General features: G+C 38.2%; 92 protein-coding genes and 1 pseudogene (2 of these 93 running past the window's edge). 18 read left to right on the top strand and 75 right to left on the bottom strand.

Features of this window, described 5'->3' with window-relative positions; all coding sequences use genetic code 11:
• Positions 1-369, top strand: the 3' end of a protein-coding gene (locus AC1FXP_RS13050; RefSeq protein ID WP_480062027.1) for an asparaginase. It extends 639 nt beyond the left edge of the window; the window shows 369 of its 1008 coding nt (coding positions 640-1008); the start codon falls outside the window, past its left edge; it ends in the stop codon at positions 367-369.
• Between the two features lie 225 nt (positions 370-594).
• Here the strand turns inward: AC1FXP_RS13050 and AC1FXP_RS13045 are convergent, their stop codons facing one another.
• Positions 595-2013: an alanine/glycine:cation symporter family protein gene (locus AC1FXP_RS13045; RefSeq protein WP_480062025.1), complete on the bottom strand. Its 1419-nt coding sequence runs from the start codon at positions 2011-2013 to the stop codon at positions 595-597.
• Between the two features lie 370 nt (positions 2014-2383).
• On the opposite strand from AC1FXP_RS13045, the gene AC1FXP_RS13040 reads away from it, so the two are divergent.
• Both AC1FXP_RS13040 and AC1FXP_RS13035 read left to right on the top strand, forming a co-directional pair.
• Entirely contained in the window at positions 2384-3703 is a 1320-nt protein-coding gene (locus tag AC1FXP_RS13040; RefSeq protein WP_480062023.1) for a sensor histidine kinase, read from the top strand.
• Positions 3700-4623, top strand: coding sequence for a response regulator (locus AC1FXP_RS13035; RefSeq protein WP_480062021.1), 924 nt, complete (start codon positions 3700-3702; stop codon positions 4621-4623). The genes AC1FXP_RS13040 and AC1FXP_RS13035 overlap by 4 nt, the downstream gene beginning before the upstream one ends.
• 557 nt (positions 4624-5180) lie before the next feature.
• Here AC1FXP_RS13035 and AC1FXP_RS13030 read toward each other — a convergent pair.
• Together AC1FXP_RS13030 and AC1FXP_RS13025 are read right to left on the bottom strand one after the other, a co-directional pair.
• A pseudogene (locus AC1FXP_RS13030) lies at positions 5181-5647 on the bottom strand (NAD(P)H-dependent oxidoreductase); the annotation flags it as partial.
• On the bottom strand, positions 5581-6705 hold the full coding sequence (locus tag AC1FXP_RS13025; protein WP_480062019.1) for a diaminobutyrate--2-oxoglutarate transaminase family protein: 1125 nt from the start codon (positions 6703-6705) through the stop codon (positions 5581-5583). The gene AC1FXP_RS13025 and the pseudogene AC1FXP_RS13030, both read right to left, overlap by 67 nt.
• Before the next feature lie 557 nt (positions 6706-7262).
• Between AC1FXP_RS13025 and AC1FXP_RS13020 the strand changes: the two genes are divergently transcribed.
• Entirely contained in the window at positions 7263-8585 is a 1323-nt protein-coding gene (locus AC1FXP_RS13020; protein ID WP_480062017.1) for an FAD-dependent oxidoreductase, read from the top strand.
• A gap of 710 nt (positions 8586-9295) precedes the next feature.
• Here the strand turns inward: AC1FXP_RS13020 and AC1FXP_RS13015 are convergent.
• The 12 genes from AC1FXP_RS13015 to AC1FXP_RS12960 form a co-directional block, all read right to left on the bottom strand.
• Positions 9296-10069 (bottom strand): hypothetical protein, encoded by a 774-nt coding sequence (locus AC1FXP_RS13015; RefSeq protein ID WP_480062015.1) that lies wholly within the window; start codon positions 10067-10069, stop codon positions 9296-9298.
• Positions 10066-10956, bottom strand: a complete 891-nt coding sequence (locus tag AC1FXP_RS13010) for an ATP-binding cassette domain-containing protein (protein ID WP_480062013.1) — start codon at positions 10954-10956, stop codon at positions 10066-10068. Before AC1FXP_RS13010 ends, AC1FXP_RS13015 begins: the two co-directional genes overlap by 4 nt.
• Positions 10953-11336, bottom strand: a complete 384-nt coding sequence (locus AC1FXP_RS13005) for a GntR family transcriptional regulator (RefSeq protein ID WP_480062011.1) — start codon at positions 11334-11336, stop codon at positions 10953-10955. The genes AC1FXP_RS13010 and AC1FXP_RS13005 overlap by 4 nt, the downstream gene beginning before the upstream one ends.
• 912 nt (positions 11337-12248) lie before the next feature.
• Positions 12249-13871, bottom strand: a complete 1623-nt coding sequence (locus tag AC1FXP_RS13000; RefSeq protein WP_480062009.1) for an ABC transporter permease — start codon at positions 13869-13871, stop codon at positions 12249-12251.
• Positions 13872-13875: 4 nt separating this feature from the next.
• The gene (locus AC1FXP_RS12995) at positions 13876-14787 is read right to left on the bottom strand and encodes an ABC transporter ATP-binding protein (RefSeq protein ID WP_480062007.1); all 912 of its coding nucleotides are present in this window, start codon (positions 14785-14787) and stop codon (positions 13876-13878) included.
• A 14-nt stretch (positions 14788-14801) separates the two neighbouring features.
• Positions 14802-15431 (bottom strand): TetR/AcrR family transcriptional regulator, encoded by a 630-nt coding sequence (locus tag AC1FXP_RS12990; RefSeq protein ID WP_480062005.1) that lies wholly within the window; start codon positions 15429-15431, stop codon positions 14802-14804.
• A 528-nt stretch (positions 15432-15959) separates the two neighbouring features.
• Positions 15960-17381, bottom strand: coding sequence for an MDR family MFS transporter (locus AC1FXP_RS12985; protein ID WP_480062003.1), 1422 nt, complete (start codon positions 17379-17381; stop codon positions 15960-15962).
• 509 nt (positions 17382-17890) lie between these two features.
• Complete coding sequence (locus AC1FXP_RS12980) at positions 17891-18223, bottom strand: hypothetical protein (RefSeq protein ID WP_480062001.1); 333 nt, start codon at positions 18221-18223, stop codon at positions 17891-17893.
• A gap of 181 nt (positions 18224-18404) precedes the next feature.
• Positions 18405-18893 (bottom strand): hypothetical protein, encoded by a 489-nt coding sequence (locus AC1FXP_RS12975; protein WP_480061999.1) that lies wholly within the window; start codon positions 18891-18893, stop codon positions 18405-18407.
• A gap of 338 nt (positions 18894-19231) precedes the next feature.
• Complete coding sequence (fbp, locus tag AC1FXP_RS12970) at positions 19232-21163, bottom strand: fructose-1,6-bisphosphatase (protein ID WP_480061997.1); 1932 nt, start codon at positions 21161-21163, stop codon at positions 19232-19234.
• 503 nt (positions 21164-21666) lie between these two features.
• The gene (locus tag AC1FXP_RS12965) at positions 21667-23649 is read right to left on the bottom strand and encodes a YjhG/YagF family D-xylonate dehydratase (RefSeq protein ID WP_480061995.1); all 1983 of its coding nucleotides are present in this window, start codon (positions 23647-23649) and stop codon (positions 21667-21669) included.
• Positions 23650-23738: 89 nt separating this feature from the next.
• The gene (locus AC1FXP_RS12960; RefSeq protein WP_480061993.1) at positions 23739-24179 is read right to left on the bottom strand and encodes a dihydrodipicolinate synthase family protein; all 441 of its coding nucleotides are present in this window, start codon (positions 24177-24179) and stop codon (positions 23739-23741) included.
• Between the two features lie 268 nt (positions 24180-24447).
• Between AC1FXP_RS12960 and AC1FXP_RS12955 the strand changes: the two genes are divergently transcribed.
• Together AC1FXP_RS12955 and AC1FXP_RS12950 are read left to right on the top strand one after the other, a co-directional pair.
• Complete coding sequence (locus AC1FXP_RS12955; RefSeq protein ID WP_480061991.1) at positions 24448-25212, top strand: IclR family transcriptional regulator; 765 nt, start codon at positions 24448-24450, stop codon at positions 25210-25212.
• Between the two features lie 260 nt (positions 25213-25472).
• A complete protein-coding gene (locus AC1FXP_RS12950) occupies positions 25473-26702 on the top strand; it encodes an endo-1,4-beta-xylanase (protein WP_480061989.1) in 1230 nt (409 codons plus the stop codon).
• A 229-nt stretch (positions 26703-26931) separates the two neighbouring features.
• Here the strand turns inward: AC1FXP_RS12950 and AC1FXP_RS12945 are convergent, their stop codons facing one another.
• The 14 genes from AC1FXP_RS12945 to AC1FXP_RS12880 all read right to left on the bottom strand — a co-directional run bounded on the left by AC1FXP_RS12945 (position 26932) and on the right by AC1FXP_RS12880 (position 41362).
• Entirely contained in the window at positions 26932-27570 is a 639-nt protein-coding gene (locus tag AC1FXP_RS12945; protein WP_480061987.1) for a YesL family protein, read from the bottom strand.
• Between the two features lie 119 nt (positions 27571-27689).
• Positions 27690-29114, bottom strand: a complete 1425-nt coding sequence (gene gucD / locus AC1FXP_RS12940; protein WP_480062065.1) for an alpha-ketoglutaric semialdehyde dehydrogenase GucD — start codon at positions 29112-29114, stop codon at positions 27690-27692.
• Between the two features lie 12 nt (positions 29115-29126).
• Complete coding sequence (locus AC1FXP_RS12935; RefSeq protein WP_480061985.1) at positions 29127-30302, bottom strand: UxaA family hydrolase; 1176 nt, start codon at positions 30300-30302, stop codon at positions 29127-29129.
• The gene (locus AC1FXP_RS12930) at positions 30292-30597 is read right to left on the bottom strand and encodes a UxaA family hydrolase (RefSeq protein ID WP_480061983.1); all 306 of its coding nucleotides are present in this window, start codon (positions 30595-30597) and stop codon (positions 30292-30294) included. Before AC1FXP_RS12930 ends, AC1FXP_RS12935 begins: the two co-directional genes overlap by 11 nt.
• A 101-nt stretch (positions 30598-30698) precedes the next feature.
• The gene (locus tag AC1FXP_RS12925) at positions 30699-31856 is read right to left on the bottom strand and encodes an iron-containing alcohol dehydrogenase (RefSeq protein WP_480061981.1); all 1158 of its coding nucleotides are present in this window, start codon (positions 31854-31856) and stop codon (positions 30699-30701) included.
• 142 nt (positions 31857-31998) lie between these two features.
• Positions 31999-32730: a FadR/GntR family transcriptional regulator gene (locus AC1FXP_RS12920; RefSeq protein ID WP_480061979.1), complete on the bottom strand. Its 732-nt coding sequence runs from the start codon at positions 32728-32730 to the stop codon at positions 31999-32001.
• Positions 32731-32861: 131 nt separating this feature from the next.
• Positions 32862-33575, bottom strand: a complete 714-nt coding sequence (locus AC1FXP_RS12915; RefSeq protein ID WP_480061977.1) for an RraA family protein — start codon at positions 33573-33575, stop codon at positions 32862-32864.
• A 74-nt stretch (positions 33576-33649) separates the two neighbouring features.
• A complete protein-coding gene (locus tag AC1FXP_RS12910; protein WP_480061975.1) occupies positions 33650-34363 on the bottom strand; it encodes an RraA family protein in 714 nt (237 codons plus the stop codon).
• 37 nt (positions 34364-34400) lie between these two features.
• Positions 34401-34844 carry a PPC domain-containing DNA-binding protein gene (locus tag AC1FXP_RS12905; RefSeq protein WP_480061973.1) on the bottom strand — a complete coding sequence of 148 codons (444 nt, stop codon included), beginning with the start codon at positions 34842-34844 and terminating at the stop codon, positions 34401-34403.
• Positions 34845-34947: 103 nt separating this feature from the next.
• Complete coding sequence (locus AC1FXP_RS12900) at positions 34948-35688, bottom strand: SDR family NAD(P)-dependent oxidoreductase (protein ID WP_480061971.1); 741 nt, start codon at positions 35686-35688, stop codon at positions 34948-34950.
• A 44-nt stretch (positions 35689-35732) separates the two neighbouring features.
• Complete coding sequence (locus AC1FXP_RS12895; RefSeq protein ID WP_480061969.1) at positions 35733-36572, bottom strand: carbohydrate ABC transporter permease; 840 nt, start codon at positions 36570-36572, stop codon at positions 35733-35735.
• A gap of 11 nt (positions 36573-36583) precedes the next feature.
• The gene (locus AC1FXP_RS12890) at positions 36584-37471 is read right to left on the bottom strand and encodes a carbohydrate ABC transporter permease (protein ID WP_480061967.1); all 888 of its coding nucleotides are present in this window, start codon (positions 37469-37471) and stop codon (positions 36584-36586) included.
• 75 nt (positions 37472-37546) lie between these two features.
• Positions 37547-38896: an ABC transporter substrate-binding protein gene (locus tag AC1FXP_RS12885; RefSeq protein ID WP_480061965.1), complete on the bottom strand. Its 1350-nt coding sequence runs from the start codon at positions 38894-38896 to the stop codon at positions 37547-37549.
• A 498-nt stretch (positions 38897-39394) separates the two neighbouring features.
• On the bottom strand, positions 39395-41362 hold the full coding sequence (locus AC1FXP_RS12880; protein WP_480061963.1) for a right-handed parallel beta-helix repeat-containing protein: 1968 nt from the start codon (positions 41360-41362) through the stop codon (positions 39395-39397).
• Between the two features lie 122 nt (positions 41363-41484).
• On the opposite strand from AC1FXP_RS12880, the gene AC1FXP_RS12875 reads away from it, so the two are divergent.
• From AC1FXP_RS12875 to betB, 5 genes are all read left to right on the top strand, one after another.
• A complete protein-coding gene (locus tag AC1FXP_RS12875; protein ID WP_480061961.1) occupies positions 41485-42240 on the top strand; it encodes an AraC family transcriptional regulator in 756 nt (251 codons plus the stop codon).
• A 499-nt stretch (positions 42241-42739) separates the two neighbouring features.
• Positions 42740-43810, top strand: a complete 1071-nt coding sequence (locus AC1FXP_RS12870; protein ID WP_480061959.1) for an amidohydrolase family protein — start codon at positions 42740-42742, stop codon at positions 43808-43810.
• Between the two features lie 2 nt (positions 43811-43812).
• Positions 43813-44172 carry a Rieske (2Fe-2S) protein gene (locus tag AC1FXP_RS12865; RefSeq protein WP_480061957.1) on the top strand — a complete coding sequence of 120 codons (360 nt, stop codon included), beginning with the start codon at positions 43813-43815 and terminating at the stop codon, positions 44170-44172.
• Between the two features lie 24 nt (positions 44173-44196).
• Positions 44197-45198, top strand: coding sequence for an NAD(P)/FAD-dependent oxidoreductase (locus AC1FXP_RS12860; protein ID WP_480061955.1), 1002 nt, complete (start codon positions 44197-44199; stop codon positions 45196-45198).
• A 44-nt stretch (positions 45199-45242) separates the two neighbouring features.
• Positions 45243-46712 carry a betaine-aldehyde dehydrogenase gene (gene betB, locus AC1FXP_RS12855; protein WP_480061953.1) on the top strand — a complete coding sequence of 490 codons (1470 nt, stop codon included), beginning with the start codon at positions 45243-45245 and terminating at the stop codon, positions 46710-46712.
• Positions 46713-46858: 146 nt separating this feature from the next.
• On the opposite strand, the gene AC1FXP_RS12850 is transcribed toward betB, so the two are convergent.
• The 5 genes from AC1FXP_RS12850 to AC1FXP_RS12830 form a co-directional block, all read right to left on the bottom strand.
• On the bottom strand, positions 46859-50623 hold the full coding sequence (locus AC1FXP_RS12850) for an AAA domain-containing protein (RefSeq protein ID WP_480061951.1): 3765 nt from the start codon (positions 50621-50623) through the stop codon (positions 46859-46861).
• Positions 50624-50856: 233 nt separating this feature from the next.
• On the bottom strand, positions 50857-52143 hold the full coding sequence (locus AC1FXP_RS12845; protein ID WP_480061949.1) for a CitMHS family transporter: 1287 nt from the start codon (positions 52141-52143) through the stop codon (positions 50857-50859).
• Between the two features lie 62 nt (positions 52144-52205).
• Positions 52206-52532, bottom strand: a complete 327-nt coding sequence (locus AC1FXP_RS12840) for an AtuA-related protein (protein ID WP_480061947.1) — start codon at positions 52530-52532, stop codon at positions 52206-52208.
• Positions 52522-53841 (bottom strand): acyclic terpene utilization AtuA family protein, encoded by a 1320-nt coding sequence (locus AC1FXP_RS12835; RefSeq protein WP_480061945.1) that lies wholly within the window; start codon positions 53839-53841, stop codon positions 52522-52524. The genes AC1FXP_RS12840 and AC1FXP_RS12835 overlap by 11 nt, the downstream gene beginning before the upstream one ends.
• A 308-nt stretch (positions 53842-54149) precedes the next feature.
• Positions 54150-55556, bottom strand: a complete 1407-nt coding sequence (locus AC1FXP_RS12830) for a sigma-54 interaction domain-containing protein (RefSeq protein WP_480061943.1) — start codon at positions 55554-55556, stop codon at positions 54150-54152.
• Positions 55557-55869: 313 nt separating this feature from the next.
• Between AC1FXP_RS12830 and AC1FXP_RS12825 the strand changes: the two genes are divergently transcribed.
• Positions 55870-56871: a chitobiase/beta-hexosaminidase C-terminal domain-containing protein gene (locus AC1FXP_RS12825; protein ID WP_480061941.1), complete on the top strand. Its 1002-nt coding sequence runs from the start codon at positions 55870-55872 to the stop codon at positions 56869-56871.
• A 1086-nt stretch (positions 56872-57957) separates the two neighbouring features.
• Here AC1FXP_RS12825 and AC1FXP_RS12820 read toward each other — a convergent pair.
• From AC1FXP_RS12820 to AC1FXP_RS12800, 5 genes are all read right to left on the bottom strand, one after another.
• Complete coding sequence (locus AC1FXP_RS12820; RefSeq protein ID WP_480061939.1) at positions 57958-59400, bottom strand: sugar porter family MFS transporter; 1443 nt, start codon at positions 59398-59400, stop codon at positions 57958-57960.
• 501 nt (positions 59401-59901) lie between these two features.
• The gene (gene iolG, locus AC1FXP_RS12815) at positions 59902-60936 is read right to left on the bottom strand and encodes a bifunctional inositol 2-dehydrogenase/D-chiro-inositol 1-dehydrogenase (protein WP_480061938.1); all 1035 of its coding nucleotides are present in this window, start codon (positions 60934-60936) and stop codon (positions 59902-59904) included.
• Between the two features lie 93 nt (positions 60937-61029).
• The gene (locus AC1FXP_RS12810) at positions 61030-61968 is read right to left on the bottom strand and encodes a sugar phosphate isomerase/epimerase family protein (RefSeq protein ID WP_480062063.1); all 939 of its coding nucleotides are present in this window, start codon (positions 61966-61968) and stop codon (positions 61030-61032) included.
• Positions 61969-62055: 87 nt separating this feature from the next.
• Entirely contained in the window at positions 62056-63018 is a 963-nt protein-coding gene (locus tag AC1FXP_RS12805; RefSeq protein WP_480061936.1) for a sugar ABC transporter substrate-binding protein, read from the bottom strand.
• Positions 63019-63440: 422 nt separating this feature from the next.
• Positions 63441-64343 (bottom strand): helix-turn-helix domain-containing protein, encoded by a 903-nt coding sequence (locus AC1FXP_RS12800; protein WP_480061934.1) that lies wholly within the window; start codon positions 64341-64343, stop codon positions 63441-63443.
• 274 nt (positions 64344-64617) lie between these two features.
• Here AC1FXP_RS12800 and AC1FXP_RS12795 point away from each other — a divergent pair, with 274 nt between their 5' ends.
• The gene (locus AC1FXP_RS12795; RefSeq protein WP_480061932.1) at positions 64618-64986 is read left to right on the top strand and encodes a hypothetical protein; all 369 of its coding nucleotides are present in this window, start codon (positions 64618-64620) and stop codon (positions 64984-64986) included.
• Between the two features lie 283 nt (positions 64987-65269).
• Here AC1FXP_RS12795 and AC1FXP_RS12790 read toward each other — a convergent pair whose 3' ends face one another.
• From AC1FXP_RS12790 to AC1FXP_RS12780, 3 genes are all read right to left on the bottom strand, one after another.
• Complete coding sequence (locus AC1FXP_RS12790; RefSeq protein WP_480061930.1) at positions 65270-65452, bottom strand: hypothetical protein; 183 nt, start codon at positions 65450-65452, stop codon at positions 65270-65272.
• A gap of 223 nt (positions 65453-65675) precedes the next feature.
• Positions 65676-67970 carry a thiamine pyrophosphate-dependent enzyme gene (locus AC1FXP_RS12785; RefSeq protein WP_480061928.1) on the bottom strand — a complete coding sequence of 765 codons (2295 nt, stop codon included), beginning with the start codon at positions 67968-67970 and terminating at the stop codon, positions 65676-65678.
• A complete protein-coding gene (locus AC1FXP_RS12780; protein ID WP_480061926.1) occupies positions 67970-68983 on the bottom strand; it encodes a 2-oxoacid:acceptor oxidoreductase family protein in 1014 nt (337 codons plus the stop codon). Before AC1FXP_RS12780 ends, AC1FXP_RS12785 begins: the two co-directional genes overlap by 1 nt.
• A gap of 202 nt (positions 68984-69185) precedes the next feature.
• On the opposite strand from AC1FXP_RS12780, the gene hcp reads away from it, so the two are divergent.
• Positions 69186-70853 carry a hydroxylamine reductase gene (gene hcp, locus AC1FXP_RS12775; RefSeq protein WP_480062061.1) on the top strand — a complete coding sequence of 556 codons (1668 nt, stop codon included), beginning with the start codon at positions 69186-69188 and terminating at the stop codon, positions 70851-70853.
• Positions 70854-70989: 136 nt separating this feature from the next.
• Here the strand turns inward: hcp and AC1FXP_RS12770 are convergent, their stop codons facing one another.
• From AC1FXP_RS12770 to tlp, 3 genes are all read right to left on the bottom strand, one after another.
• Positions 70990-72453 (bottom strand): YhgE/Pip domain-containing protein, encoded by a 1464-nt coding sequence (locus tag AC1FXP_RS12770; RefSeq protein WP_480061924.1) that lies wholly within the window; start codon positions 72451-72453, stop codon positions 70990-70992.
• 235 nt (positions 72454-72688) lie between these two features.
• Positions 72689-73645, bottom strand: a complete 957-nt coding sequence (gene uvsE / locus AC1FXP_RS12765) for a UV DNA damage repair endonuclease UvsE (RefSeq protein WP_480061922.1) — start codon at positions 73643-73645, stop codon at positions 72689-72691.
• 268 nt (positions 73646-73913) lie between these two features.
• Positions 73914-74150 (bottom strand): small acid-soluble spore protein Tlp, encoded by a 237-nt coding sequence (tlp, locus tag AC1FXP_RS12760; RefSeq protein WP_480061920.1) that lies wholly within the window; start codon positions 74148-74150, stop codon positions 73914-73916.
• A gap of 332 nt (positions 74151-74482) precedes the next feature.
• Between tlp and AC1FXP_RS12755 the strand changes: the two genes are divergently transcribed.
• Positions 74483-75100, top strand: coding sequence for an RraA family protein (locus AC1FXP_RS12755; protein ID WP_480061918.1), 618 nt, complete (start codon positions 74483-74485; stop codon positions 75098-75100).
• Positions 75101-75278: 178 nt separating this feature from the next.
• Here the strand turns inward: AC1FXP_RS12755 and AC1FXP_RS12750 are convergent, their stop codons facing one another.
• From AC1FXP_RS12750 to AC1FXP_RS12655, 20 genes are all read right to left on the bottom strand, one after another.
• Entirely contained in the window at positions 75279-75563 is a 285-nt protein-coding gene (locus AC1FXP_RS12750) for a hypothetical protein (RefSeq protein WP_480061916.1), read from the bottom strand.
• Positions 75564-76001: 438 nt separating this feature from the next.
• Positions 76002-76793 carry a sugar phosphate isomerase/epimerase family protein gene (locus AC1FXP_RS12745; RefSeq protein WP_480061914.1) on the bottom strand — a complete coding sequence of 264 codons (792 nt, stop codon included), beginning with the start codon at positions 76791-76793 and terminating at the stop codon, positions 76002-76004.
• A gap of 200 nt (positions 76794-76993) precedes the next feature.
• Positions 76994-78652 carry a ribulokinase gene (gene araB, locus AC1FXP_RS12740; RefSeq protein ID WP_480061912.1) on the bottom strand — a complete coding sequence of 553 codons (1659 nt, stop codon included), beginning with the start codon at positions 78650-78652 and terminating at the stop codon, positions 76994-76996.
• A 35-nt stretch (positions 78653-78687) separates the two neighbouring features.
• Positions 78688-79287 carry a KpsF/GutQ family sugar-phosphate isomerase gene (locus tag AC1FXP_RS12735; protein ID WP_480061910.1) on the bottom strand — a complete coding sequence of 200 codons (600 nt, stop codon included), beginning with the start codon at positions 79285-79287 and terminating at the stop codon, positions 78688-78690.
• Between the two features lie 24 nt (positions 79288-79311).
• Complete coding sequence (locus AC1FXP_RS12730) at positions 79312-79992, bottom strand: fructose-6-phosphate aldolase (RefSeq protein WP_480061908.1); 681 nt, start codon at positions 79990-79992, stop codon at positions 79312-79314.
• A gap of 351 nt (positions 79993-80343) precedes the next feature.
• The gene (locus AC1FXP_RS12725; RefSeq protein ID WP_480061906.1) at positions 80344-81399 is read right to left on the bottom strand and encodes an ABC transporter permease; all 1056 of its coding nucleotides are present in this window, start codon (positions 81397-81399) and stop codon (positions 80344-80346) included.
• A gap of 1 nt (position 81400) precedes the next feature.
• Positions 81401-82435: an ABC transporter permease gene (locus AC1FXP_RS12720; RefSeq protein WP_480061904.1), complete on the bottom strand. Its 1035-nt coding sequence runs from the start codon at positions 82433-82435 to the stop codon at positions 81401-81403.
• Between the two features lie 14 nt (positions 82436-82449).
• Positions 82450-83928 carry a sugar ABC transporter ATP-binding protein gene (locus AC1FXP_RS12715; RefSeq protein ID WP_480061902.1) on the bottom strand — a complete coding sequence of 493 codons (1479 nt, stop codon included), beginning with the start codon at positions 83926-83928 and terminating at the stop codon, positions 82450-82452.
• 419 nt (positions 83929-84347) lie between these two features.
• The gene (locus AC1FXP_RS12710; RefSeq protein WP_480061900.1) at positions 84348-85457 is read right to left on the bottom strand and encodes a substrate-binding domain-containing protein; all 1110 of its coding nucleotides are present in this window, start codon (positions 85455-85457) and stop codon (positions 84348-84350) included.
• 75 nt (positions 85458-85532) lie between these two features.
• The gene (gene hxlB, locus AC1FXP_RS12705; protein ID WP_480061898.1) at positions 85533-86090 is read right to left on the bottom strand and encodes a 6-phospho-3-hexuloisomerase; all 558 of its coding nucleotides are present in this window, start codon (positions 86088-86090) and stop codon (positions 85533-85535) included.
• Positions 86091-86385: 295 nt separating this feature from the next.
• Positions 86386-88035: a response regulator transcription factor gene (locus tag AC1FXP_RS12700; protein ID WP_480061896.1), complete on the bottom strand. Its 1650-nt coding sequence runs from the start codon at positions 88033-88035 to the stop codon at positions 86386-86388.
• On the bottom strand, positions 88022-89782 hold the full coding sequence (locus AC1FXP_RS12695) for a sensor histidine kinase (RefSeq protein WP_480061894.1): 1761 nt from the start codon (positions 89780-89782) through the stop codon (positions 88022-88024). The genes AC1FXP_RS12700 and AC1FXP_RS12695 overlap by 14 nt, the downstream gene beginning before the upstream one ends.
• A gap of 82 nt (positions 89783-89864) precedes the next feature.
• Positions 89865-90908, bottom strand: a complete 1044-nt coding sequence (locus AC1FXP_RS12690; protein WP_480061892.1) for an autoinducer 2 ABC transporter substrate-binding protein — start codon at positions 90906-90908, stop codon at positions 89865-89867.
• A 490-nt stretch (positions 90909-91398) separates the two neighbouring features.
• A complete protein-coding gene (locus AC1FXP_RS12685) occupies positions 91399-92592 on the bottom strand; it encodes a cytochrome P450 (protein WP_480061890.1) in 1194 nt (397 codons plus the stop codon).
• A 56-nt stretch (positions 92593-92648) separates the two neighbouring features.
• The gene (gene bioB / locus AC1FXP_RS12680; protein WP_480061888.1) at positions 92649-93659 is read right to left on the bottom strand and encodes a biotin synthase BioB; all 1011 of its coding nucleotides are present in this window, start codon (positions 93657-93659) and stop codon (positions 92649-92651) included.
• Positions 93656-94345, bottom strand: a complete 690-nt coding sequence (gene bioD, locus AC1FXP_RS12675; RefSeq protein WP_480061886.1) for a dethiobiotin synthase — start codon at positions 94343-94345, stop codon at positions 93656-93658. The genes bioB and bioD overlap by 4 nt, the downstream gene beginning before the upstream one ends.
• Positions 94342-95511, bottom strand: a complete 1170-nt coding sequence (gene bioF / locus AC1FXP_RS12670; RefSeq protein ID WP_480062059.1) for an 8-amino-7-oxononanoate synthase — start codon at positions 95509-95511, stop codon at positions 94342-94344. The genes bioD and bioF overlap by 4 nt, the downstream gene beginning before the upstream one ends.
• The gene (bioA, locus tag AC1FXP_RS12665) at positions 95504-96871 is read right to left on the bottom strand and encodes an adenosylmethionine--8-amino-7-oxononanoate transaminase (protein ID WP_480061884.1); all 1368 of its coding nucleotides are present in this window, start codon (positions 96869-96871) and stop codon (positions 95504-95506) included. Before bioA ends, bioF begins: the two co-directional genes overlap by 8 nt.
• Positions 96852-97640: a 6-carboxyhexanoate--CoA ligase gene (bioW, locus tag AC1FXP_RS12660; protein ID WP_480061882.1), complete on the bottom strand. Its 789-nt coding sequence runs from the start codon at positions 97638-97640 to the stop codon at positions 96852-96854. The genes bioA and bioW overlap by 20 nt, the downstream gene beginning before the upstream one ends.
• The gene (locus AC1FXP_RS12655) at positions 97630-97761 is read right to left on the bottom strand and encodes a hypothetical protein (RefSeq protein ID WP_480061880.1); all 132 of its coding nucleotides are present in this window, start codon (positions 97759-97761) and stop codon (positions 97630-97632) included. Before AC1FXP_RS12655 ends, bioW begins: the two co-directional genes overlap by 11 nt.
• A 235-nt stretch (positions 97762-97996) precedes the next feature.
• On the opposite strand from AC1FXP_RS12655, the gene AC1FXP_RS12650 reads away from it, so the two are divergent.
• On the top strand, positions 97997-98614 hold the full coding sequence (locus AC1FXP_RS12650) for a cell wall hydrolase (protein WP_480061878.1): 618 nt from the start codon (positions 97997-97999) through the stop codon (positions 98612-98614).
• Positions 98615-98805: 191 nt separating this feature from the next.
• Here the strand turns inward: AC1FXP_RS12650 and AC1FXP_RS12645 are convergent, their stop codons facing one another.
• From AC1FXP_RS12645 to AC1FXP_RS12630, 4 genes are all read right to left on the bottom strand, one after another.
• Positions 98806-98988 carry a hypothetical protein gene (locus AC1FXP_RS12645; protein ID WP_332631397.1) on the bottom strand — a complete coding sequence of 61 codons (183 nt, stop codon included), beginning with the start codon at positions 98986-98988 and terminating at the stop codon, positions 98806-98808.
• A gap of 138 nt (positions 98989-99126) precedes the next feature.
• Positions 99127-99969 (bottom strand): sugar phosphate isomerase/epimerase family protein, encoded by an 843-nt coding sequence (locus AC1FXP_RS12640; RefSeq protein ID WP_480061875.1) that lies wholly within the window; start codon positions 99967-99969, stop codon positions 99127-99129.
• A gap of 46 nt (positions 99970-100015) precedes the next feature.
• Complete coding sequence (gene iolG / locus AC1FXP_RS12635) at positions 100016-101038, bottom strand: inositol 2-dehydrogenase (RefSeq protein WP_480061873.1); 1023 nt, start codon at positions 101036-101038, stop codon at positions 100016-100018.
• 3 nt (positions 101039-101041) lie between these two features.
• A complete protein-coding gene (locus AC1FXP_RS12630; RefSeq protein WP_480061871.1) occupies positions 101042-102802 on the bottom strand; it encodes a solute:sodium symporter family transporter in 1761 nt (586 codons plus the stop codon).
• Positions 102803-103053: 251 nt separating this feature from the next.
• Here AC1FXP_RS12630 and AC1FXP_RS12625 point away from each other — a divergent pair, with 251 nt between their 5' ends.
• Positions 103054-103935 (top strand): helix-turn-helix domain-containing protein, encoded by an 882-nt coding sequence (locus AC1FXP_RS12625; protein WP_480061869.1) that lies wholly within the window; start codon positions 103054-103056, stop codon positions 103933-103935.
• Positions 103936-104456: 521 nt separating this feature from the next.
• Here the strand turns inward: AC1FXP_RS12625 and AC1FXP_RS12620 are convergent.
• A complete protein-coding gene (locus AC1FXP_RS12620; protein WP_480061867.1) occupies positions 104457-105986 on the bottom strand; it encodes a malate:quinone oxidoreductase in 1530 nt (509 codons plus the stop codon).
• 462 nt (positions 105987-106448) lie between these two features.
• Here AC1FXP_RS12620 and AC1FXP_RS12615 point away from each other — a divergent pair, with 462 nt between their 5' ends.
• On the top strand, positions 106449-107264 hold the full coding sequence (locus AC1FXP_RS12615) for a formate/nitrite transporter family protein (RefSeq protein WP_480061865.1): 816 nt from the start codon (positions 106449-106451) through the stop codon (positions 107262-107264).
• Positions 107265-107457: 193 nt separating this feature from the next.
• Here the strand turns inward: AC1FXP_RS12615 and AC1FXP_RS12610 are convergent, their stop codons facing one another.
• The 5 genes from AC1FXP_RS12610 to AC1FXP_RS12590 all read right to left on the bottom strand — a co-directional run.
• Complete coding sequence (locus AC1FXP_RS12610) at positions 107458-108093, bottom strand: HAD-IA family hydrolase (protein WP_480061863.1); 636 nt, start codon at positions 108091-108093, stop codon at positions 107458-107460.
• Between the two features lie 303 nt (positions 108094-108396).
• Positions 108397-109392 (bottom strand): LacI family DNA-binding transcriptional regulator, encoded by a 996-nt coding sequence (locus tag AC1FXP_RS12605; RefSeq protein WP_480061862.1) that lies wholly within the window; start codon positions 109390-109392, stop codon positions 108397-108399.
• A 93-nt stretch (positions 109393-109485) separates the two neighbouring features.
• The gene (locus tag AC1FXP_RS12600; protein ID WP_480061860.1) at positions 109486-110526 is read right to left on the bottom strand and encodes a Gfo/Idh/MocA family protein; all 1041 of its coding nucleotides are present in this window, start codon (positions 110524-110526) and stop codon (positions 109486-109488) included.
• A 587-nt stretch (positions 110527-111113) separates the two neighbouring features.
• Positions 111114-111863, bottom strand: coding sequence for a hypothetical protein (locus AC1FXP_RS12595; RefSeq protein ID WP_480061858.1), 750 nt, complete (start codon positions 111861-111863; stop codon positions 111114-111116).
• On the bottom strand, positions 111856-115343 hold the 3' portion of the coding sequence (locus AC1FXP_RS12590) for a DEAD/DEAH box helicase (RefSeq protein ID WP_480061856.1). 304 nt of this gene lie beyond the right edge of the window; the window shows 3488 of its 3792 coding nt (coding positions 305-3792); its start codon lies beyond the right edge, outside the window; the stop codon is at positions 111856-111858. Before AC1FXP_RS12590 ends, AC1FXP_RS12595 begins: the two co-directional genes overlap by 8 nt.

Below are 115343 nucleotides of genomic sequence, written 5' to 3'. Positions count from 1 at the left end.
AAACCGGAGATTTTTGACTTTTTGAAGAAGTTGTATAAAGGGGTAATTATCGAAAGTTACGGAAATGGTGGAGTTCCATTTGAACAAAGAAATCTCTTACCTAAAATAAAAGCGTTAATTGATGAAGGCGTCGTCGTCCTCATTTCAACTCAATGTTTAGAAGAAGGAGGAGATTTATATCTTTATGAAGTAGGCAGAAAGGTTGCACAATATGATGTGATTTTATCTGGAGATATGAACAAAGAGGCCATTGTGGCCAAGCTAATGTGGGCACTGGGTAAAACGACTAATATAAAAGAAGTCAAACAAATCATAGAAACTCCACTGGCTCGGGATCTATCTACAACTTGGGATAGTGAGGATGAATAAGATCTATCGGTTTATTTGGAACTGTCGCGGATGATATCGAACGAAAAGGAGCTCAAATAACGGGGCGACGATGTTATTGTTTAAATAAAATCCCCCTAAAGTAGTTTAAATACCTTTTACATAAAGATATAGTTCCAAGTCTACTTTAAGGGGGTTCATTTCAACCTTTTTAATTATAACTCTATTTGAGCATGTCGCTGTAGACAAGCTCTCCCGTTTTCATCATTAGGCTTCTTTATGCTTCTTAAGCTTTTCTTCATCTTCCCAGCATTCCACATTTTTTAGGCCTTCAATGCTGCTAGCATAAAATACAGGATCTTTGCCCTCTTTTTTCTGTTTAACGTAATCTTTTAATACAGCAATCGCAATTTTCCCAATTAAAAGAAGAGCAATTAAGTTTGTGATCGCCATTAGCGCCATAAAGAGATCAGCTAGATTCCAAACCATGCTTAGACTTGATACGGACCCAAATAATACTACTGCTAAGACAGCTAGACGGAAGACAAGGAGCATCGTCTTATTTTCCTTAATAAATTCCAGATTGGATTCACCATAGTAGTAATTTCCAACAATCGAACTAAAACAAAATAACAAAATGGCAATAGCGACAAAAATTGTTGCCCACGAACCAACATGACTAGCTAAGGCACTCTGAGTAAGCTGAATGCCACCCATTCCTTCTCCTTGAACACCAGATAATAAAATAATAAACGCAGTTGCACTACAAATGAATAACGTGTCGACAAACACACCTAATGTCTGAACAAACCCTTGTTTTGCTGGATGACTCACATCGGCGGTTGCTGCTGCAACAGGTGCACTCCCCATTCCAGCTTCATTCGAAAATAATCCGCGCTTGACACCATTCATAATGGCTGCACCAATCCCACCAGCAACCGCTTCGTTGAAGCCGAATGCACTAGAGACGATAAGACCAATCATCCCAGGAATTTCGCCAATGTTTCCGATCACTACATATGTAGCTAAAATTAAATAACAAAGAGCCATAATCGGAACAACTACCTGAGTCACTTTAGCAATACGTTTCACGCCGCCAAAAATCACCAATCCAGTCAGTACAGTTAGAGCAATACCAAGGACAAGTCGATTTATGCCAAAGGCTTCCTCAAATGCAGATGTTATCGTATTTGCTTGAACCGAATTAAAAGCCAGTCCAAAACAGAAGGTGATTAATATCGCAAACAATACACCCATCCATCTAGCACCAAGAGCTTTTTCCATATAAAAGGCTGGGCCACCCTTGTACCCATTGGATCCTTTAACCTTATATACTTGTGCTAATGTACTTTCAATAAAGCTTAATGCTGCACCAAAAATAGCAACAACCCACATCCAAAAGACAGCACCTGGACCTCCTAAAGTAATCGCAATGGCCACCCCAGCAAGATTACCAGTCCCAATTCTTGATGCAGCACTAATACAAAAAGCTCCGAATGATGAAACTTGTTTCTTTCCGCTGTTAGTCGAAGGACTTTCTTTCATTAAACGAAACATTTCTCCAAGATTTCTAATTTGAACAAATTTCGTTCTGAACGTAAAATAAATACCTAACCCAACAAGTAAAACAATTAACACATAGGACCATAAAATTGTATTTCCCCAATCAATGATCGCTTCTACCATAAGAATCACCTCTTTAGTTTTTTATTTACCCGCGTTCAAATCTCACTTTTTAAATCATTGACACCTCCTAAACCTTGTAAGCGTTTGCATTTTGGTTGCTTACAAATATACATAAGTATAGAAAGAAATCTACAAAAAGAGACCGGATGCTACAAGAAAACACAAAAAAATATCGAGTCTGTTTCAAAAAAGTAGTTTTTTCACAGCAATAAGTGGATCCCCGAAAGCTCTAAAGCCAATGGGATACGCGTTGACGCGCGGCGTGCGGAGTCATTGGCCCTAATTTATCGCAAATATAGTTGAATAAAAATAACTTTTTATATAGAATTATGCTTAAATCTTCGATAGTCTTTTTGAACAAGCCCTAGGAGTGACACCTTTGAACCTTTATCCTTTACTTAAAAAAGAACGTACGATTATGATTTTCATGATCCTTTTTGTTCCACTAGCGGGCGAAATTAATTTTTACCCCATTAATGAAACATTCCGAGTTAGTTTAGGCCCACCCGTTCTTTTTCTATTTCTACTATTTTTAAGAAACATCGCTATCATTCCAGGCTTTTTAACTGCTACTGTAGTTGTCGTTTTTCGACTTCTACTCGATTGGCTGATGCTAGACAACTTTAACTGGGTAACATCGTTCGAATCTCATTATCCCACTTTTTTCTTTTATTTCACTTATACTTGTCTTTTTTATGTAATGAAAGTTAATCGTTACCACCATCGCCCCTTAATCATTGGCTTATTTGGGATCATTATTGAATTAATATCAGACTTTGTAGAGTTATTCGTGCAATATCTTGTATTTGGAATGACCATTACTTCTAATTCTTTGACGGAAATGGTTATCATAGCACTTTCTCATAGCTTTATGGTCTTAGGTGTTTTTAGTATGATGAAGTTATATGAGACTCAATCACGGGAGCGCGAAGTTCGAAAGCAAAATGAACATATGGTCATGCTCGTCTCCAATTTGTATGAGGAATCGATTCACTTGAAAAAATCACTTCAAAACTCCGAGGCAATTACTAGAAAGGCTTACGAGCTATATAGAGGATTAAATCAGGATCAACTTATTAACAGCAATGTCATCAAAAGAACTCGTCAACAACTTTTAGAAATCGCTGGTGAGGTACATGACATTAAAAAAGACAATCAAAGAATTTTTGCTGGATTATCTAAACTTATTACAAATGAAAGTTTCTCAGATTATGTCAATGTCAATGAGCTCATTCATATTATTGTTCGAGCCAATGAAAAGTATGCTCGCTTATTAGAAAAAGAAGTTAAATTTAGTTATACGATTGAGGGAGTGCACTCTCGTTACCATATCTATTCGATTTTATCGATTCTCAATAATGTAGTTGCAAACGCCGTAGAAGCTATTACTAATAAGGGAACCGTTAAAATAGAAGTGACCGCAAAGCAGAATTGGGTTGAGTTTAACATTGAAGACGATGGAGCCGGGATTACTGATAAGCATAAAAAATTAGTATTCAAACCTGGCTTCACTTCTAAATTTGACCTTATGGGTAATCCCTCAACAGGCATTGGATTAACCTTTGTAGAGGATATGGTCACAAAACTTAACGGCACCGTTACCTTCCAAAGTCGACCTGGGAATAAAGGAACTGTATTTACAATTAGCTTGCCAGTTGAAAATTTAGTAGAAAAGGAGTGTTCTAGATGAACTTCTATATTACCGATGATGATGAAATCGTTCGTTCTATGCTCGCTCAAATTATAGAGGATGAAGACCTAGGGCAAGTTGTAGGTGAATCTGAAAATGGTGCATTATTAGATGGAGAAACATTAAACATAAAAAAGGTCGATATTTTATTAATTGATTTACTAATGCCTCATCGTGACGGTCTTGAAACGATTCGAGCAATCAAACCTACGTTTAAGGGAAAAATCATTATGATTTCACAAATAGAATCAAAGGATCTAATTTGTGAAGCGTATTTACTTGGGATAGAGCACTATGTGAATAAACCGATTAATAAAATCGAAGTATTAGCTGTGCTTCAAAAAGTGATGGAGCATATCCGGTTAGAAAAATCGATTTATGACATTCAAAAGTCGTTAAATACCGTCCTTCACATTGAACCTAAGTGGAAACCGTCTGCTTATAAAGAGGATAATATTAAGACTTATGGCCAATTTCTTTTATCTGAATTAGGGATCTCTGGCGAAAGCGGCTCTAGAGATTTACTAGATATATTGGTTTATTTATTTAATTATGAGAAGAAGTATACATTTGATCACGAAATGCCCTCTCTTACTACTATTTATGAGCATGTAGCTACAAAAAAGCTAGGAGCAACTGCGGATGATGAAGATCTAAGAAGAGAGATAAAAGCTTCTAAACAGCGGGTCCGAAGAACGATTTATCATTCCTTAAATCACTTAGCATCTCTTGGACTTACTGACTTTTCAAATGCACTTTTTGAAAAGTATGCCTCCCACTTTTTTGATTTTACAGTTGTTCGAAAAAGGATGTTAGAATTAAAAAACGAATCTGGATCACCGGTAACTTCTACTCGAGTTAATACAAAAAAATTTATTCAAACGTTATATTTTGAAGCCAAACAGATGATGTCCGAGTAATCAATTTCAGCGATTATAAATATGATAGAGTTTGTTTAGTACTAAGAACCAAGTTTAAAAAGAATTTAAATGTAATAAATTATAAAGAACAGAGTCATTTACCGAGATTCTGTTTTTTGTTTAATAGCCCCATTTTATTTCAAATATCGTGACTTTATTTCTTTCCTAAAAAAAATCCTGCCCCTAGCAAATTACCACCGGGAGCAGGAACATAAACTATTATTTTAAGAGCGGAAACTTCCACTAATTGGTCTCTAATGATGACCTAGCCCTACCCAAGCTAAACCAATCAAGAGATAGCCTCTCCAATTCACTGCATCAAATTAGGCAAGAACGTAATAATCTGCGGAAAAACGATAAATAAAATAGTTAGAATGACCATCTATATCTATATCTACATCGGAACAACACTAACAAATATTCTTTCAAGAGGAATCGATTTATCTATTCGATATAACATAAAAGAGGCATAATACTTTGCACATATGAACTTGCGACATTATAGGTTGTCATACCCACTGGAACCAATCAGAATAATCTGATTGGCTCCATTTTCATTATTGATTTCCTTTTTTCGCCCATTCAGCTACTGTAACTGTACGTTTCGCTTGATGTTTCACAGCCGCTTCCACATCTTCAATCATTTTTCCGTCTTGCCCGACTGTTACACTTACACCATATGGGTTTCCACCTGATGTAAATTGAACTGGATCCGTGTAACCAGGTGATGCAATAATCGCCCCCCAATGATGCATTGTAGTGTAAAGATTTAAGATTGTTGCTTCTTGACCGCCGTGAGAATTTTGAGCTGAAGTCATAGCACTTACTACTTTATTTACAAGCTTCCCGTTAAACCATATCCACCAGTTGTATCTAGGAATTGCTTCATTTGTGCTGGCATGTTTCCAAAACGTGTTGGTACACTGAAAATAATCGAATCTGCCCATTCAAGGTCGTCTAAAGTAACCTCAGGAACATCTTTCGTTGCTTCAACATGTGCTTTCCAACCTTCATTTTCATCGATTGAATATCATGTAACTGTGACATGAAACGAGAACCGACTTCTTCTGCATGTTCAGATAAACCATTTTCTTTCACATATTTAATCGTTGCTGTTCCGGCTGCAAAGGCCATCTGATTGCCACGGAACGTCCCAGCATGTGCACCAGGGTTCCACTTATCTAAATCTTCATGATAGACCACAACAGCTAAAGGAAGCGAACCGCCAATTGCTTTTGAGAGAACGACTACATCTGGTGTTATTCCTGAATGTTCGAAGGCAAATAACTTTCCTGTCCTTCCTAAGCCGGTTTGAATTTCATCGATAATAAGAGGGATCCCTTTTTCTTTTGTCATTCTTCTTATTTCCCGTACCCACCTATCTGGTGCCGGAATCGCTCCGCCTTCGCCCTGAACAATTTCCATAATCATTCCTGCTGGAGGAACAATGCCACCCTCAGGATCATGTAAAAGCTGTTCAATATAGGCTTGACCTATTTCTACCCCTTCTTTTCCCCCGATGCCAAACGGGCAGCGATAATCATATGGAAACGGCAAGAAATGTACATCCGGCATTAGACCAGGGATCTGTTTCTTCGGTCCCAAATTCCCCATCAAGCTAAGAGAGCCGTGGGTCATTCCGTGATAACCACCTTGAAAAGCCAACATGCTTCTATTACCCGTTGCCGTTTTCACTAACTTCAAGGCTGCTTCTACAGCATCTGAGCCAGACGGACCACAAAATTGGATTCGAGCTTTTTTAGCAAACTCTTCAGGAAAACTTGAAAACAATTCTTCCACAAACTCTTCTTTTACCGGTGTTGTTAAATCTAATGTATGTAATGGCAGCTTATCATCCAACACTCTCTTAATCGCTTCTATGACAACAGGATGATTGTGTCCTAACGCTAATGTTCCAGCACCACCTAAGCAGTCGATATACACTTTCCCCTCCACATCTATTACATAAATCCCATTTGCTTCACGAATGGCAATTGGAATACGACGTGGATAAGAACGAGCATTTGACTCACGATTAGCTTGGGAATCAAGATATTGTTCATTTTTTAAGTTGCCCTGCATTTGTTTCCCCACTTTCTTGTTTAAAATCTTATCTTAAATAGCAATTAAATATCGATAATGATTATCAATATCACCCAATCGCCACTGTATGCATCTTATTAAAAGTGATAATCATTGTCAATTATAAATCTGGAATTTAGTCTTTTCGTCCTGATTGATATTCTATTGCCCTTACACACTATAAAAAAGCTATGTTTTTATTGAAATTCATAGCCATTTCGAAGCAGATCACTCTATTTCTCAAAAGGAATTATAGGTAGATGGGGTTGTAGTTTTGTTACTATTAAGTAGTTCTTATAGAGCAAAGCTGAAAAAGTTCCTGAACCTTATAGCAATAAATGAGACCAGTGAAAAAAGCTAATATTAAAAAGTTATCTTGAATAATTTTTAATATTATTGCATATAGAAGGATTGAGTTAAAAACCTTGTCAACAATGCTAGAAATATTCCTCAAAATAAGCTGGAAAGTTTAAAATAAAAAAAGAAAGAGATTAAGAAGTTAAATTACTTATTGTAGTACCAAAAAGGTACAGATTAGAGAAGATTGGAGGAAAAGCATGTTTGAGAAAGCAATCGTTATTGGTGGAAGTATTGCTGGAAAACTAGTTGCTAAAGCCTTGTCCCCTTCCTTTCAACAAGTGGTTATCTTGGAAGCAGGTCAAGAATGGAAAGAGAAAACACCTAGAAAAAGGGTCCCACAAAGCTATCATCCTCATGTCTTATTAAAAGGAGGAGAAGAAGCAATTGAGAAATTATTCCCACAGTTTATCGCGCAATTAATAGAAGATGGAAGTATTGTAAATAATTTTACTGGAGATTTGAAATGGCACCATTTTGGCTTCTGGAGACAACAATTTTCAGGAGAATTAATAATGGTTCAACAAAGTCGACCTATGCTTGAGTGGCATTTACAAAAACGTATTGAACAAGTTCTCAATATTTCTACTAGATACGAAACAGTGGCAGAACAACTGCTAATAGACCGTCTGCACAATAAATTATCTGGAGTACGAGTAAGATCCCTTAAAACGAGAACAGAAGAAGATCTTTATGCAGATCTGGTTGTTGATGCCAGTGGATTTGGTTCAAAGAGTATAGACTGGTTGAAAACATATGATATAGAGGTTAAAGAGGAAAAGGTGTGGATTCAACTATTCTATGCTTCTAGATTATATCATCTAAAAAACCAAGAACAGCCAGACTGGTGTAACATCCTTATTTCTCCAAGTTACCCTGACAATCCTTATGGGGCATATATCCAAACAATTGAAGAGAATCGTTTCTCTGTGACTTTTAGTGGTTACGTCAATGAAAGCCCGCCGCAAACGAATGAAGAATTTATCTCTTATGCAAAAAGATTGCCCGTCCCTGATGTGCTTCATTTTCTTGAACAAGCAGAGCCTGTTACAGATATTAAAATACATAAGATTCCCTATCAAGTACGCCGGCGCTTCGACCTAGTAAGACATATCCCAGAAGGTTTTTTGGTAATTGGAGACGCTCATTGCCGCTTTGATCCTGTTTTCGGGCAAGGAATTTCTGTCGCTGCGATGGAAGCTTTAGAGTTACAAAGATGTCTTCAACAAGTTACGCACCTCGACAAAGGCTTTACTCAAACATGTCAAAAAAGAATTTCAAAGTTGATTGCAACCCCTTGGAACATGGCGATCACAGAAGCGTTTCGCCATCCTAATATTCAAGGGGATAGGACTTTTGGACAGCCGATTAAACAGTGGTACAGTAAAAGAGTATATCAACTTTCAGCTTTTGACCCGGAAATTTATATTCGATTGGTTAGAGTGATGAATTTAATCCGTCCCCCTTTTCACCTATTCCACCCCAAAATATTGTTCAAAATGTACACCAGTCGGCAGAAATAGATTGTTTTAAAGGAACAATTTGTTAAAATTTAAGCATATTCTAAAAGATCAAACCTGTTTTTGAACAATCTCCCTTCAAAAAGGGTCTCCTTTGTATAAATCGAACTGCTTAGTAAGAATTACAATATTAAAAAGCCCAATTTCTCACTATTAAAAATTGAGAAGTTGGGCTTTTTGGTTTTTCCTCCTATTCCACTTCATTATTTTCTTGAAGTATTTTTATCAATTCTTCAAAATTATCGTTAAATTTGTTAATTCATATTCATAAGTTCCATTGTGCATGTTGTTTCTAGATGTTTCTCTTATAGCATTCGAAATGGTAAATGCAAAAAATAATATACAAAAACTTAAAATAACTAATGCCCCTGTAAGTGATAATTTAGGTTTTTTCTCCCCAAAAATGACTTCCCCCTTTGAAATAAATAAACTTCACCAATATTTGTTACTCTCAGTAACAACTCAAACTAACAATTTGTTTCCACTTTTATTCAATAAACCTGTTTCGTTCGTTGCACCGAGAAGAAAAAGAGCAATCCCTGCTTATTCAAGGATTGCTACTCGTTTGTTATTAAACAATTTTTACAAATCAAATATGAATCTTGTCTTAGCTTTCACTACCAAAAAGTAGACGATGCGACATGACATCTACAGCCACATCAGCCATTCCTACTTTTCTAATTAATCCAACACAATTACTACTAATCATAAAATTAATCAATCTTTATTGGAACCCGCTTTGTTAACGCACGAAGCAACCAAAGACCTATCACTAGCAGTACGACAGTCATTACCATCGCCAATGGAAGTGACAATTCAGGGATAGAAAACCGAATAAATCCAAACAGTTGCAACGAACGTTCCCCTTCCCAACTTATATCCGTCATCCCCACATATATAATCGCAGAAATAATCGTAATCGCTCCACCAAACCCTCCGTACCGATAAAACCCGATACTAATGAGCCAGCCGGCCACATAATACGCAACCACCGACAAGCTATACACCACAAACGGTACTAGCCAAGCCGATTCCACACCGAATACATTACCATGGCCCGTATTCGGCACGTAGGCCGTGAATATTCCCACAAGATGGAGGACGCCCTGTAAAGCACTAGCTAACGCCATAATACAAACCGCTACCCCAACAGCGGCAACAGCCGACCCGATGAAATAATCCTTCCTCGTAATCCCGTTCCCAACAAAATAGCCTAGAAACGCAAAGCACGACAGAATTCCAATCACCAACATGAATATTTTCGTCGGCTGAAAAATAAACGCAAGGAAATGCAAATGTAACGAATCCACATCCGTCACGAACCTAGGAACAACAAGATAGACTACAAAGACAATCCCGACGAACCAAATAGCCCATTTCATTTGCGTAAAAAACAAATCACTAGACACCTTCGCCGCCGTAGAGCCCTCCTTAAAAATACCCGCTTCTCGACCAGAGCCCCGATTCACACCACTTACACTACTCATACCTTCTCCTCCTCCCCTGTTAAATAAATAAACAACTCCTGAAGGGAAACTGGCCCAACATCTAACCCAAGTCTCACCGCTTCCAACTGCTTCTCTTCGCTCAACTCCCCGTAAACCATCACCGATTTCATATCTCCAAGCTGCTGCGTCTTCAACCGCTTCAACCCGGTTCCCATACTAGCCACAAACGAATTCACCGCCGCAGACGCCCCCGTAACCGACGCCCCACGACCAACAAATGCATCATACTCTTCATCAACTAGCAACTGACCATCGTGAAGCAGCAGCACATGATCAAACAAATACTCCATCTCCGACACCAAATGGGTTGAAAGAATCATCGTCCGAGGATGTCGTGCCTGCTCCTCGATCACTTCCTGGTAAAACAACTCCCGCGTCGGCGCATCCATTGCCAAATACACCTCATCCAAAATCGTCACCGGTGTCCGACTTGCCAACCCTAAAATCGCATTCAGGGCCGACTGCTTCCCACTCGAAAGCTTCGAGATCGACTTATCCAACGGCACCTTAAAACGACTCGCCAGCTCCTCCGCATAAGCCCGATCAAAGAAAGGACGATACCGCTGTGCAAACTCAAAGTACCCCATCACCGCTTCATCCTCATCACTATAATCCGTCTCATAGACAAAGCCGATATGCGGCATCACCTTCCTATTTTCAAACGGATCCTCTCCACCGATCAGAAGCTCCCCAGACGACCGCTCTCGATAGGATGCCAAGAGCGACAACAAACTCGTTTTCCCTGCCCCGTTTCGTCCGAGCAATCCGTACGTGTTCCCATGCTCAAGCGTAAACGAAATCTCCTTCAACACCTCATTGTCCTTCAACTTCAACCCTACATTTTTCGCCACAACATCGCATCTCATGATGACCGCTCCCCCTTCAACCGCTTGATGATGTCCGTGATTTCCCGCTCCGTCAAGCCCAGCTTCTCCGCCTCCTGAATCATCGGTAACACAAACTCATCCTCAAACACATGCTTCCGACTCTCCACCAGCTTCTCTCTCGCACCCTCCGCAACGAACATACCAACACCCCGCTTCTTATAAATAATCTCCTCATCCACCAACAAATTAATCCCCTTTGAAACCGTAATATGATTCACCTTATAGAACTGAACCATCTGTGTCGTCGAAGGAATTTGATCATGCTCCTTTAACTGACTCTTCACAATCTGATCCTCAATCCGCTCCTTTATCTGCATGAAGATCGGTTTCTTGTCATGAAACGAAAGACCCACAGCCATCACCACCTCTATACATATATAGTTATATATATGAGTATATAACCTTTCCGAGAATTGTCAAGGTGATGAGATAAAAAGGGTAAATCACTATTGAGGAAAAAGAAAGACAACAACGTTGAAGAGGGTATATAGTTGTAGATATTACTACTTTCGAAACAAGATTCTTTCTCTTCCTCTAAACTTATCCCGCACAGGTCTCCAAGAGCAAGTTGTCTTGTGTATCAATTCGTAGTGGCATCCGTTTTAATAACTATATTACTGTTTAAATTCTAAGCAAAACATTGATCTAATTAGGAGGAGACAATATCAGTTTCTACTGCATTTTTTGCTGAATGGGGAAAAAAATGAAAAAGAGATACCAAAGTAAGCGAAAGCACCTGCTTACAAAAGTATCTCTTTTGTTTTTTTTAGACAAAAACTGCTGCCAGAAGGTGATGACAGTCACAAGAAGTTGGGGATATATGTGCCTGGAAGCACAGGGACTGTTCTTGTATTTCTTTCATTTATTGAAAAGAGAACCGTTCGAGATCAGTGAAAAAGTCAAAAGTTATAACTCTAACTACTATATATGGAAAACGAAACTCCGAACAGATACTACTTGTCGTAGTTGGGTTCCCTCTTTTTAATAGAACTTGCACTTTTTCACCAGTCTCGAACCGGTCCCTTGCTTCAATTTAAAGTAACATATCGATAATTAATCCGGTCCTCGCTTAAATTCTAAGATGCTGGTTTATATTATTGTAAATTAATTACTAGAATAATAGATATCATTCTTTATTGTAGATTCACGTTATTTTTTTTTAGGAATCTGACTTTAGAAATAAATGTATTCAAAGTTCTCGAGTAATTATCTCTACTTCATAATTAGGTATGATGCTAAATAAATTTGATCCAGATCTAACTTTATTACTCTTAAAAAGTTAAGTTACGGCGACAATAGCTTATAATCCCAACCGTTGTAAAGATTATTGCTATTACAACTAATCCTAGTGCAGGAATCCAATCAACATTTCCTGATTCACCAACAATCGTATAAGAAAATGGAGAAATATTTTGAACTACCTCTGGTAAACCAAGCATTGTACCAAACATAGGACCTGAAATTAAACTAAATATAACCGCAGCAAGGGATACTGCAATTGCACCTTTTGGTAGAATCCCTATCATAAGAATTGTAAAAGCTCCAATGGTGAGTATTGCAGAAGCTTGATAAAAGGTGACTTCCATCATCGTTATAAACATAGCATCACCAGTAGACACTTTAGCTGTCATGCCAGCACCTAATGCTAAAAAGAATAAAATGGCCCCTAACCCTAAACCGACACAAATAATCTGACTCATCAATAAATGAACTCTACTCACTGCCGTAGCGAGGATTCCTTCCATATAGCCGTCTACTTCATCATGACGTAACCTTAACAGTGCCAAGACAAAATACACCGACACAAATGTAGCTAGAAATGCTACAAATGACGCCATGATAGAACTAACTAAATTCGGATTACCACCAAACATTTCTAACAGTTGGTTATTGTTTAAGCCAGATACCATATCCTCTATTTCATTACCAATTCCCCCAATTACCATTCCGAAGATAAACATTGCTACAACCCAACTAAGAATTAACCTACGTTGAATCCTCCACATCAATCCAATTGGACTTAACAGCATTTTAGAAGCAAAGGGAGGTCCCTTTTTAGCAGGAAAAAATCCCATTCCTACATCCCTTTTTGTACTGACATAGAATGCAATAAAGACAGTAACAAAAAACAAGAAGCAGAATAACCAAAGAATCCACCAATTATTATCATGGAATGCATACACTTGACCAAGCCATCCCCACGGTGACAACCATACTACCCAATGACTTTCAACAGCAAAGGTATTTCTATTAAACTCCCCTAGTACATCACCGATAGAGCTGATAAGAAAGACCACTGCAAAGGTGATAGTAACCATGCCCACTGCACCACTAGAAGTTTGAGATAGCTGAACTGCGATGGAAGTGATACCAGCAAAAGAGATCCCTATCCCTGCAAAAACAAATCCAGTTAAAAGGGCTCCTTCCATTTGAAAATTATTAAATAACATCGCTGCAGCAATCGTAATTCCTACTAATATATTAAAAATAACAGTGACAATTAATCCAGATGTTAAACTAGCATATTTTCCTACCGCAGTGGAACTAATCATCTCCGTTCGTCCTGTTTCCTCATTCTGCCTAGTGTGGCGTATAACTGTCTGCATACTTACTAATACAATGATAATACCAATTAAGATAGAACTTCTCATCAACATAGCAGATTCTATACTGACCCCTGCTGCTGGTATATCAAATAGTCTAATTGCAGGGCTTTCAGCTCTAACTGCTATCTGTTTGATCACTTCTTCTTGCGTAGGCATTAAATCATGCATTGCGATACCTACAGAAGTAACAAATGACGTAATCACTGCTACCCAAATAAATATTTTTACCCGGTCCCGTTTAAAAGCAAGAGAAGTTAAAGTACCTGTTCCTGTAAACTCATTTCGCATCCTTTCACCCCCTATCACTTTGCTGAGTACTATTAATTTCATTATCGTAATGTCGCATAAAAAGATCTTCAAGTGATGGTGGTGTACTTGTTAATGTCTTTATTTGAAATGGAAGAAGGTGTCGCAACACCGAGTCAAGATTCTGAGTATCGACTTGAAACTTCGCTTTCTTCCATTCAACTGATACATCAAAAACATTCTGTAAATCCTGTAAACCGACAATTTGACGTCCTGTCTCTACAGTAACGTTAGTACGCGTTAAGTGACGTAATTCCCCCAAAGTACCAGTCTCCACAACCTTCCCTTTCTTTATAATACTTACTCTGTCACAAAGTCTCTCTACTTCCGCAAGAATATGACTAGAAAGTAAAATTGTTTTTCCAGCAGCTTTCGCTTCTGCAACACAATCTTGGAATACCATCTCCATTAAAGGATCCAATCCTGATGTCGGTTCATCTAAAATGAATAAGTCCACATCCGATGCAAAAGCAGAAATAAGTGCTACTTTTTGTCTGTTGCCTTTTGAGTAGGTTCTACATTTTTTTCTCGGATCAAGATCGAAACGCTCAATTAGTTCTGACCTGCGTTTCGTATTCATACTCCCTCTTAAATTGCCAAACAAGTCAATGACCTCTCCACCAGATAAATTCGGCCATAAATGTACATCCCCTGGGACATATGCTAAACGTTTGTGCAGATCAACTGCATCTTTCCATGGATCCTTACCGAATAGTTTCGCTTCCCCGCCAGTTTTCCGTAATAATCCGAGAATAATGCGAATAGTAGTCGATTTCCCTGCCCCGTTAGGTCCTATAAACCCTAATACTTCCCCTTGAGTTAATTCTAAATCCACTCCGTCCAAAGCAACAAAATGGCCGAATTTCTTTGTTATATTTCTTAATTCCAATACAGACATATCACCAACTCCTTCTATTTATAAAAACAATCTTTTAACACCATTAAATAATGGTCAATTTTTTCTATCGTTTCTTCCAAATTATATTCTTCAATTGATATATCCTTTGCCTTATTCCTCTCTTGTTCAATAACGCCTTCCATTGTCCAAGTAATCACTTTTAAGGCTTTGTCCACTTCTAAATCTGCTTTAAATTTTGATCCATCTATTTTTTTAAATAAATCATTTACTTTAGCAGGATTAAAATTCTCTTTTCTACCTTGCAGTTCAACTACTACTTCCTCTGCTTCTTCAAAATAAGCGGACATGATGAAATTGATGATTTCAGGAAATTGACGCATCAAGTTAAACTTTAAAAAGGCCATATTCCCCCAAATTTTGATAACGTCTGTTTCTGTATAATCAATTCCTGCATAAAATTCATCGTTTGCAACTTTCACAGCCCTATCAAATAAATATAAATACAACTCTTTTTTATTTCTAAAGTAATGAAAGAGCAGCCCCTTTGAAATACCAGAATCTTTTATAATTTCATTCGTAGAAGCCTTTTTATAACCTTTATGTGAAAACTCTCTCATAGCAGCATTTATTATCTTTCTTTGTTTTAGTGGATCAATGTTAAAAAATTTAGAGTTGATTATCATCACGTCCCTTCTTCTTTAATAACCACTGGCTAAACAAAGATATAATGATTGACCACTTTGTACAAGGTAGCTCAAAAAATTTATAACCTTAATATAAAAAGAGTGTGTAAAGGATTAAAAATCAATACACACTCTTCTTACGATATTTCTAGTAGTATCGTATAAATACTCCTTCTTCCTTAGTACTTGATAGGTTAGTGAGCTCTGTTCCTATTTCTACATAAAACAAAATATAATATGAGGGTATTATGGACAATCTTGATGTATAGTTAAAAAAGAAGATTGCAGAATGCAACCGTGAATTCGGAACCCTCTTCATTGTTTAATAAAATTATTCAATTGGCGTTCCTATCCCCCGTGTTAAACGAGGCACCCGTCCCTTGCTCCTGAAAAAACCTCTTGCGAAAATTCATTCGCAAGAGGTCGTATTCTAATAATATAAATTTTTGTTCTAAAGATTCTCTAAGCAGGTTTTTCCTTGGAATTTATTTAGACCTTGTAAGTGAATTCCTTCATTCCTAAAAACTCCTACCCTGCCTCCACCTCCCATTCTTCGTCTGTCGGTGGATAGGTTTTCTGTACTTTAAAGGAAAGAATCAACGCCACAAACGTCAACACAGTAATCATCCCAAATGCGATTATCGCTCCAAATATATCGGGATTCACGATCTGAGGAAAATTAGCTCCTGCCCTTTCTGCCGTTGTCATCGTTGTCACGAGTAATCCGGTTCCAATAGACGCTGACATCTGACGTATTGTATTTGTCACCGCTGACCCATGGGGAATCAATTTTCTCGGTATTTGATTCAGTCCTGCTGTATTGACTGGCATCATCACCATCGAGAAACCAAACATACGAATCGCATACATTACAGTTAAATACAAAATCGAAGTGGTTGCATCAATGAAGAGAAAAGCAAAGGTTGAGATCGTCATGATGATTAAACCTGGAATAGCCAACACCCGTGCACCAAATCGATCGAATATTCTTCCTGTAATGGGAGCCATGAAACCTGTTATTAATGCCCCAGGGAGCAAGACAATTCCCGCTTCCACTGCTGTAAACCCACGCATGTTGTGCATATATAATGGAATAAGTGTCTCAAGCCCGATAAGGCCCAAAAAGCCAATACTGCATATGATTGTAGAAAGAGTAAACATATGCGCCTTAAAAACACGGAATTCCAGCATCGGATGGGATAATCCAAGCTGACGCTTAATGAAAAAGTAAATCAGTAACACTCCAAGGACTAGGAAGATTACCGTTTGTGGACTTCCCCAGCCATTGTTCCCTGCACTCGTGAACCCGTACAGAAGTCCCCCGAATCCAAATGTAGATAACATAATCGATATGGGGTCGACTTTCGGGTTTTTTAGCTCCGTCACATTCCTCATACTAATATACGCCAAAACCAACATCAGCAATGCTAAAGGGATAATTCCATAAAACATGTAGCGCCACTCATAATTCGTGGTCACCCACCCAGACAACGTCGGTCCGATTGCTGGTGCAAACGAAATCACAAGACCTATATACCCCATAGCCGCTCCTCGGCGTTCTACCGGAAAAATAAGCAAGAACACCGTCTGCATTAATGGAATCATGACCCCTGCCCCAATTGACTGAATAATCCTGCCTGTAAGTAAGATAGGAAAATTTGTCGCCATGGCCGCGAGCACCGTTCCAATCGTGAAGATTGCCATTGCCGATAAGAAAAGCTGTCTCGTCGTAAATTTTTCAATTAAAAAAGCAGAAATGGGTACCATTATGCCCATCACCAGCATAAATACAGTTGTTAACCATTGCCCTGTATTCGCCGTGATATTCATCTCTTCCATCAGAGGGGGAATGGCTGTAATCATGAGCGTTTGGTTCAAAACAGCAATAAACGACCCTATGAGCAATAATCCAGCAATCAATACTTTACTATAACTCTCTTTATTTTCCATATAAAAACCCCTAATTAATCATATCTTGAACCTTTATAAACTCGGTTTAAGTTTACTAAACAATGTTCGCATTCCTTTATGTCTGATCCTGTATATAAGTATATCTCAACTATTATATTTCGCAATACGAAATATAGACCTTTTTTTAAAGGTCCATCATGGACAGATTCCAAATTGAACCCAGAAAGTTTGACACCTTCCCTGTCCCAATAATTCCTCAAAAAAAGTACCAACTATTCTATAAATAGTAAATAGAAAGTTGGCACTTTTCATTGTTCTATCTGCTAAAGTACTTGTCCTTTGTCCTATTACATATATTCAAGGTGGCTAGGACAGTAATGGCAGATAAATATGGGTGTTAAATAGTTTTTCTCAGTTTAGAATATGTTTTTTGGGGTCCATACATAAGGTAGGCTCGACAAGGAAGGCAACTTGTAATATATGCAAGTGGATAGTGATAAGTGAAGAACAGTGGAATTGGAGGAATACAGCAAAAAACTTATAAAGAATTAGCCAAACAACACTCTGACACTCCCTTCTTTTTGTGCTGTTCGAAAACAGCTTTCTATAAAATCCAGAATTTGTTTTTGATCCCAATCTAAGAGATCATTTTGAGGTAGGATTGAATCACCACAATCGTATAATTGCTTGAACTCATTCAAAGCCTTTTCAATTTGTTGTATTGAAAAAGTAGAACTGTCGCCTACTCCACTAACTTCTCCATCGTAGTCATTTGCGTCCAGTAAGTCGTACAGTATGGTAGCATTATAATTCTCCATACTAAAACGTGCATAAGCAATTTCTTCTCCTGATTTATTGTATCCTGCAATATCGTGACCCATTAAATGTCCTCCTTCAAAAGCTTAATAATTCATCAGCATTTATCTTGTTTCGGAAAACACTATTTTTCTAACTTATTTGTGTAATGTCTCACTCTGAAATTGTTTATTAACCCTACAATAGGAAGAATCATTCCATTATTTCTAAATTTTAAGCCTTGCACAAATGCACCGGCTTAAGTTTTTATAATGATTGCTTGTCCCTCAGCTCAATCGGATACACACGTATATCATCAAAGTAACTAAAATTTGTTTTCTCTAAGATGTAGCTATACATTTCACTTGGGAACTCAGAAGCTGCAAATGGACTGTTTTGATATTCATGTAGATAAAGGTCTGCTAAATCAGGTCTATCTTGAAAGAACGTTCGCACATTCCTTTCAATCACCTGTTCAATATAGTCTTCAATTTTTTGTTCATCTTTTTTAAACCTCTTGTATAAATCAATTCGATATTCAAGGAACTCCGCAAACAAATATCCACCTTCATCCTCTAAAAAATCCTCGAGAAAACTACTATTAATACAAAATGACTTCACATATTCTCGGAAAAACGGATCTTCTGAATAAATGAGTAAAGATTTACTCCTTGCCTCAGCCTCATCACTTGCCTCAACAATGAACGTCTCTTCTTGATCAACATCACTACCAGGGAAAACTAGAAAAGTTGGCATATCCATTTCCTCCTTTTTTTTACAAGTACCTAATTAGGTATATTTACTTTATCTATTTTTCTAATAGTTGTGGTATAAATGGTAAGATAATCTTGCTAGGAAATTGCTAATGAAGGCTAGATTTCTAAAAAGAAAGATAGCAACAAAAAAATCCCTCTACACTTAGTGCAAAAGGATCAATACATTTAATATACTATTTATTGATTATATACTTTCCGTAAATTCTCTATATCTATCTTCTTCATTTGAAGCACCTCTTGCACTTCCACTAAAAACCATACTTATCTGCCAATTTGTATTCTCCTAATAGTAGGTCGTGGTTCCCTCTGTCCCTGGTTTCATTTCATATAACGATACTCCATCAGACTATTCAAAATAGAGAGTTCTTGCAATATTTCCTCTCCAACATTCGTTTCTAGTACCTTTTTTCTCTCTAGTTCTTTATCTACCAATCTTTTTACTGATAAAACATCAGTTCCATTTATTAATACATCTTCTTTCGAATTAAAATGTTGATGCGCGACCAGTTGCATACCGAAGGAGTTGTATAATAAAGTGTATCCAGCAATCCCTGTTGTTGATTGATACGCCTTAGAAAAGCCGCCATCAATTACAATCATCTTTCCATTTGCTTTAATTGGATTTTCTCCATCAATTTCTTTAACTGGTGTATGACCATTTATGATATGTCCTTGATCAGGATTAAGATCAAATTCTGCTAGGATTTTGCGACAGATTTCCTCATTTTCACGTAAATGGTAGTATGGGTTCTTTCTCTCTTTATGGGTTTTTTTATCCTTAATGAAATACCTTTCAAAGGTTGTCATTTCTCTTTTCCCAAATAGTGATGAATATTCTCCTGTCCATAAATACCAGACCATATCTTTCGCAAGATCATCTGTCTCTTCAGGATGAGCAAAAGCATGTCGTAAATAATGTTCAAACGTATCAAGTAACTCACGACCAGCATAGGTTTTATTTTCAATGACCATTTTTTCCATATTTCCTTCTTCATCTAAAGGAATACAGCCGTGTATTAATAAGTTTCCGTTATATTTTAAATAAAGGCTACCTTTTTTCATAAGAAAATTCATATGTCTAGCCAGCTTTTCCGAATGCTGGACAGAAAATAACAGTTTGTCCAGCACTTGCTCTTCTTCCTCTAACAGTTGATCGGGTTGTTCCTGATTAATCGTTGCAAAGCAAGTATTTTCTAGTGGGTATGTTTTCCCATGAATCGTTATTTCGTTTCTGTCATAATCAATTTTCTCAAGCAAAAGTCTTTCTGTCATCTTAAAGTCCGGGCGTCTCTTTATAATAGGGCTTTCAAGTTTGAACTGAATCATAGCAATGGCTTGATGAATTTTTGTAATTTGTAATTGCTCTTCCTCAGATACTTTTTTATCTGAATGTATTTTTGGTCTAAAGACTGGATTGTCGTTATAATATTTTTCCGCAAGATTTAGAAGTGGCCTGAGGTTGATTCCATACACATCTTCAATAATGTCCAAATTGTCGTAGCGAGCACAGATACGAATAATGTTAGCGAGACAAACTTTGGATCCAGAAAAGGCCCCTAGCCATAGGACATCATGATTCCCCCATTGAATATCAACGGAATGATAATTGATAAGAGTATCCATAATTTTATCAGGTTCAGGTCCGCGATCATAAATATCTCCCACTACATGAAGATGGTCAACAACCAATTGCTGAGTCGTATAAGCAAGACCGATAATGAGCTTATCAGCTTGACCTAGTGTAATAATTTGCTGGACAATTTTTGTATAATACGGTTCCTTATTTGTGTATTCATCGGTTTTGTATAAAAGTTCTTCTATAATATATACAAATTGATCAGGCAATGCTTTTCGTAATTTCGAGCGAGTATATTTAGAAGACGCATAAGAAATAAGATTAATCATACGCTCAATGATGACTATATACCATTGATGTAATTCTCTTTCATTATCAAAATCATTCTTAATTAATTTTATTTTCTCTTCAGGATAATAAACTAATGTTGCAAATTCTTTAATCTCTTTTTCAGTTAATACCTTTTTATAAAGGTCTTCTATTTTCCCTTTTACATTCCCCGAACCATTTCTTAACACATGTTGAAAGGCTTGATACTCCCCGTGTAAATCACTAACAAAATGTTCTGTACCCTTTGGTAGATTAAGAATGGCTTCTAGATTAATAATTTCAGTGACCACTTTTTCTTCACAATCATATTTCTGGGCCAACAAATCTAAATATTTCGAGTTCACAATTATGTATCCCCTTCCAAAATTCATTGTTGTTTTATATTGAAAAGATTGCAATAAATACTACATTATAAGAAAACTCAAATCGAAATTAGATTGATATTTTCATTGTCATGTTAACTTTAAATCTACCAATTCGATCAGTTGTTTTCTATTATAGCACAATGGGACAAGGAAGAAGACAAGGGGACGGGTCCGCGAATTGATAAAGACATTCTTGCCCACATTTATATTTTTACCACAGTCTGTTAAATAATAGTGCCAGTCACCCCCGTATTTCCTCGATATTATTTCGACAGTCAATTTCAGCGGTTATATGAAGTTTGTTTAGTAGTAAGAACAAAGCTTAATAGAATTTAAATTAATAAACAATAAAGAACAGAATCATTTATCGAGATTCTGTTCTTTATTTGACAGTATGTTTGGTTTATTCGCAGAATCTATTTTTACAACTTGTTAACTTTATTTCCCTCCCTAATTCACTCCTGTTTTGGACTTATCTTTATTTAGGTTAAATTCTTCTCCTTTGACATCGCTTCCATTCCAGCATCTAAAACTTCTAAAATTCGATCCACATCATAAACACTGCCACGCCAAGTCCCTCCACTCACTGCTTGAAGTGCAGCCCATAGACGTGTGTCATCAGGTAATTGAGCATTTGGCTTCAAATCCGGGTGGCAGTTACGTCGATTTAGGACCTCTGTTGCTTCTGAAATCGATAACCTTTCATCTTTAGCGCCAACGAAATTAACAGTTCCTTCTAATTGAACACAATCGATAACAATTTCAATCATATCTCCATCGCGCAACTTCCCTATCGGCCCATCAGCCAATGCTTCTGGCCCAACATGACCGATGCACGCTCCAGTAGACACCCCTGAAAATCGAGCATCTGTAATTAAGGAAACATGCTTCCCAAACGGTAAATATTTAAGAGCAGACGTTAATTGATATGTCTCTTCCATACCCGTTCCTAAAGGGCCTCCCCCCATTACAACCATCACATCGCCTGCTTGGATCCCTCCTGTTTTTATCGCTCTGATTGCATCCTTTTCGGATGTAAACACTCTCGCTCCACCTGTATGTCTATACACTCCATCCTCTCCAACAACTGTCGGGTCTATAGATGTTGATTTGATAACAGCTCCGTCAGGTGCAATATTGCCCTCAGGGAATGTGACTGTTGAAGTGAGACCTCTTTTTCTTGCCTGTTCCGGATCCATGATGACCTGATCAGGATGAACGCCATCTTCATTCATTAAGCGCTTTCTAATTTCTTTTCGGCGCTCTGATTGCTCCCACCAATCTAGATTTTCACCAAGGGTCGCCCCAGTAACGGTTAGAACATCTTCATGCAAGAGACCTAGCTTTCGTAAATGGAGCATCACTTCGGGAACGCCACCGGCAAGATAAGCACGAACAGTCGGATGATAATCAGGACCATTTGGCAATACGCTAACGAGCCTTGGTGTTTTCCTGTTAATTCGTACCCAATCTTCTACAGTAGGAATTCTGCATTTTGCTGCATGGGCAATAGCCGGAATATGGAGCAAAAGATTGGTTGATCCGCCAAACGCGGCATGCACAACCATTGCATTCTCTATTGCTTTGTCTGTCACAATATTTTTTGTAGTAATTTGATTTTTTTCCATTTCTAACGCGGCACGTGCCGATTGCCTTGCCATCTCTCCCCAAATAGGCTGACCTGACGGGGCTAATGCGGAATGAGTGACGGCCATACCAAGAGCTTCTGCTACAACTTGAGAGGTAGCTGCCGTGCCTAGAAATTGACACCCTCCCCCCGTTGAAGCACAAGAAACACAACCTAATTCAGAAGCTTCTTTTAACGTAATTTCATTATTGGCAAAACGCGCTCCAATCGTTTGAACCTTCCCCGCGTCTTCTCCAACTGTTGGCGGAAGTGTAACCCCACCTGGGACGATAACGGTTGGTAAATCATGTGTTCCTGCTAAGGCAATCATCATTGCGGGCAACCCTTTATCACACGTGGCCACTCCTATAACAGCCTGTCGTGTTGGGAGAGAACGAATTAAACGGCGATAGACAAGAGCCGCATCGTTTCTAAAAGGAAATGAATCAAACATTCCTAATGTCCCCTGAGAACGTCCATCACATGGATCACTTACAAAAGCGGCAAAAGGAACCCCTTTCTTCTCACGAATTTCTTTCGCTGCCTCTGCCATTAATAAATCGACTTCCCAATGACCTGTATGATAGCCTAATGCGATCGGACTGCCATCTTGATCACGAATGCCTCCATTCGTTCCTAAGATTAATACTTGCTTTCCAAGCAGCTCCTCGGGCTTCCACCCCATACCAACATTTTGAGTCATCCCAAAAAGATCTCCACTAGGGGACTCCTCAAGCATTTGTGCCGTCAAAGGCAAACTGCCTATAGGGCCTCTAGCATGTGTTTGTACATTATAAATTGACTGATCTTCATCGTTGAAAACGATATGCAGTGACATAACAGCCTCCGTAATTGTATTTAGACGTAAAAAAGCATAACTATTTCGTACAGCAACTATTTCCTTAACCTTTTACTCTTGTAAAGCCATCACGAGTTTCTACACTTTGTTTGTTGTACTGGGGGGACGTTCGCTAATTCTAATATTTTCTTCACTTGTGCCTTTTTTTCATGATTAAGAGGCTTTGTTGGCGGGAGGACGTGTGTGGAAACATCCATTCCACATAGCTTCATCGCTTCCTTGACGACGTTTACAAATGGACTATCAATCTTATAAAGCGATGGAAGGATCGCTAATTGTTTATACAATTTAACTGCTTCCTTTAAGTCTCCTGCAAGAAAGGCATTGTAAATACCAACAGATAAGTTTGGTGCAAAGTTTCCACTTGCCGAAATAATTCCATCTCCACCTAGCTTTACGCCTTCTTTAATTAAATAATCAATTAAACGGCTCATTTGTTGTTTATTCGATTCCTGCTTCGTTAAAAATGGTTGAGACCGGTGGTATAACCCCTTTAAATGCTTTGACACTGTTCATATTACCCCTCCTACTTTTTATCCTTTGTTTTTTATGACTTGGTACTCAATAAAACTATTTTGTTTCACATTATAAAACTTGGTGCTATTATTTAGAGTATATGACTAATTATAGCATAAATCCCCAAAAAGAAAACACTTACAATCAAGAATCTTACTAGCTTGCTTGCTAAACTCCTTTAAAAAGCGTTCCTGTTCCTGTAAAATTGGGTACGAAAGTTGCTTAAAAACGTAAAAAATAAGATGAATATGAGGGTTGTTTATGCCAATTATCCAATCTGTCGTACGTGCTCTAGGAATCTTAGATTTATTTGATGAACACACGACCGAGCTCAAAATAACCGATATTAGTGAAAGAATGAATCTTCATAAAAGTACTGTCCATTCATTATTGAAAACACTTCAAGAATCCCATTATATCGAACAAAATCCTGAAAATGGTAAATACAGACTTGGAATGAAGCTTGTTGAGCGTGGAAATTTAGTGATGAGTACCATTGATTTAAGAAAGATAGCGAAGAAATATCTCAGTGATTTATCAAAGGAAACCGGGCAAACGAGCCACCTTGGAATTTTAGACGGGGATGCGGGTGTATATATTGATAAGAAAGAAGGAGAAAAGGCCATTATTCGCTACTCAAGAATTGGAAAGAGAATCCCACTCCACTCAACGGCGATTGGAAAAATCCTTTTAGCATACCAGAGTGAAAAGCATTTAAAGCAACTATTGGATGGTTATAACTTCAATCAATTAACGGAAAAAACGATAATCAATCGCGAAGAACTATTGAGGGAATTAACCGAAATAAAAGAACAAGAACATGCAATCGATAATCAAGAAAACGAGCAAGGTGTACGCTGCATTGCCGTTCCAATCAAAAATCAAAAAAATGAAGTGCTTGCTGCCATAAGTATTTCTACCTTAGTTTCAAATGTAGATGATCACAAACTCCATGAATACCTTCTATTATTAAAAAACATCGGAGATCAGTTGTCTGAAGAAGTCCGTTATGGGTATGTCACTTGAATGGAATCTTAGATCATAAAATGGAAATGTCCCAAAAAAGTACGTTTTTGACCTTTTGGGACACCTCCGCTCATTGCCAACTCTTTTTCAGCTTATGAACCTTGTATATTCGACTACTAATAGTTAGAGTTTACTGAATAGAACCCCCCAATAGTTAGTTTGCCGAACGAACAAAGTCTGTTAGAATAGAAACCAAGGAATCGAAACCGCTTTCTAAAGTAAACCTGTGCGAACTGATTAGAAAAAATGGAGGGAATATCATGAGTGTAAATGAATTGGCACATCGTAAAGGGAGTAAGACAATCAAACTTGTAGATACATCAGGAAATCCTATTTTAGGAAAGACCATATCCCTTAAACAGACAAATCACAAGTTCTTATTTGGCTGCGGTATTTTTGAGGCTATCGAAGTAGCAAACAAAAGTGTACCTGAAGACAGACTGGCATTTTTAGAAGAACAACTGGATAAGTTTTTAGATGTATTTAACTCTGCTACACTACCTTTCTATTGGGCATTGTTCGAACCTGAAAAAGGAAAACCACGCACAAACGAATTAAAAACGGCTGCCCACTGGTTAAAAGAAAGAAATGTAACAGTGAAAGGCCATCCCCTTTGTTGGCACACCCTTACCGCTCCATGGCTCCTTGATATGAGCAATGAAGAAATTTTAAATGCACAGTTTGATCGAATTGAACGTGATGTATCAGATTTTAAAGGGGTAATCGATACGTGGGACGTGATCAATGAAGTGGTTATCATGCCAATCTTTGATAAGTACGATAATGGGATTACTAGAATTTCTAGAGACCTTAGCCGTGTTGGAATCATTAAAGAGATGTTTGAAAAAACACGTGAATTCAACCCTAATGCTACATTATTATTAAATGACTTTAATACATCGATCAACTATGAAATCTTAATAGATGGCTGCCTCAATGCAGGGGTTACAATTGATGCAATTGGGATTCAGTCCCACCAACACCAAGGCTATTGGGGCCGTGAGAAATTAGAAGAAGTATTAGAACGTTTCTCATCTTTTGGTCTACCAATTCATTTTACAGAGAATACATTAACATCTGGACATGTTATGCCAGCTGACATTGTAGACCTAAATGATTATCAGATCACAGAATGGCCATCAACACCAGAATTTGAAGAACGTCAAGCCAAAGAAGTAGAAGAAATGTATTCCATTTTGTTTGAACATCCTCTAGTAGAAGCCATTACAACATGGTCATTCAGCGATGATGGAGCATGGCTTGGTGCCCCCGCTGGCTTTCTTAGAAAAGATAATAGCCCAAAACCAGCTTATGAAGTAGTAAAGAAACTAATCAAAAATGACTGGAATACAAATGTGACTTGTAAAACAGATGACAACGGATGCGTTTCATTTGAAGGATTCCTTGGTGAGTATGACCTTGTCTGTGGGGATAAAAAAGTAAGCTTTAAATTAGAGAAAAGTGAAGACACAGAGCAGATAGTAATCTAAAAGAATTTCCAGCTAAAATGTAGGAAAGGGACGATGTTTCGCATATGAAGTTACCCATGTTGCAAATGGCGATATGGTGATGGTGACGCTTTTATTAAATATCAGAAAAAGGGAGCTGAATCTATCAGCTCCCTTTTTCTTGAACAATTAGTTAAGTTTTCAAAGTAATATAAATTTGAAATTAGAGTAGTGGCATAGAGACAGACGTGCAATCTTGGACAAAGAATGATTAAGCTTCAGTTACTCCTACTATTTTTTGAGCTTTCGCCTCGATCCGATTAAAAGACATGTATGCAATCTTCATCATGATAAACCCTAACAAACTGATAGAGAAAAAAGGTACGATTGCTGGTAAAAACGCAAACAAAATATAATAACCATATAATCCTGCTATTACAAGCAATACGAACCCAGGATTAATGGCTCCTACAATTGCCGCATATTTAAAATATTGACGGAGTGGTACATCATAATGAACATAGACTGGAAAAATAAATAGTAATATAACGATGTAAATGATTGTTATAACCAAGAGTATTAAACCCAGCGTATAATATAAGGCTCCAGTCAATGTTTGAAGAAAAATGAAATCAATATACAGAATACAACCGACCAAAAGCAGTGTAAATCCGATTACATTTGCTTTAACGAATTCTAACTTGTAAGCACTCCAAAACACACGAAACATAGGGATATCAGTCTCTTGCTTCATCCACCTTCTTAAAATTATAAAGAGGGCAACAGTAGCTGGAAATAATCCGAAAACTACTAACCCTACTAAACTAAAAACAATCCACAATAAGTTAAGATAGGCAAATCGCATTACCCATTGACATGCCCTATACAATGCCCAAGAAAAGCCAGTCATCTCCATGTCCCCCCTGCTGTATATATGAAACTATTCATGTCTCCCTATGCCGTATTATACAATGGAAATCCCTATTATACCTTATTATTTAAGCAATTTGGTAGATAGCAATAATAAATCTATGATTTTACAAATATTGTTTTAATAGAAGTAAAAAATTCAATAGCTGCCTGCCCCTGCTCTCTAGAATGAGAGCTCGACTGTTTCATCCCACCAAATGGAGCTTGTAATTCAACTCCTGCTGTTTCTGCGTTAATTCTGACAAGTCCAGCATCAACATTCTCTACAAATTTCAACATTGCTCCAATTTTCTCAGTGTAAATGGATGCACTTAGTCCATACTCCACATCATTAGCTAGATTAAATGCTTCGTCAAGTTCGTCAAAAGTAATAATGGTTATGACCGGACCAAAAATTTCATCTTGGGCGATACTCATTTGGCTGCTAACCTCATCGAAAATAGTCGGTTCCACAAAGTAACCTTTTTCATAATCACCCGTTACTAATCTATTTCCACCGTAAATAAGCTTAGCACCTTCTTGTTTTCCTTGTTCGATAAACTGTAACACTGTTTCCATTTGTGCCTCTGAAGAACATGGCCCCATCCAAATTCCATCTTGTAATCCATCACCAATTTTCAATTCTTTTACTTCTGTTAGTAACTTATCTACAAATCTGTCTTTCACACTATTGTGAACAATAACACGACTTGTTGCTGTACATTTTTGTCCAGTAGAGCGGAAGGCTGCACTTATTGTACCTTCAACGGCCTTTTCAAGGTCTGCATCAGCTGTAACAATGGTTGGATTCTTCCCACCCATTTCTAGTTGATATTTTGCTCCACGAGCAAGTGCTCCTTGACCAATTCTTTTCCCTGTTGTATCAGAGCCAGTAAACGTAATTCCTGAAATGTCAGGATGGTCCACGATCCCTTGGCCGATCTCACTTCCAGACCCTATTACCATACTAATGACACCTTGTGGAAGACCAGCTTCATGGAAGCAATCAATTACTTTAGCTGCCGTAACTCCTGTTTCTGTTGCTGGCTTTAGAACAACAGTATTTCCATAAATTAATGCAGGAGCCATCTTCCAAATTGGAATGGCAACTGGAAAGTTCCAAGGGGTTATGACACCCACAACGCCTAAAGGAACTCTTGTAGTATACATAAACGCCTCACTATCAGTAGAAGGAATCACATCTCCAACTTTTCTCATCCCTTCCCCTGCATAATAACGAAGAATGGCTACCCCTCTAGCCGTCTCTCCTTTTGCTTCTAGTAATGTTTTCCCCATTTCTTTCGTCATTGTTTCAGCTATGTCTTCAGTTCTACTTTCTAATACATCTGCAACTTTATATAAAAATTGCCCTCTAGCCGCTCCAGACAACTTTCTCCATAGATCTTTAGCCTTTGTTGCTGCAGCAACTGCTTCCTCTAAATCCTCTTTATTGGACAATTGTAAATAACCAACCAATTCATTATTTGCTGGATTATAACTAGCTTTTGTCTCCCCTGAATTAGAAGCTTTCCAATGTCCATTAATATAATTTAAATATCAAAAAGTAGGTCCTATTCTCCAAATTCCAAAATCATGTTGCTTCAACACTTCAGCCTTCGTTTTCTTTCCTAAACAAGTTGCTTCTATTTCCTCCATGATACGATCTCCAACCTGGTCAACCGTCTCTACTCCTTCGATAATGGTCCCAGCATTAATATCTATATTTTCTGACATTCTCTCAAATATCCCTGTATTTGTAGCAATCTTTAGCACCGGAACGATAGGTGACCCTGTTGGCGTCCCTCTACCACTTGTAAATAAGATCACTTGGGCACCACCAGCTGCCATTCCTGTCAATTGCTCAATATCCTGACCGGGCGTATCCATCCAGACTAATCCTTTTTTACTCGGTTTTTCTGCATAGTTAACTAGCTCCTGAAGTGGTCTAGTTCCAGCTTTTGTTGCAGCACCTAACGACTTTTCCTCAAGGGAACTGAGTCCTCCTTTAATATTTCCTGGACTAGGATTTCCAGTTCTTATATCAACACCTGCCAGTAACGCTCTGTTTTCCATTGCATTGATTACTTCATACACACGCTTTGAAACTTGATCATCGATAGCCCTTTCTGCAAGTAAATGCTCTGCACCAATCAACTCAGTAGTTTCAGCTAAAATGGCTGTTCCTCCAAGGTCGACGATAGTGTCACTTACTTTCCCTACTGCAGGATTAGCCGATAGCCCTGAGCAAGCATCCGAACCTCCACACTCAGTACCAATTATTAGCTCACTAAAATCAAAAGGGACTCTCTGTTGAGCTGATGCATCTTGCACCATTTTCGCCGCTATCTTAGCTCCTTCCGCAATCGTTGAAAGAGTTCCTCCATGATCTTGAATCGAGACAACTTCAACAGGTTTACCAGTTTTTTTCAATTCCCCTGCAACACTTCTAGCTTGGTGTGTTTCACACCCTAACCCTAATACAACTACTCCATAAACATTCGGGTTACTGCCCATTCCAACGTATGTGCGAAATGTCTGATCATAATCGTCTCCAACCTGTGCACAGCCATGCTGATGAATCAATGTAACCGTACCATCTACCAGCTCTGTAATTCGTTGTGCTGTTTGAGTAGCACATGTAATAGTCGGTAAAATAAGCACGTGATTTCTTATTCCAATCTGCCCATCAGGTCGTCTATACCCCAATAAGTAATCAACTTTATCATTTGACAACCTTATCACCTCTTCCTCGTTTGCCATCTAAATTGTGAACATGGACATGCTCTCCAGGAGTAATATCTTGATTAGCAACACCTATGACTTCTCCATACTTCAATATATCTTCGCCTTTTTTTATTTGAACAACTGCAAACTTATGTCCAAAGTCCACCTGATTTTTTAATTTGATCAAAAATTCCTCATCTTCACAAACTACTTTTACAGTTGAACTAGCCGCAATATCAGAGAGTGCAACAGCTACATTATCCTTTACACTCATCATAATCGTCTTAAAGTTATCATTTTTCATAAACTTATCCCCTCATAAAAACACTAATTGTTCATGACAACTCATACATGATGTAGATCGTTTGCTATTAATATGAATAAAGCTATCAATTAAACCGAATGTCACAACTCACCTTTGTAAGCGCTCTCTATTATTTGACGAATATCACTAGCAGTTGTTAATCTTGGGTTAATTAATACATTCCCACTTCTCATAGAATCGTCTACTAGTTTATCAATCGCATCAAGGTCCACACCTAATTCTTTAATATTCAAAGGGATATTTAACGAACGATTTAATCTTATAACAGCTTCAATTGCTTTTTCTCCAGCTTCCAAATCATTTAATCCTGAAGTATCAGATTCTAAGCACCTAGCTATATCAGCCATTTCTTTTGGACAGGCAGGAAGATTAAACTTCATAACAAATGGTAATAATGTTGCATTGGCTATACCATGTGGAATATCAAATACACCACCTAGTGTATGCGAAATGGCATGGACATTACCTAATCGTGATTGTGTAAAAGCTGCTCCTGCTAGCATAGAGGCTACTAACATATTTTCACGACTTTCAAGGTCAGTAGCAACGTAATAGGCCTTTTCAATATTTTCACCTATCATCTTTAAACTTTGCACTGCAAAAGCTTTACTCACAGGTGTTGCGGTTTTAGAAGTATAGGATTCAATTGCATGAGTCAACGCATCCATTCCTGTTGAAGAAGTAATATGTTGTGGCAATCCCACGGTTAGTTCAGCATCTAATACAGCAAAATTAGGAAAAAGGTATGGACTAATAATTGCAGTTTTAAAATGAGTTTCAGAATTTGTTATAATCGTAGCTGACGTTACTTCGCTTCCAGTACCAGATGTTGTAGGTATCACTGTTAATGGGAGACCTTCATTAGGTATTTTCCCGACCCCTTCATAATCTAAAATATCACCCTCATTTCTTGCCATCACTGCTATGGCTTTTGCAGTATCAATACTACTTCCTCCTCCAACAGCTAAAACGTGGTCAAAATGATCTAGTTTCAGTCGATTGAGTCCGTCCTTTACACTCTTTGAAGTAGGATTAGGTACGATGTTATCAAAAACTTCATATTGAATTTTTGCACCTTCTAGTGAATGTTCAATTCCATTTAAAATGCCTGCACTTCTAATTCCTTGATCGGTTATAAGGAACACTTTTTTTGCTCCTTTTGATTCTAAGAAACTGCCAATCTCTTTGGATAACCCTATACCGTTTTCCACTGAAGTCGGAATATAATAATTGAACACTTCGATCACCCTCTTAGTTATTATAAAAACTAGTTTATAAGTCCATTGGTCGCAAATTAATTGGTCAACCAATCAATCAAAAAATATAATGTTCTTCTCAATAATACGTATTAAATTATAGCTCCTTATTCAAGGAGCCATTTCAATCAGCCTTAAATATTTTTTTATTTTCTAACTCTACTACTTCTAAAAGTCTTTTGGTAGCATCCTGTAAATGTTCCTCCATGGCAATAATGGCTGCTTTTTCATCTCGTTTTGCAACCGCTTCATAAACCTTCAAGTGATCGCTATAGGAAAAACTAGTTTCACCGGCCGATTCAATAACATGTTTGATCCAAGATCTAAGTAATGATTGAAGGCTTGTTAATATGCCTTTAAGAGCTGTATTTTTTGCCATTTCCGCAAGCTTCAAATGAAATGCTATATCTATTTCCACAAAATCTTCAATTGTAGACACTCTTAATCTTTCAAGAATCTCCCATAATTCTTTTATTTCTTCATCTGTACATCTTCTAGCAGCAAGCTTTACAACGGCTAATTCTATTTCTTGCCTTGACTCAATGATATCTCTTACTCGTTGTTCACCTAATAAAATCCCCCATTCAATTGATTCTATAAGAAGACTTGCATCTGGTTTTTTTAAGTATGTTCCATTACCAGGCTTAATTTCAAGTACGCCTAAAACAGCTAATACTTTTGTTGCTTCACGGATCGCTGAACGACCAACACCTAACGCATCTTGCAATTGGCGTTCAGTAGGTAACTTATCACCTGGTTTTATACTTCCAGAAAAAATATACTCTAAAAGGCTTTTAGTTAAATCAACAACGATAGAGTTTTTTTGAATTGGTTCAAATTTAAATTCACTTGTCATCTGGCTTCGTCCCTTGTTTGTTAATTTTTGAATGCCCTAGGGTATTTTTTGTGGAAAGATCTTAGTGAAGGGGAAGCTACTTACGAAGAAATGTTCGAAAGTAGCTTCCTTTAGGCTAGTAAGCTCCTTACCTAACCTAGACGATTTAAAGTCCCATCTTCCTCCATCCCTAGTGCATCGTAATGTTCTTTACGTACTCGCTGGTCTGCCTCTAAGATGGCTTTAGCAAATGTCAGTACTTGTTCTGCTTTATCTCTCGGGATAACTAATACCCCATCATCATCAGCACATACAACATCTCCAGGATGTACGGTTACACCTGCACAATGTACGGGCACCTGAACACTGTCACTTTTCATTCTTCCTGATACGTGATGAAACGTTCGTTTTGTTGAGAAAACATTCGCCTCTTCCAGATTGCACTCAAAGGAATCTCGGCATCCGCCATCGACAACTGCCCCTACAACACCCCATAACTTATACTTCATGATGTTCTCTGATCCAATGATCCCACCTGGGTAACCACCCATATCAAAGACTAACACACTATCTGTCACATCTTCTTTTTGCATCGGACCCATAAACGAACCGTAAATATCATGACAGTACTTATTATTAATTTCTAAATATTCTTCCACTGAACTACATGGCTCAAATGTTTCATCCGCTTGAGCTAATTTCACCGTCCAAGCAAATCCTGCAAACTGAATTCCTGGACGAATCGGGCGCATGTCTGTAGACATAGATCCTTTATTAACTAATCCTAGGGCATCCATTCCATCGGATAAATCAGCTAATCGTACTTTTCTTATTTCCTCAATTAGTTCTTTATCTGTCATTGACATATATATTCCTCCTTTAGATTAACCACAATAAATTAGCAAGTCAAGACCTCTAACTGTTAGGATAGTCGGTTAATTTATCCTAACCGGTTCAATGTCGCATCTTCCTCCATCCCTAGTGCATCGTAATGTTCTTTACGTACTCGCTGGTCTGCCTCTAAGATGGCTTTAGCAAATGTCAGTACTTGCTCTGCTTTATCTCTCGGGATAACTAATACCCCATCATCATCAGCACATACAACATCTCCAGGATATACGTTTACACCTGCACAATGAACGGGTACTTGAACACTGTCACTTTTCATTCTTCCTGAAACATGATGAAACGTTCGCTTTGTTGAGAAAACATTTGCCTCTTCAAGATTGCACTCAAAGGAATCTCGACATCCGCCATCAACAACGGCCCCTACAACACCCCACAGCTTATACTTCATAATATTCTCTGATCCAATAATCCCACCTGGGTAACCACCCATATCAAAGACCAACACACTATCTGTCACATCTTCTTTTTGCATTGGACCCATAAACGAACCGTAAATATCGTGACAATACTTATTATTAATCTCTAAATATTCTTCCACCGTGCTACATGGCTCAAATGTCTCATCAGCACGAGCTAACTTCACTGTCCAAGCGAAGCCTGCAAAATTAATACCCGGACGAATCGGACGCATATCTGTAGACATTGATCCTTTATTGACTAATCCTAGGGCATCCATCCCATCGGATAAATCAGCTAATCGTACTTTTCTTATTTCCTCAATTAATTCCTTATCTGTCATTGTCATGTTTGTTCCTCCTAAATATCTTTTTTACTTTGTTTTATTAGTTTTTTTCAGTTAAATAGACAACACCATGATCATTTTTCACACGATGAATATCTAAATCTTTCATCTCTGCAAGGATAACTTCAGCTAAGAAAAGGACCTCAGTGCCTTCTTCTAAATGCCCCACATAATTACCTTCTTTGTCTTGAGCAACGATATGAAGATGTGGTTCTCCATCAATTACGTTCCCTGATAATGAGCCAAGTTCAATAGGTCCATTTCCTTGAATCGTTAGAAATACGTCTTCAGATGTTGGTCCCATACTTGTCGGTAAGTGATACACTAATTTTTGCATGGAGCCAACTGCACCAAATAGAACTGCGTTTTTTATACCCTCTTCAGCTAAACGATCTCGAATGCTTTCTAGCAACAGATCTCCTTTAGACAAATTAATAACGATAGGACGACCAAATTCTTTTCCCAAAAATACATTTTTACTCATAATGAAAACCTCCAAAAAAATATTATTTATGTTTTATGAATAGAAAAAGAAGTTTGACTTCTTCTATTAGAAATTTCCTTGTTCTATAATCTGTGTAAATTCATTACAAAGTCCAACCACCGTCTACTACAATCACTTGCCCTGTAACAAAATCTCCTCCATCAATGATAGCTAAGGTCATATCTGCTACATCCTCAGGACTGGCAACCCTGTCTAGCAGAGTTCCATCTCTATATTGATCCACGTGCTCATTTTGACCATCCACCCAACGTGTTGTAACAACACCAGGTGCAATAGAGTTCACTCTAACATTTGGAGCTAATACTCTAGCAAGAGACTTAGTGACACTTATTCCCGCAGCTTTTGACGCTGCATATGCAATTGAGCTTCCATTTCCATTAATCCCTGCAATGGACGTGATATTTATAATACAGCCATTATTTTTTTTGAGATCTTGGGCGCATACACGACTCATGTAGAACATTCCTTTGACATTCACATTAAAGGCATTGTCCCAATATTCATCTATCAATCCATCTAAATCATTCAAAGGGACAAAATTGGTTGTTCCTGCATTATTGACTAAAATATCAACTCCCCCAAACTCCTTAAGAGCTTCTTGGTACAATCTCTCAACATCTGCTTGATTCGAAACATCTGCTTGACAAGCGATAGATTTAGCTCCTACTTTTTCAAGCTCAGCTAACGTCTTCTCCGCTTCGTCCCTACTTTTAGAATAGTTAATTACAATGTTTGCTCCTAAACTACCTAATTTCATTGCAATGGCTTTGCCAATCCCCGTACTTCCACCTGTTATAAGAGCTGTTTTTCCTCTTACTTGCATTTTTCACCCTCCTTCCACACATCAACCAATTTATGTTTAATTAACTATTTTATACCAGTTGTAGCAATTCCTTCGATAAGATACTTTTGGAAAGCAATAAAGAAAATAAAGATTGGAATGATTGATAGAATAGCCATTGCAAACATTGGCCCCCACATAGATTCACCCATTCCATCTAAGAATGCTCTTAACGCAAGTGTTACAGTCCAATTAGAAGGACTACTAAGGTAAATATATTGACTAAAGAAATCATTCCAAGTCCAGATGAATGTGAAAATGGACGTAGTCACTAGCGCAGGTGTCATTAAAGGTAAAACAATCTTTGAGAAGATCCTCACTGGACCGCACCCATCAACGCGCGCTGCATTATCCAACTCAGTAGGAATTCCACGTATAAATTGCACCATGAGGAAGATAAAGAACGCTTCTACACCTAAAAATTTAGGAACAATTAAAGGAAGAAACGTATCAACCCACCCTAAACTATTAAAAATAATATATTGAGGGATTAATACTACATGGAAAGGTAACATAATCGACCCTAACATAATGGCAAATAATAGTTTTTTATACGAAAATTGAAGTCTTGCAAACGCGTAAGCTGCCATTGAACAAGAAAGTAAGTTACCTAAGATACTTAAACCTACAATGATGAATGAGTTAATATAAAATGTAGAAAACGTAAAACCTGAAAGTCCACTCCACCCAGTACTGTAATGTTCAAACGTAATTTCAGAAGGCCATAGACCAATTTCGCTGAAGATTAAATTAGTTGGTCTTATTGAACTCACGAGCATCCATAGAACTGGATATAACATGACAAAGGCACCTAAAGAAAGAAGGATAACTTTCATAATTTGTCGACTTTTACTTTTATTTTCCATAATGCACCTCCTTACTCGCCGTAAAATACCCATTTTTTAGCTGATAAAAATAACAATCCAGTAAACGCTGCAATAATAACTAGTAGCACCCAAGCTAAGGCTGAAGCATATCCCATTTGGAATTCAGTAAATGCTTTAATATATAAGTAGAGCGTATAAAAAAGTGTTGAATCCATCGCTCCACCTGTTGCTCCACCAACGATATAGGCAGGTGTAAAAGCTTGGAACGCTCCAATTAGTTGCATGACAATATTAAAGAAGATAATAGGTGTTAAAAGTGGAATCGTTATTTTAAACAACCTTACCCAACGATTTGCACCATCAATCTCAGCAGATTCATATAATTCTGTTGGTATTTGTTTTAGACCCGCTAAGAAGATAACCATTGGTGCTCCAAACTGCCATACTAGTAATGCAATTAATGTATACACAGCGAATGAAGGATCAGCTATCCAACTATTTGGACCAAATCCAAAAATGCCGATAATATCATTGAAGATCCCTTCATACCCAAAGATTTGGCGCCATAAAATCGCAATTGCTACACTAGGTCCTAATAAAGAAGGAATATAGTATATAGCTCTAAAACCGGATAAACCCTTGATGCCACGATTTAAAATAGTGGCTAACGTAAAAGCCATAATTAATTGTAAGGGTACTCCGATAAATACATAAGTAATCGTGACTTTTAGCGATTGAACAAACCTACCATCAGATGTGAACATGTGAATATAGTTCGAAAATCCAATCCAATCTGGAGACTGGAACATGTTGTAATTAGTAAAGGAAAAATACAATGATGCTAGCATTGGAATTATTCCTAAAACAATTGCTCCTATAAGCCACGGCCCTAAAAAGATAATTGCTATTTTGTTTCTACTCCATGTTGTTTCTCTCACAATTAAGTCACCGCCTCTACTTTCAACTAGTGAGGGAAGCAGGGACGAACGTGTTGTTTCGTCCCTTTCCCGTTTTTAATCAGCAAGAATACCCTCAGCTTCTTTGAAAAACGCTTCTACTGCGTCTTCAACTGAAACCTGACCAAAAGCAACAGCTTCTGAGTGTCGTGTGTATGCAGATAAAATACTTGCAGAACCTTCTGGACGCATGTTTGTTACAGGAATATCTCCGACAACCCAATCGAAGTGCTCAAATGCTTGAACATTCATTGGTTGTAAATTAACTGATAAGTGATCTCGAACTTCTGCTGTACCAGGGATTCCATTTTCAGCTGCATAGATTTCAGTTGCTCGAAGATCGTTTACAAACCAATTGATTAACTTTGCTGCTTCTTCTTTATGTTCAGTATCTTTATTCATTAAAATCGCAGGAACTTGTAGTTGCTCTCCACCTTGATTAACCCCATCAGCCATCAAAGGAAAGCGTGTAATACTTAATTCAGCATCAGGCATGAAACCTTGGAACATTTGCGCTCTATTTGTTGGTCTGTCAAGGAATATAGCTTTTTCTTGAGCAAATAATGTACTTTCCTCTGGGATCCCAACTTGTTCAGCACTGATATGCGCTGGAGGAAGTGCACCCATGTCTCTTAATTCACTCCAATATGTCCAATAATCAGCTAAATCTTCTTTTGTAAAACCTAGAGTAGTCCCATCCTCACTGATGAATGAACCACCTCGTTGTACTGCCCAAATTTCAATAGCATGCTCCGTAGTAGTTGGGTCGTTGATAACAAATTCACCATCTGGGAGAGCATCAACAACTTTCTGTGAAAACGCTTTAAATTCTTCGTACGTAATATCTCCACCCGGTGGCTCTAATCCTAAGCTTTTAATTTTAGACTCATTTGTAAGAAAAGCTTGCATTGTGACACCTTTAGCTAACCCGTATAAATTTCCATTATACTTTCCTGCATCAATAACAGAGTCATCCCAAGAATCTAAATCTATAATTCCACTATCCACAAATTCATCCAACGGATAGGCAATATCTCTACTTAAGTACTCACTTCCAAAAAGCTGAAGGTGTAGACCGAAAATATCAGGAGCATTTCCGCCAGCAGCTTGAGTTGATAATCTAGTAAAATAGTCTCCCCAGCTTGCTGGTTCTCTTATGATTTTCACATGTGGATTTTGCTCCTCATATATATCTAGCATTTCATTGTATTTAGCATCACGCTCTGGTGTACCCCACCAAGCAAAACGAAATTCAACTTCCTCTTCGCCTACAACACCATCAGTAACATTTGATTCCCCTTGATCATTTTGACTTTCATCGGTACTAACTTCTTCATTTCCACCACAGGCTACAAGAATTAGCAATAAACTCATGAGTAATAAAGTACATTTCATCATTTTAATCATCGTACTAACCCCTCTCATTTTGTAAAGCGTTTTCATTTCATTGCAATGTATACTCTAGCTAACTCTCGCTACACTTATGTAGAGTGCCACCTCCTTCTTAGAATAAATTTAATATTTTTGAAAAAAGGGATATTTAAATAACGAAGGCAAGCATTATTGCTAAAACAGTTTAAATTTCTATTAGATTATGTAACAAGATAAATATTTCAACATATCAATACACCAACATGTAAATTGGTTGACCTTTAATTGGTCGACCTTCAATTGGTTGACCTTTAAATGTATTGTATAGTCTACCTTTGTACTTTGTCAACAATAATCTGAAAATTTATATTTTAAATTATTTATTTAGTCTCTTTTAGTACATCATGTGCACTGTAAAAGAAATTTCGGCATTTAACGAGGCACGCGGGGACGGTAATATAGATAAAAGTATTCATAAAACGACTTTTTCACCAGTCTTGATCCGTCCCCTTGCATCCCTTGTCCCGAAAACTTTTAGCCCCAGACTTTTATATAATTATTGCCTGCTTGCAAATTAGCAAGTGGTCCTAACACACTCTTTTCTTGCCTTTGCTTTCCTAATAAATCCTTATCCAAGATTACTTCGCTTCCATCTGGATTTTCAAATTCTGCATCAACAATAAGTGTTCTTTCTAGAGTTTTGGTAGATTGAATTTCTCCAAGTAATGACTCAAAATCTTCTGGAAGCCCAATAGAAAGATAAACTTCATTTCCTTCTTCGATAATTTTTAATTCTGGATTAAAGTTATCCGCTACAGCGCTTTCACTTTCTCTTTCAAACGATTCTGCACCATTATAGTATGCATTACAATTAATATATACCGGTTGCTCAACTTGATGGAATGTACGATGGTCACCACCTTCTTGATCCACTGTCTCGATGTATTCCTCAAGTGAAGTTGTATAACCTCTATAGTGAGCAGTACCAACATATTCATTTGTTATCTCCGAAGGGGTTTCTGCATAGGAACCAGCTACATTAATAGAATCATCGCCAATAAAGATATTATTATAGAATCGATCATCGCCACCATACACAGGAGCAAAGCCAGCTACCTCCGTACTATGTGGTACATGATATGGTGTTGCACGATCAAGCATTTTGCGTTGAATCATTTTCCCTCGAATTAGATTATTAATATAAGCTCCACCTTGAGCATGGTTATCTAACGCATAGTCTGCAGTTAAAATATTGTTATCAACAATATATGGACCACTACTAACTTCAACAAACAAGTCACGGTTATTTCTATAAAACAGATTCCTGCTCACTTTTGTACCTTGTGTCTGCCAATCTAACCATGTTCCTAGCGAGCAGTCATGAATACGATTGTCATGAATTTGAACGTCAATTGCTGCGTGTAATTTAATGCCCGCAATCTCATGTCCATAAAACTCACGCTTTAGTGCAATATTGTAAATGTGGTTATTATAAATTTCACTGAATACGCAACCTAGATGACCTACCACACCATTTTGACCACAATCATAGATTGTGTTATTTCGGATAATATGGGAACCAATTTTTTCTTTACTCCAACCAATTTGTCTAGCAGAAAAGACTGACTCTAGCTGATATTGATAGCCTGGCTTATCTTTGCGAATACTGCGATCGTTATGACCCGTTGAAGCTTCTTTACCAATACTGATTGCACTACATTTTGCATCATGGATAATATTATCCTCGATAATCCATCCTTTACTCCAATTAGGCCCTATTAATCCTGGTTGATCAGCTGTTGGCGGAGTCCATGGAGTTGCCGCCTGAGCCATTTCAAAACCTCTAACCGTAATATAATTGATACCAATTTGTTCTGGATAAAAACAAGCTTTACGTACATTGATCTCTACTACTTCTTCATTAGGATTTGCTCCGTGAAAATTAGCATAGATGGTTGTTTTGTTATCATCTACTTCTGTATACCAAACATATTTTGTTTGTTCTTGGTTATGGACAGGAACAACTGTCTTTGTCCAGTGGTCTAACACTTCTGTTTTTACTTCTGGATCTTTTAACTGTTCAAAAGTTTCCGCCTCATAAAAGGACATGCTATTTAAATAAACATCACCTAGGTGTCTTCCAGGGTTATACACAACCCAGTCCCCGAAAATCTCTTCTTTGTATGGATTAAAATCTCCGAAAAATTCATTTCGTAATTCAACTTTCCAGACAGTTCCTTCGACCTGTTCCCAATCTTGAATTTGCTCTGAGCCTTTAATGACAACTTTTTCACCTTCAGCTGCCTGATATGTAATTCTTCTATACTCACTTAATCCTGCAAACTTTGGTTTCACCCATTCCCGATATTCTCCTTCATGGACAATAACAGTATCTCCTGCTTGAGCAATAGAAGCCGCCTTATTGATTGTCAAGAATGGATTCTGTTTTGTTCCCTCTGCATGATCCGAACCATTTTTTGCTACATGATATTCAAATGCCATTATACTTCCTCCTTTTAATATTAGAACTAGCTTCATTATAGGAGAAAAATTCAGTTTAGTTCTATTCAAAATATAGTATAATGTAAGACAATATTAGTGTTTGTTTTAAGGGGGCGAAGCCAGTGGGTTTTTTTGAACATCACGGAGTTGAAGAAAAAGAATTCTTTCGCTCTTCTAATCTAGTTAATTTCACCTTTCCTCTTCACTTTCACAGAGCTTATGAACTCATTATTATTAATGAAGGAGAATTACTAGTAAGTATTGACCAAAAAGATTATGTAATGAACAAAAATGATATCGCATTCATTTTTAATAACCAAATGCATGAATTTAAAACCTTGGATCATTCCAATATTTCCATCGTTATCTTTTCACCTGAATTAATTGGAGATTTTTTTATGAAATATAAGGGGTATATCCCAGAAAATAATGTGATTCACTTAAGGAAAGCGTTCGATTTAAATAATCTAGACTCTATTTATAGACAGAAAAGTTTCCTGTATGATATTTGCGGTACATTGGTCGATAATACTAAATTTCTTCCCGTAGAACACTCAACAAAAACGGAAATATTACATAAAATTCTCCTTTATGTCGATAGGAATTATAATGAGGATTGTACGCTTAAAGTTATAGCTAAACAATTACAATACGATTATACCTACCTGTCTAAACTTTTTGTACAAATGACAAATATGAGCTTTACTGAATACTTGAATCAATATCGAACTTCCCAAGCCTGTTATCTATTAAAAAATAGTTATCAATCGATTAGTGAGATAGCTATGAATTGCGGTTATAATAACCTTAGGTCATTCAATCGTAATTTCAAAAAAATCACAAGCCATTCACCTAAAAAGTTTAGAGAATTAGCCTAGGGAAATTAGCTTGAATTTATAAGTTAACTCTTCGATTAAAAATCAGGACCTAGTTCATAGGAATGCAAATGTTGTTTATTTTAATAACCCAGATTTCATCCACAAAAAAGAGGTTATGTCACTAAGAAGAAGCAACATTACAAGACAAGCAAGACACGAGGTTGAAGTAAGCACAAAAAGAATCGACTGGAAGAAGAAAAAAATGAACGGACTAAAAAATAGGTTAATTACTATAGGCAAAGGCTCTTTAAAGTCCTCGCCCTTTTAAACTTACCACCACCCTTATGCCAAGGGTGTTTTTTTATGATTTCAAGGTCACTTCTACAGCAAAAACACTCTTAAATTTCAAAAAACTAAAAAACTGTCACTGACGTTCACTGAGCTTCACTGACCTTCACTGAGCTATCTAACCGGTACTAACCTCCACTCAGCCGCTTTGGGGAATATACTGAAGCACTGCTAAAATAAAATTATTCTAATCTTACTGGAGGAATGCACTTTGGCTAAAGATCAAATTCGCATAGTTGATACAGATATACACGAACGTGTTCAATACAAGGATATCCTAGAATACCTTGATGAACCTTTTAAACATTACATTACGAATTGCAATTGGATTCAAGAAAAACATATGCCCTATACCCAACCGGCTGTAGCAGGTGTAGACCGGGCTGACGCTATTCTTCCTGACGGCCGTCCTGCCGGATCAGATCTGCCGTTTATGCAAAAACAGTTACTGGACGATATCGGCCATGAGTACGGTATTTTAACAAGTGCCTTAGATCCGTCTCCTTCATCCATGCATGGTTGGTATGAAATGGCAACAGCATTAGCCACAGCCTATAATGATTGGCAAATTGCTGAGTGGTTAGAAAAAGACGACCGTTTATATGGGTCCGTGCATATCGCTGCCCAAGACCGCGACGCAGCTATTAAAGAGATTGAAAGAGTCGGTCCCCACCCAAAAATGGTACAAGTTTTGCTTCCGATTGATGATATTATGTGGGGCGATCCATACTATCATCCGATATTTGAAGCCGCGCAAAAACATAATTTAATGATCGGCATGCACCATAATGAACCCCCTGTTTATTACGGAAAATGGCCTAGATACTTTATTGAGTGGCATACATTAATCCCTACGGCCCATATGAAACAAGTAACCAATATGATTTTCAATGGGGTATTTGATAAGTTTCCTAATCTAGGTCTCATGATGATTGAGGGTGGATTTACTTGGGTACCGCATATCATGTGGAAAATGGATCAGCAATACCGTGACCTGCGTCATGAAGTACCTTGGTTAAAAAGAAAACCGAGTGATATTTTCAAAGACCAAATTCGAGTTACCACCCAACCAGCCGAAGAGCTTACTAAAAAAGAGTTTATGTCTCTTATTGAACAAATGGGCTCAGATGAAATACTATGCTTTTCAACGGACTACCCTCACTGGGATTATGACTCGCCAACACGTGCACTGCCGAATATGGACCTAGACCTAAAAAAGAAAATTTTCGCAGAGAACGCAAAAGCGTTTTATCCAAAACTGCCGAATTCGCAGGAGGGTTAAACATGAAAGAACAAATTGTATGTAAAACAACAGATTTAGAGCCCGGGCAAATGATGGAATCTTTTTTCGGAAAACATAATGTCTTGATTTGCCGTACGCTAGACGGTGAATTTTATGCCTTTTTAAATCAATGTACCCACCAGGGTGCTAAGCTTCATACTGGCATGATTTGCGGTGCAACGACTGATAAAAGTAAGCCAGGAGACTACCACTACTGTCGTGAGGGCGAAATTATCCGTTGCCCATGGCATGGCAGAGAATTCGATATTAAAGACGAGGGTAGAATGTTAGCCAGCACTAACAAAAAACTACCTAACTATAAAGTACGCGTAGAAAATGAAGATGTAATAGTCTACAAATAAAGAATCAAAAAAAGGTGAAATTCTATGAATCAATCTAAAAACGCAGTTGACGTAATTATAATTGGAGCCGGTCCTGCCGGTTTATTCTCTGCCTTCTATGGAGGTATGCGCGAAATGTCTGTTAAAGTGATTGACAGCCTCCCGCAAGTCGGCGGACAGCTAATGGCATTATATCCAGAAAAATACATTTATGATGTTGCCGGATTTCCAAAGATATTAGCAAAAGACTTAGTCAATCGACTAGAAGAGCAAGCAAAGCAGTTCGCCCCTGACATATGCCTTGAAGAAAACGTTCAATATGTTGAAAAACTAGATGAGCAGCTTTTTAAAATAACCACAACGAAAGACGTTCACTATACCAAAACAGTGGTTATAACTAGCGGGGCTGGCGCCTTCCAACCTCGCCGTCTTAAGCACCCCGAGGCTGGTAAATACGAAGGAAATAACCTGTTGTACTCAGTTACGGACCTTCAATCATTCCAAGGCAAAAAAGTGTGTGTAGCAGGCGGAGGTGACTCAGCAGTCGATTGGGCGCTTATGTTAGAACCAATCGCAGATGAAGTCTCACTCGTCCATCGTAGAGATGTGTTTAGAGCACATGAACACAGTGTAGATCTATTAAGAAAATCAAAGGTCCAAACCAAAACCCCTATGGTAATCGACGATATAAACGGCCAAGATGGGCTGATCAAACAGGTCGTCATTAAAGAGAAGAAAGGAAATAGATCCGAGACATTAGAAATAGACACTTTAATCGTTAACCATGGCTTTCTTTCAGACATTGGCGCGATTAAAGAGTGGGGATTACAACTTGAGAAAAATGCAATCGTAGTAAATGAGAAGATGGAAACCAATATCCCAGGAATTTATGCAGCCGGTGATATTGCGACACATGCTGGTAAAGTAAAACTAATTGCATCGGGATTTGGCGAAGCCCCTATCGTCATAAGCCAAGCGAAGCATTATATCGACCCAAATGTGAAAGTGCAGCCTCCTCATAGTACAAGCGTGCTAGGCGGCGCATAATACCAGCTTTCATTTACAGTCTTTAGAAGGAGGAAAAAAACTATATGAAAGCAAAACAAATGTTCATAAATGGAGAATGGCTTGATGCGATTCATGGCCAAACACGTGACATTATTAACCCATTCAATCAAGAAGTCATTGCGACTGTAGCAGAAGGCGATCAATTAGATGCAAAAGCTGCGATAGCCGCAGCTAGAAAAGCATTCGATCAAGGCGACTGGGCTATCACACCTGCTAAGGAGCGAGGGGCAATCGTTCGGAGAATTGCTGAGCTAATTGAAAGAGATAAAGAGGAATTAGCGAATCTTGAATCCTTAGATACGGGCAAAACAGTCGAAGAAAGCCGTGTTGATATGGATGATATCGCCGGAGTTTTTCGTTATTATGCAGAGTTAGCTGATAAAGACGGCGGGGAAATGATTGATTCCCCGATACCAAACACCGTAAGTAAGGTCGTACGTGAGCCTGTTGGTGTTTGCGGGCAAATCACACCGTGGAACTATCCCTTATTGCAAGCATCATGGAAACTAGCACCCGCATTAGCGACCGGCAACACTCTCATTATGAAGCCAAGTGAAATAACTCCTCTTACGACCATTAAAGTGTTCGAATTAATGGAAGAATCCGGAGTACCGGCCGGAGTTGCGAACCTCGTACTAGGCCCTGGCCATACAATAGGTGCAGAACTATCCGATCATAAAGATGTAGATTTAATTTCTTTCACGGGAGGACTTGAAACCGGCAAGAAAATTATGCAATCTGCCAGTGTAAATGTAAAAAAAATTGCCCTTGAACTAGGCGGAAAAAACCCTAATGTCGTCTTTGCTGATGCAGATTTTGAAACGGCAATAGATCAAGCAATGAACGCTGTATTTTTTCATGCAGGACAAATTTGCTCAGCCGGAACAAGGCTTATTATCGAAGAAACCATTCATGATAGATTTGTCAATGCTTTAGCAGATCGTGTGAAGAATATTAAATTGGGCAGCGGTTTTGATGAAAAGACTCAAATGGGTCCGTTAATCTCTGCTGAGCATTTAGCAAAGGTCGAAAATTATGTTGAAACAGGCAAAAAAGAAGGAGCGAAGGTTATCGTTGGCGGGAAACGCCCAGAAGACCCTGAACTCCAAAATGGATTCTTTTATTTACCAACTATTTTCACAGATTGTACAACCGACATGAACATTGTACAAGATGAGGCTTTCGGGCCAATTATTACAGTTGAAACTTTCACAACAGAAAACGAAGCTATCCAACTAGCTAACGACTCCATCTACGGTCTTGCCGGCGGTGTATGGTCAAATGATATTGCTAAAGCCGAGCGTTGCGCAGCAAAAATGCGCATGGGAACTGTTTGGATTAACGATTTTAATCTATACTTCCCTCATGCACCATGGGGCGGTTATAAACAGTCTGGTATTGGCCGTGAGTTAGGGAAGCTTGGTTTAGAAGAATACACAGAAACAAAACATATTTTACACAATTTAAAACCAGAACCTATTAACTGGTTTTAAGTAAAGCTATTATGAAAGGGGATGTCCCAACAAAAGACCTAATTAGGTGTTCATTCTAATTAGATCTTTTTTGCGTTTTTGTATATTAAAAACCAGCTGAAAGTTAGCTAAAAAAGGCGACCTTTTTAGGCCCCCTTTTTTATACACTAAATTCTAACCTTTTCCCTAACCTCTTCTTCCTTCATCAATTGTTTCACCCTTTGATCAATTCGCTCGATCTCTATTGATGCATTTCTCCACCAGTTCCGGCTCCAAATCCGTTCAATGGTCCATCCTCGATTTTCAAGGAAGAGTTGACGGTACACATCTCGTTCTTTTGCATTTTTGGCGCTATGATACATCGCACCATCACACTCGACTCCAAGAATATAGCGATGAGGATCGTTCGGATGAATGATCGCTAAGTCGATGCGATAGCCTGACATCCCGACTTGGGTGTCAACCTTGTATCCTAAATGAAGCAGCTGTTTGTATACTTGTTCTTCAAATGGCGAATCAAAACTTACATCGGTCTGTTTTGTTCGAGTATTGGAGCTGTCCCTCACATCATTAACCACCGCTTTGATTTGATCGTGATCTATTTGCGAGACGGCTCTTACGTATTGCAAATAAGATTTTAGTATTCTTGGGCCGATATGAGCTGTACTCGCTACATTTAATTCTTCTGGTTCGACACTAGAAACTACAATAATCCCTTCTTTTGCACGCGTAACAGCAACATTCAAACGATTTTCACCGCCTTGTTGATTTAACATCCCGAAACGATTATAGATTCTTCCTTCCTCATTTTTCGCATAACCAATGGAAAAGAGAATCACATCACGTTCATCCCCTTGGACATTTTCGATATTCTTCACAAAAATACGTTCATCTAATTCCTTGCTCATCACTTGATTATATAGCATCTGAAACTCTCGATCATCTTGTACTTTTTTATCAATGATATCTAAAATTTTATCTTGTTGTTTAGCATTGAATGTGATCACACCAAGGGTTTTATTCGGATCTTTAATTAGCAATTGTTTGATTTTCTCGACAACTGCTTGTGCTTCGATTTCATTTGACTGATTGACCCATAGTCCATCGACTTTCTTCCATTGTAAAGCGGGTGGTTCTCGTAATGGTTCAACATTTGGTGCAATTTGCACTTGCCCTTGATAAAAGGCATGGTTTGAAAAGTTAATTAAATCCTCATATTTGGAACGATAATGCCATTGGAGGATTTTTTCTGGAAAGCGACGTTTAGCCAGGTTTAATAAACTTTGCGAATCATCGATGTCGTACTCCTCTTCATCTTCGTCACCAGACACGGAACTTTGGAACATACTAAATGGAGGAAGCTGTTTCTCATCGCCTGCAACAATCACTTGTTTTGCACGATAAATCGCTGCAATGCTGCTTTCCACTGTACATTGAGATGCTTCATCAAAAATGACGAGATCAAATAATCCTTCCTCAAGTGGGAAGATCGATGAAACGGTTTCTGGGGACGTTAGCCAAACGGGCAGCACATCCAACAGTCCATCGTGTGCAAATTCTTTAATCACTTTACGTAGTGGCCAGATTCTTCTTTTCTTCGTCACTTGATGGTTAAGTTCTTTTACACGTCTTCCTTTCTCCGCCTTTACATGCAGCGTTGCTTCACTTAACTCATGGCGCAAGAATTTCTTGGCAACTTCCCTCTTCTCATCAATCCCCTTTGCAAACAATTCGCGAATTCGCTCAAATTCATTAGTTGAGATTTTCTTCACATCAGGATGATTCGTTTCCACTTGATCGATCCAATGAATAAACGTCGAGTTTCGGACGAGCTCTATCCAAACTTCCGGCAATGATGACGTATCGGTCAATTGTTTCTCTTTCAGCTTTTCAACGACTCTTTTTACTAATTCCGTACTATTTTCTAAATAAGAATCCATTTGTCGTAAATCTTCAAAGTCTTGATGGATATACTCCAAAATCTTATCAAGCTCTTCTATTGGAATATCGCCTTCAGACACTCGTTGTTTCATCTGATCGACAACGTCCTCATCGATATAGGTTTTTAGCTTCTCAATTTGTTTCGCCATTGCTTGTGTCTCATTCGAAAGCTCATACATGATTTTTAAGCCTTCGCGAATCGTAAGCCATTCAGTTGAAGAAACTCCTTTAAACTTTTGACCGTTTAATAGTTCCTCAATGATTTGTTTGCCTGTAAACGACGTCCACCACCAAAGGCGCAAACCTTGAAGGGTTCGCTTATTTTCAGGGTCTAGGTCTCCATAAATTTTCCCGAGTTTATCATTTACGAGCCACGTATATGCTGGTGTAATCTTTTCATGATTGAGTGTGTTCAAATACTCTACAGATGACTGCGCCTTTGTCAGTACATCTTGTATTGTCTCGACTACATTTAACTTATCCTTCATTTCCATGAAAGCAAATGACTTTCTCATTTTGAGTGGATAATCATCTTTTCCAAAGCGTTCATACCATTCACCGTACGTATACACGGCAGCAAGAGTTTCCTCTAAAGCCGTTTTGTTGAACTTCTGTAGAATGTCGCTAACATCTAACAAATGAGCCATACCTTCCATCGGTTTTGCCTGCCCGTAAAGGTCGTATAATCGATAACCAAAATCTTGGTATTCAAATAACGTCGTTGAAATCGAATTTAGCAATGCTTCTTGAGAAGCAATTCTCTCAGACAATTCCTGTAGCTCTTGACCTGCTTGATTAAATAACAATTCTGGCTGATTCAATAGCTGTTCAATCTGTCCATAGAGCGCCTTGCGATCATGTTTTTCATCATGAATAAGTGCACTATGCTGAGCAAGAGTCAGGCTTTCTAAGCGTTGATAGATCACATCAAGAGCGGCACGCTTTTGACAGACAACGAGCACCTTCTTTTTGTGATGAAGGGCATCTGTAATGAGATTGACAATCACTTGTGACTTACCTGTTCCTGGTGGTCCATGCACGACTAAGCCTTTCTGATAACGCGCCTCATCTAATATTTCTTCTTGTGAACCATCTGTCTGCATTAAAAAAAGTTTATCTTGCTCTTTAACTACCGAACCAGCGAGTCGGTCCCTTTCATTTTCTTCAGAAGGTAATAATGAGGAATCGACGTTGTCATCAGTCGGATCGATGAGTTCCTGTGCCAACGCTAAATCGTCTTCTTCATTTAATTGAATCATCTGGTCGTAATCTTTAACGATCGCCGAACCACCTTGAGGAAAATTACCAATCACCGCATGCTTCAATAGTGTTACGTTCACCTCGTTAGGAATCTCTTCGCGCCTGAACTCCCTTAAGCGAGTAATTTCCCCTTCTTGCACTTGTATTTCTGGAAACACACCTACTAACAATTCCTTCCATTGCGTAAAATCATGAGTGGTTGCGATTTCACTTAACCCATCTAACCAGTCCTCCGAAAAGGTCATGCTATTTACCTTTCTTAATGCCAGAAACAACGTACGGTTGATTTGCGGTTCATCATCAGAGTGTTTTAAGAGCCATTTTTGTTGAATCACTCGATCCTTTTCTAATCGAATAGGATATAAAAACAAGGGAGCTTGAAAAAAGGTGCCATCAACCATCGTCCCTTGAATAAATGGGTATCCTAAGTAAAAATCATAGACTCCTGTTTCATCCTCGATGGCTTTCATATTCCGAAATAAATCCGTCACTTTTCTAGATAGTAACAAAGAATCATCGTCATTTATGTTTACTGTAAAAAGTGGAATGTCACTTGTTGAATTAATAAGAACGTTAGTGACGACACTTTCTGATATTCCAGCTTCAATTTTGCGGTCTAATTCCGTTACATCCAAACTCCATTTGTTATATAATTTCAGCAATCGAATCGAACGGTTCCGCTTACTAATATCATTTAACTTATCTCGCATATGGACCAATGTATCTTTCATATTTAACCCCTTTCTTCGTGTCTTATGTCATAAACTATATGTAAACAAACGGAAATTATATTTACTTTTCGACTAATCGTAATTACATAATTTTAACAAAGACAAGGGGGAAAGACCAAAGAAATTGTCGAAAATAAGAAAAGTATTGGGGTGCAGTTCAGTTTCCTAGTCCCCTCGTCCCACATAAAATAGATCCCTCTGATATCAAAGGGATCTACACTCTACCTATCTAATTAAATCGCTCCCGTAACCCAAGCCACGATCGCCATCACAATTGTCGTTCCAAACGCCCACTTAAATATAAACTTCTGATGATCCCCAAGCTCTACCCTAGCTAACCCAATTAATAGGAACGTTGCCGCCGTTAATGGACTAAGCGGGAATCCTGTTGTCATTTGTCCCAATATAGAAGCGCGCGCCATTTCAATAGAAGCCACCCCATACATTTCGGCAGATTGACTTAAGACTGGCAGCACTCCAAAATAATACGCATCCGGTGTAAAGAGAAGACTGATTGGCATACTGATTACGGCTACTAGAAGAGCCATCGATCCGCCTACCCCGTCAGGAATAATGTTAACCATCGCTAAAGCCATCGCTTCAATCATTCCTGTTCCACCTAAAATCCCTGTGAAGATTCCTGCAGCAAATATAATAGAAACAACTGTTACCATACCAAGCGCCTGACTTTTGACTTGCTCTTGTTGATCTTCAGGTTTTGGATAGTTAATGAGTAAGGCAACAGCAAATGCTACCATAAAGACAATCGGCAGGGGCAGCCATACTTTTATTAAAGCCACAATAGCTAAAACCGTTATCGCTAAGTTAACAAGAAATAGTTTTGGTCTACGCATTTTGCGATCTTCATCGGAGAGTTCCTGATGATAGTTGTATTCGAAATCTTGCACACCTAACCGTTTTCTTTCTCTTTTCCCAAGAATGTAGGCAACAAATAATACCCAAATGATTCCTGCAATCATGGCTGGAATGAGAGGAGAAAAAATCGCGCTTGGGTCTAATCCTAACGCACTTCCTGCTCGTGCAGCCGGTCCGCCCCATGGCATCATGTTCATAATTCCTGCCCCTAGAGCAACGACCCCAGCTAATACGAGACGACTCATTTTCAATTTTTCATATAATGGCAAGAGCGCTGGAATCGTAATTAAAAATGTTGATGCACCTGAACCATCCAAATGTGTAACCATCGCAATAACCGCTGTTCCGACTACAATTTTTAATGGATCACCTTTCACCATTTTTAAGACTCTAGATATGATCGGATCAAATAAACCTGAATTGTTCATGACACCGAAAAATAGAATTGCAAAACCTAACATTATTCCCGTTGGGGCTACACTTTGAATCCCTTCAAGCATCAAAGGGCCGATCTCTGCACCAAAGCCTCCTATTAACGAAAATACTAACGGAACAATAATTAGAGCTACGATGACAGAAACCTTTTTTGTTAAAATTAAAAATAAAAACACCGCAATCGTCAAAAACCCCAACGTCGCTAACATATGATTCCTCCTCGAAGATTTTTTGTAAAGCGCTTACATTTTATGGATAATCTACCTAACAATTAAGAAGGTAGATTGACTTCCATTTCTAACAACGCGCTGCTTAAGCTCTTTCCATGAGTATCTAACGCAAGCGATGTCGTGACCCCTCCTAGCAAACTATTCTTGCAAACAAAGTTGTATGCTTTAATCGATGACACATCATATCGGATGACTTCACCATCGATAATATCTTTTAAATGCTCTTTCACTTTTTCGGCGGTTACAACTTGGCCGAGCCATTGATAATCTTCTTCTTTATATGGAATAAGTGATAGGTTAGAGGTATTTCCTTTATCCCCTGCCCTGCTATGTGCAACCTCATATAGTTTAATTGTCTTACCGTTCATAATGGAACACCTCCACATTTACCTGTTTATCAATGACTTCTCTTTCTAATAACGTAGATACAACACCTACACATTCGGAAACTTTCTTCCGTGCTCCTCCGCCTCCGTAAGGACCATTCGTATAAAGGGCTTCTACTTCATTTCCTAATCGTTTGGCGAGATCTTGATTTTCACATAGCGCCGCAGCACGGAGTCTAACCTCATACGGGTAATGTGTACCAAAACTCGTTCGGTGCACCGAAGTACATCCAATTAGATCGATTCGCATATCTGGAATCTCTTTAGATAGACGTCTTTTTAAAATATCTTCAGCCATCTTCCCTCGTTCAACAGCCGTTGTCCCGGCATAAGAGATTTCCCCTTCACTTAAATAGCCTGCATGATAACCAATCGATACCTTATAACTGCTTGGTTTCTTTTTCCCTGACCCTCCAGAAACCTTCACTTCGTTTTCACCAACTTCAATGAGTTTTACATTAGAAAAATCTGCTGTAACATCTGGAGTTATATAGTGAGCAGGATCATGTACTTCATATAATAATTGTTCTTTCACAGTCATCAGATTCACAACTCCACCAGAGTCTGGTGTCTTAGAAATGACTGCTGTGCCATCTTCCTGAATTGTGGTGTATGGGAATCCTAATTTAGCTACGTCCGGTACTTCCTTCATCCCTGAGTCGGCGAAGTATCCTCCTGTAATTTGTCCCGCGCATTCTAGTAAGTGCCCAATCACCGTTCCTTGACCTAGCCTCTCATAATTGTCTATCTCCCATCCGTAGTAATCAATCATTGGTGCAAGAAACAGCGATGGATCCGCTACTCGACCTGTGATGATGATATCGGCACCAGTTTTTAATGCTGGAAGCAGGGCCTCAACTCCTAAGTAGGCATTTGCAGAGATTGTTTGATAGTCTTTTACTGTATTTTTATTTTCTAAAATCTCTTGCTCTGTATCGAGTTCCTTTACGACATCATCGCCGGTCACGACAGCAACCTTGCATGAGATAGCTAGCTCTTTCGCAATTTCGATTATTTTTTTTGCTGCTGCTGTAGGGTTAGCAGCCCCCATATTCGTGATGATTCGAAATCGTTTTTCATCGAGGACCGGTAACAATGCATACATTCGGTCACTCAGTAATGGGTCATACCCTTTGGTAGAATCCTTCTTCTTTTCTTTTTGGGCAATCGCAATCGTTCGTTCTGCTAAGCATTCTAACACTAAATAATCTAAATCTACTTTTTGAGCTAACTTTACTGCTGGCTCAAGACGATCCCCTGAAAAGCCAGCTCCACTGCCTATTTTCAACATAACAATTCACCTCATTTATCTGACTACAGTCTTTTTTACTGTGAAAACTTCTTCTGTTTTTCTCTAATGGTGTTTCTTTCTAACAAAAAACCTAACCTCATTCACCTATCCTCCTTGAAACCGGTGCTTACTTAACAAAATGCAACATCTGTGCCAAAATAAAAAACGCTTCATGTAAGCGTTTTTATCTAAATAGTTTCTAATTTTTTAGAAATCGAATTTTGTATAACGTCGTTTTTTCAGTTCAAAACCTTGGTTGGATCTAGATTTCTAAAAAGTTAGAAATATTGAAGCCGAATTCTAATTTTTTAGAAATCAGCAATATTATATTTTTTCATTTTGTTATAAAGTGTGGCTAATGACACTCCTAATGCTTCAGCTGCTCTTTTTTTGTTTTCAAGTCCTGGCCCATACTTTGATAAAGCTTCTGTTATTACTCTTCGCTCCGTCTCGTCAACGGCTTCTTTTAATGAAAAACTATTCGTCCTGTTGTCGGGGCCAGTCATTTCGCGATTGTAAAATGTACTTGGTAAATGTTCAGGTAAAATCTCGCCCCCATCCGTCATACAAATCGCATAATCAATCGTATTTTTCAATTCTCTCACATTTCCAACCCAGTCATAAGCTTGGAGAATAGCCAGGGTTGATTCATGTAACCGGTAGAAGGGTTCTCTTTCTAGATGACTGTCATGCTTACTTAGAATGAAATCAACAATCTTAGGAATATCCTGCTTTCGCTTCCTGAGCGGAAGAATTTCAAGATGTAACACATTCAAACGGTAGAATAAATCCTCACGAAATAGATTTTTCTCAATGAGTTGTTGAAGATCACGGTTCGTTGCTGCAATGACCCGTACATCTATTTGTCTTTCTCTCGCTTCTCCCACTCTTCTAATCGTATTTTCCTGTAAGACACGCAACAGCTTTGCCTGCAACTCGTAAGATAATTCTCCAATTTCGTCTAGAAAAATCGTTCCTGAATTAGCTATTTCAAATAGTCCTAGTTTGCCCCCTTTTTTCGCACTCGTAAAAGTCCCTTCCGTATAGCCAAACAGCTCACTTTCAATTAGTGATGCAGGAATCGTTGCACAATTCACTGGAATAAACGGCTGATCAGCACGAGAACTAGCATTATGAATCGCTTGAGCAAACAGTTCTTTTCCGGTTCCACTTTCCCCGATAATTAACACCGGTAAATGAGATTCCGCCGCTTTTTTCCCTAAGTAGGCAACCTCTTTTAACCCACCTTCTGTACCAATAATCTGATCAAACGTGTATTTTGCTTGGTACAAGGATCCCATCTGCTTTTTTAGCTGCGAAAGCTTCTGCTTGTTTTTCTCTAGTTCTTTTGAAAGCTTATGTACTTCTGTTAACCCTTTGCAGATCGAAACGGCTCCAATAATTTCTCCGTTTAAGAGAATAGGAGCCATATCGACAACATATTCAACATTGCCTTCTTGTCGATACACACCGATCCGTTCCTTCCCGTCTTTTAACGTCTCAACCAATTGAGCTTTCGGCCGAACAGACCGAAGTGGTTTGCCAATAATGTCTTCAGGTTTTACTCCGGTAATTCGGGTGTATTCTGGGTTAATTAATCTTACAATTTCACCCGAGTCTATTACGAGTACCCCGTCGTGAATGGAATGGATGGCGGCTTTGAACCATTCTAGTTGGTCTTTAAGGGAAAGGTCTTTTAGGTTTTCGTAAGGCATTGTGGAACCCTCCTCGTAAATTTATCCTTAATCACTACATAAAAAAATATTTTTCTAATGGCTAACCCTTATTTTAACAGGGTAATTCTAGTTTTTTCACTTGATCTTTTTAAAAGATGTATATTGACAGAGTAAATTTTCTCATACTACACTATGTAAACGCTGACATAGTGTAGTAGTTTGGAAAATACCTAGAATAAAAGGAGGATTAAATACTTAATAATTCAAATATTCCTACTCCTGTTTTATTGTTTTTTCTGTGTTACGTCTTTTAACGCTCTCAACCATCAAAATCGAATTTGGAGGGGATATTATGAAAAATAGCAGACTGAAATTTTTCGTAGGAAGTTCGTTACTAACCGTTTCTTTTTTCTTGCTCTTTACTATGACGACCATGGCAAGCAGTAACCAAAATAACGGGATCGTAGCCCCACCTGTTGCCTCTCATGAATCAGGTCAATACTACAAAGAACAGGTTGTGACGCTAGATTCTACTACACCTAGTACACAAATCTATTATACGACTGATGGTAGTCTCCCTACGAACAATAGCACTTTGTACTCTGAACCAATTGAAGTAAGTGAAGATGTCACAATTAAGGCCGTGGCTGTACGTGGGAATGGGAATGGGAATGGGAATGGGAATGGCAAGGCGCTTAGTAAAAGTAATGGAAATAATCATAGTGAAATAGTAACATTCACATATAAATTTTTGACTAGAGAAGATATTGCTGATCAATTTCTAGTATTTGAATATAATAATATGCCATACCGTCTTTATGTTCCGGAAAACTACGACTCTTCCGTTTCGTACCCTCTCGTTTTATTCCTACATGGCGGTGGAGAACGTGGAACAGACAATGAAAAGCAACTAACTGCCAATGATGGTGCGGTAATCTGGGCTGCCCCTGAAAAACAAGCTAAAAATCCAGCTTTCGTCCTTGCTCCACAGGCAAGAAACCAACATGACGGCGGCTTCGGCATCACGAGAAATTCTGATAACATTGTAGATTTAACTAGAGTCTTTGAATTTTCTGAAGACCTAGGTACGGCTTATGAGATTCTTCAAAAAGTATTAGGAGAATACAACATTGATTCAAATCGCCTTTATTCAACAGGTCTCTCCCAAGGTGGATATGGAACGTTCAACTTAAATATTGAGTATCCTAATCTCTTTGCTGCAATGGTCCCAATTGCTGGTGGAGGAAATCCAGAAACTGCACATATTCTAAAAGACAAACCTTTTGGGCATTCCATGCTGAAGACGATGCCATTATTCCCGTTGCGCATACAAGAGATGCGATTGAAGCTATAAGAGAGGCTGGAGGCAATCCGATTTATACTGAATACCCTAAAGAATTAGGATATAACCATGGTTCATGGGTTCCTGCTTACGATAATCAAGACATGATTGATTGGATGTTTGCACAGGTTAAGCGTTAGGGATAAAAAACAACAATCCCCCTCCCGTGACAACGGGGGGATTGCTCTTCGACTGAAAGCCTTTGTTACTGACCAAACCCTAAAGGGCCATGAGCGGTTGGCTAATTGTACTATTTGGGCCTATCCTCTTTTTTCAGTTCCCATATGCTGCAAGGAAAATTGTTAAACATAGAAGGTGAGATAGTACGATTCATGCGGTAAATACGTCACGCCTCTCTATCTAAACTCATGTTTTGGCAAAGATGAAGTTATTCTTCACAGGAAAACTAAGCTCTATATTAATGATAAAAGTTATGTTTTTCATCTTTTACATTTTATTTCCAACTAACTTCCCATCAGTAACAGATAAACCACTAGGGATCCAACAATACATATAAAAAACCATTAACTATAGATACCAAGAGAAACCTTACAGGACGATTCACAAAATTCTTACTTAGTGAGTCATGTTCCCTTTTCTTCAATTTAAATCTTTCGCTTTATCCCAACCATTATGATATGTTCAAAGAGAAACTGGGACACCTCCCCTCCCCATACGCCCTGAAAAACCACGTAATATTAAGTATTAAGATGAATTCATTAGATACAATCGTTTTCAATGTATTTTCCCGGTCATTTTAGACTATTGTTTAGCTGAAGTATATGCACGTTCTAACAGATAAGATCTAATTAGATGCTAATTCTAATTAGATTTTTTTTGCATTATTTGCCTTACAAGTTGCCTCTCAAATACCAATACTACCTTCGTTCTCGTTCAAATTCCTTTAAAAAAAGATTCCTGTCCTCCACGGTTTTAACGATTTTGAGGGACAGGAACCTATAACAACACTAGTCAAGAAAATGAAGTTGAACGCCCTCAACATAAAGTTTAGATAGACCAAAATAAGGACGACTTTCAGGGTGCGAAAGTTGAGTCATTCATCTTTTGATTACATATTTTTCAGATTTCTCCTCAATCCTAATTCGCCTTTTGATGAGGAGCTATATCTGTTGTTTCTAGTTCACTTTTTTTTCCAGCGAGCCAAGTCGCTTCAATTTCTTCAAGTGATTTATTCTTTGTTTCTGGAACAAATTTCAATACAAAGAAAAAGGCTAACGTACTAATAAGGCCGTAAATAAGGAAAGATCCTGTACCTAATGCATCATTTAGCGGCGGAAATGTAGATGATGCTGTTAAATTAGCTCCCCAGCTTAATGTGACAGCAATTGCAACAGCCTGACCTCTAATCTTATTAGGGAATACCTCCGAGACATATACCCAAGTAACAGGTCCCCAACTCATCTGAAATACAGCTACAAACCCTAAAATGAATATCAACGTACTAATTCCTTGGATACCCATTAAGAAAAGGGATGCCACTGCAATTAAACATATTGCACATCCTGCAGAACCCAAAAGCAGTAAGAACTTTCTTCCTTTCCTATCAATGAGCTTTATAGTTAGTAATGAAACAACAACCCCTATAGCTCCCACGAAAATAGTTTGCAACATGGATGCTGACGGATCAGCACCAAGGTTTTCAAAGATTCGCGGCGCATAATACATAATAATATTTATACCGATAATTTGTTGGAAAATCGCCACTGCCATACCTACGAACAAAACTAGCTTTCCATAATGGAAAAGGCTTACTTTTTCTGTTGACGTGTTTATAGAATGTTTGATTTGTTGAAGGGTTTCGCTAGCTACTTGTTTAGATCCATTGATCTTTTCTAATAAGCTATATGCTTTATCATAGTCATGTTTAAGAGCCATAAATCTAGGTGTTTCCGGAATAAATAACAGCAGGAAGAAAAACAATGCAGCTGGAATCAATTCTGAAGCAAACATCATTCTCCATCCAATTTCATTGATCCACTCTCTCGTTTGACCTAATGATATGAGCCAGTTAACAATGTATACAACAGTTTGCCCCAATACAACAGACATACTATATAAAACGACCATTCTCCCCCTGATATTCTGAGGACTCATTTCACTAATATAAACTGGTGCGATCGCTGAAGCTAATCCTACTCCAATTCCACCTAATATTCTATAAATATTAAAAGTGATCAACAATGCAAGGCTAGGTTCACCTAAAGTGAAGAATAGTAACTCTGGGTAAGCTGAGCCTAGTGCTGATAGAAAAAATAATATAGCTGCTATAATGAGTGTATTACGTCGGCCTATTCTATTAGACAACAATCCAGAAATGATTGCCCCTATAATACACCCGACCAATGCACTAGATACAGTAAGACCATGAGCGAATGAACTTAACCCTAAGCTATCTACTAGATAAACTTGTATCGACTGTTCTGCCCCTGCAATAACCGCTGTATCGTAACCGAAAAGAAGTCCACCTAAAGACGCCACTGCTGCTACAAATAAAATGTAATATCGTTTGTTATTTTTCATAAAAGTGAAGGAACTTCCTTCAACCCCCCTTATTTATTACAATGATATAGTTCTCTATCTAAACATTAACGATCTAATGCTAGCTTCCTAATTTAATTCTTCCTTTATTAAGCGAAATGGTATTTATATAGATGATGTTAACCAAGCAAAGATTTTTCGCAATCATCACTATTAGAATTACGTAAACAATATATCTCTATATTGAGTGAACGCTTTCACAAATCGAGAAAAAACTCTGATTTTTATATGACTTAAAATAAGCAAACTTCAAAATAACCCCTTAAATCACAGAAGTCATACAAAAATGTCCTTTTTATAGTCCATTTAGGGGATATTCTCTGTAAAATCAATAGTAGGTTCAAATCGCCCTACTATTGATTTCCTTTTCGTTCTGTATCACGATTAAATTCTTCAACGAAAGGGAAGGTAATATTATACTGTAAGACTCTCTTCCTTCTTTAAAGTCTATCCCAGAATACGGTCCCTCGTCCCTTGTTTCGCTTATTTAATTAGTACCTCTTTATTTCCTTGATCATAAAAAGCTGGGCGCTCCGGTAATTCAATTGGGACAATTCCACCAGAATGTTTCGCTTCTACACACGCATCCGAAGTAACAGCAACAACATATCCATCCCAAGCTGAAGGACCGTTCATTTCCCCTTTAACGGTTGAATCAATCCATTCTTGCAATTCAACATCATAGGAATCAATAAAACGATCCTTCCAATCAACATAAATCTCCGTCGAAAGCTTAGCTTCACTGCGCATCAGAACGCTTTGTGGTTCAGGTAGGTTGGCGATTCCTGTTTCACCAACAATCTGACATTGAATGTCATAACCATATTTACAATTCACAAACACTTCCGTATCGATGCGAATCCCTTTTTTCGTTTCTAGCAAGATCATATGCGGGTCTTGAAGACCATTCTCTGCAAAACGTGTGTTCCTTGGTAAAATGACTTGACACGAAACATAATCATCTTCTAATAACCAGCGTAATACATCGATTTCATGAACAAATGAATCGGTAATTGCCATATCACCGCTGAAACCAGAGGCTGTTGGATTTCGGTGTGCACAATGCACAACTAAAGCCTCCCCTACCTTTCCTTCATCAAATACTTTCTTTAATTGACGATAACTTTTATCGAAACGGCGCATGAAACCAACTTGTACAAGCTGTTTCCCATGTGCAACTTCAGCATCTACAATTCGTTTACACCCTTCAGCTGTTGTTGCCAATGGTTTTTCGCAAAATACCGGTTTGCCGGCAGCGATAGAGGCAAGAACAAACTCTTCATGTGTTGGTCCCCATGAGGTAACGATAATTGCGTCCACATCATCCGCTTTGATTACACCATGTCCATTTTCATAAATTTTGGCATTTAGATGTAACTCACTTACTACATTTTTTGCTGATTCAGCATTCACATCTGTAACAGCAACAATTTCTCCTCCAGTAAGGTCATTTGTAATACGGCGGATATGATCTCTTCCAATAGCTCCTGTCCCAATTACACCAATTCTTAAAGTCATAGTAAAAGTTCCTCCCTAATCTAGTTGAATAACCGCTTTTGTATTTTCTTCTTCTCTGTTTTTGACAAAACTCTCTTAATTTTTAACCTACTATTACAATCTCGGTAAGCTTTCTCTTAATAAATCTACAGACTTCTTAACACCTGTAAAAGGCTCCATAGTTAGATCTTCCATTTCAATCACAATCGGTCCTTCGTAACCCGTCATCTTGACCACTGTAAAAAATTCCTTCCAGTAGCCTACATCATGCCCGTATCCAAGGGCGACATAATTCCATGACCGAGTTGAAAAGCTCTCCATTGGTTTTATATCAAGGAGTCCATGAGCATCATTAATTCCACGTTCAATTCGGACATCTTTTGCATGCACATGATAAATAGCGTCTCCTAATGTTCTAGCTGCCGCAATTGGATCTCCACCCATCCAGAAAAGGTGACTTGGATCTAAGTTCATTCCAACCATATCGCCTACTTCATTTCTTAATTTAAATAAGGTTTCTGGATTATGAACTAAGTTATATCCTAGATTTTCAATAGCAATTTTCTTAACCCCAAGATCTTTTGCCACTTTTACAGCCTTTTCCCAATACGGAAATGCCACTTCATTCCACTGATACTCTAATGTTTCAAAGTGAAGAGGAATAATTGGATGAGTTATCCAGTTTGGAATTTTATCATTACGTCCTCCACTTGGGCACCCAGACATCATCACAACCGTTTCAACACCTAAAAGACCGGCAAGCTCAAACGTTTTATCAACAACTTCTGCATGAGCTTTTCCTTCTTCTGTTGGTTCCAACTGATTTCCAGAGCAATTTAATGCAGCAATTTCAAGGCCTCTACTTTGTATTGCATCTAAAAATCTAGCACGTTTTTCTGCACTTTCTAATAGACCGTCTAAATCCACATGTGGAGCTTTCGACCAGTTTCCACACCCTAACTCAAGTGCTTCTAACCCTAATTCCGAACACGTATCAAGCATTTCTTCAAATGGCATATAGCCAAGAATATCTGTAACCAAACCAGCCTTCATCATTTTTTCCTCCATTTCAAAATATGCTAAGAAAATTGATGAAAGGGAACCTTAATGGAATCCCTTTCACTTCATCTTAATTACTGCTTACTCATAAATAGCAATATAATCATCTATTTGTTCAGGAACGACTAGCTGAAAAGGAACCAGCTTTGTTTCTACTTCTTCACCATTCGCCGCCTTAACTGCAGTTCGAATACTTTCGATACCTTGACCTCTAGCATCCTGGAATACAGTAACTGTTAACTTCCCATCCTTCATAAATTGTAATGCAGCAGGTGTTGCATCAACACCAGCAACAAGAACTTCATCAAGTTTGCCAGCTGCTTCAAGTGCTAAAATAGCACCAATTGCCATTTCATCGTTATTCGCAACAACTGCATCAATCTCTTTACCAGATTGAATCCAGTTTTCCATCAATGTCATTCCTTCGTCACGATTCCAGTTCCCTGTACCTTGAAATACAATCTCCATATCAGGATTTTGTTCAATGATTTGCTTATTTCCTTCCGTTCTCATAATTTGGGCTTCATGACCCATTTGACCTTCCATAATGGCAATGTTTCCTTTACCTCCAAGCCTTTTTGCTACCTCTTCCATTTGAAGAATTCCAGCTTCAATAGATTCCGAACCAACGTATGCACTTGCCTTATCTACGCCATCGAACGTTTGATTTGCAACAATGATAGGAATACCTGCTTCATTCACTTTGGCCAAAATGTCAACTGCTGCCACAGTATCTACTGGTGTTAAGATAATGGCATCAACACCTCGAGCAATAAAGTTTTCAATTTGATTCATTTGCTTCGCACTATCATTTTCCGCATTCGAGTAAATAAATTCGAAATCTGGGTGATTCTCTTGTTCTTCTTCCATTGCTTCAATCATGTATGTGCGGAACTCAGTAATATTTTGTAATGAAACCCCGATAACTTTTTTATCTTCACCTGATTTAGAACCACCTTCGGATGAAGCTCCTTCATTACCACCACAAGCTGCAAGCATGAACGACATAACCAAACTGAGAATTAATACAAAACTTCTTTTCATTTTTTAACTCCCCCTAATTGAGTGCCCATAGTGTAATCGCTTACTTTTGTGCCGCCGACTGATATCTTTTTTTAATTCCTCCTCTCTCACATGCTTTTAGAATCATTTAATTTTTTCAATTGAAGCCTAGCTCTTACAATTTGATTATAGGAATTAAGACGTTAATTGTATTTATCTAGAACAGACTTGATTTTGTCCATTAAGGACATCCCCATTTTCGAATGACATAGAGTGTAGAAATAAAAGCATAATTAAATACCGTAAATACTGTTATTAAGGGGTTAAAAACCATCATGATAAAGAATTCATTCACTTGATAAAAAAGCACATTTGCCTTTTAAAGACATTTTTTTGTCCGAAACAGACATGTTGTAGTTAAACCTAAAAAAACTATCACTCCAAACGAATGGTTGAAGTGATAGTTAGTAATCCGTGAAAGACGTTTTTTTCAAATTTGTATAAAGAGAGCGAAAACGCCCTGGTGGGTTACGCATAATGGCTCGAAACACTCGGGTAAAATGATGAACGGAAACAAACCCGCTTTCCTCTGCAATATCCTTGATCGTTAAATCAGTCGTTTTTAATAAGGTTGCAGCCTTTTGAATCCTTTCATGCTGAATAAAGTCAGAGTAATTCATCCCTAATTGAGTAACAAATAATCGAGATAAATGACGCTCAGAAATATGGAATTGTTTTGAAACTTCCTTTAATTTTAAGGAATCGGTCAAATTATCTCTTATATATAATTTCACTTGATTCAGAACAACAGAGGAAGTATCAGGAATACTTCTCTGATTACTTGTAAGAGATGCTGGAGCAAAGGTTTGTATTAATGAAGAAATGAGTGAATAGGAAAGAGTTGTTAGGTTCTCTTCATAAAAGGGTTGTTGTAGTTTTGTCGCTTGTAGAAGTAACGACTTCCATAGTAACGCTACGGTTGTATCCTCATTTATATTAACGACAACTTGAGAGCTTCCCTTTACACCATCAATCATATTGATCCATTCCTCACTCGACTCAGATTCTACTAACTCAAAGGCAACATATACAACTGTAATTCCCTTTTCACTGGTAATCTGGTGAAGCACCTCTGGTCTTGATAAAAATAATGTATTCGCTTGAAGTGGATACATCTTGTTATCGTCCATATAAAATCCACTACCATCAAGAACATAGTGAGCCTCAAAAAATGAATGTTTATGAACTAAATTATTATAATGCTTTGGCATCCCTCCCCAATAATGAACATGAAATAAAGCTCCGTTTTGCTCTATTCGATGCACAAATTTATTCAACGCAATTTTTGCAGAAACGTAATTAACCAAGCAGACCCCTCCTTCATTTGAAGCTAGTTGGCTAAATTTCTATTGTAGATAAAACGATTCTATGAAGTAACTAGTCCCCCAACTTTGTAAAGCAGTTCAATTTCCATTATAGCATCATTCTGTAAAGGTAAATGGAATAGGAATAATTCGTTCATTTCGCTTCATATACATTTACTGAACAGGTTATTCTAGAATCTGATATGATATAATAACGTTACAAACTTCCGCGCTTTTTTAGCATATAATCGTTTCTATGTAAAAAGGGGGCTCTTCTATGGAAAAATTTGATTTAATCCTTAAGGAATTACAAAAATTAAACCTGCGAGTAAACGATCTTGAAGCAAACATGGTTACTAAGCAAGATCTCGAAGGCATGGCTACTAAGCAAGACCTCAAAGGCATGGCCACTAAGCAAGACCTCAAAGGCATGGCCACTAAGCAAGACCTCAAAGGCATGGCCACTAAGCACGATCTTGAAAACATGGCCATTCGACTTGATCAAATGAGTAAGAAACTCGATACTGTTGCCTCACAAGTTGCCCATAATACTGAACAAGAATTGCTTTTGAAAGATGTTGCTCAAAAAGTTATAGATCATGAAATGGACATCCGCTTAATTAAACAAATGATTACCAACAAATAGATTTTTCAGTTATTTTTCAATACCAATTTTGATCAAATTCCTTCCTTTTCCAGTCAAGCAAAATGAAATAGACTGGGATATCCCCTAGCTCATTGAAAAATACTAATAATTGCAGCTTTTGTCACTTATATTGAATCTATTTCCACTGTTACAGGTACCTGTCTATGGGCTTTTTTTAATTAGCTTATACAAAAAAAAAGTCCTCCTGTCTCTAGTAACAGGAAGACTGTATTCATGCACTTACCTTACTAATTTTTCAATTCATTGAAACAAAAAAAGTAAATCAATGCATTCCTTTCCATTCTCCTTGATTTTTAGATGATTTCATCTTTTTAGCTTTTTCTTTGTGCGCTCGATTAGCCGCTGCACTTCCGGGCTCTTTCGAGAACTCTGAATCGGTTTTACTTGAATCAAATCCTTGTTTATTCTTTTGATCTGCATTTGTTTTGCCATTTCGTTTCGCCATAAGTATCACTCCTTTTTTTTATTATAAGAATTAAAAAGAGAATTATACTAAGTGATACCTGTTACTATCTTATGAATACAAAACGAACTTGGTCCTTAACTTTTTCTATGAAAAGAAAGGTGTTGGTGAGTGGCTAAAAAAGGTGAAAAACCGACTTTTTTTCAGTGCCCTCTTGGATATTTTACGTTTTCTCCTAGAAACGCTACGTGCGTTTGCCATCCCCTTACAAATATACATTTTCATGCTTTGCTATAAGGCGTTGCCATCTCTTTTCTACTTCTGCTTCAAAGTCTTTTAATAGCTCTTGATTTTCTTCTTTTAACAAGTGTTTCGTTTTTCCCATATATGATAACCACTCTGTTAATGGAACACGCTTGTTTTTTGTTTCTGGATTATACGTGATGGTTGTTATTCCTTGTTCAACCTCATACAGTGGGAAGAAACAAGAATCTACCGCTTGCTTTAAAATTACTTCACCATATCGATCTTCAGATTTCCAGTTAAGTGGACAAGTGATTAGTATTTTTCCATAGACGGTTCCAACATTTTGGGCATACCACTGTGCTTTTGCTCCTTTTTTTACTAAATCCTGAGGAAATGCTTCTGCTCCAGTAAATACATATGGAATATTTGTTGCAGCCATAATCTGGGCTGTGTCCTTATGGTGGAATGCTTTTCCTTTTTGTGTTTTCCCGATTGTTGATGTACTTGTCATATGTCCAATAGGAGTTGAATAAGACATTTGCGATCCTGTATTCATATACCCTTCGTTATCGTACTCGAGCATGATGAGGTTATGGTTACGAAGAGCTGTACCAATGGCTGAACTCATTCCAATATCCATTCCACCGTCCCCTGTCACCATTACAAATGTTGCATCTTCAGCGACTTCAATTTCTCCACGACGTTTCAACTCCAAAAAGGCTTCCACTGTACCAGATAATGTCGCTGGTCCATTTTGGAATAAATTATGAATCATCGTTTGTTTATGGGAACTGTATGGGTATGACGTTGTCGTTACATAAGCACAACCTGTTTGGAATAAGACGACGATGTCGCCCTCAATTCCTTTAAAAAACAACTCCAATCCTGTAAAAATTCCGCATCCTGGACAAGCACCATGCCCAGAAGCAATCCGCTTAGGCTTATCGGTTAAATTACGGAGCGGTGGTATTTTCACCTTCAATTTCTGTGTTTCTTCATCCATTTTCACATCGATTAATCCTGATTTATAGACATCTCCATGTTGCGGCGTAAGGATTGGTGTTAATGCATGTTCTGGGTTGCCAGGAACATGTCCGTAATAATCAAACGGTTGATCTGCATACCCTTTGTCGGCTGCATCAATAGCCATATTAAAAAGCTTTTTTGCATCATCCGCATAAAAGTCTTTTCCACCCAAACCAAATACTCGGCTTAACACAATGGTTTGATTGTTCTTGTCGTCCTGAAGAGCTGATTTTACTTCATGTGTTAAGTTAGGGCCATTTGCACCGTATGAATCTGCACGCTCTCCTACTAGAAGTGCCTTCACATTCTTTAGTGCTTCTCTTATTTCCTTTGCAGGGAATGGACGAATGATATTAGGACTGATGACGCCTACTTTGATTCCTTTTTTACGATAGCAGTCGACTACATCCTTCGCTGATTCTGCTGCTGAGTTTAATAAAAATAGGGCCACTTCTGCATCTTCCATCTGATAAAGATCTAGTACGGAATACTCCCGTCCTGATACCTTCGCATACTCAGAGACGACTTCTTTAAAAACTTCACCTGCGGCATAGATGGCTTCTGATTGTTGAAAATGGTTATTAATCAAATCGCCACCATTCATATGAGCACCAATCGTAACAGGTTTCTTCGGATCACGAGCAAAATGGTAATTAGTCGGACATTCACCTACAAATTGTTGAACAACTTTCCGATCTGTAAAATAGTCTACTTTTCTTTTTTGATGAGATGTAAAGAAACCATCATACGCAACAATGACTGGTAGACGAACTCTAGCGTTTTCGGCAATTTTTAAAGCCATGATATTCATATCATAAACCGCTTGAGGAGTTCTTGCCGTTAATATTATCCACCCAGTATTTAACCCATAGTAAAGATCGGAATGATCACCACGAATATCAAGCGGCCCACTGACAGCACGAGTTACGAGATTCATAACCATTGGAAAACGCGTTCCAGCCTGCACAGGTAATTGTTCAATCATATATAAAAACCCATTCGCACTCGTTGCATTGAACACTCGTGCACCCGTAGCTGAGGCCCCGTAGCAAATACCTGCCGAACCATGTTCCCCGTCAGCTGGAATTAATTTGATATCATGTTCACCACGAGCTTTCATTTGGTCTAAGTATTGGGCAACTTCTGTTGAAGGCGTAATCGGAAAATAACCCATAATATGGTAGTTAATTTGCGCAGCTGCCATGGCAGCCATTTCATTTCCCGATTCAAATGTCGTTGTTTGTTTTGCTACATGTATCTCTTTAACCGTTTCTTTTACCATCACCATTATGAATGACCTCCTACTATGTAAGGAAAGTTTTGTTTCACACGATTTTCATCGGAAAACCCAATCATTTCTCGCAAGTCTGTTAGTGCGGAAGTCGGACAAGCTTCTACACATTTTAAACAACCTTTGCAATATTGATAGTCAATTCCTTTCAGAAACATTTGCTTTCGACCTCTTTTATCTTCCCCTTCTTCCCAGACGAAGCAAAAATCAGGGCAAACCGTATCACAGGCAGCACAATTAATACATTTTTCTACCTCTAACTGTGGTAAGAACCCTTGACGCGAGCCGCTTACGTCCTTTAACACACTATTTCCTTGAGCCGTGATCGTACCACCAATTTCTTGAGTTAAGTAGCCTAATTGAACTTGAGGACGTTCAAACGTTTGCTTTACTACCTCTTTACGCTCTTCGAATGTTTTAAATCTTACTTCATGAAAACCACGATCAAAGGTACGAATATTCGAATCTACTAAATGTGGATATTTGTTTTCAAATGTTTTACGAATCACATCTCTCATAACATCTGGATCTAGAAAGTCACATATTTTAAAGAGGGCACCGAGCATAGCTGTATTTACCTTCGTTTTTTCTTCAACGGCAATACTTAAGGCATCGACAATAGCTACGGTTCCTTGCTCTATTTTTAAGTCTGTTTTTATTTCTTCAAACTGTCTTGTTGAATTAACAAGAACTATGCCATCAGGCCTCATGCCACTTGTGACATTGACCATTTTATATAAGGCTTCATGAAAAACACCGATTACATGTGGTTCTTCAATCGGACTGTGTGCACGTATTTCTACATCCGGTTCACAATAGCGAATAAAACTTTTCACAGGAGACCCTTTTTTCTCTGAACCGTATGTAGAGAAGTTCGAACCATTTAATCCAAGACCTAATACTCCTGCTTCTGCTAGCATCTTTCCTGCTAGGTTCGCTCCTAAACCGCCGATCGATTCTAAGCGAATTTCGAAAAAACCAAGCTCATTTTTTTGCGGTAAAATTGACAAAACATTCCCTCCTACACTTTTTAATAGTTGCTTATCATTGATAAACTGTCCTTTTCATTATAGAAGGTATGAATTTCTTTGCTGTGATTCAAATCATACTGCCCTTTTAAGTGATTTACATCACAACCTCTTTCAGAACAACTTGTTACCATTAATGTAATCAAAATTACAAAGTAATTTACTGGAGGTAAGGATTATGAGTATGTTCTGTTATCAATGTCAAGAAACTGCAAAAGGGACTGGTTGTACAATCGTTGGGGTATGTGGGAAAAAGGATGATCTTGCTAATATGCAAGATTTACTTATCTATACAATTAAAGGCGTTGCTATTGTCAATAATGTCGCACGAGAACTAGGCGTAAATAAAAAGGAAACAGATAAATATATCGTTACATCTCTTTTTATGACAATAACGAATGCCAATTGGGATAAAGAAGACTTCTATAATCATATAAGAAAAGGCTTATCACTTCGCGAAGAGACAAAATTTGCTGTTACAAACGCTGGTCATATGGTAGAAAACACGGGTGACTTTGTCACTTGGTATGCTGAAACGAATGAGGAAATTGAAATGAAATCAGCTAGCCAAGAAGTAAGTATCCTTGCAACTAGAGACGAAGACATCCGTTCATTACGGGAACTCATCGTATATGGGCTAAAAGGATTAGCAGCTTATTTGGAGCATGCGAATCACTTGGGATATCAGCAAGACGATCTTTATGCATTTATGCAAAAAGCACTTGCTGACGTGACGAATGATGACCTATCGATAGATGAATTAGTAGGCTTATCCATGGAATGTGGGAAATATGGCGTTCATGCAATGGAGCTTTTAGATAACGCCAATACAACCACCTATGGGAACCCTGAAATCACAAAGGTCAACATCGGCGTTCGTAACAACCCGGGAATTTTAATAAGTGGTCATGATTTAAAAGATATGGAACAACTCCTTGCTCAAACGGAAGGAACAGGAGTTGATGTTTATACGCATAGTGAAATGCTTCCAGCTAACTACTACCCGGCATTTAAAAAGTATAATCACTTTGTCGGAAACTATGGAAATGCTTGGTGGGAGCAGACACGTGAGTTTGAGAGTTTTAATGGTCCTATTCTCATGACGACAAACTGCATTGTCCCACCAAAAGCTTCATACAAAAACCGCATGTACACAACAGGTGCAACAGGTGTTGAAGGTGTTAGTCATATAGAAAAAAAGGAAGATGGAACGAAAGATTTTTCTGCACTCATCGAGCATGCCAAACAATGTGAGGCACCAGTAGAAATTGAAAAAGGGGAAATTGTTGGTGGGTTTGCACATGATCAAGTCCTAAAACTGGCTGACAATGTCGTTGAGGCTGTAAAAAATGGTGATATCAAACAGTTCTTTGTTATGGCGGGTTGTGATGGTAGACATAAAAGCAGAAAGTATTATAAAAACTTTGCTGAAGAGTTACCTAAAGATACAGTCATTTTAACAGCTGGCTGTGCGAAATACCGATATAATAAGCTAGATTTAGGAGATATTAATGGGATTCCAAGAGTACTAGATGCCGGACAATGTAACGATTCTTATTCATTGGTCCAGATTGCATTAAAGTTAAAAGAAGCGTTTGGGTTAGAAAGTATCAACGATCTACCATTATCTTATAACATTGCCTGGTATGAGCAAAAAGCCGTGATTGTCTTCTTATCCTTACTGTACCTTGATGTGAAAAACATCCATGTCGGTCCAACTTTGCCAGCATTCTTATCAGAAAATGTAAAAAATATGTTGATAGAGAAATTCAACATTGGTGGCATCACGAACGTAACAGATGATATCGAAATGTTCATGCCTGAGACGGTAACAGCAGGAGAAAATTTATAGATATAATGAAAGGCATTCTACGTAGCGCAAAAACGGTACGTAGAATGCCTTCTCTTTTGAGACATGACCAGTTCCAGGCCACTGAAAAAGGGTGGTTTTCCCTTTTTCAGTGGTCTCTACCAGTTCCCCTCGTCCCTTAGAGAAACAAATTTCTGAGACGCTCCCAAAAACTTACTTTCTCTTCTTCCTCATCGAAAGTTGGTTCTTCCTCTTCTTCTACTTCAATCGGTTCTGTTTTGAGAATAAATTGGACAGATGCAATGTTTGTATTTTTCGGTGATACAAACGAAACGGGCTCAAAATCTGACTTATCGAATTGGTCCCTCATTGCATCAATCTCTTCTTGCATCTGTTCTGGTAAATCATTTGTAGTATCAGCTAATTCTTCTGTACCATTATGAAGCTCTCCGACACTGTCACTCAGCTCCGATGTCCCTTTTGCCACTTCCCCGAACCCTGAATCAATCTCGCTGTAAGAGTTTGCCAGCTGCGCGACACCGTCTGTATAAGAAACGAGGCCTGCATGAAACTCGCCATAATTTTTGGCAAACAAACCGATTCCTTCTTCTAACTCACCTAATGCGTCCAATCCTTCCATACTCTCAAAAGCGACGGAAAGCTCTTTTGCCATCGTGCGTAACTGATTGCTTATGTCAGAGACAGCGCCGCTAGTTCCTTCTAACGTCTTGCCAACAGCAGCAAACGCTTCTTTCACATTGTCATATGTTCCTTTTGCTGTTTGGGCAGCAACATACACATCTAGTAACTTTTCAATTGTATCTGGATCCGCACCGCTTGCGTATAATTGCTGAATGTCTTCTTCGGATACAGCAGAAGCTGGAATACCGTTGATCGCTTCATTTAATGCTGAAAATGCCATCTCATAGTGTTCTTTTAATTGGGTTAATCCACCCCCTACCTCATTAAGCCCATCTGCCATAATCGATAACCCTTCTGGCAATTGCGCTAAATCACTCAAATCCATCTCACCTGATGTGCCATTCAGTCCCCTGTATAGTGTCCTGAGTGATTCATCAATTATCCGGGAAGCATTGATGATTTCAGAGGAAGCATTCTTTATTTCGATCATCCCTGCCCCATATTGTCGAGAACCAGAGTTCAAACTTTGAACACCATCGTTTAATTCCGATACACCTGTGTTTAAAACAGACACACCGTTATTTATTTCTTGAATCGCATCACTTAACGTTCGCATTTCGCTCGTCATTTCGTCCGTTTCTAGATGATCAAGCGCCATTGATAACGGAATAGCTGAAATGTCGATCCCTTCCATTTCAAAATCGACAACATCAGCAAGAAAACTAATATCCGCATCACTATCAGGCATGACCGTATACGTTAATTGTCTCTTCTTCCCTACATTCGCCATCGTTGCATCTGGTGCTTGGATATTGCTAATGATCTCGGTATTAAGAGTGAGAGAGATTTGCATCGTATAGTTTTCAAAAAACGAAGGGTCTACTCGTTCATTTTCTGATGTTTTGATTGTGAGCAGTAACCGGCCCTCGTTTCCTGCTAACTCATCTGCAAGAACTTCTTCCCCATCGAGCATGTAGGAAATGTCGATATTCCATGGCAATTCACGCCCTATCATATTCCCTTGATAGTAGAACCAACCTGGTGCGGCTTCAACCTGGACCTCATCCCCGTCTTGCTCGATGACGTGGATCGGAGGGACAGGTTCATTGACCCATCATTAACTACTACTAAAAAAGCCCTCCTGCCTCATTAAACAGGAAGACTTTTTTCATAGAGTTGAAAGGACAAAGGGACAAGTTGAAACCCTCTAGATAGTGGGTCGTAGTTCCTGTCCCTTACATCTCTATCTCCCCACCATTAATTCTCTTAAACCCTCGCACTTTGCCTAACTCTTCGACAAGCCTTAATGCCGCTTTATCTTTCGCTTTCGCCTCTATCATAATATCTGCTGATCTCCCGTAAGCCTTTAATGCTTTGATAAAGGGAATGGCAAACTCCATGTCAACATAATCGGCATGGGCTCGAATTAATTTTTCTGACTTTGGAGAGGATAAGTGAAATTTAGGAAGCTTTCCAGTACCTTTCCAAGTGGCAAAAATTCTAGGAAGTAAATCTTCTACTGTTTCATCTCCAGGATTTGCCCAGTGATGATGATAATCAAAAACAAAGGCAACACCGTGCTTTTCACAAACTTGCAGAGTTTCTTCTGCTGTGTACGTTTTATCGTCGTTCTCAAGCGTCGTTTGCCTACGAATAGCTTTATCAAGTTTCACAAAGTTTTTGTTAAATCTAGCTATCGCCTCTTCCTTATTCCCATAAGCGCCACCAACATGGATATTTATGTTTGCATCCTTATGTAATCCCATTGCTTCAAACATTTCATAGTGATAGGTCATATCGGTAATGGCATTTGTCGTTACATGATCCTGTGGACTCGTAAACAATGTGTATTGATTCGGGTGAAAGCTCACACGCAAATGATATTTTTGAACCAATGCTCCAATTTCTTTGAACAAATCATGAAAAGGTGTCACATAATCCCATTTAACCTCTGGATGTGTAGCAAGCGGTACGATCGAAGAAGACATTCGATAAACGTCAATGCCATGTGCAATATTATAATGAAGAATGCGAATCGTATTTTTTAAATTTTGCTCTGTAATATGGTATAACTTTTCCTCCTTTCTACTATCTTGATCTTGTTTCTTCCAATTCGTAAACGTTAACGTTCTGGAAGGGGAAGCTTCCCATAAAGAAAGCGCTGTTGAGACGTATCCGAACCTGAGTATCATCGTACCACTCCAAACCTATGATAGATGAATGTAGTGTGTGTGAGTTACAGGAACTTCATACGGGTTCAATCACTATTGAGGCAATTTAAACTTACTAAAAAGGGGCGGTTCTCCGAGAGGCCCCGAAAAAAGGTAAATATCACTTTTTTCGGGCCTCTTATGTAAAAAAGCATTGAAAAAGGTTGTTTTACCTTTCTCAATGCTTTCGGTTTTCCTCCTACTTTTAGTAGAAATATCAACACTATATCTACAGGGTTGGATTTTGCCTTTATTGGTTGTTATACCCGCTTTTTCTTGCTTCCATTTCGTCAGCTATTTCAGCATCAAACGCCTTAATGCTTTCCGCACGTCGATGGTTTTTCTCTTTAATTGCTTTTCGTTGCTCTTCTTGTAAGTCCGACTGCAACGTCTCTTCAGCCGCCTCAATATTATGTTGTGTATTATCCTTCATTTGTTGCAAGCGCTCCACATTATTCTTTCGATTATCTGGTTTTGCCATGTTCATCCCCCTTTTTCACGTAAGATAGGCGCTTTTACTAGCGCCATCTTAGTATGACAAAGACGGAAAATGATAATTCAGAAAATGGACATGATTATTTTGGATTCCTTTATTTTCTCTGATATGATGATCCTGCTAATTAGATACAAGAACCCTCCCTTTCAAGTAGCGAATCAACGGAAAAACTTCTAGCACCACTAATTATAAGAATTAACAACAAATTTTGTTTTCTTACCGATTATAATTTTTTATCGTTAAGCATAAATTATTTTAATTTTATAAATAATATTTCTTCTCTATAATTAAAGTGAAGACGTATTATTATAGGGGGCTTTACTATGACTGAAATTATTAAGCAATTTGAAGAAATACCAGCTACTTGTATATCTGATGCTTTACAAGGTCTGACGAACATGGATGTTTCCATAAAACCACTTAAAGAAGACTACAAAATGGTTGGAAGAGCTTTTACAGTTAAAGTACCTGTAGGTGATAATCTACTTGTACTAAAAGCGATGAAAGAAGCTAAGGCTGGTGATGTTTTAGTTATTGACATTCACGGGGACACCACTCGTGCTATTGCTGGAGATTTTGTTTTAGGAATGGCACAAACATTAGGAATTATAGGAGTTGTCACAAATGGGGTAATTCGTGATATTAAAGGAAGTAAAGCATTAAATTTCCCCGTCTTTTGTCAAGGAACAACATTAGCAGCTGGTGGAAAAGGAGGCTTTGGAGACATGAATGTTCCTATTTCTTTAGGTGGAACCACTGTTAATCCAGGTGATATTATTGTAGGAGATGCAGATGGAGTTGTAGTTGTTCCTCAACATATTGAAGAAGAGGTCTTAAAAAAATCTTTGGAGAAGTTACAAAGAGATGAAAATAGAGAACAAACGATCTCTGGTAATATTGAAGCTATACACAAATATATTGATGATATGCTTTCAAAATAACAAGGGAGGGGTTGTCTCAAAAAAACATTGAGACAACCCCTTTCCTTACATCTAATTATTAACATTCAGTAGCACCTGAGTCTTTTTTAGTTCATTATGCTAGGATCATTTTTTCATTTTAAACTTCTTTTTTCATTATCCAAATTGAGGAGTTTACAAGAATTTCTTTTCTTCACTTTTATAGCGCAACCTTTTCTAAATTCCAAGCTTTATTAGTTTCTAAATTAGTGATGATCTCATTTATACTCGCATACTCTACTCCTACTTTATAGGAAGCAACCACCTGAATAGATTCATTATCATTTTCAGTAATAACCTTTATATATTCTTCTACCTTCTTATTTCCTTCAATGCAAAAATGCCCACTCATAAGTACATCCCTTATCAGTACTTTTTCATAAATTACTAATGCATTCTCGACTTTTGTTAACACTCTACTTCCTAATAAATCCTGTACGATCATCCTAATTTCCCCTCCAATTTTGAATTCGAAGTTTAAAAATAAGTTATAATAAATTGTTTTGATATTTTTATTATAACTATCCAATGTTGGATATAAAACATATTTATTGTATTACTAATATTAATCTTTTTCAATATTAAAATTTCACTGATTAATAATAATGAGCATTAAAAAAGCTTGTCAATCATATTTCAAATTAAGAAATGATCGACAAGTTATATTTCCGGTGAGTAACCGTTTATACTTCCATTGAGTCCCCAAACAAACTCAGAATTGATCTCTAGCAACAAACCCTAAAGCAAAGAAAAATCTTTAAGTAAAACTAAAAAAGAGACGCTCACTATCGTACTCTCCCTGAATTGGGATTTTTATAACCGATCTCATTCAGGGTTCAGTTCTTTTTTATAAGACATATTCCTCGTCCCACTCACTCCCTCATTAAACAAATCCAACAGAACGTAAATAAGTCAGACTCATCTCCATACTTTCAAGTGGCGGTCGCTCAAAATGCTCTTGCTCAATAAAATAGTATTTCACCCCCACATCAGCTAGAATTGGAAACACCGCACAATAATTAATGATCCCGTTCCCTATTTCTGTGGATTTCCCCGCTATATCCATATCTTTCACATGAATAAGTGGAACATGACCTCTGTATTTTTGCAATGTGGCCACTGGATCAAAACCCGCATAACGCACCCAAAACAAATCAAGCTCTAACTGCATCAAATCAACACCCACATCAAGAAGAAAGCGGTCGATAATCAATTGCCCTCCTGGCAGACGTTCAAACTCATGCTCATGATTATGATATACCAATTGCAACCTGTGTTTTTTCACTTGGTCTCCGATCCATTTTACAGTGCGCACAACCTCCTTATACAGTTTTGCATCATAAAACACATCTCTTTCAATCATAGGAATTACGATATACCGAATCCCTACTCGCTTGGCATAAGTGATCTCACCCTCAAGACCCTCTTTCAGTCTCTCAAATGATACATGTGAGGCCGGAGCCCTTAGTCCAAGCTTATGCAAATACCCACTCATCGTAAAAGCCGGAATTTCAAAATAGCCAGCAAACTCAACTGTCTGATATCCCACCTCAGCTAACGCTTTCAACGTCCCAAAGGGATCATGACGAAATTCCTCCCTTACAGAATACAACTGGATCCCCGGTGGATAACCTTGAACTTCAATCATTTGGTCTCTATATTTAGCAAACTTCATTCCATCAGTCCTTCTCCCTTAATAGGCTATTAATAAACGTGGGCTCTACATATCTCCTACAAAATCTAAAGCACAGCGTTCAACATAACTGTCTATCAATACAAAAAACGCCGTATCTAAACGACGTTTAACTATATTATACGGAGCTTTAAACAGGCTTTTTATTTTTGAATAGAGAGTGATTGTTACAGTGCACCACCTCACTTCTTTTTCAATGCCTTTAATTTTTTCATTACATTATTCCGGCCTGTTCCAAAATAATCGTAAACCTTTGAATACTCCTCATATAATAGATCATATACTTCCGTATTTTCAGGGTTAGGATAATACACCTTATCATCTAATGTGCCCATAACGGTACTAGCTTCAGAGATATCGTCAAAACCGCCCCTAGATGATCCTGCTGCTACCGCTCCAAATATAGCACTGCTTAGAGCCGGTCCTTGAGAAGCCCCGCCAATCTTGATAGGCATATTAATGACGTCTGCATATATTTGCATTACCAAGGAATTCTTTTGCGCAATTCCCCCAGCTGCATAAAATTCATTGACAGGAACATCATTTTTTCTAAACGTCTCAATTATTTTTCTTGTTCCATAGGCTGTTGCTTCTATTAATGCCCGGTAAATTTCTTCAGGCTTTGTCTGTAATGTCAGCCCGATGATTAGTCCTGTCAGATTTACATCAACAAGTGTAGATCTATTTCCATTCCACCAGTCTAATGCAATTAATCCATTTTCACCCGCCTTCAGCTGTCCTGCTTTTTTCGTTAAATATTCATGAATAGTGATATTTTCTTTTTTCGCATTTTCATAGTATTCATTGCTAACACAATGATTAACAAACCATCCAAATGTATCCCCTACACAGTTTTGTCCTGCTTCATAACCAAAAAAGCCTGGAATTACACCATCTTCAACAACCCCACAAATACCGGGAACATGCTGCTCTTTATCACTTAATAAAATATGGCAACTTGATGTTCCGATAATATCAAGCATTTTTCCCGGGCCAGTAATCGATAAGGCAGGTAAAGCCACGTGTGCATCAGCATGGCCAACGGCAACTGCAGTTCCCACCCGTAATCCTGTCAATTCAGATGCTTTCTCTGTTACTTCTCCAGCTTTTTCTCCCACTGGGGAAATAGGGCAATTAAGCTTATCCTCAACGATATTTTCCATCCGCCAATCTAGTGCTTTGAAGAATGATTTATCCGGATATCCGTTCTTTTTATTCCAAATAGCCTTATATCCCGCAGCACACGCATTTCGGGTTTGGACCCCTGTAAGCTGCCAAACGATCCAGTCTGCCGCTTCAATAAAAAAATCTGCTTCTTCGTAAATATAAGGTGCCTCATCTAAAATTTGCCATACTTTCGGGAACAACCACTCGGAAGAAATTTTGCCTCCGTAACGCTTTAACCATTCCTGATTCATTTCTTCCGCAATTTCGTTTAATTTGTTCGCTTTGTCTTGTGCAGCATGATGTTTCCACAGTTTTACGTAAGCATGGGGTTCATCTTTATATCTATCAATAAAACATAAAGGTGTCCCATCTGATTTGATAGGTAAAATTGTACAAGCTGTAAAATCAATCCCTATACCAATAATATCACCTAAATGAACACCTGAATTTTGAATAATATCCGGTATCGTTGCAGAAAAAGCATCTAAATAATCCTGTGGATGCTGTAGTGCCCAATCAGGAGGTAATTCCTTACCATTTGGAAGCGATGTATCTAATACGCCATTGGGGTAAGAAAAAGTTGCTGATTCTAATACTTCTCCTGTCTTCACATCCACTAACACTGCCCGGCAGGAAAGAGTTCCAAAATCTACACCAATTGTATATTTTGACAAAGTAACCGAACCTCCTTTTTATCAGATATTGACCATCATTTATTAGTAAGTCTTTCCCCAACTTTACCACCTGGATGAATCACGGCGAATTGCTCTTTCGTGAATCCCCTGTCCCTCATGACAGCAATTGAAATAGCATCAAAAACAGCTATCGTTGATAAAATACTCGAAGTTGCCAACATATTAAAATCATCCGGTTCTTTACTAATCTTTAATTTAAGCAGGTAATCACATTCCTGAGCCATGTATGACTCTTCTGATTCCGTAACAGCAATGAGGGTTGCTCCTTTTGCCTTACAGCTTGGAATTAAACCATTAATCTCTTTTGTGGAGCCCCCTTTTGAAAATAAAATGACGACATCTTCCTTTTGTACAACACCCAACCCTCCATGGACCGCATCGGACGGGGATAAAAATAAAGACGGACGCTCTACGCAATTTAGAGTGTGGGCAATCTTTCTGGCAGCTGCTGCAGATGTCCCACATCCCGTGGTAACAATTTTACCTTTACAATCTTTGATTATTTGAAATACCTTTTCTACCTGATCTTCACTCAAATTATCCCTTATTTCTAATATAGCTTCCGATTCTCTCGTGAGCGTTTGATGCATGGAAGTGAAAATTTCCGAAAACATGACATAACACCTACCTTTTATTTTTTATATATCGAGAAGGGTTGTGTCCTTACCGTACACTTCTTCCCAATCATTCCTGAATTTTTTTACAGCAGCTTCGATTGATGGCATCTCGACAGCCTCTTTTAATAGTTTTGGACTGACTGTTGCACACTGGGCACCGACTTCATACGTGTTCATCACTTGACCAATGTTTTTAAAACTAGCGGTCAAGATTTTTGTTTTCAGATTATTATCTTTAATTAATTTGGAAAGATGACTTATAACTGAGATTGGATCAATAGTACTGTTCTCCATTCGGTTATAATATGGCGCGATATAATCAGCACCGGCCATCATTGCAAACGTACCTTGAGCTTTTGTATATATAGCAGTAGCGGTGACCTTAAAGTTCTCTTTTTTTAACGTTTGTATGGCCTTTAATCCCTCTTCATGAACAGGAATTTTCATATAAATGTCTTTTCCGAGTATCTCTGCAATTTTACAGGCTTCTTCAATCATTGTTTCATGCTTATCTGTAGTTACTTGTATATGCATGGACTTTTTATAGCCGATTAGATTTTTTATTTCCTTGAAATGCCTGAATAAATCAATTGGTCCTTCTTCCTTTAAAATACTCGGATTTGAGGTAACACCTGCAATGGGGAAAACGGTTGAATAATAGTCGATCTCATTAATATTTGCAGTATCTAACATTAACTCCATTGAACTTCCTCCATTTATTTATCTATTAATAAATCGGTTTTCTTTTTAGAAAGTATTTTGTACAATCGGCGGATAAGCTACTCCTTTTTTGTTGCTTCATAAAAATTACGGTAGGCTAGTTTCGGCTGTCCCGATTACTCCCAATGTGGATAATTTTTGAGCCGATTATTTTTGCTTTCTCTGCAATCTTTAAGGGGATAAGAGTTTCTCCGCTCCCTGAACCAACAATTAGTACATCCCTATCAGTCATAGCTGGCTCGGTGATATCACCAACGATGATCGTTTTCAAGCCAAGATAGGCATAATTTTAGGCTGTCTCATACATCCTCCTCCTGAACATTTTTGGGCACTCTATTGACTCATCCTTACTAACCGTTGCTGCTTTCTCTTGTCCAGTACAAAATTCACAATCAGAACAATGATCAAAGCAGTTCCCCAGATTAAGTCACGGTAGAAGTTATTAATCTGCGGAAACATATTTAAATAAGAAGAAATGAGCTGTACGATCAGTGTCGCTAAAAAGATGCCGTAAATTCTCCCTTTACCCCCATCCGGATTGATGCCTCCTAAAACAGCAATTAAAATCGTCAGCATGACAAAACTTGAACCAAAGTCAGCTTTCGCAGAGTTAATCCTTGCTAAACTTAATATTCCAGCCATTCCAGCCAATGTTCCAGACAGAATATATGCCTTCATAAGTATTTGGTTATTTTTAACCCCGGCAAATCTGGAAGCTTTTATATTTGTACCTAATAAATACAACCTCATTCCAAACTTTGTCTTCCCAATAATGTACGCAATTCCAATCACCGCCAAAAGGTAAATAATAAACGACAACGGGAAAACTCCGAAAACATTGACCCGACCGATTTGAGTAAATGCACTTGGAATACCGCTGACTATACTTCCTCCGGTAATGATAATGGAAATACCCATAAACAGCTGCATCGTCCCTAACGTAGCAAGCATCGCCGGAATTCTTAGCCGTGAGATTAAGAACCCGTTAAACGCACCGCAACATACTCCTGTTATAATTCCTATTAAAATACCGATCCCTATGATCAAAAATTGTTCAGGACCTCCATCGATTGGTACAAAATTTCGTAAAAACAAACCGGTTGTTATAGCACTTAAATTTGCAATATAGACAACAGACAGGTCAATTCCCCCTGCAACCATCGCAATACCGACACCCAATGCCAGTAACCCATACTCTACTAATTGCCGTTCCATCGAGATGAAATTTCCTAATGTTAAAAAGCTTTGAGGTTTCGTAATACTGGCAATTGTAAATATAATCATAAAAATAATTAATAGACGTAAAATATTTCCATCAATTTTAGTAAAGATATCCCGCTCAAAAGCGCTGAGTTTTTCGTTCTGATATTTTTTAACTACACTTTTCATCTTATGCTACCCCCTTTTTCAGCAAGCTCTGTTTAGAAGATTTCACATTTTGAACTTGAATCACTGAGATTGCTGTACCGGCAATGATAATCGCTCCAATGATAAATCGCTGCCATGTAATTGGGGCACCAACTAAGATTAGACTGTTCGAAATGATCGTTATGAGTAATGTCCCTAAAATACATCCCGTTAAAGTCCCAACCCCGCCCATCAGACGTGTGCCACCTAGAATAACCGCTGCAATAACGATCATTTCCATACCCGCAAATTCCGTCGGAAGGAAGAACATAGACTGAACAGAATAACAAACACCTGCAATTGCCGCAATTCCGCCGTTTATAGTAAACACTCCAAACCGAATACGTTTAACATTAAATCCCGCTCTTTCTGCTGACGTTTCATCACCGCCGACAGCGTAAACACCCCGCCCAATCATGGTAAAATTCAGAACAAGGTAAGCAGCCAAGTAAATGCCTATAAAAATTAAGAACGTCATTGGCAGAGCTGAACCTAAACCAGTAACAGGATTTACAACTGAAATCAATGAATTCCTTCCATACTCCTGCATGACTGGAGGCAGATTCACCCGTCCTGCCTGAAAAACCCCCAGCAGTATCCCGCTGAATATAGATGTCGTTGCCAGTGTTACAATTAAACTTGGAAATTTATATTTCGCGATGATAAAGCCATTGACAGCACCCATTAATAATCCACAAACGATCGCAATCAAAAACACCACGATAATTGGACCATTATAACCAGTGGAAAATACAAATTCCGTTGCTATATAACTGCTCAATGCTGCGATTAATGGAAAGGAAATATCAGGCCCTGTACTGATAAAGCCCAGATAAGCACAAAGGGCAAACATTCCAGGTACGATCATCGAACGTAAAATATCAACAATATTATTATTTGTGAAAAAGACTCCTGATTTAAATTGAATAAACAGACTTAACAAAATAATCGTTAATAATACAAAAAATTCCGGACGCATCATTGTCTTTTTTATGCTTTCCTTTGATACAGTAAACATTGTTCACACTCCTCTTAAATGTAGTTGGACAATAGGTCGACCGTTAATTCGTTCCCCTCTATCTCACCTGTAATTTCTCCACCTTGCATCAAAAGGGTTCTGTCACAAGTTTGAATAATTTCCTTGATATCATCGGAGACGATGATAATACCCATTCCATCCTTTGCCAGCTTACGAAGCAGTTTGTGTATGTCATGTTTTGCCCCAATGTCTACACCAACAGTTGGTCCGTTTAAAATTAAAACTTTTGGCTCAGCTGCTAGCCAGCGGGCTAACACGACCTTCTGCTGGTTACCGCCTGAAAGGGTTTGAACAGGAAATTCATCATCATTCGTGGCAACCCCAAGGTCCTTCACCCATTGTTTTGATTCTTCGTTTAATTTCCTTTCATTTATTACACCGAGTTTATTTGAGATTTTCTCCAACCTTGTTACTTCAATGTTCCATTTAATCGATTGCGGTAAAAATAAACCTTCCGTTAACCGGTCTTCAGGAACTAACGCGATCCCTAACTCTTGTGCCTTGTCAGGGTTAGGAATTTCCACTTTTTTGTTGTCTACTAAAATATCTCCTCCAAAGGGAGCCAAAAGCCCGAATAATGCCAAGGATAACTCCGTCCGACCTGACCCAAGCTGACCTGTGATGCCTAAAATTTCCCCTTGTCTTAATTGAAAACTGACATCCGAAAAACCGGGTGCGGAAAGATTCTTCGTTTCTAGTACCGCATCACCAAAATTGGTTTCTTTCGTGATCGCATCCTCATCAAAGTTACGACCGGTCATGTAATAAGCAAATTTGCTTTCATTCATTTCGCTTACCGGGCATGAAATGACGTTTTCTCCATTGCGGAAAATGGTGATATTATCACAAATCTCAAAAACTTCATCGAGCTTATGTGAGACAAAGAGGATCGTCACACCTTCTTCTTTCAATTTATTAATAATGTCAAATAGCCTTTTTACTTCCTTTTTCGTGAGAGCAGTAGTAGGTTCATCCATAATAATAAGTTTTGCATCGTCCAATAATGCCCTTGATATCGCTATTAACTGTTTGTCTGCAACTGGAAGTGTCTCCACTCTGGCATCTAAATCTACTTTGAAGTCAATCTTATTTACCGCTTCTTGTGCAATTTTGCGGAATTCCTTTCTATTAACAAATTTCTTTTTATTGGCCAGGACTTTATTAAAAGCTAAATTTTCTACTACCGTAAGATTAGGAAAGATGGAGAAATCCTGATAAATAACTTGAATTCCTGCCTTGATCGACTCGGCTGGAGTAATCGAAGTATATTTGTGGCCGTTAATTTCAATATCACCTTCATCTGCTTTGTGAACGCCAGAAATTACTTTAATAATTGTGGACTTCCCACAGCCGTTTTCTCCAGCCAGGCAGTGAATTTCCCCTTTTTTAATGTGCAGGTCCACACCTTTTAGTGCACGCACACCTCCAAAAGATTTCTTAACACCATTGACTGAAACGATATACTCTGACATCGTACCCCTCCTCCTAACTGTTTTTCCTTTAAACACCTTTTTGATTTCTTAATGTATCTTGTTCAAATTCTTTTCAGTACATAACCCTTGATTTAATCATTGAAGAACTACGATTCCGCCTTGTTATAAACGCTTCGGAGTTCGCAGATGCCACTTCATCAATAATGAAGGAACAAATTGAATGTGATTCGCTATCCATCATCCAGGGGTAAACCTACCCTTGTTATAAAAACAGATCTGATTCTATTCTTTTAACAAGAGTACGAAACTCACGATTGTATTAAAACAATGCATGACATGCCTTCATTAAAAAGAGCCTACTTATTCCAGGTTTGATATAAAGAAATACCGAATCATCATACTTGGATGATGAACGGTACTTCTCTATATATTAAGTTTCATAGATTCAGATCTATGGATTAGAAGTCAAAATCATCAATATTGTCAGCACTAATATCTAGTGGAGCGTTCCCAATAATTGTTTTGTTCGCCCCTTCAAAAATCTGAATATTTTCATAGCCCGTTACTCCTAAATCCATACCTTCAGAAATTTCTTCGCCAGCCAAAATCTTAGCCGCTACCGTTACCATTGCATATCCTGCATCTTTAGGGTCCCATAGTAATAGTCGGTTAATTGTTCCACTCTTGATATAAGGAGAAAATTCATTTGGAGTACCTACTCCCACAACCGCTACTTTATCTGCTAACCCTAATTCTTCTAGTGCATTTGCAATCCCCGGGCTGTCTGTTGAAGCAACACCTGTAAACCCTTTCAAATCAGGATGAACGTTTAAGATCTCCTTTGCTCTTTCATAGGAAGTACTAACACTTTCTTCTGATTCTGCACTAGGAACCTGACCGCCATTAATTAACTCCATATTAGGATACGCTTCCAATTGACGGTCTTTCTGTGCACTCGCATATTCCATGTGAGTTGTACTAGTTGTATAACCCACCATCATCGCATATTTGCCTTCCTCACCCATTTCCCTTGCAAGAGCATCCATAATGGTTGAACCAAAGTCTTCCGATGTGAAGGCTTCCACATCATAAAGTGTATTTACCTGGTTTGATGCTTCATGAGTGACAACAACGATTCCTTGAGATAAAGCATTTTCTAACGATGCTTCAATAGCACCTGGATCAATTGGAACAACAGCTATAGCATCCACACCTTGAGCAATCAGGTCATCAATTACCTGTACTTGTGAAGCTGGGTCAGCATTCGCAGGTCCCCTTTGAATTACATTAATCCCCATCTCTTCTCCAAACTCATTAACGCCAATTTCCATTCGTTGGAACCATGCTGCTGTATTATCTTTTGTTACAACACCAATCGTCCATTCTGACTTATCTTTGTCCGATACGTAGTTTGCAGGATCAAACAAGTCAGAGACGTCACTGGAAACAGATGCACCATTTGAAGAACTTTCATTTGTGGTACCTTCTCCCCCTGTTGTTTCTTCAGAACAAGCTGCGATCAAAAAAGTAACAGCTAAAGCTAGTAAAACTAAAACAAATTTCTTCATAATTTACCCTCCTCGATAGTTTGTTATTTTAATTCAGCTGTAATTTGGTTAAAAATCACAACTGCCCGTTAAGGCTTATTCTAAGTTCGCGTGTTTCGCAAACATTTCCGCAGCCGTCTTAGACAGCGCTTCCATAACTTCCATCACTAACAAATCCAAACAAATCAGCAGGGACTGCTCAAACAATGTTCCCATGGGCTGAATGGAAGTAATGGCACTCTCCTTATTCGATTTCGGCGTAGGAGAGGGTATTCTTATTGTAATGTCAGCGACTTTACCTAATGTGGAATCTTCAAAGCTAGTAACTGTAATAATCTTCATCCCTATTTTCTTAGCTTTAGAAGAATAGGACTTTAAGCTTTCTGTTTCCCCAGATCCAGTACCCAATATCAGCAAGTCACCTTCCTTAGCGCCTATAGTGGTAGCGCTTCCAATTACATGGGCATCCAACCCCATATGCATCAGTCTCATCGCGAACGCTCCCATCATAAAACCGGAACGTCCTACTCCGGCTACGAAAATACTAGGAGAGCTTACAAGCGCTTCAACAACATGCTTACATTTTTCCTCTTCCACATTTTCAAACACGGAAGAAAGTTCTGAAACTACAGTCCTTAACTTTGGTTTAATCATCTTCACCCACCTCCTATCCCAACGAAGCATCGCTGATACTTAGTACTATATAGGTAATTGCAGGACCATTGAAGGAGATAAAATTCAGGTTAGTGGGGGAATATTCGGCATTGAATTAATAGGAAGAATTAGTAAGCTGTTCACGGAGTTCAAAAAGAGCTGAGGATGCCAAGAGTTACTGAGGCGAAAAGAACTTCTTCAAAAATACCAGCAGCTTATAGGTATGAGAAACAATAAAAAACGAGATACACTATCAAAAAGTGTCATCTCGTTCTCTTTATATAACCCTATTTACCTACTTAATTGAGGTTCGTTTAAAATAGGATTCCCGGTATTCGGAAGGGGAATATCCTTGCCATTTCTTAAATAACTTACTAAAGTACTTAGGATCATGGTAGCCTACTAAACTTGAAATATCATAAATCTTTATATCAGGCAATTCCAATAACTTCTTTGCCTTTTCAAGGCGCTTTTTTGTTACGTAATCCAGTACTGTTACTCCCGTCATTTTTTTAAAGTATTCGCAGAAATAAGTTGGGTTCATATAAACATGGTCGGCTATCTTTTTAACCGTAATATTGTCTCCGAGATTCTCATGGATCCAATCTTTCGCCTGCTGTATCGAGTCCGGATGATCGTCTCTTAAAATCTGGATTTTTTTCATTATACTCATCATCCAGTCTTTTGTTTTGTCTTTCAGCTGAGAAAGACTGGAGGCCCGTTTTGTCATTTGCATCGCTTCCGTCAGCAGATAAGGATCTTCCCAATACCCGTCATTCTCCATCCATAAATTGACGATTTGAATAAATAAGTAATGTAAAGCTTCCTCTACCAGCCTTGGGGACGATAAATTCTCAAGCTCGTCAAAAAAGGTCTGTAAAGCCTTACCTACTTTTTTCTCATCATACTTTTCAATTCCATGCAAGATCTGCTGAGTACGCATATAGATCACAGGAGTTGTCCCTTTTGGCTTCAGGTCATGCATCTCATTGATTAAATCATATTTAAAAAGCCTATTCCCACCCTGAATCAGTCGGTACTGCAGTAAAGATAGTAATTGATTTTTATAGCTCGGCAATTCTGTTATGTCATGAAACACACCACTTTCCGAAATGGAAGCGGTATGAATCGTAAAGCGACGAATATTTTCTTTCACCTTCACGAGAAATTGTTCTGTTAAAGTACAGAATTCATTCGTCTCTAGTTTGTACGGTTCAAACAATAAGACCCAAAAGTTATTTCTTCCGTTTCTCCACCACCATTTTCTCGTACCATAATTAATAAATTCATTCATCAGCATCTCTTCTAATATGTTTTCTATCGCAAAACTCCAAATCTCACCTTCCTTCGACTCTTCTCCATTTCTCCCAGTTACAGTCTGATCAATACTGATATATGAAAGTTTATACTTGCCTGTTGGAAATTCCTTAGTCCAATTAAGGAAGGAAACATCTTTATCATTAAGCCAGGTCATCTCACTTAATAACTGAATCTGAGTGGTGTAAGTCAGTTTTGATGCTCTTTCCTGAACCTCTTTCAGGCTTTGCAGTTCTTTTCTCTTTGCTATTATTTTTTCTTTAACTTCTTGTAAATCCACAGCAAATTGTTCTCGATTTATAGGCTTTAAAATATAATTAACAGCCCCCTCGCGAATTGCTGTTTGCAAGTATTTGAAGTCATCAAAGCCACTGATGAAGAAGGCAAAAAAGGAATGGGATTTTCTTAACTCTTTAACTAACGTTAGTCCATCCATTTCTGGCATTTTTACATCCGTAATGAGAAGGTCCACTTTTATATGGCTATTGATTATCGCGTCATACGCTTCTTTTCCGTCTGAATAGGTGCCGACAATATCCCAGTCAACATCAAAAGATTTCACAAGGCGCTCAATCCCTCTGCGAATCCGCGGTTCATCATCAACAATAATTGTTTTAATTGCTGCCATTTTCAGAAACCCCCCTACTGTTTATATACTTTGAAACTTCTGTCCCAGGAATTAATGGAGTCCGAATAACAACTTCTGTTCCCTTACCTTCCTCACTATTAATTTGAACACCGTACTCTTTTCCAAACATCGTTTCAACACGAGCGTGGACATTGCTGATCCCAAATCCTGAGTCACGCTCTCCGATTGGACCAGATTCCAATTCGAGCAGTTCATATATTTCCGTCAATTTTTTACGGTCAATTCCCGGACCATTATCCCGGATGATAAACAAAACATCTTCTCCATTACCGGTAACTTCCTTTATCACATCGATATGGATCGTAAGTTTTCCTCGCTTTGTAAACCCGTATTTAATCGAGTTCTCAACAATAGGCTGCAAAATAAACTTTGGAGTATAGTAATCGTCACAATTTATAGTCTCATCTATATGAAAATCAAGCTGGTCTTCAAACCTGAACTTTTGGATACTTAAGTAATCACGAACATGCAATACTTCTTTTGAAATTTGAACGAGCTGATCTTTGTTGCTGAGTGAAAAACGAAGCATCCTCCCAAGAACGGTTACCATGTCAACGACGATATCGGAGTCACCTTCCTCTACGGCCATTCCGATTGTCTCTAACGTATTGTACATAAAATGAGGATTAATTTGAGACTGCAGTGCATAAAACTCCGCATTCTTTTGTCTCAGTTCATTTTGATAATTGATGCGGATGAGTTCCCTTATTTTTGTAACCATGGAACGGAAGCTCCGTGCAAGCAATCCAACTTCATCTTTGGAGTGAATTGGGATTTCAACCTGAAAATTACCTTGCTCCACATCTTTCATCAGCCGTCCTAACGTACTGATAGGTCTTGTAACCGTTAAAGCCAGATAAATGGAAATCAACGTTGTTACCAATACGAGAAGAATAAACAGGATTATAATGATATTAGTAACAACATCTGCCCGTTCCGTTAAAAATTTAGTCGGGATGCTGTGAACAAGTATCCAGTCCATATTTGTTGTTTCATCTAAACTGATTAATGTACTTACACCTGATTCATTTGAATGAAAACTTCCATTCAGTATCGGATAATCATTAATTTCGTGATAGGTTGTTCCGATTTTGGACGAGTCGGTATGATACAGGATTCGGCCATTGCGATTCATAAGCCAAATGTCCGCTTTATCTTCGTTATCCAGATTATAAAATACCCTTTCAATAAAGGCAGTCTCTACAGCAATATACAATGTACCTATTGTTCTCCGATTATCAAAATCGATAATATTTTTCTTTAATAGAAAAAAAGGGGGATTCCCTTCAAAAACTAAATCACTTTGATAAGGAGGCAGCACCTGCATATCTCCCACAAAAAGAACTACTTCTTCATTATCAGTAAAACTGTTTTCTAAATAATGTCCTTCATATCTGAGACGGGAATTTTCAAACACTTGGTTATTTGAAGTCAGAAATACTCCTAATATTTCAGAGTTATTACTACTTAAAAATGTGCTTGAAAAGAAGTTTCTAACAATATAATGATCCCTATTCCACTCTGAAAGACTTGTGGTTTCACCTTTCCTTAATATGGCCATTACACTTTCTGAGTTATAAATTAAATCTGGCAAAGTGGCCAGTTCCTTAAATTTGTTTTCAATATTTTCATTCGATTGCTTCAATAATTTTGGGATGTATTCTCCTAATTGCTCCTCAATCGATTTCGTGTATTGGGAATAGGCAATGGAACCTAAAATCGCCATTGGGATGACTGTCAGCAGAATATACGTGATTATGAGTTTATTAGACAGCCGGAAGTTTACAAATTTAAGCTTTTTAATCCTCTTAAAAATCATATTGATCTATGTTTTCCTTCGTAAAATCAAGTGGTAATCCCATAATTACTGTATCCTCAATCACTCGTATATTTCCGTTCTTCGGAATGTTTTGGCCATCGTAAGGTAACGTTCCGTCTAACAGCTCCTTTGCTAGACTGACAGTCAAGTAACCCAGCTTTTGCGGGCTCCATAATGTATTTACATGAACGGTATCATCTTTTACATATTCCCTGATTAAGTTTGGGGTTGTTGTTCCAATTAAAACAATGTCCCCTTCTTTCTTTAGAAACTTTAAGGCTTCCGCAACCGCCGGAGGATTAATTGTTGATATTGCAATGATCCCTGTTAAGTTCGGGTACTCTTCTATCACGTGCAATGCAGCTGTATAAGCTTTATGATGATCCTCATCCGTTGGAATAATATCTAACAATTTTAAGTTTGGATAATATTCTTCATTTTGAACACGAATCCACTCAATCCAATCATTTAAATTTGCAGAAGTGGCGGATCCTGTTAAAATGATATAATTTCCTATCTCTTCTGTCCGTAAAGCTAGGGAATCCATTAAATGGCGCCCTAAAATTTCTGGATCAAGCATATTGATATAAAACTCTCTAAATTCAGGATCCGTGTCGGAATCCCAAGTTATAACTTTTATTCCCTGATCTCTTGCTTTTTGTAAGGAAGAGCCTAATTTACTGGGATCATTAGCAGCAATGGCAAGAACATCCACATCCTTTGCTATCATTTCTTCTATTACATCTTTCTGCGATTCCCATGTTGCATCACTAGGTCCCCTGAAGATCACTTCCACTCCTAAATCTTCCCCTGCTTCGATTACTCCTTCTTCAACAGCATAAAAATATGATATTCCCTGAATTTTCGAGACGATCCCTATTTTATACTTATCGAGGTTCTCTCTATGTTCCTGTTCCTGCACCTGCTTCAATGTTTCACCGTTAAAGATAACTTCATATTGTGCCTTTGTTCCGCAACCGCTTACAATGATTGCTAATGCGAAAATTAATGTAACTGTCAGCCCCTTGAGCATAAGCACCTCCGTCGGTTTTATCTAATAATCTATCACTGTCCTCTACACTGAATATATTTATGTATCATATTATATAACAAATTTTAATAAATATTTAGAATGTTTTAAAAAATAATAGTTAATTAGTATCAGATTTAACCTGTTTATACGAACGGCTTTGAAGTTACATCGAAAATGCTGCACGAAAAAAGGCACAACTAGTGAATATTACCTGCTAGTTGTACCTAAGATATGCCCAAAACATTTTGATAGTCTACTTCCTTTAATTCTTACAAGTTGACACACCTTGTAACTTTAGAAGACATAATCTACAATTCTAAACCAAACATTTTTTCGACCATTGTATCGCCTCTTTACATAATTTTGTTGTGTGAATTTTAGAATATTCTCGTCACTCATTTTGCCAGATCACGTCAAAAAAATAAGTGTAATAAATCACCTTTATTTTTTAATATCCTACTTTGCTGTTTTTCATCCCCACGATATGCTTTTATTCAAAAATAATCGGTAATTCTTTTAGAGCTCTAAATCCAACAAGATTTCTCCATTCAATCTCAGCTGTTTCAAATTTAATCTTTTGTGTTTGATCTAATATCGTCTGAATAGCTACTTGTGCTTCTATTTTAGCGAGGCTGGCACCGAGACAAAAATGAATACCGGAACCAAATGAAAGGTGGGGATTTGGATTTCTTGTAATATCTAGGCAGTTGGCATTGATGAATTGTTTAGGGTCTCGATTGGCTGCACCAATTAATAGATAGACATGATCTCCTTTTTTTATTTCAGTTTGATTGATCGTTACATCTTCTGCAGTGATTCGAGCTGTCATTTGAGTCGGGCTCTCATAGCGCAAAATCTCCTGAATTGCTGAATCTACTAGCAAGGGGTTAGCTTGTAATTTTTCATATTGAGTAGGGTGTGTCAGGAAACAATATACGGAATTAGCAATTAAATTAACCGTTGTTTCATGACCTGCAATGACAAGCAGGATACAAGTTGAGACGATTTCGGCATCTGTTAATGGTTCTCTATTTTGACTATCTGATATGAGTAAACTTATTAGATCATCTTGTGGGTCTTGTTTTCGCTTATTTATCAAGTGTTGAAAGTAAGTAACCATTTCTAAAATAGTGTCATTCCCTTTAGCTAGAGATTCCTTCGAACGAGTGTGATCAATGGTTTCGATTAAGGTTAACGCCCATTGGCGGAATTGATCCTTTTCCTGTTTCGGTACTCCTAACATGTTAGCAATGACAAGGCTTGCCAACGGAAAAGCAAAGTCAGATATGACATTCATCCTTTTTTGATTTGCTACATGGCAAAAGAGACCATTCGCTGTTTCTTTTATAATAGGAATTAATTGCTCCAAAGCTCTAGGAGTAAAACGCTCGCTCACAATCTTTCGTAACCGATTGTGATCTGGTTGGTTTTTATAAAGCATCATCTGCTTTTGTACATTTTTTAACACTTCGTATTTCTTCGTTGTTTCTGGAAGTGGAATACGATTTTGAAAACGAATATCCTTTAAAATAAGGTTCGCTTCTTCATATCCCGTCACATACCAACCATGATAACGGAAGAAATTGCCCTTGTAGATAGGATTAGTTAAGCGAATATTATCATAAAAAGAATACGGATCTTGGACAAAGTCCGACGTTCTGATCTTTGTTTGTTGATTCATCATTAGAGCACCTCCTAAAGAAGAGATGCGTTTAGATGTGCATCTCTCTTTTACTTTTTCTATAATTTTTCTGTCGTTAAACTAGCTCTCATTTCTTCAACACTCTCTACTTCAAAGCCTAAATCTTTAAGCATTTTATGATCCTCGGATTCTTCCTGTCCTGCTGTTGTTAAGTAATCGCCTACAAAGATTGAATTGGCCGCATACAAACCTAATGGCTGTAACGAACGAAGGTTAACTTCTCTCCCTCCAGAAATCCTAATTTCTTTTGTTGGATTCACAAAACGGAACAGAGCAAGGACTTTTAAACAGTAAAGTGGATGTAATTCATTCACTCCCTCTAACGGGGTCCCATCAATAGCATGTAAAAAGTTAACTGGAATCGAATCAGCATCAAGTGCCTTCAAGCTATTTGCAATATCAACGACATCTTGTTTCGATTCCTTCATCCCAACGATGACTCCAGAGCAAGGAGACAGCCCGGACTCCTTTGCAATTTCAACAGTATTGACGCGGTCATCGTACGTATGTGACGTTGTAATTTGATCATGATGACTTTCTGAAGTATTTAAGTTGTGATTATAGCGATCGACACCAGCTTCTTTTAAACGAACCGCCTGCTCTGGCTTTAAGATCCCTAAACAGGCACATACCTTTAATCCATAGCTGTCCTTAATTTCTTTTACCGCTTCCACTACTTGATCAACTTCTTTATTAGAAGGCCCTCTGCCGCTTGCAACGATGCAATACGTACCTACATTTTGCTCAAACGCTCTTTTAGCACCGGTAAGAATTGTCTCCTTATTTACAAACCGATACGAATCAATTGGTGCATTCGAAATAGAAGATTGAGAGCAATATCCACAGTTCTCAGGACATAACCCAGACTTTGCATTCATAATCATATTCAACTTCACTTTATTTCCGTAATAATGCTTGCGAATTTGATAAGCAGCATGCATTAGCAGCAACACTTCTTCATCCGGACATTCTAATATGGACATAGCCTCGTCATTTGTTAGCTCCTGCCCCTCTAGTACTTTGTTTGATAGTTCCATCCATTGCATCATAACAATCCCTCCAGTTGATCTACATTTATGTGATCTTTAATTAACCGTTTAACGGTCACATCAGTTATAGATGGTATTTTTGGAATGATTCCTAAAATGGGGACTGCACACATTTCTTCTATTTTTTTAGGACTCGATTCCTCTGCAAGACCTCCATGTTCACTCGTTCCATTTATAACAATTCCGGCAATCGTTAAGCCTAATTTTTTGGCGTATTCCACCGTCAAAAACGTATGATTAATCGTCCCGAGATTCGGTCGGGCGACAATTAGTACCGGGAAGTTAAGTGCTTTGATTACATCACTGACTAAAAAATCCTTTCCTAATGGAACGGAAATCCCGCCAGCTCCTTCCACAATGAAATAATCATGTTTTTCTCGAATGGTTTCCCAATGCTTTAAAATATCTTCCAGCGTGATGTTCGTTCCTTCTAGCTCTTGTGCAACCGCTGGGGCCAATGGTTGTTTGAATTGAAATGGAGTAATTTCCTCAAGGGTGAGTGAAGTCTTTGCCATTTTTTTCAGCCAAAATGTATCACTTTCTGGATCGTCTCTCTTGATTCCACTTAACATAGGTTTGAACACACCAACATTTACACCTTGATCTCTTAGCATTCCGGCGATCCCACTCGAAATAACGGTTTTCCCGACATCTGTATCCGTCCCTGTTATAAAAATTCCCTTCACTTCATCACCTCTGGTTCGTTGCGTATCGTTTCGAAAGCCTTGATTAATCGATCGATATCGTCATTGGAATGCTCTGCGGTTACCGTTAAACGGATACGAGATTCTCCCTCCTTTACCGTTGGAGGGCGGATGGCTGGGGCAAAGATATCGTGTTCTTGTAACTTATTGGCAACCGATACAGCCTTTTTTGCTTCTCCAATAATGACAGGAATAATCGGTGTTTTATTCCCTTTCACGTGATACCCTAATGCTATCAGTCTATTTCGAATCAACATCACTTTTTCCATTAATGCCTCTCTTCTTCTAGACTCTTCTTCAATAATGTTAATAGCCTCAAAAGAAGCAGCACACACACTAGGCGGGATTGCGGTTTGGAAAATGAATGTTCGTGCTTGATTGATTAAAAACTCTTTTAATAGAGAAGATCCAGCGACAAACCCTCCCTCTGTTCCAACAGCTTTACTCAAGGTCCCTATCATCACATCGGGCTTAACTCCAAAATACTCACTTATCCCTCTTCCATTTTCACCTAAGATCCCTGTACCGTGTGCATCATCGACAATCACGTAAGCATCGTACGCTTTTGCTAGAGCTATGATTTGATCTAATGGCGCAATCGTTCCATCCATACTGAATACACCATCTGTAACGATAAACCGTCTAGTAAATGGTTTTGTTTCTTTTAGTTTGTTTTCGAGATCTTGTAAATCAACATGCTTGTATACAAGTGTTCTAGCTTTTGAAAGACGACACCCATCGATGATGCTAGCGTGATTTAACTCATCGCTCAAGATGATATCTCCACTTGTAGGTAAGGTTGACAAAACACCTATATTTGCAAGATACCCATTAGAAAAAAGCAACGATGCCTCTGTTTGCTTGAAGCTAGCAATTCTTTCTTCCAACTTTTCATGCCAGCAACTGTTACCAGTTGTTAATCTTGATCCACTGCTACCAATCCCAAATTCTTTGGCCGTTGACCTTGCCGCATCAATTAGTCGCTGATCACTTGCTAGAGCTAAATAGTTATTGGAAGAAAAAATCAACTTTTTTAGCCCGTTCATGTCAACCATTGGCTTAGGACCACTATTCATAATTCTTAACTCACGGTACAAGTCACGCTCTTTTATTGTGGTGATTCTTTCTGATAACCAAGAATCAAACACTGCGCTCAAAAGCAGCCCCCTCCTCTTCGCAAACGCTTTCGATCGCCTCCTTTATAATGCTCACCATTGATTCTAGCTCACTCTTAGTACTGGCAAGTGGAGGCATAAATACAATGACATTTCCAAGAGGTCTTGTGAGCATCCCGAGCTCTCTCATCTTTAAGGAAACTTTATAACCAATTCTTTGCTCAAATAGGTAAGGTGTTTTCTTTAATTTGTCTTGTACGAGCTCAATGCCGCACATGAATCCTAACTGTCTAATATCCCCAACATGAGGCAATGAATATAGGTCTGATAGGATTTCCTTCAAGTGTTCTGATTTCCTTTGAACGGTTTCAACAATGCGTTCTGATTCAAAGAGGCGTAAATTCTCTAAAGCAACAGCACACCCTAATTGATTTCCAGTATAGGAGTGACCATGAAAAAACGTTTTTAAATTTTCATAGTCATCGTAAAATGCTTCATATATTTTTTCTGTCGTAAATGTGACTGCAATAGGTAGATACCCTCCGGTTATGCCTTTTCCGGCAGCCATTAAATCAGGTTGAACACCGTCATGCTCACAAGCGAACATTTTACCTGTTCGACCAAAGCCAGTCGCGACTTCATCTACAATCATTAATACATCATACTTTGTACATAGAGCGCGCACCCCTTGTAGAAAGCCACTTGGCATGACAATCATTCCGGCAGCCCCTTGTACCATAGATTCAATTGAAAGGGCAGCAATTTCCTCGTGATGTTCCTTTAAAAGTTCTTCAAGTTTTTGCAAGCATTCATCTCTACTTTGGTCTGGATCTCCGCTTTCTGATCGATATACATTCGGAATGGGTGCTTTATAACTTTCAAACATTAAAGCGCCGTAGACATGATGAAATAACTCAATCGCGCCAACACTTACCGCCCCGATCGTATCGCCATGATAGCCTTCTTGCATTGATACAAATTTTTGTTTTTGGGGCTTACCTATGTTTTTCCAATATTGAAAGGCCATTTTCAGTGCGATCTCCATTGCTTCGGCACCACTATCCGAATAGAAAACGCGAGTGAGATCATCCGGTGTTAAATCAACTAATCTTTCAGCAAGTTCTGTCGCTGGTACATTGGTCATTCCTAATAATGTTGAATGAGCAATTTTTTCTAGCTGATCTTTGATCGCTTGATCCAATTCTTTTTTTCGATGGCCGTGGACATTTAGCCACACAGATGAAAACCCATCATAATATTCCTTACCATAAATGTCTTTCACCTTGATGCCATTTCCACTTTCTATGATGAGAGGATCTAGATCATAATCCTTCATTTGTGTGAAAGGTAACCATAAATGCTTTTTACTTTTTTCAATTAATTCGTGTGTCATCATCTTCCTCCCAATAAAGTAGTGTGGGCTCTTTTTCAAGATAATGTATATAGCTATCTAGGTTCAGAGCATCTTTCACAAAAAAAATTCGAAAGCCTCTTTCATCGCCATATTCTTTTAGCTTTGAAATTCGCTGGTAGCCTATTTTTCCACTTGCCACATATCCGGTAATGTAATCAGGATCATCTGACCAACATAATTCAGCAACGATTTCTGGGTGACTAGCGACTTTGGTTGCTAGTGTAATAGCTTCCTTGACCCTTGCACTCCTCGGCATTTCCTGTCTTATCGCCCATTTATCAAAGTTGGCCGCATCCCAATCCATCCGAGAAACACGCACTCCTTTTTCTCCTCTATTGTCAACACGTTCACCCGACTGAACGTGTAAGAGCATTGCTCCTCTCATCCCAACATTTCTCGGCTGTCCGATGAGTTCGTATGCTTTTTCAATGGTTGGGTCGGGTACACCACATTTTCTTAGCAGCTGTATGGCCAGTTGATGCCCCTCCCTTACACTTAAAACGTGATTGACTGTGATCGACAAGGGTGCTAAAAAGTGAACAGGCATTTGAACTTCTTCAAATTGAATTTGCATAAAATCTGGATTTCCTCTAGAATGCGTAAGCGCCTTTTCTACCAAATCATTCACTGCTTTTTGAATGTCTTCATAGTTTGCTAGAATCTCTCCACCGGAAATGTGCTTTCCACCTTTTTCATGAGGTCCTCCCTTTGCCGCTCTCATTCTTATACTGAAGATTTTATCCCCCATACGACTCAGCCTTTGAATTAAATGCATAACCTAGAGGACTTGCTAATCGAATAAGGAAGGGAGCTACTTTCATTCCTGTAATGACTTGAACCCTGACTTGTAGTGGTCTATTACCCTTCATAGATTGTGCATCCCTCCCATGGTAATGTTAACCATATTTTTAGAAAAGTTTACATTCACACACACTAAATGTCAACCGCTTTTTTTTCTTGGTTAACATACTATTCAAAAATCTTAGCGCCATTGTAATCTCTATGTAAACATATTGTAATACTATTCTTTTGTCTTCTCTCATAGGGATAAGAGTGTTAGACAAGCTTTCAAAAAACAATATGTACTAGGAGGACGCAATCTTTATGAGGAAACTGTTTTTTCTACTAACTCTACTAGCAGCTCTATTTGTTACTGAGACTACTTTTGCTTACACCGTTCAAAAAGGTGACACAATGAAGAAAATTGCAAAGGAGAATGGATTAATATTAGAAGAGTTATCAAAAGCAAATCCACAAATTACAAATATTGACCTAATATATGTAGGTCAACACATTCATTTACATAAAGAGAAACACACTTCCAAATCAAGTAACGAAACAAGCACGGATCCCGTTGAAAATCTCTCAGAAAAAGAACTAGATCTACTTGCTAGAATCGTAAGAGCCGAAGCGCAGACAGAACCTTTCGAAGGAAAAGTGGCAGTAGCGGATGTAGTCTTAAACAGACTAGAAAGTCCACAATTTCCCGATACGATAAAAGAAGTCATTTATGAGCCTGGACAATTTGAACCTGTAATGAATGGTCAGATCGATCAACCAGCTGATGTGGAGTCTATCGAGGCCGTTGATGCCGCATTATCAGATATGAGAAATATAACCGAAGATTCCTTATTTTTCTACAATCCTGACATTGCTACAAATCGTTGGCTAGATACAAGAGAAACAACCGTTGTGATTGGACAGCATGAGTTTAAACATTAATTTTGGAGATTTCAGGGTTTATCATTAAAGAGATGGTGTTTTGTGAAGTATTTGGGTGTGTTCCAGGGTCAAAACCTTTGAGACACATCCATAAAATATTTAGGCCACTGAAAAAGGGAGAACACCTTTTTCAGTGGCCTCATAATATTGGGAGGAGTTTCCCTTCCCCTTCCCATTAGACGCTAAAAAAATTAATTCATCCCTTTCCATTCTCCTTGATTTTTAGATGATTTCATTTTTTTAGCTTTTTCTTTATGCGCTCGATTGGCTGCTGCACTGCCCGGCTCTTTAGAGAACTCTGAATCGGTTTTACTTGAGTCAAATCCCTGTTTATTTTTTTGATCAGCATTTGTTTTGCCATTACGTTTTGCCATAAGTATCACTCCTTCTTTCCTATTATGCGAATAAAGGAGTGAATTATACGTCATAGCTTTCCGGATATTAGTTTGCATTATGCAACTAGCTCTTGATAAGCGCTTAACTTTTTGGATGGTTATTTTATTCCACTAAATTCAATTTTTCACTTCAATTTGTAATGTTTTTAATACCAATTCCGTTTTCGATTTCCCTACCCTAATGCATTCTTCCGGCTCCAGTTCCCAATATTCAGGTCTGAATAACTCGATTGATGCAGGTCCATCAAACCCTGTAGCTTGAACTAATTTAATAATACGATCTAGGTCAATGACACCGTCCCCTGGCCATACTCTTTGGTGGTCACGAATGACACCCGCAGGAATATCTTCCGCATCATCAATATGGAATAAGAAAATATGTTCTTTTGTTATTTCATTTAATAATGCAATGTTGGAATTCATCGCATACAGATGGAAACAATCAACAACGAGCCCAACTCGTTTGTTATTTACTTCTTTTACGATTTCATAGGCACCATCAAGTGTATTAATCGAACAATGCGGATACCCAACAAACTCTACGGCAAATCGGAAATCAGATGCTTCCGTTAACGTTAGAAACTCATGGAGACGTGTTTTTGTCTCTTCTTTAATCTTACTCCAAGTGACATCACCAATATCAAAAGTTGGAACCACTACGACCAAATCACAACCAATCTCTTTCCCTACCGCTTCCACTAAACGAACGTCTTCTTTCATTAAATTAAACGTCGTATCAGGTTGAAAGGTAAAGAATTCAATAGCATTAAACGATAACGGCTTAATATGGGATTGCTGAAAGAACTGTTTCAATTCTTCAACTGTATGATCGATTAAATATTCCTTTAGCTTATCAATTCTGATTTCGATAAAGTCGTATCCGTTCTCCTCACAATAACGTAGGTCATCATAAAGTGTAGACGATTCAAGTGTAGTAGCTTGGTTAAATGCAATTTTCATTAGACTCTCTCCTTTTTAGATAATATTCTTAGTTTGATAGATTAGATTATACGTCGATGGTAACTAGCTCCTCCAACGATACAGAACGCTTCTCTTTCCAAGAAATCGATGCAGCAAGCGCTAACAGTTCAGCTTGATAGCCATCTTCTCCTGAACAACTAACTTCCTTACCTTCAATAATCGCATTAGCAAATTCTTCAATTTCAATGATGTAGGCTTCTTTATAACGGTCAAGGAAGAAATGTTTCGGATTATCGAGATACACTCCATCCTTTGTGGAAAGTTGAATCGTTGACTGTGCTTCATTCTCAGCCGCTACAGCCCCTTTATCACCAAATACTTCAATACGTTGGTCATACCCATAGACCGCTTGGCGACTGTTATCAATAACAGCAATTGCTCCATTTTTAAATGTCAGTGTGATAATAGCCGTGTCGACATCACCATGACGTCCAAACATTGGATCTACTAGATTCGCAGCTTTTACTGTCACATCTTCGACTTCACTTCCACTTAAGTAACGAACCATATCAAAATCATGAATCGTCATATCCATAAACATTCCACCTGAACGCTTCACATACTCTTCTGGCGGTGCTTGCGGATCCCTTGAACTTATTTTAATTAAGTGAGGATTGCCCACTTTTCCTTCACTTACCACATCGCGTACCTTTTTGAAATGTTTGTCAAACCTTCTGTTAAAGCCTACTTGCAATTTCACACCGCATTCTTTCACTACTTCAAGCGCTTCTTTTGTTTCTTCAATATCGAAACTTATAGGTTTTTCACAAAAGATATGCTTTCCTGCTCTTGCAGCTCTTTTGATAAAATCAGCATGTGTATCAGTAGATGAGCAAATAAATACCGCATCAATCACTGAGTCTGAAAAAATAACTTCTGGATCATTCGTAATAACGGAACTGTTTTTCTCATAATGTGTTCCTGTTAGATGATCAGTAAACACATCTGCAATCGTCTTCAATTCTAAGCCATTGGATTGAAAAATGTTATCAGCATGTAATTGCCCAATTCGACCTGCTCCTATAATTCCAACTGTAACTTTACTCATAATTTAAGATCCCTTCCTTTTCAAATATTCATAGTTTAAATTGTTAGTCTCTTCATTTTCAAAGCGCTCCTCTAGCTTACGATTTGTATCACGCCAGAACCAAACAACGATTGCAATAAACATTATCGTAAGTCCTAGGAATACTACGGACCAAGGAGAATAGTACCCTTCCTCTGCAGCAGCAATACCAATTGGCGAAAATAAAGCATAGACACTAATCATAAGAACAACAATTAAACCCGAGAACCACTTAACATGCTTCCATGGAGTAACATCTACTACTTGAGAATCACGCATCACATAAGCTACTTCTCTAGGTTTCCATCTACCAATAATTAGCATCGTTAAGACATTAATCGGAAATAAGACAGCCAACACATATAAGAAGTTTACATCAGGAATGATGAGTTTACTTATTCCATAAAAGAAGATATGAGTGACTACCACTACTTTCGCAGCTAAGGCTGGTACTCGTTTGGTAAAGAACCCAACTACGATCATCGCTAAAATTGGTAAACTATAAAAACCATTCATCTCATTTAAATAGTAGAATAAACCACTAGGAGCATAAATAATTAATGGTGCAATACATACAGCAACTGTAGCTAAACAAGCTGCAAAGATCCGACCGACTTTAACAAGTTCTCTATCCCTTGCTTGCGGTTTGAAAATAGGCTTAAAAATATCTAATGAAAATAACGTGATGGAACTTGTAATAACATTGTTAAAAGAGCTAAGGATTGCACCAAATAATACAGCTGCTAAAAATCCTGATATGACAACTGGCATAACATCTGTAATTAATGTCGGATAAGCTGTATCTGCATTTGAAAGTCCATCACCGTAAAGGTAATAAGCAATAATTCCTGGTAATACTAAAAACGTTAAACCGAAAATTTTGAAAATACCTGCGAATAAAACACCCTTTTGACCTTCTGCTAAATTTCTTGCTGCTAGTGAACGTTGGATAATTGATTGATTTGTACACCAGTAAAATAGATTATTAAATAACATCCCTGTAATCAAAATACTCCATGGCACTGATGATTCATGATTTCCTACAGCATTTAACTTTGTCGGATTGGACTCAATTAATTCACTTACTCCGTCAAAGAAATTACCGCTTCCTATTACTAATAAAGCAAGGACCGGGATCGTCAATCCACCGATAATTAAGCCAATTCCGTTGATTGTATCACTGTAAGCGGTTGCTCTTAAGCCCCCAAGAATGACATATCCACAACTAATGAGACCAATGGCTATTGAGATAAACAACACGATTTGGAATGTACTTAAATTCGTAAGCGTTGTCAAACCAAAGATACCGTCAATAACTAATGAACCCGAGTAAAGCACTGTCGGAAGAAACACAGTCGCGTATCCTGCTAGGAAAAGCATAGACACAATTTGTCTTGTTCTTAAATCAAATCGTTGCTCCAAGAAATCTGGAATCGTCGTAATCCCTGTCTTTAAATACCTTGGCAAAAAAATAAGAGCCATAAAGATTAATGCTAGCGGTGCCGTTACTTCCCAAGCCATAACGGCTGCAGTTTCCCCATAAGCCTGACCATTCAAGCCAACAATTTGTTCAGTCGATAAGTTGGTTAAAATTAGGGAACTTGCTATAACAATTCCTGTTAAACTTCTACCACCTAAAAAGTACCCATCAGAACTATTCAAGTCTGTACCTTTTGTTTTGTACCATGAGAACCACATAACAAAAACGGTGTACAACATAAACGAGCCAAAAATCAGCCAGATCATAATTAAACCTCCAGAATTACTTATTTACATACTATTTTTCACTATCTAAATAGCTTAAGAAAGCGTTTAACCAAAACTTTAAAAAAATTTAGTGAAATCCTCTCTTTTCACAAAGGTTATATAACCATTAGTACGTAATAACCCAATTGTACCGGTGACACCATACATAAAAATAAATTACATCTTATGTTCCTCCATTAAATCATTTATAATTATTTGTATCAACCAGTAACATAAAAAGGTGGTCACCTATGATTCCATATTTTCCTTTTAAAAGTACTGATAAGAGTGCCATTGCCTTGGAAGTGTTCCATACCCTCGAATCTGTTCCATTACATCGTCATGATTTTCAAGAATTTGTATTGATTACGAAAGGTTCCTGTCTCCATCAATTTAAAAATATTACAATGCCATTGATTCCAGGAGATGTGTTTCTTATTCCACCACATCAGGAACATACCTACTCCATTGAAACTCCAGTTAGTATGTACAACTGTCAGTTTTATCCTGAAAAAATTGCTGATTGGTGGGTGGACCAATTTGGTGGATTGATTAACAACCTAGCGGAACCGGAGAGCGACAATCTCATTTCTCCTGCTGACTTAAACCGGCAAAACATCATACATCTTTCAATAAACGAGGCTGATCGGGTTCAAAAGATGATGGAAATTATGCTTGGCGAACAGACAGAACAAGGCTTTGCTTTTGAGCAGGTCAAGCAGGATTACTTAAACTTGATTCTCATCATCATATCCCGGGCACGAATGCGTCAATTTGCCATTTTACCTGAACGAGAAAGCCCTCGTAACGATATCATTGCTGCAGCTCAAAAGTTTATTGAGGATAACCTCACTGAACAAATCGACTTTTCTGATTACGCCCAAGAACATAACATTAGTCCTGGTTATTTTCGAGCTATATTTAAATCAGCAACCGGTCTTCCCCCAGTAGAATATCTAAACCGCTTGCGCATCATCCGTGCGGTTGAATATTTGAAAGACGAAACGCTGTCTATAAGTGATATATCTGCCTCTGTAGGAATTTATGACGCCAATTATTTCTCACGGATATTCCGGAAAATTATAGGCTATTCACCGCGCGAATTCCGAAATCAGGCTTATAAACTACTTTGATCAGCCTCAACCTCAAACAGTTATAAACAATAAGTCCCTCAACAAGTGAGGATTTGTCGGCTTATGCAATCAGATAAGCATGAGACCGTCGATGCCTTCACTGACATCTTTGTAACCGTTGACAATTAGTGATATCTGTTTACAGGTATAAATATAGCATACACCCGAATGGACTAATAGAAGAAAACAAATAGATATTAGCACAAAACGCATATTTGTCTAGCAATACAAGAAATACTGTTGAGAACCGCTATTTGGTCATTGTGTATTTAGAACAGGGAAACTTTTTATATAGAATTTGTTCCATTCACTTATCCAATCGCTGTGATAACAACGTAACTTCAATGGTCTTTCTACGGTTGTATTATTTCAATTAACCAAAAAAAACGATTCCTCCAACAGGCTTACGAATCTATAAAATAGATCCCAAAACTAATTAAAACGAACAGGAGTGTCGATAATAATTATTCAATATTGTTAACTTTCCTATAAAAAAAAGCATAAATTGCGAAAACGGCAATTTATGCTTCCTGTAACATATCATTTTTACTTTTCGAATTTTGTTTGTTATCCTCAAAGCCAAGAGTTTTTGCTGTTGAAGTATGGATTTCTTCAATAAGCTCTGGGTTTTCCATTAGTGACACACCATAAGAAGGAATCATTTCTTTAATTTTTGGTTCCCACTCTTTTACCTGTTCAGGGAAGCATTTTTCAATGACCTCCAGCATAACAGAAACGGCGGTAGATGCACCGGGAGAAGCACCCAGTAATGCTGAGATTGAGCCATCCTCAGCTGTAATTACTTCTGTACCAAATTGAAGCGTTCCTTTGCCACCAGCTTCTGTATCTTTAATTACTTGCACACGTTGGCCTGCTACAACTAAATCCCAATCCTCGCTTTTCGCGTTTGGAATAAACTCACGTAACTCATCCATGCGCTTTTCTTTTGACAACATAACTTGTTGAATCAAGTATTTGGTCAATGACATGTTTTTGGCGCCTGCTGCCAACATCGTTACGAGATTATCCGGTTTTACGGATGTTAACAGATCAAACACTGAACCATATTTTAGAAACTTTGGTGAGAATCCGGCAAACGGTCCAAATAGCAACGATTTTTTATTATCGATATATCTCGTGTCAAGATGCGGAACAGACATTGGCGGCGCACCAACCTTAGCTTTGCCGTATACTTTTGCATGATGCTTCGCTACAACATCTGGATTATTACAAGAAAGGAATATTCCGCTTACCGGGAATCCACCGATATTTTTCCCTTCAGGAATACTAGATTTTTGCAGTAAATGAAGACTTCCTCCTCCGCCTCCGATAAAGACGAATTTTGCCGTATGGCTTTCGACCATACCGCTGTCGAGATTCCGAACTTTCAATTCCCACATTCCATCACTAGTACGTGTAATATCAGTAACACTATGTTTATAGTTTAGATTGACATTTTTACTCTTTAAATGGTCAAACAGCATGCGCGTTAAGGCACCAAAGTTAACATCAGTTCCTGAGTCAATTTTGGTTGCTGCAATCGATTCCGTAGATGTGCGATCTTGCATAATTAAAGGAATCCACTCTATCAGTTTTTCTGGATCTTCGGAAAATTCCATGCCTTTAAATAAAGGATTAGCTGAAAGCGCTTCAAAACGCTTTTTTAAGAAAGATACATTTTGTTCGCCTTGGACTAAACTCATATGAGGCAATGGCATAATAAAATCCTGTGGATTACGTAGCAGCTTGCTGTTTACAAGATAAGACCAAAACTGCATCGACACCTGAAAATCTTCATTAATTTTTATCGCTTTACTAATGTCAATAGATCCGTCCGCTTTTTCAGCGGTGTAGTTAAGCTCGCACAGTGCCGCATGTCCAGTTCCTGCATTATTCCATTCGTTAGAGCTTTCTTCTCCTGCGTTGGTGAGCTTCTCAAACACTTTAATTTCCCATTCCGGTACTAATTCTTTCAAGAGTGTCCCTAAAGTCGCACTCATGATTCCAGCGCCAATTAAAATGACGTCGGTTTTCGATTCTCTGTTGCTCATGTTTACCAACCTTTTCTCCTAGAATTTGCAGAAAAGATATAGGCGCTCCTACTTAGACGACCTTAGTAAGCGAGGGCGCCTATATCTTTTCTGATGAATTAAACCTAATTACAGTTTATCAGAATTTTTCTTAGATTAAAATATTTACTTCCTATTATATATTAGTTAGAAGCTTTTTAAAAGCTAGTAAGAAATGACAAGCACGTGTACCAACCCCTTAAAAACAAATGCTCAATCCTGCTCTATGCAAGGGTTAAGCCTTTGGTTTGCTGTTACCAATAAACTGACAATTCCTTTTGAAAAACAAATAAAAAATACCCTAAAAAATTATTTTCAAATGAAAACGCCTCCTTTCATTTTCCCTCTAGTTCCATTCCTCATCTTTTGTTATAGTAGAAAAGTTGTTTAGACAACGAAGTAAAATCCCATTCATATCGGGGTAAAAGAAAAGGTGAAGTCATCATGGAACATCATGCATTACAACAAGTCGAACAACTAGCCCTAAAGAAAGAGAAGGCTTTTAGTGAAAGTCGTTTTCGTTACGTATTTCGAGCGATTTTAGCTAGTCTCTTTATAGGGTTTGGTGTCATTGTTGCATTTAAAACAGGAAATCTTTTTTATGTAGAAGGATCTCCATTCACATATCCAGTTGCTGCAATTACGTTCGGAGCGGCGATTATTCTCATTGCCTTTGGTGGCGGTGATTTATTTACCGGCAACGCGTTTTACTATACGTATACATGCTTGCAGAAGAAAATGATGTGGTCTAATGCTTTGAAATTATTAAGTATGAGTTATGTTGGTAATTTTCTAGGTGCGATCTTGTTTGCCCACATCATCTTTTTTACGGGGCTTTTTAACGATCCATCCGTAAACAGTTTCTTATTTAGTGTCGTCGGACAAAAGATGAATGCACCTTGGTTAGAGCTTTTCTTTCGAGGGATTTTGTGTAACTGGCTCGTCTGCTTAGCCTTTTTCCTTCCGATGAATATGAAATCAGAGGGCGCGAAAATCTTCACCATGATGCTGCTCGTATTCTGTTTCTTTATTTCTGGTTATGAGCATAGTATTGCCAATATGGGGGCATTTGCCATTGCGCTTGTATTAGAGCATCCTGAAACGATTAGTTTTAGTGGAGCGATTCATAATTTAATACCCGTTACCATCGGAAACTTTATCGGTGGAAGCTTGTTCATGGGTGTATTCTATCACTATCTAAATCAACCGAAACAAGTGAAGTCACAAGCAGAGATTAAAGTATTTCGTTCGAATGCGTAACAAATAAAGCAGGAAACATTTAAAGGTTTCCTGCTTTTTTGTATCTACGTTTTTTTGGACTATATCTTTTGCCAAGGACAAAGATAATTGGCTACCCAATTCTTGAATCCTTTCATTTAACACTGATTTTACTAAAATGCTGCCTAATCACTTCAAATCCAAGCTGTGACATACACCATTTCTAATAATTTTTCTACCGTGTTCTTGAAAAAATAACTTCGAGTAGCTCCTCCGGTGTATCTACAAGGTAATCTGGCTTTTGTTCCTGTACGAGCTCTTTTGCGTCATAGCCCCAACTCACCCATATAACCTTGATTCCAGCTGATTTGCAGGCCAAAATATCCCGTTGCTCATCTCCGACATAGATAACATCAGTTTTCTCTAGATGATATTCCTTAAGAAATTTGCGAATTAATTGATCCTTGCCGAAAATGACATTCGAACTCAAAATCCTTGATATATTTCTTACATGATTTCGGCGTAAAACCTTTTTGATCACATCCTCTGAGTTAGAGGAAATGATGGCTAGGCTGCGCCCTGTCCTCTCTAACGAATCCAGCACTTCTTTCATTCCAGGATACAAGCTGATCTCCTTTGCATATTTCAGATAAAAACGGTAGAAGTCTGGAATAATGAGTGGTGTTTTCAAAATTGGAAAGTTCAAGTGCTTGGCTCTTTCAAGGATCGATAACTTTCTTAGTGAGGGTAATTCCTCAATTTTAATTTTTCGATATTGATATTTTTCTGAAAAGGCATTCCATCCAGAAATGAAAACATTCCTGGAGTCGGCCAGGGTTCCATCAAAATCGAATAGAATGTATTTAGGCATTTGTTGTCTCCTGTCTCTCCTTAGTAATGAATATATGATAGAATCATACAAACCATTGGTCATCGTTCTCCAATGCATCTGAAACTATTTATTTTACCATTTTATTCCAATTGACCCACCTTTTATTATTTTTTTAAGAGGTGGCTATTCGCTAACTATATGTATGTTATTAATGCCCGTTCAAAAATGTACGTAATTAAGCTGCAAATAAGCGAATGCACAAGGCCGGTTCTAAACAGTATATATATCCGAAACAAAAAATGCCTGTCACTTGTCGTATTTAACAAGTAACAGGCACTCAAACTAAACTGTATCTTTACATTCTCCACTGGACTCTCTTACAACCAACTCCGGCATGAAAAGTGTTTTTTGATTAGTAAAATCTCTATCTAACAGCATGTCAAATACTTTCTTCCCCATGTCCTGTATGGGTTGTGAGACAGAGGTTAACTTGGGTACTGTTAGCCTACAAAGAACAGTATTATCAAACCCAATTACAGATAAATCGTTTGGAATATCAAATCCAAGTTCTCTAGCCGCCTCGATAACACCAATGGCTAATAAATCGTTGCAAGCAAATATTGCTGTTGGCCGTTCTTCTAAATTGAGTAACTGCAATCCAGCATCTTTGCCTCTTTCGATCGTTGCTTCTGTCTTGATGAAGTATTCTTCCCTAGGCTCCACATTTTGTTCCATCAATGCCTGTCTATATCCATTAATTCGTTGAATATTACTCCAGGCATGTTCGGCAATCATGGCAATTTTCGTATGGTTTAAGGAGAGTAAGTGCTTGGTCCCGATATACCCGCCTTTAAAGTCATCAATCGTCACAGTTGTTAATGGCAAAGATGGGATGTCGTTTGCGATAAGGGCAACTGGGATTTTCTTTTCCATGACCTCTTCCAACAGGTCTAAGCTTTTCACCCCTGAAGCTAGAATAAATCCATCGACACTCTTTCGAATCAGAAGAGAAATATATTTCTTTTCCTTTTCTTCAAGATTATCCGTGCTACAAATAATCACACTAATCCCAAGTTCATTTCCTCTATCTTCAATGCTCCTTGCGATATCTGCAAAAAACGGGTTGGAAATATCCGGAATAAGAAGTCCTACTGTATTTGTTTTCTTCCCCATTAATGCAGATGCTACAACACTAGGGGAGTACTCTAGTTGTTCCATTGTTTTTATAACTTTTTGTCTCGTTTTCTCCCCTACACGGCCGTTATTATTGATGACATTTGAAACGGTAGCAATAGAGACGCCTGCTTCTTTTGCAACATCATATATAGTAGGTTTCATCTCATATCCCTCTTCATTTTTGTTTCTAATTATATCACTTACCCTGTCTTAATAGGTACCATTCGAGGAATAGTCAATCACTTAATGAGTTTCTTAGTCAGCCACTATGAATTCATTTAACTTTACTAACTCTTTGCTTTCATACGATTGTTTGCACGCATATCCAATCTCTGTCGATTTCACGCCATCTTCAACCGTAACTTCCGGTTTTCTTTGTTCAAGGATACAATTGATAAATTCTTCCGCTTCTTTTTGGTACGCTTGCTCAAAACGCTCTAAAAATCCGTCGAAACACTCTTGGATAACTCCTTCTTCTTTCATGATGACCACTTGATTTTTTTCAGGCACCGTACCGATTCGAAGAGAGCCTTTAGTTCCGATAATTTCTGTTTCGATATGATAACCATGTGCACAATTTCTACCAGCTACAAAGATCCCCATAGCATTATTCTCAAATCTGACCATTGCTGCTCCCGTTTCCGCATCATTGATTTCAACAAACTCAGGACGGGCAAAGGCCCCACCAATCGCCCAAGTTTCTTTTGCTTCCGCACCTAAATACCAGCGTGCTAAGTCAAAGTCATGGATCGACATATCCAAGAACAATCCTCCACTATAATTCGCACGAGCAAACTGTAAGAACCCATCCATTTTTGAAGATGGATCTAAACCATAGCAACGGATCATGAATGGCTCACCAATTTCTCCTCTATCAATCGTTTCTTTTGCCGCCATATACGAGCGATCATAACGACGCATAAATCCTAGCATGAACACTTGGTCTAGGTGATTGTTAACAGCTCCTTGTACTTCAAGAGCCTCTTCCAAGTAAAGACCAAGCGGCTTCTCACTAAATACATGAAACCCAGTAGCGAGTGCTTTTTTGATTTGATTGCAATGAAATCCTGATGGAGAAGCAATAAAAATGGCATCTAGCTCTTTATTTTCAAGCATTTCTTCATAGCTCGTATAGCCATATGGGATATTCCAATGTTGTTGAACTTCCTTCACCTCTGATTCAATCACGCTGCACACCGCGGTCAATTCACAACCTGGAATACGAAAAGCTAAATTTTCCGCATGTTGTCTACCTAATCTTCCTAATCCTACAATCCCTACTTTTACCTTTTTCATTTTAATCGACTCCTTGTTTCTTGGTTTTTAGTTGCATGGTTAGTAGATTTCGTCTAAAGTTCAAATACAAAATAACTTTTGGTGAAGCGCTTAATCAAAATTTATCATGATAACGCTTTACTAGTCAACGAAATTATTGTGTTGAAAATAAAAGATTTAAATAGTTTAATCGATCTCTAGCTTTTATGGAAATTAAATTTTCAACAGAAGAAAAAATGTATAAAGCACAGTAGTTAGTGCCATCATCAATTAAGCGCTACATCAAAAATACAATAGTGTTAAATGAATAAGAAAAAGACTTCGGTATCAAACCGAAGTCATATTTTTTATTCTTAAAACAGCAGGAATCCATTAAATAAAGTCCTTTTTTGAAAGAGTTTTTAAAAGTTGAGAGGTGATATCCCACATCTCTTCATACTGTTTCAAACTTTATTAACCATATGTTCTAGTTCAGGATTAGCTTTCACTTTATCTTTTATAGACTTGTTACTTCTTCTTGTGAAACAAGAGTAGATTTTCTTCTTCTGGAATATAAAACTGTAACATAGAATTGTCGCTATTCATGCTTGAAATTATATCTTATTATCCTAAGCATCTATCCATTTCCTTCTCCATTCAACCCGCTCATGCTCTTCTATCTGTTTTTCAAGCGTATCGTCCCAGCGTTCAAGCCATGTATTCCAGACGCGCGCGTAGAAGGTGTCCTGCTCTTTGTTGTACAGTTGAAATTCCAAACATGGAACGTGTTCGACAATCTTTTGCTCAAAACTTGTGACATCGGACACGACCGTTTGAAAGCCGTCTTCATCCAACCCATTTTCTTGCTCGGAAAGAACGTGTAAAATTCGCTCCTTTGTGATGAGATCCTTCGATTCTGCATAGCGGTAAAGAGTCCATTCTTCATCTGCTTCAGGCACAGACCCGTTCATTTCCGGCCATAATGCATCATGAACTGAGCTGTAAAAAAGCTCTGTCCCCTCTTCTTCCAATTCCTCTTCCACGATACCTGTCTCCAGTTGCTCTTGCCCTTTTGTTGTTAGCTTGTAAATGGATCTTTCGAGGCGAACCAAACCTGTTCGTTGCATTTTTTCCATCAAATCTGCAATGAACAGTTCCTCAACTAACAACATTTCCGCCAAATTGGCAGCGCGCCGGATATCTGTCTGTTCAACCGCAAGAAGGATCATTTTCATGAGAATATCCATTTTTGAACGTTTTACCCGTTTAAATGTCACATCAACAGTTTCAACTGGCACATACCACATAGCAGACTCTTTGATTTGAACAGCTGGGTTTTCAAGCAAACTTGCTTGCAAACGTTTCATTACCTTATCCATGCAGACTCACCTCTTCAAGCGTTCGCAGTCCATTTTGTTGTTTGACCGCGCCTAATACGTGAATATACATTTGTCTTGTTGCTGCTTGTCTTGCTTTTTCGGTAAACATTTTCGTACTGCCAATTAAAACTAAAAGCTCCCTTGCTCTAGATAGGGCGACATTCAGTCGACGATAGTCTTTGGCAAAACCAATATCATCCTGTTTGTTATCGTGATTACGCACCATGCTTAACAATATGACATCCATTTCCATCCCTTGAAAGCGGTCGACGGTCCCAGTTCGAATCGTCAAGTGTTTTAAGCGTAGCTCCTGATGAATCAAGCGGTCAATCCGTTTAACTTGTTCCCCGTAGAAACTAATGACACCAATGCTTTTTTTCTCATCCGGCTTCACTCTTCCAGCTTGCTTCGCCTCTGCCGTCGCTTGGTCGAGTTCCTTTAACAACTCCTCAATTCTTTTCAATTCAGCCGAGTTAAAGAGGCTTTTTCCACCTTTCATTCTTTCTTCGAAAAAGGCGGGCTCGTTCGGGATATCGAGCCATAATAAATGATTGTCTCGGTGAATGAGTGACGATTCTAGCAAGTGATCCCGCTGCGAATCGGAATCTGGCAAGCCGCATTGGAGTCGTTCGTTTTCCTGCTCATAAAATGGAGAAATAGTTGCCATAATATTTTCGTGCATCCGATACTGAATGGCAAGCATTGTTTTATTGCTTTTCGGCAAGTTCTTAAACAACCTCTCAAATAGCGATTCTTTTAACAGATTTTTTAATTCCACTTTTCCTTCAAAGTCGTCACTTTCGTCCGCCATTTCTTGCAACGTTTCTTCTAGCGTATCGTTTCCTAAAAGAGGTGGTAGCTGGTGATGGTCTCCTACTAAGATGACTTTCTTTCCTTTTAGCATTGGCAATAGAAGCTCTGGAGGTGTTGCTTTTGATACTTCATCAATAATTACGACATCAAAGACAGGGAAGCTATCCATAAAGTCCTTCCGTGCAGATGCCACACAAGTTGTTCCAATGACGTTAGCATGCTTGACGTAAAGTTTGCGAATTTCATCTAGATCGTGGTCATTTGCTTCTTCAAGCAAGGAAAGCCATTGTCCTTGAATGGACTGAAAAAGAGGAAGCCTTTGTTTTTCCTGTTTTAGTGACTCCCGTGTAAAAGTAAAACTCGCCACTTGCTTTAAAACTTCTTCATGCTCTTTTTCCGGTTCGTTCTTAAGAATTTCATAAAAAGGAATTAGCTCTTCTTCCTTCTCTGCAATCAAGCCGTACAGCTCTTCTAAACGAGTTTCAATTTGTGCAAAGTTCTGCTCCTCTTCTTGAAGTTGCAACGTTTCTTCTTTACTTTGTTGACGACTTGTATTAACCCGTTCTTTTACTTGCTCATACTGGTTTTTCTTGTTTTGAAGCTCTACTGCTTTTGCTTCATTTTGTCGAAGCAGTTCATGAGCATTCGGAATCGGTTCTGCAGCCTCCACCATTTCTTTTAATCTATTTTGAAGTGGATGAAGTTCTGCATTCTGCTCATCAACCTTCTGCTGCCACTTTAGATAGAAGCTTTTGTTTTCTTCCTGTTTACTCTGAAGGTTAATAAGCATTTCTTTCTTTAGCTGCCTAAAGGCTTCCTGCGCCATGTTTTTATACGTATCAAATGGCTTTAGTCGTACAGCCTTTTTCCGCACAAAGTGTCTCCTGCTATACAATCCTTCCAGAGCTCTTAGAAGCATTTGTGGATAGATGTTTGTATTACCTTTTAGCCTACTTCTTAGTTCATCTAAAAAATGATCGATTTCCACCGCGGTATATACAGCTGAACGATTTAGAGCACGCTGCTGAACTGGGTCAAACGAAATTCGCTGCCCATTTAATAGCCGTTCTATATAGGAAACCGCACCATTTAGTTTGTCATTGTATTCTTTTAATTTTTCGAGCTGTTTGATTTCTGCCCGAATCTCTCTTAGTTCTTCCAAAAGCTTCTGAACTTTTTCAGGCCGTTCCAGGTTTTGTTCAAGTAAGATCCATTTTAAGCCGTCAACTTGTTTGACGTCCGTAACTTTTGTGATTAACGCATCCAACGTTGCTGTTGCCTCAGCCCAAGTTTCACATTCAGCTTTAGCTTGCTCGACGGTTTGCGTTTTTTCAGTCACTTTATTTTCAAGATCCTGACAGGCGATACTGTGCTGTAGTTGTTGTATTTCTGTTTGGATGGCATCGTACTCTTTTTGAATAGCGTCACTGTTTGGCTCATCACGAAGAAAAATGCCATCCTTTTTTATTTCTTCATCCAACAAACGGAGAGAATGCTCGATCTCAAGCATACGCTGCTGAGTTAATTGCTGCTCATGCTCGGCCGTTTGCACGTTCCTGCTTTGCTCTTTTATACTAGCCTCAATTTCACTTACTTGTTCTTTTGCTCTCTTTTTTGCTTCAATTTCTGCTTCCAAACGCGCGAGTTCTGGCTCTAGCTCCTTTAGCTTCTGTTCATTTTCCGTCCATTCTACTTCAATTTTCGCTTCACGTTTTTGTCGTGCTTCAAATTGTGTGGAAACTTCTTTTAATGTATGGTCTTTCCAATACTGTCCTACATTTTCTTCAATGAACTTCTTACCTTCTTCTTCAATGCTTTCCGTGCGTCCAACTCGAAGAATGCGAATATCTTTATTTTCCAACAGTCGACCAAGAGCATTATCCACCGCCAAATTGGACTGCGACGCGACTAGTGTGCGCAGCCCTGCTCGTGCATTCTGCAGGCAGATTTCAGATATAACCGTTGTTTTTCCGGTTCCAGGCGGTCCTTGAATGACGTACAAGTCTTCCGCAGACATGGCGCCTGTGACCGCTTCCCTCTGAAACTCATTTAATCGATTATGAAACTGAAGTGGTGGTAACTTATTTGGTGGCCGAACCGGCGGCTTGTTTTCAAATAAAAGTTGCTCCAGCTCTCGATTAGCAGCTAAGCCATTTTCTAAGTGCTTGAATCCTTGTCGGAGTCTTTTTACCTGGCTTAACGTTGCAAAATTACTGAAAACCACTTCTTTTTGCTTCAGGTCAATCTGATTCTTTCTAGCCCGTTCTTCCATATTTTTGTTCAGTTCTACTTCCACCTTACGAGCAGAACGATTCGCTTTTAGTACTTTTCCAACATCCTGGTCCAGTCCTTTTAGTTTAACGCTTAAATCTTTAATTGATTTCCACTGCTTATCATCTAATTGACAGCCAGTAATGGTCATCCGGGTAAAATCACCATTGAATGTAAGACCCGAATACTTACAATCCATATCTGGGATATCCGCCGAACGTTCCTGAATTTTCAGGTAGCCTTCCCAACTTGCAATACGTTTTTTCACGTACTTGGAACTTTCCTGCGCAACGGGCATTCCGTGAATCAAGCTTAGCAACTCAATCGAGATCGTACTCCCCCGCTGAACATTCAAATCAAATGTTAGGTCGACTGACCGGCGCCAGTTTGTCTGCA

It is taken from the genome of Halalkalibacter sp. HAAS-P013 (genome assembly GCF_056619925.1).
Note: the sequence above shows the minus strand (reverse complement) of the source record. Positions and strands in the feature narration are given on the sequence as shown.

Excerpts from the sequence above, each read along its gene's own strand:
- AC1FXP_RS13045 (WP_480062025.1), bottom strand. The coding sequence starts at position 2,013 with ATGGTAGAAGCGATCATTGATTGGGGAAATACAATTTTATGGTCCTAT.
- AC1FXP_RS13035 (WP_480062021.1), top strand. The coding sequence starts at position 3,700 with ATGAACTTCTATATTACCGATGATGATGAAATCGTTCGTTCTATGCTC.
- AC1FXP_RS13025 (WP_480062019.1), bottom strand. The coding sequence starts at position 6,705 with ATGCAGGGCAACTTAAAAAATGAACAATATCTTGATTCCCAAGCTAAT.
- AC1FXP_RS13020 (WP_480062017.1), top strand. The coding sequence starts at position 7,263 with ATGTTTGAGAAAGCAATCGTTATTGGTGGAAGTATTGCTGGAAAACTA.
- AC1FXP_RS13015 (WP_480062015.1), bottom strand. The coding sequence starts at position 10,069 with ATGAGTAGTGTAAGTGGTGTGAATCGGGGCTCTGGTCGAGAAGCGGGT.
- AC1FXP_RS13010 (WP_480062013.1), bottom strand. The coding sequence starts at position 10,956 with ATGAGATGCGATGTTGTGGCGAAAAATGTAGGGTTGAAGTTGAAGGAC.
- AC1FXP_RS13005 (WP_480062011.1), bottom strand. The coding sequence starts at position 11,336 with ATGGCTGTGGGTCTTTCGTTTCATGACAAGAAACCGATCTTCATGCAG.
- AC1FXP_RS13000 (WP_480062009.1), bottom strand. The coding sequence starts at position 13,871 with ATGCGAAATGAGTTTACAGGAACAGGTACTTTAACTTCTCTTGCTTTT.
- AC1FXP_RS12995 (WP_480062007.1), bottom strand. The coding sequence starts at position 14,787 with ATGTCTGTATTGGAATTAAGAAATATAACAAAGAAATTCGGCCATTTT.
- AC1FXP_RS12990 (WP_480062005.1), bottom strand. The coding sequence starts at position 15,431 with ATGATAATCAACTCTAAATTTTTTAACATTGATCCACTAAAACAAAGA.
- AC1FXP_RS12985 (WP_480062003.1), bottom strand. The coding sequence starts at position 17,381 with ATGGAAAATAAAGAGAGTTATAGTAAAGTATTGATTGCTGGATTATTG.
- AC1FXP_RS12980 (WP_480062001.1), bottom strand. The coding sequence starts at position 18,223 with ATGGGTCACGATATTGCAGGATACAATAAATCAGGAGAAGAAATTGCT.
- AC1FXP_RS12975 (WP_480061999.1), bottom strand. The coding sequence starts at position 18,893 with ATGCCAACTTTTCTAGTTTTCCCTGGTAGTGATGTTGATCAAGAAGAG.
- AC1FXP_RS12965 (WP_480061995.1), bottom strand. The coding sequence starts at position 23,649 with ATGTCACTGCATATCGTTTTCAACGATGAAGATCAGTCAATTTATAAT.
- AC1FXP_RS12955 (WP_480061991.1), top strand. The coding sequence starts at position 24,448 with ATGCCAATTATCCAATCTGTCGTACGTGCTCTAGGAATCTTAGATTTA.
- AC1FXP_RS12950 (WP_480061989.1), top strand. The coding sequence starts at position 25,473 with ATGAGTGTAAATGAATTGGCACATCGTAAAGGGAGTAAGACAATCAAA.
- AC1FXP_RS12945 (WP_480061987.1), bottom strand. The coding sequence starts at position 27,570 with ATGACTGGCTTTTCTTGGGCATTGTATAGGGCATGTCAATGGGTAATG.
- AC1FXP_RS12930 (WP_480061983.1), bottom strand. The coding sequence starts at position 30,597 with ATGAAAAATGATAACTTTAAGACGATTATGATGAGTGTAAAGGATAAT.
- AC1FXP_RS12920 (WP_480061979.1), bottom strand. The coding sequence starts at position 32,730 with ATGACAAGTGAATTTAAATTTGAACCAATTCAAAAAAACTCTATCGTT.
- AC1FXP_RS12915 (WP_480061977.1), bottom strand. The coding sequence starts at position 33,575 with ATGTCAATGACAGATAAAGAACTAATTGAGGAAATAAGAAAAGTACGA.
- AC1FXP_RS12910 (WP_480061975.1), bottom strand. The coding sequence starts at position 34,363 with ATGACAATGACAGATAAGGAATTAATTGAGGAAATAAGAAAAGTACGA.
- AC1FXP_RS12905 (WP_480061973.1), bottom strand. The coding sequence starts at position 34,844 with ATGAGTAAAAATGTATTTTTGGGAAAAGAATTTGGTCGTCCTATCGTT.
- AC1FXP_RS12900 (WP_480061971.1), bottom strand. The coding sequence starts at position 35,688 with ATGCAAGTAAGAGGAAAAACAGCTCTTATAACAGGTGGAAGTACGGGG.
- AC1FXP_RS12895 (WP_480061969.1), bottom strand. The coding sequence starts at position 36,572 with ATGGAAAATAAAAGTAAAAGTCGACAAATTATGAAAGTTATCCTTCTT.
- AC1FXP_RS12885 (WP_480061965.1), bottom strand. The coding sequence starts at position 38,896 with ATGATTAAAATGATGAAATGTACTTTATTACTCATGAGTTTATTGCTA.
- AC1FXP_RS12880 (WP_480061963.1), bottom strand. The coding sequence starts at position 41,362 with ATGGCATTTGAATATCATGTAGCAAAAAATGGTTCGGATCATGCAGAG.
- AC1FXP_RS12865 (WP_480061957.1), top strand. The coding sequence starts at position 43,813 with ATGAAAGAACAAATTGTATGTAAAACAACAGATTTAGAGCCCGGGCAA.
- AC1FXP_RS12860 (WP_480061955.1), top strand. The coding sequence starts at position 44,197 with ATGAATCAATCTAAAAACGCAGTTGACGTAATTATAATTGGAGCCGGT.
- betB (WP_480061953.1), top strand. The coding sequence starts at position 45,243 with ATGAAAGCAAAACAAATGTTCATAAATGGAGAATGGCTTGATGCGATT.
- AC1FXP_RS12850 (WP_480061951.1), bottom strand. The coding sequence starts at position 50,623 with ATGAAAGATACATTGGTCCATATGCGAGATAAGTTAAATGATATTAGT.
- AC1FXP_RS12845 (WP_480061949.1), bottom strand. The coding sequence starts at position 52,143 with ATGTTAGCGACGTTGGGGTTTTTGACGATTGCGGTGTTTTTATTTTTA.
- AC1FXP_RS12840 (WP_480061947.1), bottom strand. The coding sequence starts at position 52,532 with ATGAACGGTAAGACAATTAAACTATATGAGGTTGCACATAGCAGGGCA.
- AC1FXP_RS12835 (WP_480061945.1), bottom strand. The coding sequence starts at position 53,841 with ATGTTGAAAATAGGCAGTGGAGCTGGCTTTTCAGGGGATCGTCTTGAG.
- AC1FXP_RS12830 (WP_480061943.1), bottom strand. The coding sequence starts at position 55,556 with ATGCCTTACGAAAACCTAAAAGACCTTTCCCTTAAAGACCAACTAGAA.
- AC1FXP_RS12825 (WP_480061941.1), top strand. The coding sequence starts at position 55,870 with ATGAAAAATAGCAGACTGAAATTTTTCGTAGGAAGTTCGTTACTAACC.
- AC1FXP_RS12820 (WP_480061939.1), bottom strand. The coding sequence starts at position 59,400 with ATGAAAAATAACAAACGATATTACATTTTATTTGTAGCAGCAGTGGCG.
- iolG (WP_480061938.1), bottom strand. The coding sequence starts at position 60,936 with ATGACTTTAAGAATTGGTGTAATTGGGACAGGAGCTATTGGAAGAGAT.
- AC1FXP_RS12810 (WP_480062063.1), bottom strand. The coding sequence starts at position 61,968 with ATGAAGGCTGGTTTGGTTACAGATATTCTTGGCTATATGCCATTTGAA.
- AC1FXP_RS12805 (WP_480061936.1), bottom strand. The coding sequence starts at position 63,018 with ATGAAAAGAAGTTTTGTATTAATTCTCAGTTTGGTTATGTCGTTCATG.
- AC1FXP_RS12795 (WP_480061932.1), top strand. The coding sequence starts at position 64,618 with ATGGAAAAATTTGATTTAATCCTTAAGGAATTACAAAAATTAAACCTG.
- AC1FXP_RS12790 (WP_480061930.1), bottom strand. The coding sequence starts at position 65,452 with ATGGCGAAACGAAATGGCAAAACAAATGCAGATCAAAAGAATAAACAA.
- AC1FXP_RS12785 (WP_480061928.1), bottom strand. The coding sequence starts at position 67,970 with ATGGTGATGGTAAAAGAAACGGTTAAAGAGATACATGTAGCAAAACAA.
- hcp (WP_480062061.1), top strand. The coding sequence starts at position 69,186 with ATGTTCTGTTATCAATGTCAAGAAACTGCAAAAGGGACTGGTTGTACA.
- uvsE (WP_480061922.1), bottom strand. The coding sequence starts at position 73,645 with ATGATACTCAGGTTCGGATACGTCTCAACAGCGCTTTCTTTATGGGAA.
- tlp (WP_480061920.1), bottom strand. The coding sequence starts at position 74,150 with ATGAACATGGCAAAACCAGATAATCGAAAGAATAATGTGGAGCGCTTG.
- AC1FXP_RS12755 (WP_480061918.1), top strand. The coding sequence starts at position 74,483 with ATGACTGAAATTATTAAGCAATTTGAAGAAATACCAGCTACTTGTATA.
- AC1FXP_RS12750 (WP_480061916.1), bottom strand. The coding sequence starts at position 75,563 with ATGATCGTACAGGATTTATTAGGAAGTAGAGTGTTAACAAAAGTCGAG.
- AC1FXP_RS12745 (WP_480061914.1), bottom strand. The coding sequence starts at position 76,793 with ATGAAGTTTGCTAAATATAGAGACCAAATGATTGAAGTTCAAGGTTAT.
- AC1FXP_RS12735 (WP_480061910.1), bottom strand. The coding sequence starts at position 79,287 with ATGTTTTCGGAAATTTTCACTTCCATGCATCAAACGCTCACGAGAGAA.
- AC1FXP_RS12730 (WP_480061908.1), bottom strand. The coding sequence starts at position 79,992 with ATGGAGTTAATGTTAGATACTGCAAATATTAATGAGATCGACTATTAT.
- AC1FXP_RS12725 (WP_480061906.1), bottom strand. The coding sequence starts at position 81,399 with ATGAAAAGTGTAGTTAAAAAATATCAGAACGAAAAACTCAGCGCTTTT.
- AC1FXP_RS12720 (WP_480061904.1), bottom strand. The coding sequence starts at position 82,435 with ATGTTTACTGTATCAAAGGAAAGCATAAAAAAGACAATGATGCGTCCG.
- AC1FXP_RS12715 (WP_480061902.1), bottom strand. The coding sequence starts at position 83,928 with ATGTCAGAGTATATCGTTTCAGTCAATGGTGTTAAGAAATCTTTTGGA.
- AC1FXP_RS12710 (WP_480061900.1), bottom strand. The coding sequence starts at position 85,457 with ATGAAGAAATTTGTTTTAGTTTTACTAGCTTTAGCTGTTACTTTTTTG.
- hxlB (WP_480061898.1), bottom strand. The coding sequence starts at position 86,090 with ATGATTAAACCAAAGTTAAGGACTGTAGTTTCAGAACTTTCTTCCGTG.
- AC1FXP_RS12700 (WP_480061896.1), bottom strand. The coding sequence starts at position 88,035 with ATGGCAGCAATTAAAACAATTATTGTTGATGATGAACCGCGGATTCGC.
- AC1FXP_RS12695 (WP_480061894.1), bottom strand. The coding sequence starts at position 89,782 with ATGGCGATTTTAGGTTCCATTGCCTATTCCCAATACACGAAATCGATT.
- AC1FXP_RS12690 (WP_480061892.1), bottom strand. The coding sequence starts at position 90,908 with ATGCTCAAGGGGCTGACAGTTACATTAATTTTCGCATTAGCAATCATT.
- AC1FXP_RS12685 (WP_480061890.1), bottom strand. The coding sequence starts at position 92,592 with ATGATGAATCAACAAACAAAGATCAGAACGTCGGACTTTGTCCAAGAT.
- bioB (WP_480061888.1), bottom strand. The coding sequence starts at position 93,659 with ATGATGCAATGGATGGAACTATCAAACAAAGTACTAGAGGGGCAGGAG.
- bioA (WP_480061884.1), bottom strand. The coding sequence starts at position 96,871 with ATGACACACGAATTAATTGAAAAAAGTAAAAAGCATTTATGGTTACCT.
- bioW (WP_480061882.1), bottom strand. The coding sequence starts at position 97,640 with ATGGGGGATAAAATCTTCAGTATAAGAATGAGAGCGGCAAAGGGAGGA.
- AC1FXP_RS12655 (WP_480061880.1), bottom strand. The coding sequence starts at position 97,761 with ATGAAGGGTAATAGACCACTACAAGTCAGGGTTCAAGTCATTACAGGA.
- AC1FXP_RS12650 (WP_480061878.1), top strand. The coding sequence starts at position 97,997 with ATGAGGAAACTGTTTTTTCTACTAACTCTACTAGCAGCTCTATTTGTT.
- AC1FXP_RS12645 (WP_332631397.1), bottom strand. The coding sequence starts at position 98,988 with ATGGCAAAACGTAATGGCAAAACAAATGCTGATCAAAAAAATAAACAG.
- AC1FXP_RS12640 (WP_480061875.1), bottom strand. The coding sequence starts at position 99,969 with ATGAAAATTGCATTTAACCAAGCTACTACACTTGAATCGTCTACACTT.
- iolG (WP_480061873.1), bottom strand. The coding sequence starts at position 101,038 with ATGAGTAAAGTTACAGTTGGAATTATAGGAGCAGGTCGAATTGGGCAA.
- AC1FXP_RS12630 (WP_480061871.1), bottom strand. The coding sequence starts at position 102,802 with ATGATCTGGCTGATTTTTGGCTCGTTTATGTTGTACACCGTTTTTGTT.
- AC1FXP_RS12625 (WP_480061869.1), top strand. The coding sequence starts at position 103,054 with ATGATTCCATATTTTCCTTTTAAAAGTACTGATAAGAGTGCCATTGCC.
- AC1FXP_RS12620 (WP_480061867.1), bottom strand. The coding sequence starts at position 105,986 with ATGAGCAACAGAGAATCGAAAACCGACGTCATTTTAATTGGCGCTGGA.
- AC1FXP_RS12615 (WP_480061865.1), top strand. The coding sequence starts at position 106,449 with ATGGAACATCATGCATTACAACAAGTCGAACAACTAGCCCTAAAGAAA.
- AC1FXP_RS12610 (WP_480061863.1), bottom strand. The coding sequence starts at position 108,093 with ATGCCTAAATACATTCTATTCGATTTTGATGGAACCCTGGCCGACTCC.
- AC1FXP_RS12605 (WP_480061862.1), bottom strand. The coding sequence starts at position 109,392 with ATGAAACCTACTATATATGATGTTGCAAAAGAAGCAGGCGTCTCTATT.
- AC1FXP_RS12600 (WP_480061860.1), bottom strand. The coding sequence starts at position 110,526 with ATGAAAAAGGTAAAAGTAGGGATTGTAGGATTAGGAAGATTAGGTAGA.
- AC1FXP_RS12595 (WP_480061858.1), bottom strand. The coding sequence starts at position 111,863 with ATGGATAAGGTAATGAAACGTTTGCAAGCAAGTTTGCTTGAAAACCCA.